We start from the raw sequence: 115,343 nt of genomic DNA on the forward strand, positions 1-115,343 counted from the left end.
CGAGTAATTATCTCTTTGTTGACGGACACGTTACTGGAATAACAAAGAAGGCCTTCATTGCCGAGGCACAAACCAATTATATACTGAAGGGTTACTGGACAATTTGGCCCGAGCCTTAATCCTTGATATTTTGCCCTTGCAGTTGTCCAGCGTGGTATTGAATCATTGCCGGTGTTGAGGTAGCCCCGCGATGGTGTATGTGACGGGCGGGGTGTCGGGAGTGGTCGGTGTAATTAGATGAACGAGCGGCAAATGGTGTCACGACAAGAAACATATATCAGAAGGACGTAAGAACATGGCATTTCGGAGATTGTGCATTGTGGCGTTGGGTGGAGTAGCGTTGGTGCTGGGTGCTTGTCGGTCGGTGCAGCCGGCGCCGGCGCCGGTGGCTGGTAATGTGGCCAGCGAGAGTTATCGTCTGGGGACTTACAGCGCGGAATTCAACAGCACGCTGTTTAATGTGGACAAGGCCGTGCGGGCCGCGTGCCGTCGCGCGAAGCTGATTGAGAAGTCGCGGATCAATCGCGGCAACACTTGCACGTATCAGTTTAAGGACGTGGATGAAAACACGCTGCAGATCGTTCTCAATGAAAAAGACGGCGTGGTGAAAATCGCGTTGCGCATTGGCCGCACGGGCGACAGGGCGTCGTCGCAGACACTCTTGGCAGCCATTGCTGAAGAACTCGCGCTGCTGTGAGATAAAGGCGGCGAGGCGAGGCGTATAATGTTGTTTTGTCGGGGCCCCGCACCAGCAGGCATGGCGCGGGGCCCCGACCATTTTTTCTTGAATCTGCTGTCTTCCAGCAGGGGGCGTGGGAGGCGAGACGCCCGCACCACAGCCGGGAGATGAGCGCCGGGATGGCCGGGAGAGGGGCGCGGGGAGATGGGCCGGGATATGAGTCAGGGACGTAATCGGGCACGTTTGCGTGTGGCTGTTTGGTGGTCGTGTGAGGTCCTGATCCTATGCGACGGTGCGGGCGGGACGCCCGCACCACGGCCGGGATATGAGCCCGCGACGGGCTGGGATATGAGCCCGCGACGGGCCGGGAGAGGGGCCCGCGATGGCCGGGATATGAGCGCCGGGATGGCCGGGAGACGAGCGCCGGGAGGCGTAAAGCGCCTAGCTCGGTGGCGCCACGGCATGCCGTGGCGCAGGACGGCGCTGACCCCATGCGATGGTGCGGGCGGCACAGCCGGGATATGGGCGCGGGACGGTTGGGAAAGGCAACCGGAAGAGGGGCGCGTGCGTTTTCCGGACAAGACGAAGCCCAAGACGGTACTATACGGTACTATCTTGGGCTTGTTTATTGTTAAAGCTGGCGGAGAGACAGGGATTCGAACCCTGGGTACAATTGCTTGTACAACGGTTTTCGAGACCGTCCCGTTCGACCACTCCGGCATCTCTCCGTGGGGTGGCAAATGAGCCTATAATATGGCTGGGAAACGGTGGAAAGCAAGCCGTTGCGGAGTAGGAAGCGGGAAAAAGGGTAATCGGTTAGTCATTGATATTGGATGGGACCGTGGGGACTCGGGGGACTGGTTGGGGATCGCTTGGACGCTGGGGACTAATTGGCTGCGGCGGCACTGGGGCGAGGACTCACGGACTCATGAGGCATGGTCCCATGGATTGGACCGTGGGGACGAATTGGACCGTGGGGATTGACTCCCGACGCATTGGACTGATTGGCGACCGGTTGGACTCCTGGGAGTGCGGCCGTCCCGGCGGCAATCGGCCCAGATCGGACGGGCCAAACCGTCTGATCGGCCAAGTTCGGCCCGGAGGGCCGTACCATGCATAACCCCTGGTGAGGCGCCCGGAGGGCGCCGCAACCAGGGGTTTGACAACAACTTGGAATTGCGCCCGGAGGGCGCCACATTGGTTAGGCGCGTCCCACCACGGCAGTAAGCACGCTGAAGGGAGCGTCATGGTAAACTAGTGAGTTCCATTGCTTCTTTGGCCCCAGTCAGCTTCGCCGACTGGAGCCAAAGAGGCCGAGGAACACGAACAAAACTGGCGCGCTACCCAGGGCGGCGCGCGCTTTCAGCGCTGCTTGCCCTGGGCTGGTATGTTTCGCGCTTTCAGCGCTTCTGCCGCTTCGCGGCGGAAATGCACGACGAGAAAAGGCTGCTTGGTTGAAACAACAAGTGCCATGGATACCGTTAAATGCAGAGCATCGGTTTCATAGGAGTCATTGATATTGGATGGGACCGTGGGGACTAATTGGCGGCGGCGGCACTGGGGCGAGGACTCACGGACTCATGAGGCATGGTCCCATGGATTGGACCGTGTGGACGAATTGGACCGTGGGGATTGACTCCCGACGCATTGGACTGATTGGCGACCGGTTGGACTCCTGGGAGTGCGGCCGTCCCGGCGGCAATCGACCCAGATCGGACGGGCCAAACCGTCTGATCGGCCAAGTTCGGCCCGGAGGGCCGTACCATGCATAACCCCTGGTGAGGCGCCCGGAGGGCGCCGCAACCAGGGGTTTGACAACAACTTGGAATTGCGCCCGGAGGGCGCCACATTGGTTAGGCGCGTCCCACCACGGCAGTAAGCACGCTGAAGGGAGCGTCATGGTAAACTAGTGAGTTCCATTGCCCCTTTGGCTCCAGTCAGCTTCGCCGACTGGAGCCAAAGAGGCCGAGGAACACGAACAAAACTGGCGCGCTACCCAGGGCGGCGCGCGCTTTCAGCGCTGCTTGCCCTGGGCTGGTATGTTTCGCGCTTTCAGCGCTTCTGCCGCTTCGCGGCAAGGAAACGGGCGCGTGCCAGGCTCCGCCTGCTGACATCTGGCTGCGGCGCGCGCTGGGGCGAGGACTCACGGACTCATGAGGCATGGTCCCATGGATTGGACCGTGGGGACTTTCGGGACCGTGGGGAATGACTTTCGACTTCCTGGACTGATTGGGGACTGGTTGGACTCTGGGGAACCTTGGGGACGCTTCGACGCCGGGGACGATGGATTGGGGGCCGGCCGGAGCGGTATGGGGTAGCCCAACGATGTCAGAGAAACGGGCCCTCTGTAGCATCACGGCATGCCGTGATGCTATCGGGCGCCGCCGCCGCCGTTTGTGCCGTTGCCGCCGCCGTTATCGGCATTGTCATCGAAGAGCAGTTCTGGGCAGGAAGCTTTGAGGAAGTTCCGGCAGAGATCGTGTACTTCGCTGGCGGCGCCGCAGAGGAGTGCTTTTGCGACGAGTGCTTCGGCTTCGAACATGCGGATGCTGCGGACGAGTTTGCGGATGGGGGCGAGAGAGACCGGGCTCATGCTGAGTTCGTGGATGCCCATGCCGAGGATGAGTGGTGCGTAGAGTGGTTCGGCGGCCATTTCGCCGCAGAGGCCCACCCTTTTGCCGTTGGCGTAGCAGACATCGGCGACGTGTTTCATCATGCGGATCACGGACGGGTGTATGGGCTGGTAGAGGTAGGCGATGTCGGGGTTGGAGCGGTCCACGGCGAGGGAGTACTGGACGAGATCGTTGGTGCCCAGGCTGAAGAAGTCCACGTGTTGGATGAGGCGTTCGGCGAGGAGGGCGGCGGCGGGCACTTCGATCATGCAGCCGACGTCGAGGTCTTCATTGAAGGGGACCTTGTTGGCCCGCAGGTCGTTTTTGACTTCTTCGAGGGTGGCCAAGGCCTGCTGGAGTTCGTCGAGGGTGCTGATCATGGGGAACATGATGCGGACTTTGCCGAAGGCGCTGGCGCGGAGGATGGCGCGCAGCTGGATTTTGAAGATGTCGACGCGGCTGAGAGAGAAGCGGATGGCGCGCATGCCCATGAAAGGATTGAGTTCGTGGGGCATGTTGAGCTCGGAGAGAAATTTATCGCCGCCGATATCGAGGGTACGGAAGATAACGGAGAGAGGGAAGACGGCCTGGGCGGTATCGCGGTAGTCGATGAACTGCTGTTCTTCGTCGAGGAGACTAGCGCCGTTGATGAACATGAATTCGGTACGGAAGAGACCGATGCCGACATTGTAGCGTTGGCGGACATTCATGGCTTCGACGGGCAGTTCGACGTTGGCGACGAGGCGCACCTGGTAGCCGTCGAGGGTTTCGGCGGGCTGGTTGCTTTCCGAGAGAATCTGTGACATCCACGCGCGCTGGCGCTGGTTGCGGCGTTCGATGATGGCGATGGTTTCTTCGGTGGGATCGACGTGGATGACGCCGCTGGCGCCGTCGAGGGCAAGGCGCGTGCCGTTGCGGATGCAGCTGAGGGGTTCTTTGACGGCGACGACGGCGGGGATATTCAGCGCGCGGGCGAGGATGGCCGTGTGGGACGTGCGGCTGCCGCTGGCGGTGATGAAGGCCGCGACGCGGGCGGGGTCGAGGCGGGCGGCGACGGAGGGCGGAATGTCGTCGGCGACAATGATGCGGGGCTCGCCGCCCTGTTCGGGCGTCTGGATGGGGTCGATGCCGAGCAGATTGCAGAGGATGCGTTCGCCGACGTCGCGGATGTCCACCAGGCGTTCGCGGAGGTATTCGTCATCAATCTTGGCCATTTCGGCGCAGAATTCGGCGAGGACTTTTTCGCAGGCCTGTTCGACGCCACAGAGGTCGGATTTGACGGTGGCGGTGATGCGCTTGTGCAGTTCGGGGTCGTCGAGGATATACTGATGGCCGGTGAAGATGCTGGCGTGGTCGTCGCCGAGGGATTCCTTGACGCTGTGGTGCAGGGCGTCGAGTTGCTGTTTGGAGAGATCGACGGCTGCGGCGAGGCGGGCGAGTTCGTCGTCGACTTGCTCAGCGGCGATGGCCTTCAGTGGCACGGAGCAGCGCTGGTTATTGAGCCACAGGGCGTTGCCGATGACAAGCCCAGCTGACACGCCGGTTCCGTGAAGGGTTGATGGCATGACGTGTGCGCCTCCCGGTTGCGGGGACTCAACTCTGTGGTTGGTCGCTATTGAGTTTCTGGAACAGCGCAGCGATGGCGTCCAGGGCCTGCTGGGCGTCGTCACCTTTGGCGCTGAGGGTGAGTTTGGCGCCGGGGGCGGCGGAGAGTGTGAGGATTTCGAGCATGCTCTTGGCATTGACCGATCGCCGCCCTTTGCTGAGCTTGACGACGGCGCTGAACTGCATGGCGATGTTGGCGACTTCACTGGCGCAACGGAGGTGCAGGCCGTGGTCGTTATGCACGAAAACGTCGGTACTCAATTTGCTGTCAGCGGGCAGATTTTCCATCGGCGTACTGCTTGGTTCCGGGGTCAAAAACTATGGGAGAAGTGCGCTGGCGCGGCGTGGTTAGGTAGATGCGCAAAGCGACGACAAAAGAGCCACTTACTATACTTTTGGGAAGCGATTTTGCAAGGTGCGAAGGTGCGCGCAGGCAAGGGTTTTGTAATGCCTCACCCATTGATACTGGCGGTTCCAAGGAACGCTAGGGACCGTGCGGACTAATTGGCGCGGCGCACTGGGGCGAGGACTCACGGACTCATGAGGCATGATCCCATGGATTGGACCGTGGGGACGAATTGGACCGTGGGGATTGACTCCCGACGCCTTGGACTGATTAGGGACTGATTCGACTCCTGGGAGCGCCGCCGTCCCGGCGGCATTTGAGCGCTGAAAGCGCGAAGCATACCAGCCCAGGGCAAGCGACGCCGAAGGCGGAGCGCCGCCCTGGGTGGAGCGCCATTTTTGCTCGTGTTCCTCGGCCTCTTTGGCCCCAGTCGGCGCAGCTGAGTGGGGCCAAAGAGGCAATGGAACTCATTGATTGCTGCGGCAATTTTGCGCTGCGACCCATCGTCGCAGGTCTTTTAGGTCGCCCTTTGTATAGTGGCGTCATTGACACCTGTGTGTCGATAGCCACTGCGATTTTTCCCGTAATTCTCTTGGGAGAACCAAGTAACAAGGAGCGGCAAATGGCTACGTATAAGTATCAAAGAGGTTATCCACGAGACGCCCTATGCATAGTCTCTATGCGTCCTGAAGGTTGTGGTACCTCTTTCTTTTTTCCGGTGTATGTTGTCTTCTCTTCTCTTCTCTTCTCTTCTCTTCCGCCTTTGGAGTCGTGTTATCAGGCGCTTTTTTGTGTTTCGCACACAAAAAAGCACGGCCGTGCCTGCCTGTGGCCCATGAGTAACTATTCAGTTCCTCAGCCTGAAGATTAGGCGGCACGACCGTTACCGTGCAGTGCAATAATGGCCGTATTCACCATCTTTGGGGAAACTCCCCGCATAGACAAGGTTGGCCTTGCACGCACACTTCCAACACTATAGCAGCAAGCGGAGAAGTAAGCCATGCTTAGCGAACATATAATCTGGGTCGGTCTTGATGTCGGCAAAAGAGATACCGTCTGCGCCATAGACTGGCTTGACGATAACCAGGAATTGAACAGGAACAAGGGGTTGACCTCCCTGGCGGTCAAGCACATCACCAACACGCGTGAAGGCGTGAAAGATTTCTTCACCTGGTTGAAGGCGAATCAAAAGCATATTGAGGAACGGCTGCATCCGCAGCGCAAGGTTGTGTACCGGCTGGTGATGGAATCGACGGGATGTTATTCATACCGTCTGATCAAACAGTTAAAGGCGGCGAAGCCCGATAGTTATATTGCGCTCATCAATCCAGCCAAAGTGCCTGCCTTCAAGAAGTTCAACGATATCGAAAGCAAGACGGACAAGCTGGACGCCCAATGCCTGGCGAGGTTGGGTACCACGCAAAAGCCGGACGCCATGTATGAAATGCCGGCAGACTACGCGGGGCTCAAGCGTTTAACCAGAATGAATGCCAGTTTGACCAAAATAAGCACGATACTCAAGAATCAGCTGACGAACCTGGATGATCCGGGCGAACGTCAGATTTTTCAAAATCTGTTGAAGAGCGTGGAAGAACAACTGGACGGTCTCGTGGTGAAAATAAGGGAATACCTGCGGAGCCACGCCGCCCTGCAGGAACGCGTCACCAAGCTGGATTCGATTCCCGGGATAGGAATGATCATAGCGGCTACTCTCATCGCCGAATACGGGCCGGAAGACCGTTTCCAAAACATCCGGCAGGTCGTGAGCTTTGCCGGCATGAACCCGAAGAACAAGTGTTCCGGCACGTCTGTGAAATCCACCCGCTTGTCCAAGCAAGGAGCGCCGGTCATAAGGCAGATGCTCTACATGGCCACCCTCACCGCCCAGGCGAGAATACCCATCTTGGATGCATTGTCCAAGCGTTTGACGAATCTTACCCCCATGCAGAAGCGCTGCGCCGTCATGCGCAAGTTGCTGATGATCTGCTGGTCGGTGCTATGCGGCACGGAAAATTACAAGGAGTATCAGCCTTCAAGCAAGAAGTTGGTTCCCTATGAAGCACCGGCAACAACCAAACGTCGGATTAAGCGGGAAAGAAAAAAAAGGAGTTTTTCACCCGAAAATGACGCTGATTGAGTTGACAAAAGCATACCATCTTCAGGACTCTTTTCGGGTGGGGCCTTTACCCAGGGCGACGCGCCCTGCGGGCGCTTGCCGTGGGCTATCTTAGGTCGCGCCTTCGGTGCTGAAAACAAAGGCCGCAAGAATATGGCCGGTATCAATGGGTGAGGGATTACGGGGCTTTTATTAAACCGTCGCTTGCCGCCGATAGCAGTCGAGAGCAGTCGAGAGCAGTCGCTTGCCGCCGATAGCAGTCGCGAGCAGTCGCGAGCAGTCGAGAGCAGTCGCGAGCAGTCGAGAGCAGTCGAGAGCAGTCGATAGCAGTCGCGAGCAGTCGCGAGCAGTCGCGAGCAGTCGAGAGCAGTCGAGAGCAGTCGAGAGAAGTCGAGAGAAGTCGAGAGAAGTCGAGAGCAGTCGAGAGCAGTCGAGAGCAGTCGCGAGCAGTCGAGAGCAGTCGATAGCAGTCGCGAGCAGTCGCGAGCAGTCGCGAGCAGTCGAGAGCAGTCGCGAGCAGTCGCGAGCAGTCGCGAGCAGTCGCGAGCAGTCGCGAGCAGTCGATATAGGCGCTGCTTTGCGGGCGTGGGTTGGGGTAGTTAAGCGGGGTTATATTAGGGATTTTTGGGGTAGGTCCTGCTGGCAGAAGAAGAATGGAACAGCGAACATGACTGAGAGTATGAATATTGCGCAGTTATTGCGTGGTGAGAGTGTGCGGCAGCCGCGGTCGGCGGCGGTGATGTATCCATCGGGTCGCGATGCTGGCGGGCGGGTGATGTATAGCCATTTGACCTATGCGCAGTTGGATGCGCAGAGTGACGGTTATGCTTGGGCGTTGAGTTCGCTGGGGGTGAGGGCGGGAACGAAGTCGTTGCTGATGATTCGGCCGTCGCTGGAATTTTACGCGTTGGTGTTTGCGCTGTTCAAGGTGGGTGCGGTGCCGGTGCTGATTGATCCGGGCATGGGCTGGCGGGGCTTTTTGCGTTGCGTGGCGCAGGTTGAGCCGGAGTTATTCATCGGGGTTCCGGCGGCGCAGGTGTTGAAGATGTTGCGGCCGGGTCCGTTCAAGAGTGTGCGGGTGAGCATCACGTTGGGACGGCGCTGGTTCTGGGGGGGGCAGGCGTTGTCGGAGCTGCCTGTACGCGATGGCGAGTATCCGTTGCACGAGCCGGCGGCGGACGATTTGGCGGCGGTGCTGTTCACGTCGGGCAGCACGGGGCCGGCCAAGGGCGTGAGCTACACGCATCGCATTTTCCATACCCAGGCCGAGTTGGTGCGGCGCGAGTACGGCATCAAGCCGGGCGAGATGGACCTGGCATGCTTTCCGCTGTTTTCGCTCTTCAGCGTGGCCTTGGGGGCGACGACGGTGATACCGGACATGGATCCGACGCGGCCCGCGCGGGTGAATCCGGAGCGTATTTTGGAGCCGCTGCGCAATTTGCCGGTGACCTATTCGTTTGGGTCGCCGACCCTGTGGGAGCGGGTGGCGCGGCACTGCGTGGCGCGGGACATTCGCATACCGGGGCTGCGGCGGGTGGTGATGGCGGGGTCGCCGGTGCCGGGGCACGTTCACGAGATGCTGCTTCGGCGCATACTTGACGAGGGTGCGGAGACCTACACGCCCTACGGTGCGACGGAGTCGCTGCCGGTGGCCAATTTCCGCGGCTCGGAGATGCTTGCGGAGACCTGGTCGCAGACGCGAGCGGGGCGGGGCATGTGCGTGGGGCGGCCGTTGCCGGAAGTGACCTTGCGCATCATCAAAATCAGCGACGAGGCCATTGCGCGCTGGGACGAGGCGCTGGTGCTGCCCCAGGGCGGGATCGGCGAAATCTGCGTGAAGGGGCCCGTGGTTACTCGTGAGTACTTCCGGCGGCCGGAGGCGACCGCGCTGGCGAAGATCGCCGAGGGCGACGCGGTGTGGCATCGCATTGGCGATGTGGGCTACGTGGACGAGCAAGGCCGGCTGTGGTTCTGCGGGCGCAAGGCGCATCGGGTGGAGACAGCGAGTGGTACGCTCTTCAGCGTGTGCTGCGAGGCGATTTACAACGTGCTGCCGCATGTACACCGCTCGGCGCTGGTAGGCGTCGGCGCGCGGCCGGGGCAGACGCCGGTGATTATCCTAGAGCCCGAAGAGGGGCAGGAAGCCGCGCTGGTGGCGTCGTTGCCGGCGGTGCGGGTGGCGGCTAAGGCGTCGGCGTTGACGGCGGGCATCGAACAGGTTCTCATCCATCCGGCGTTTCCGGTGGACGTGCGGCATAATGCCAAGATCAACCGCGAGGAGCTGGCCCTGTGGGCGGCGGGGAAGATTGCGGGCAGAGATTGATATTGGATGCACGACATGCCACTCTGGTGCGGTGGGAGGCGACGTGGCTGGCCAATGTGGCGCCCTCCGGGCGCAATTCTATGTTGTTGTCCTACCCCGGGTTGCGTCGCCCTCCGGGCGCCTCACCCGGGGTTATGTATGGTGCGGCCCTTCGGGCCGAACTTGGCCGATCTGGCTGAGCCACTCTGGTGCGGTGGGAGGCGACGTGGCTGGCCAATGTGGCGCCCTCCGGGCGCAATTCTATGTTGTTGTCCTACCCCGGGTTGCGTCGCCCTCCGGGCGCCTCACCCGGGGTTATGTATGGTGCGGCCCTTCGGGCCGAACTTGGCCGATCTGGCTGAGCCACTTTGGTGCGGTGGGAGGCGACGTGGCTGGCCAATGTGGCGCCCTCCGGGCGCAATTCTATGTTGTTGTCCTACCCCGGGTTGCGTCGCCCTCCGGGCGCCTCACCCGGGGTTATGTATGGTACGGCCCTTCGGGCCGAACTTGGCCGATCTGGCTGAGCCACTCTGGTGCGGCCCTTCGGGCCGAACTTGGCCGATCTGGCTGAGCCACTTTGGTGCGGCCCTTTGGACCGAACTTGGCCGATCTGGCTGAGCCACTCTGGTGCGGCCCTTCGGGCCGAACTTGGCCGATCTGGCTGAGCCACTCTGGTGCGGCCCTTTGGACCGAACTTGGCCGATCTGGCTGAGCCACTTTGGTACGGCCCTTTGGACCGAACTTGGCCGATCTGGCTGAGCCACTCTGGTGCGGTGGGAGGCGACGTGGCTGGCCAATGTGGCGCCCTCCGGGCGCAATTCTATGTTGTTGTCCTACCCCGGGTTGCGTCGCCCTCCGGGCGCCTCACCCGGGGTTATGTATGGTGCGGCCCTTCGGGCCGAACTTGGCCGATCTGGCTGAGCCACTCTGGTGCGGCCCTTCGGGCCGAACTTGGCCGATCTGGCTGAGCCACTTTGGTGCGGCCCTTTGGACCGAACTTGGCCGATCTGGCTGAGCCACTCTGGTGCGGCCCTTCGGGCCGAACTTGGCCGATCTGGCTGAGCCACTCTGGTGCGGCCCTTCGGGCCGAACTTGGCCGATCTGGCTGATGGTTTGCGACAGGGCAGTCAAAACGACCGCAGGGACAACAATTATCAATGGCTGACCGATTACACGGGGAAGATCGATGTGATGGGTGGTGGTGGGCATTGACAATGGCTGAAAGGCCATTAAGCTGAATGCCGCGCGTGGATATGGGAGCGTCGGTGTAGTCGGCGTAGTATTGCGTACGCGTAAATGAGTGTGGGTCGCAGCGCCAGGGGCGCTACGGTAGCGGTTGGCTGTCGGGCCCGGGTGGCAGGGTAAGTGCAAGGAAAAGGAGCTGGAGAGCATGTCAGGGACATATCGCTTTACGTTTGGGCCGTGGAACATTCATGAAGGCGCGGACCCCTTTGGTCCCGAAGTACGCGACAGCATCGCTTTTGAAGAAAAACTCGGCATGTACAAAGGGCTGGGTTTTGATGGCGTGCAGTTCCACGACGATGATGCCGTGCCGGATCTGGACAACCTGAGTGCTGCGAAGATCGCCGCCGCCGCGAAGAAGTTGAAGAAACAGCTGGACAAGCAGGGGCTCTACGCGGAATTTGTTGCTCCGCGGTTGTGGATGGACCCGTTGACAGTCGATGGCGGTTTCACGAGCAACGACCCGAAGGCCCGCGCCTATGCCCGTGAGCGTTTCAAGAAAAGTATCGACATTGCGCAGCAGTTGGACGCCAAGCTAATCGTGCTTTGGCTGGCGCGCGAAGGCACCTATATTCGCGAGGCGAAGGACAGCGCCCTGGCGGTGGAACGGTTGGCGCAGGTCATAGACGAGATGCTGCAGTATGACCGCGAGATCAAGATCGCCATTGAGCCCAAGCCCAATGAGCCGATGGATCACGCGTATATACCGACGACGGGCCATGCCATCGCCCTGGGATTGCTGACCTGCGACCACGCGCGCGTCGGCGTCAATATCGAAAGCGCCCACGCCATACTGGCCAATCTGGATCCGTCGGACGAAATGGGCTATGCGTTGGCGCACAAGAAGCTGTTCTCGGTGCACCTCAATGACCAGAACGGCTTGAAATTTGACCAAGACAAGTCATTCGGCGCCGTGGATCTGCGCCGCGCGTTCAATCAAGTGCGCATACTGGACAAGTACGGTTATGGCAACAACGGCGAGTCCGTTGGGCTGGACATCAAGGTGATGCGTACCCAGAAGCTGGACAAGTCTACGCAGCACCTCAGCAACAGCCGGGAGATCTTTCTTGACCTGCTGGCGGTGTCGCGGTCGCTGGACGACAAAGTCGTCAACGCGTTCATCAAGGAACGGGACTACGAAGGCCTGGAACGCATGATCATCAAGGCCTTGATGGGCAAATAAGTCGGGGAGGAGAGGGAGGTGGTCGCCCTGGATATGCCGGGGCGCGCCACGGTTTCTTGTTTAGCGCCACGGCATGTGCCGTGGCGCTACCGAGAAGCGAAGAAGCGGCAGAGGGTGGTGACGGGGCAAGTTTGGCACTCGGGTGTGCGTGCTTTGCAGGTATAGCGGCCGTGTAGGAGCAGGTAGTGGTGGGCGTCCTTGAGGTATTCGGGCGGGATGCGTGGCAGCAGTGCTAGTTCGGTGGCTTCGGGGGTGGCGGCCTTGACTAGACCGCAGCGGTTGGCGACGCGGAAGATGTGGGTGTCCACGGCCAGGACGGGTTCGCCAAAGGCCACGTTGAGGACGACGTTGGCGGTTTTGCGGCCGACGCCGGGGAGGGCCATGAGTTCTTCGCGTGAGCGGGGGACGTCGCCGCCGTGGTGAGCCAGCAGTTGTTGGCAAATGCCGACGATGGCCTTGGCTTTGGCGCGAAAGAGGCCGATGCTGCGGCAGCTGACTTCCAGTCGTTCCTGGCCCCAGTCGAGGTAATCCGTGGCTGTGCGGCAGTGTTGCCAGAGGGTGGTGGTGACGCGATTGACCGCCTTGTCGGTGCATTGCGCGGAGAGGACGACCGCGATCAGCAGATCGAGGGGGGTGCTGAAGTGCAACTCGGCTTTGGGGACGATGTGCGCGGAGAGGGTCTGGAAGAATGCGGCGACGTCGGCGTCGCTGAGAAGCGCGGGGGGAGACTCGCGCCGGGGGGATTTGGATGGTGATTTGGACATGTTGTGCCTGTGTTGGGGGTAATCAGTCAGCCATTGCTAGTAGATGCCAGTAATGCCTCTCACTGGCGCGGTGGGACGCGACGTGCCAAGCCAATGTGGCGCCCTCCGGGCGCAATCCTATGTTGTTGTCATACCCCGGGTTGCGGCGCCCTCCGGGCGCCTCACCCGGGGTTATGCATGGTGCGGCCCTCCGGGCCGAACTTGGCCTATCAGACGACTCGATTCGTCTGGTCTGGGCCGAAACCCCAGGGACGGCCGCAGTCCCAGAAGTCCCCGGAGTCGGCCAATTCTATGTTGTTGTCATACCCCGGGTTGCGGCGCCCTCCGGGCGCCTCACCCGGGGTTATGCATGGTGCGGCCCTCCGGGCCGAACTTGGCCTATCAGACGACTCGATTCGTCTGGTCTGGGCCGAAACCCCAGGGACGGCCGCAGTCCCAGAAGTCCCCGGAGTCGGCCAATTCTATGTTGTTGTCCTACCCCGGGTTGCGGCGCCCTCCGGGCGCCTCACCCGGGGTTATGCATGGTGCGGCCCTCCGGGCCGAACTTGGCCGATCAGACGACTCGACTCGTCTGGTCTGGGCCGAAACCCCAGGGACGGCCGTAGTCCCAGAAGTCCCCGGAGTCGGCCAATTCTATGTTGTTGTCATACCCCGGGTTGCGGCGCCCTCCGGGCGCCTCACCCGGGGTTATGCATGGTGCGGCCCTCCGGGCCGAACTTGGCCGATCAGACGACTCGACTCGTCTGGTCTGGGCCGAAACCCCCAGGGACGGCCGCAGTCCCAGGAGTCCCGGTAGTCGGCCAATCAGACTCAGGAGTCGGGAGGCATTCCCCGGAGTCGCGGCGGTCCCCGGAGTCGCGAGTCCTCACCCCAGCGCCGCCGTTAATCAGTTTCACCGGTTCCGGTCGTCCACGGGAGCGGCTGGTAGCAAAGAGTGACCGGTTGCGTGTTGAGGGAATAAAAAGTTGCCGTAGTGAAAGCAATGGCGGTGTCGGTCTACTATATTTGGGATCGACACTTGTGCTAGAGAAAGAGGCGTTATGCAATCATCCTTACATGACCTATTGGCGATTGGCGTGGAAAATCAGGCCACGGAATGGCAGTTGCCGTTGAACAAGGCGGCGCAGTTGCGCATTGACGGCAAGTTTGTGACGGTAGAGGATTTTGTTATCGACGACGAGCGTTTTGCCGCCATGGTGCAGGAGTTATTGCCGGCGAAGCAGCAGGCCAACTACGAGAAGGTCCGGGAGAATGGTGATTTTGTGCTGGAGAACAGTCTGCATGAGGAGGACGGCCTGGGTCGTTTTCTATTGCGTCTCCAGTGCCAGCGTGGTGTTTTGGCGCTGATGGTGTCGCGGCCGTTGCGGGACGCGTCGGTGTTTTACGACATTTTTGTGTATGCGATTGAGCACAACGCGTCGGACATTCACGTACGCGAGAACAAGTTTGCTCGTTTGCGGGTTGACAGCAAGTTGGTGGAAACGGAGTTCATGACGGACTCGCTGTTGATCGAGAAGGCGATAGCCGAGCTGGTGCCGTCCAGCAAGACCGAGGAATTCACGCGCACGGGCGATTTGGATTTTGCCTGGGAGGAAGAGGGCGTGGGGCGCTTCCGGGTGAATTTGCATCGTCAGCGTGGCATGATTGGTATGACCTTCCGGCATGTCAAGGGCAAGGCCCCGAGCATCAAGGAGGTCAATTTGCCCGAGTCGTTGAAGAAGATTGTGACTGCGCGCAACGGCATCATTTTTGTGACGGGGACGACGGGCAGCGGCAAATCGACGACGATGGCGGCGATGCTGGATCATCTGAACAACACGAGTGAGCAGCATATCATCACGGTTGAAGACCCCATTGAGTATACGTACACCGACAACCGTTGCTTCTTTGAGCAGCGCGAGATTGGTTTGGACGCCGAGACCTTCGAGTCGGCGCTGGTGCATGCATTGCGGCAGGATCCGGACATCATCATGCTCGGCGAGATGCGCACTCGCGAGACCTTTGAGACGGCGTTGATTGCCGCCGAGACGGGGCACCTGGTGATCACGACTCTGCATACCAAGAGTGCGCCGCAGAGCATTTCGCGTATTTTGGACATGTATCCGCAGGAGGAGCGCGACACGGTGCGCAAGGGCCTGTCCGAGACCCTGCGGGCGATCATCTGTCAGCGGCTGGCGCCGCGGGCGGCGGGTAAGGGCGTGGTGCCGGTGAATGAGATACTGGTGAACACGCCGATTGTGCGCAAGTTGATCTTTGAAAATCGGTTGGACAAGCTCGGGCAGGCCATTGAGGCCGGTGGCGAGGATGACATGATGAGTTTCAATACTAGTCTCCTCAAGCTGGTGAACAACGGTGATATCACCGAGGAGGTTGCCTTGAAATTCTCTGACAATGCGCAGGCGTTGAAGATGAATTTGAAAGGCATATTCCTCAACGACGGCGGTGGCATTATCCAGTAGTGCTGGCCGGAGCGGCCGGGTAGTTTTCAGGGGCAGGCAGCATGAGTCGCAGAAAGCGTCAGGAAAAGTTGTCGGTGTTGTTGGCGCAGAGCCGCGGCGGTCGGCGGCGGGTGATGCGCACTCGCCACGAGCACGTGCGGCGGGCGCGGCTGTGGGTGTTGGTGTTGGCCATTGGTGTGGCGGCGACGGGTCTTGTCGGCGTCCTGCATGAGTTTCTGTAGTTTTTCGCGGTGCTGGTGTGTGGCGCTTGTTTGGCGAGCAGTGCCGCTGGGCATCAGTGGATTATGTTGGTGGAACGAGTCGCGGCAAGGCGTCGGCTGACGGAGAATAACTCCGTGGCAGCAGGGATGGCGCTGGCTGCGACTCGCGTATGTGGATGAATCGTAGGTAAATAAAAACAAGAAAGCAGGTACATCATGGCATTGACAGGCAAAGCGAAGAAGATTCTGAGTGTTGTCGGGGTGGTTGTGGTGTTACTGGTGTTGGCGCTGGCGATTTTTGTCGCCTCGCTGGGCGGCATCATCAAGACCGGCATTGAGACCGTCGGGTCAAGGGTGACCAAGTGCAAGATCACGGTAGAGGACGTTGATTTTTCGCTGTTGCGTGGGAAGCTGGCGATCACCAATCTGGTGGTGGGCAATCCCGATGGGTTCAACACGGCGAGTGCTTTTGAGCTCGGGCAGGTGAAAGTGTCGTTGGTGCCGAGCAGCGTGTTGTCCAACACGGTGATTATCAATGAGGTGGTCATTGACGGTCCGAAAGTGACCTATGAGGCCGGTTTGGGCAACAGCAACATGGGCACGATTCAGAAGAACATCGCGGCGTTTTTGCCTGCTGGCGGTGGCAAGGAAGTTGCGAAGCCGGCCGAGGGCGAGAAGCCCGCTGGCGAGGGCAAGAAGATCATCATTGACCACTTTCTGTTTGACAACGCCCAGATCAATCTCAGTGTGAAATTGCTGCAGGGCAATGCGTTGCCGGTGCCGCTGCCGAAGATTGAGGCCAATGGCATTGGCCGAGCGAAGGACGCTGGCGATGCCGAAGGCGAGGGCATTGCCGCCGTCGAGGCCGTGGCCATCGTCTTGAACAGGGTTGTGGCTGGTGTGATCACGTCGGCGACTGACGCCATCGCCAAGCTTGGTGGAGCCGGTGTGGACGCCGTCAAGGGCGCGGTCGGCGGCGCCGTTGAGGGCGTGGGCTCGGGGCTCAAGGGCCTGTTGAAAAGGGGCGCGGACAAGACCGAGGCGCCCGCCGCTCAGTGAAGGTCAATTTTTTATCCACAGATTCCGCAGATTAACGCAGATTTGTTGGTAATGGGCGTCGCATCGCGCTGCTGCGCAGCGCGTCACGCCGCCGGTAAGATTTGTTTCGCACGCGAAGGCGCGAAGGCGCGAAGGAGAAGATTTTTTATCCACAGATTCCGCAGATTAACGCAGATTTATAGAAACGCAGATTTGTTGGTAATGGGCGTCGCGTCGCGCTGCTGCGCAGCGCGTCACGCCGCCGGAGATTTTTTTCTCACGCGAAGGCGCGAAGGCGCGAAGGAGAAGATTTTTTATCCACAGATTCCGCAGATTAACGCAGATTTATAGAAACGCAGATTTGTTGGTAATGGGCGTCGCGTCGCGCTGCTGTGCAGCGCGTCACGCCGCCGGAGATTTTTTTTCTCACGCGAAGGCGCGAAGGCGCGAAGGAGAAGATTTTTGGCTCTTCAGGAAACTTAGTGGGTAGATTTTTCGACGTTTTGTGCTCAGAACCAAGACAACGCCTTGTCACATGGGGGGAAAAAAGCCAGCTAATCGTACGCATAAAATAGTGTAACTTGTTGATATTCAACGATCAATTAATGTTCAAATTATGATGCCCGCCCAGCTTTCCATGTCAATTTGTATGGAAGGCAGTCGGAGCAATCTTCCGCTTCGGTGTTTCTTGTTATTGCAAGAATGCCTTCACTTTTGTTGCACCCGATCATTTTTGTGTTTCATTACCTCATGGCCACGCAATGCCCAGTCAATCACCTGACCTCGTCATTCACATTGAGCCATGGGAGTCCGCCATGAACTTGGAGTCGTTTTATCAACGCGTGATTAATCCGCCATCGCCCTGGACTGTCTCCAAGGTCGAAATTTCCGACGACAGTACCCGTGTTGACGTCTGGCTGATCCATCAGGAGCATTATCGCTTTTCGTGTCATGCCTGTCACACCCCATCACCTACTTACGACCATGCTCCGGAAAGAACCTGGCAACATCTGGACACCTGCGAGTGCAAGACCTACCTTCATGCCCGTATTCCCCGAGTTCAATGCCCCAAGCATGGGATCGTCAACAGCGACTTTCCTCTGGCTGATTCACAGATCTCAATTACATACAAGATGGAAAGCAAGTGCATCAAGACCATCCAGGCCTCCAATTTGACCGATGCGTCCGAACTAACGAGGGTGTCTTGGGACATGTTGGAAAGTATCCGCGATCGGGCCGTCAAGCGAGGGCTTGAGCGACGTGGCGATACGACGCCGGTCATCATGGGACTTGACGAGAAGCAGGTGTTTTCCAGACATCGCTATTTCACCATTATCACTGACATTGGCAATGGGAGCGTGTTTGACGTGGTGGACAAGCGGCGCATTGATGACATCAGCCCCTGGTTTGAAAAACGCAAGGAAAGTTTGAAAAACGTCCAGATCGCGGCCATGGACATGAGTGCGGGGTATGAGCGTATTGCGTCAAACTTCATGCCCAATGCCGAACTGTGTTTTGATCATTTCCATGTGATGCAGGTCGTCCAAAAGGCAGTGGACAGCACACGAAAGCAAGAACAGGCCACGATGAGCGATGAGGACAAGAAAAGCATGTTCGGAGCGCGCCATGATTTTCTGTATGGCAGGGAGAATCTTCCTGACAAAAACAAGGCCAGGTTCGAAAAAGTTAGACAGATTGCCAAGAAAACGGCGCGGGCATGGGCAATCAAGGAAAACCTTCGCGACATGTGGACAACTTGCCCCGACAAAGAAGAGACGCCGAAGTATTTCAAACACTGGTACTGGTGGGCGACGCATTCACAAATTCCGGACATGGCAAAAGCCGCCCATACGCTGAAAAACCACTTCTATGGCATAGTGGCTGCAATCGAACATGGGGTCAGCAATGCCCTGACCGAGGGGCTGAACAGCAAAATTGAGGCTGTCAAGAGAAGTGCATGTGGTTTCAAAAACAAAGAATCTTTACGCAATGCAATTCTGTTTCATTGCGGGAAACTTAACCTGCTGCCAGAGGCCGCCAACTAGCACTTGCACTCAAATTTGCAACCCACGGAATTGCCTGAAGCACCAGATTTTTTATCCACAGATTCCGCAGATTAACGCAGATTTATAGAAACGCAGATTTGTTGGTAATGGGCGTCGCGTCTTGCTGCTGCGCAGCGCGTCACGCCGCCGGTGATTTTTTTTCTCACGCGAAGGCGCGAAGGCGCGAAGAAGATTTTTTATCCACAGATTCCGCAGATTAACGCAGATTTATAGAAACGCAGATTTGTTGGTAATGGGCGTCGCGTCGCGCTGCTGTGCAGCGCGTCACGCCGCCGGTGATTTTTTTTCTCACGCGAAGGCGCGAAGGCGCGAAGAAGATTTTTTATCCACAGATTCCGCAGATTAACGCAGATTTATAGAAACGCAGATTTGTTGGTAATGGGCGTCGCGCCGCGCTGCTGCGCAGCGCGTCACGCCGCCGGTGATTTTTTTTCTCACGCGAAGGCGCGAAGGAGAAGATTTTTTATCCACAGATTCCGCAGATTAACGCAGATTTGTTGGTAATGGGCGTCGCATCGCGCTGCTGTGCAGCGCGGTGCGACGCCGGCGAGTTTTTTTCTTACACGCAGTCGCGTCGCCGGCATGAATTGAAGGGGCATTTGGTGTATGGGCCAGCTGTTTATCGAAAACTTATGGACGAATCCGGGGTATTATTTTTCCTGGGTGCTGGTGGTCACCTTTTCAATATGTGTGCATGAGTTTTGTCATGCGTGGGTGGCGCGGTGGCAGGGTGATCCGACGGCGGCGATGACGGGCTTTATGAGTTTGGACCCGCGGCGGGTGATGGGGCAGACATCGTTGATTGCGTTGGCGTTGTTTGGGATCGCCTGGGGGGCGGTGCCGGTTGATCCACGGCATTTTCGCCGGCGTTGGAGTGCGGCGCTGGTGTCGTTGTCGGGTCCGGCGGCGAATTTTGTTTTAGCGGTGTTGTTTGCGTGTTTGTATCACGTGGTGATGTTATTTATTGGTCGTCATTTGGCTCCTGGTGCGCATGAGGGCCTGTGGTTGTATTTGGAGATTGGTGTTCGTGCCAACGCGTTGTTGGCGGCGTTCAACATGTTGCCGATACCGATGTTGGATGGGTGGGAGGTCTTTGCGCTGTTTGTGCCGCCGATGAATCGGCTGACGACGCAGCAGAAGGGCAGCTATAGTTTGGTGGCGATCGTGTTGTTGTGGTTTACGCCGTTGAGCAGGGTGCTGTATGTCCTTACGGACTATGTGGCTTTATTTGCCCATCTGCCGGCGTTGGTGGTAGTCCACCTGGTGCGGGTTGTCGGCAGCTGAGGGGTTTTCCGCGTTGATTTGAGATAGAGTTGTTATGAGCCAAGAGTGAGAACGATGATGTGGAAACGGTTTTTGCTGGCGATATTGCCGATGGTGTTGATCATTGCCTTGCCGTTGTGTCTGCGCAAGCCGGCCGAGCAGATTGATTTGTCGGCGGACCAGCTGGTGATTGTATCGCCGCACAACGAGGCGATCCGCTTTGAATTTGAGCAGGGTTTTCGGCGTTACTATCGGGAACGGACGGGGCGCAAGGTGAGTATTGACTGGCGGGCGACGGGTGGCACCAGCGAGATCGTGCGCTATGTGAACAGCGCCTTCACGGCGAATTTTCGGGACTACTGGCGCAACGAACTCGGCAAGAGCTGGAGCGACGCGGTCGAGCAGGCTTATGGTAACCGGCGACTGCGGCCCGGCGAGGATGGTTACGATGCCCGCGCGGCCTTTCTGGCGTCGCCAGTGGGCATCGGCATTGATTTATTTTTTGGCGGCGGCCAGTATGATTTGCACAAGCAGGCGCAGATTGGCACGCTGGTGCCCTGCGGTCTGCGCGAGCGGCAGCCGGATTTGTTTGCTGGGGCGGAACCGGCATTGACGCGGACGATGGGTGGTGAAATCTGGTATGACGAGAACGATTGTTATTACGGCGCGTGTTTTTCTTCCTTTGGGATTTGTCAGAATCTTGATCGGCTGCGTGGGTTAGGCTATGACGTCGAAGGCGATGTCGGGCCGATGCGGACCTGGCGTGATTTGGCGGACACGCGTTTGCTGGGGCATATTGGCTTGGCCGATCCGTCCAAGAGCGGCTCCATCAACAAGTGCTTTGAGATGCTGGTGCAGCGCGAAATGCAGGACCGCATGGCGGCGCTGAGTGGCGAGCTGGCCAGTGGCGCCGTGACTCAGGCGCAAGGGCTTGATGTGTCCTGGGCGGAAGCGATGACCTTGATCAAACAGATTGGCGGCAATGCCGCGTACCTGACTTTTTCGGCCAGCCAGGTACCGGTGGATACCGCGCGGGGCCAAATTGCCGCCGGCATGAGCATTGATTTTTACGGCCGGTCGCAGGCGGAGTGGGAAGAGCGTCATGTCGGTCGCAAGACCATGGTTTATCACACGCCGGACGCGGGCTCGTCGGTGTCGGCCGATCCCATCGGCTTGTTTCGCGGCGCGCCCAATGCGGAGCGGGCGAAGATGTTCATTGATTACGTCATGAGTGTTGACGGGCAGCGGCTGTGGAATTACCTTCCCGGTGAGCCGGGGGGTCCGCAGAAGTACTCGTTGCAGCGCCTGCCGGTGCGGCGGGACATGTACAGCGCGGAGCACCGCCGGCATATGAGCGCGCCGGAAGCCGCGCCCTACGAGCTGGCTGGGGCATTCACTTACCAGGGCGCCTGGACGGGACCGCTGTTTGATGTGCTGCGCACGACGGTCCGCGTCATGGTTATTGACTGCCAGGACGAGCTGAAGGCCGCCTGGCGGGCGATCGTGGCTGCCGGCGGACCGGCGGCGGTGCCCGAAGCCATGGCGGCATTTCGCGAGCTGCCCTATGCGCACCACGAAGCGCGGGATGTTTCACAGCTTCTGCAAGAAGCCGAAAGCCAGACGCGGACGACGCGGGACTGGGCATTGTTTTTTCGGGACAGCTACGGCCGGGCGCTGGCTCTGGCGACACAAGGCAAATGAGCGGCATGGCACGAATAGGACAACAATATTTGCGGCGGGGGGTGCCCAGGTCGTGGGCGACGGTTGCGCGCAATATTTTGTCGCGCAACATGTTGCTTGTTTTTCTTGGCGCCTGTTTTCATCTTTTTCTACTGTTTCCGCTGCGTGACAACAGTGTGTTGTTTGGCGACGAAGGTTTTATTGCGCTGCGATTTCAGCCGTTGCTGCTGATTTATCTGTTGGTACTGGTGTTCGTGCACATCGTCCCGGGGTTTTTTCGTTATTGGCGGGGCTTGCGGGCGATGAATGCCATGGCGGTGGACAGCGAGCAGGCCGGTCAGCAGTGGCTGCAGCGTTTTCATCCGAGTTTTGCGGCGATAGGCACAGTCACGATGCTGCCTTTGCCGCTGTATCTGCTGGTGTTCCCGGTTGATGCCCACAGCAGTCTGGTGGGCATAGCCTGTTGTTTTGTGCAGGGCTACTACCTGTTGTTGTCGCTTACCGGTGGCCGTGGCGTGCGCTTTCTGCCGGCCTTTCTGCGGCGTTCAGACAGTGCGGCAGGCGAGGCCGCTCGCGGTGATCTGCTGGAGCCGGCGACGGTGTTGTTGTCGCAGCTGCTGTTATGCGGTAGCTTGGTGATGGTGTTGTACACCGCTGGTGAGGCGCCGCGTTATTCGGGCGGGCGTTTTTGGTCGGCCTTGGCGTTTACGCTGGGGGCTCTCGCGTATAATCTCATGGTTGAGCTGCGTCTGTTGTTGAACATGATGGTGCTCAAGCAATGGACTGACCGCAAGAAGAACGCCGATGATGGGGACGGCGAGGTGGACGTCGGCGGGCTGTCTGGCCGGCTGCTGGGGCTGTGGTCATTCATGCTGAGCCTGCCCCTGGGCTTTTGGCTGGTGCCGTTGGCCAGCATTGGCGCCTTGCTGGTGGTGGCGCATCCGGTGGCGCGGGGCTTTTGGCTGCTGGCGCTGTTTGTGCGGCAGTTGCTGGTCTATGTTTTTTTCATCAAGGTGAATGGCAGCGGCAGCAGCATATGGAAGCGTTTGAATGAGCATCCCGGGCAGTTGCTGGTGAGCAGCTTCCTGTTGTTGATTGTGCTTGGTGGCAGCGTGTTGTCCCTGCCGGTTTGCAGTGCCAGTGGCCAGAGTATCGGCGTGCTTAACGGGTTGTTTACGGCGACCAGCGCGGTATGCGTTACTGGCCTAACGGTGGTGGACACGGCGACGGCTTTCAGTCTGGTAGGGAAAACGATCATCATCATCCTGATACAGTGTGGCGGCCTGGGTATCATGACCATGTCTTTTTTCATTGCGATGCTGCTGAGTCGGCGCATGAGCGTTCATGACGACGCGGCTTTGCGGGCGATGACGGGCGAGGAGCGCAATCTGATGGCGCGGCGTTTGCTGAAGACCATCGTCATGGGCACCTTCGTGATTGAGGCGTGCGGGACGCTGATCATGACGGGGGTCTACCATCGGATCTACGGCTATCCGCTGCTGACCAGCTGTGGTTATGGCGCCTTTATGAGCATCAGCGCCTTTTGTAATGCTGGTTTTGCGCTGCATAGTGACAGCGCGATGCTGTTTTCCGACTCCATGTTGCCCTTGTTGACCATGGCCTCGCTGATCATACTTGGCGGTTTGAGTTTTGAAGTCATCGCGGGGGCGTTGCGGCATCTGTTTTCCGCGCGGCGGGTGCCCATGGCGGCTCACATTCGCCTGGTGCTTTTCATGACCTTTGGCTTGTGCGTGGTTGGCACGTTTTTGTTTTACCGGCTGGAGAGCGGGCAAGCGTTGGCGGGCATGACGCCAGCGGCGGCATTGAGCAACGCCTTCTTCCATTCGGTGACGACGCGTACGGCGGGCTTTAACGCCATCGCGATGGAGAGCCTGAGCAGCGCCTCGGCCTTTTTGTGTTGCCTGCTGATGTTCATTGGGGTGGCTCCTGGGTCGACGGGTGGCGGGGTGAAAGTGACGACTTTTGGTGTGTTGCTGTTGCTGTTGCGATCGCGTCTGGGTGGTCGGACGGAAGTGATCTTTAGTGGCCGGCGGATCAATCCGCAGAGCATTGCCCAAGCGGCGGCGGTGCTGGTGCTGACGGGGTTGGCGGTGTGCCTTGGCGTGCTGTTGTTGGCAGCGATGATGCCGTCGGAGCCGCTGGCGAAGGTCCTGTTTGAAGTAATATCGGCGGTGAGCACGACGGGTCTGAGTCTAGGCACGACCACGCGGCTGGCCGGTGCGGGCAAAGTGGTGATCATGATGCTGATGTTTCTGGGCCGTGTCGGCCCGCTGAGTTTTTTCCTGGCATTGCGGCCGCCGCGTGCCGGCATGATAGAGTACGCCGATGCGCGCATCGTGATTTGATGGTTTGCGCGCCCGGGGCCGGGCGCTGGCGGCAAAGGAGCAGAGGATATGGACAAACAAATTGCAGTGATTGGCCTGGGTGTCTTCGGCAGTGAGGTGGCGTTGTCCCTGATGAAGCGGAACTTCACCGTGCTGGCCATTGACGAGGACCAGGAGGTCATTGAGAACATTAAAGAGCAAGTGACGCAGGCGATGATTCTGGATACCACCCAGGAGCAGGCGCTGCTGGAAGCCGGTATCCAGGATATGGACACGGTGGTGGTCGCTATCGGCACGGGGCACTTGGAAAACAGCATTTTGACGACGGCGCTGCTGCGGCAGATAGGCGTGAAGTACATCATCGCCCGCGCCGCCAACAAGCTGCACGAGCGGATCCTGAGGCAGGTGGGCGCCCATGAGATCGTCAATCCCGAGCGGGAAATGGGCGTGAAGATCGCCAACAAGATTGCGCGGCCGGGCTTTTTGGAGATGTTTTCGTTGACGGACAATGTGTGCGTGGTGGAATTGCCGGTGCCGGACAGTTTTGTGGGGCACACGCTAGAAGAGCTCAATGTCCGCAAGCGCTTTAACATCAATGTGCTGGGCGTGCAGCGGCTGCGCCGCGAAGATGTGGTCGCAGCGACGGTGGCGCCCAAGGACGATGCCGGCAAGGCCGCGAAGAAGGAGGCCGTGAAAGAAGCGGCGAGCGCTGAGGCGGAGTCCGAGCTGGAAGACAAGCAGGACGAGCGGCGGATGATCATGAATATTTCGCCGGCGAACGACCGTTTTCAGAAGAGCGACATTCTGTTGGTGATGGGCTATCAGGACGACGTGAACCGCCTCCTGGCCCAGAAATGACGCGCAGCGGCAGCGGCGTTTTTCCTGCGGGCTACGCGCGTATGCGGAAAGCTGGCCGGGCTGTGTGGATGAGCGGTGACGCGAAGGTGGCAGCATGTCGAGCATAGACACATTTTTTACGGTTACGCGGACCTACCGCCACATGGGTCGCTACAATCGTATTTTGCAGATTTTGATCCGCTACGGTTTTGGTTACATGCTTGACTCGTGGCGGTTGCACGTGCCGCGCAGTTTGCGGGAGCTGTGGCAGCGCCAACGGCCAGACGACCTGGCTGGTGCGCCGGAGAGCATGCCGGAGCGGGCGCGGTTGGCGTTGATTGAGCTGGGGCCGACCTTTGTCAAGCTCGGGCAGGTGCTGTCAGCGCGGCCGGACTTGATTCCCATTGAGTACGCGCGGGAGTTCACCAAGCTGCAGGATCGGGTGCCTTCCTTTCCATTTGAGGAGGTGCGGGAGATTATTCGCGAGGAGCTGGGCGGCCAGTTGGAGGACTTCTTTACGGAGTTCGACCCGGTGCCCGTTGCGGCGGCGTCAATAGCGCAGGGGCATCGGGCGCGGCTGCTGGACGGCACGGACGTCTTCGTCAAAGTCCAGCGGCCGAATATTCGCAAGAACATCGCCATTGATTTGGAAGTGCTAGGCTACCTGGCCACTCAGTTGGAACTGCACAGCGAGGAGCTGGGCTTTTTGCGGCCGACGCGGATTGTGGACGAGTTCGCGCGCAGTTTGTCGGCGGAGCTGGATTTTTCGATTGAGCTGTCGAACCAGCAGCGATTCAGCCGGCAGTTCAGCAAGCGTCTGGGGGTGCGGGTACCGAAGGTCTTTCCGGACATATCGACGCGTCGGCTACTGGTGATGGAGTACATCGACGGCATCAAGGCATCGGAGATAGACGCTTTGCGCGCGGGTGGCTATGACCTGGACAAGCTCAGCGATTTGGGCGCCGATTTGGTTTTGGAGCAATTTTTTGATCATGGTTTTTTTCATGCCGATCCGCATCCGGGCAACATGTTCATTATGCCTGGCGATGTGATTTGCTATGTTGATTTTGGCATGATGGGCTGGATCACGCCGAGTGAGCGCAACGACTTTGCGAATTTGCTGGTGGAGATCCTGGCGGGGCATTATCAGCCGGCGGTGCATTATCTGTTGCGGCTGACGCATTGTGACGGCGAGCCCGACATGGGCGAGCTGGAGCGGGATCTGGAGATGCTCGCCAGCCGTTATTTCCACGGCAACATCGCGCAGTTTGATGTCGGCGGGGCTTTGCAGGACCTCTATAGCGTGTGTCGCCGGCAGGGCCTGTGCATCAAATCGCATATTTATTTTATGCTGCGGGCGCTGGGTTTTGCGGAGGAAATGGGCCGGCGGATGAATCCGCGTTTTGAGATCGTCAAGCATCTGCAGCCCTTTGCGGCGAAGTGGATGCTGCGGCGCTACAATCCGATCCAGCTGGCACATTCGTCGATTAGCGTGGTGGACGACTGGCTGTCGCTGGCCAAGGAACTGCCGCAGAACTACCGCCAGGTGTTGCGGCAACTGCTGCATGGCCGGCTGAAGCTGCGGCATCAGTTTGATAGCGTGGACACGCTGCTGCACGGGCTGGACCGGATTTGCAATCGGCTGGCGGCGTCGATCGTGCTCGGGGGGATAGTGGTGGGTTCGGCGATTGTCATTCACGCCGATCGTGGCCCGAAGTGGCTGGACGCGCCCGTGATGGGCATCGTCGGCTTCGTGTTGTCGGCTTTCCTGGGGTTCTGGCTGCTGTGGAGCATCGTGCGTTCCGGACGGATGTGAGATTGGAGAAAGCGACTATGGGGTTCCATTGCCCCTTTGGCCCCGGTCAGCTTCGCCGACCGGGGCCAAAGAGGCCGAGGAACACGAGCAAAAATGGCGCGTTACCCAGGGCGGCGCTCCGCCTTCGGCGTCGCTTGCCCTGGGCTGGTATGTTTCGCGCTTTCAGCGCTCAAATGCCGCCGGGACGGCGGCGCTCCCAGGAGTCCCCGGCGTCCGCCAAGCAGTCCCCGGCGTCCGCCAAGCAGTCCCCGGCGTCCGCCAAGCAGTCCCCGGCGTCCGCCAAGCAGTCCCCGGCGTCCAATGCGTCATACCCCGCAGTCCCGAAAGTCCCCACAGTCCAATCCATGGGATCATGCCTCATGAGTCGTGAGTCCTCGCCCCAGCGCCGCCGCCAACCGGCCCCCACGGTCCGTGGCCAATATCCATCACTGGCCGCTTTACAGGCTGGAGCTCCGCGCAGGGGGGCGTTGCCACAATGGGTCAGAAGCGCAGGTTTTGCAGGCCGGTGGTTTTGAGGGTATCAGCCACGTGTTGCAGGTCGGCTTTGCTGGGCGAGGGGACGTCCGGCATGGTATCATCGCGGCCGATGGCCAGGTACTTTGAGCGGGCCAGGGAGTGGTAGCCCAGGATTTTTACGGCGCTGATGTTGGGCAGGGACGCGAGGAAGCTGCCGGCCTGGCGCAGGGTGTCGTCGTCATCATTGTAGCTGGGGATGATGGGCATGCGGATTTCGATGGGGCGGCCGGTGGTCGCGAGGCGCCGGAGATTGGCCAGGATGAGTTCATTGCCAGCGCCGGTGCCTTGGCGGTGTTTGGCACTGTCCATGTGTTTGAGGTCGTAGAGGAAGAGGTCGGTGTAGGGGATGACCTTTTCGATGGCGGTCCAAGGGACATTGCCGCAGGTATCGACGGCGCAATGGAGACCTTCTTGCCGGAGCATGGCGAGCAGTTCGACGCAGAAATCGCTTTGCAGGAGAGGTTCGCCGCCGGAGAGAGTCACGCCGCCCTTGGAAGACTCGTAGAACGCGCGGTCTTCGCGGATGACGGCGGCGACATCGGCGGGGGATATTTCCTGGCCGTAGAGTTCCAGTGCCTGTCGGTAGCAGCTGTCAACGCATTGGCCGCAGCCGTTGCAGAGCTGGCGGTCGATGCGGTGCTGGCCATCGGCGCTGATGGCGTGGGCATGGCGTGGGCAGGCCGGCACGCAGTCGCCGCAGCTGAGGCATTTGGCCGCAATGAGGCCGAGTTCGGGTTCGGGACGGATGCTTTCGGGGTTGTGGCACCAGCGGCAGCGCAGGGTGCAGCCTTTGAGAAAGACGGTCGTGCGGATGCCGGGACCGTCGTGGACCGCGAAGCGCTTGATGTCGACAATTCGACCAGTCATAACTGTCTTTGTGGGTTGATGAACGTTGGTTGCTGATGCGTGGCGGCGGGATTTACGGTGGGATCTGCCTTGGGCCTGGCTGTGTACGCGTTGTTTGTGACGGCATTACTATAGGCGTGCTGCTGGCGGCCCCAATGTCGGAAAGGCCCGAAGCCATGTCATTTTGTGATACATGGCGTCGGGCTTGAGCGTGTTTGCATGCACCGCTTGGCTTAGTTGGCCTTGGGGCGATCGGCGGCGACGATGGCATCGGCCTGTTTGCGCATGGCCAGGACGTCGCCGCTGCCGGGGAGGACGAAGAGGTAGCAGGGCGTGTCGGGGGTGTAGCTGGCCTGTGGGGGCAGGGTGTAATCCACGGGGCGATAGGCGTCTGGGTGCATGCTCTGGCGTTTTTCGTCTTTCCAGAAGTGCATGATGAGATTTTGGCGGTAGAGGGCCGCGACGCCGAGGAAGGCCTGGCCGTCGGGGGCCACCCAGGCGGCGCTGCGCGCGAGCGACCACAGACTGGGAACGGCGTTGTCGTGTTTGGTTTGGACTTCGAAATCCGGGTAGAGGCGGAAGAAGAGCCCGCTCAGCGGCAGTGGCGTTGCGCCGAGGTTTTTGACGCTGAGGATTTGGGCGATGGCGTAGTCGGCGTTGGTCGGCAGCACGAGCAGGTAGGTCATGGTGAAGTGCTCATGTGACTGGGCGTCGGCGAGTTGTTCTTGCTGGTCGGGGACTTTTTCGGCGGTGACTTCGAGGTAGGCGGCGCGGTCATTGGCGACGAGTTTGAGGACGCTGACGCTGCCGACGTCTGTCCAGCGTTTTGTGCCCTGGTCATTGAGGTAATTGAGCATGACATTGAAGGTGCCCAGTGGCTTGCCGTCGCGGGCGATGGCGATGCGTGGCGAGTCGGGTAGGGAGCTGAGACTGATGCGGCCGTTGTCGATTGTGAAGGCTTTGCCGGCGAGGGTGGTTTTCATGGTTGGGTGCGGGGCGCTGCGGGTGAGGCGCGGGTAGTTTTGGAGGTAGTCCTGGAAGAGCTGGCCTTTGTCCATCGGTGGCAGTTCGGTGATGGGCGGCAGCGGCTGCAGGCGGGCTTTGGCGGGAGTGTTCTGGATGGCCTTGAAGACCTTGACCATGCCGGGGTAGGGCACGCCGTCCTCGTTGATCATGCCGTAGTTGGTATTTTCGGGGAAAGGCGTGGAGATGCCGAGGGCTGGTTCGTCCACCCACATGAAGTAGTCGTAACCGATCATGAAGGGCATGGACAGCAGGGTGCGGGCGTAGATGTCGGTGGCGCGGGAGCGCTCGGCCTGGGTGTGGAAGCGCTGGCCGGCACCCTTGGTGCAGGGCAGGCCGCTGTCCAGGGCGGGGAAGGACCATTCGGTGATGATGGTGGGCTTCTGCACCCAGTCATAGACCTGCTGGAAGGCCTGGGGCAGGGGCTCGCCGCGGCTACCCAGGGAGGTGTAGGCGGCGCCGCGGTCGAGATCGACCTGGCCATAGAAATTCCAGGTGACGCAGTCGTTGTATTTGCCGGCGGCTTTCCAGACGACCTCGTGATTGCCGTTGATGCCGGCGAAACGGCAGGCCATGAGCAGGTGGTTGGGGTCGACGGCGTCATAGACCTCGCGGACCGTCCGGAAGTAGATATCGGCGACGATGGCCAGGAAGTCCGTTTTGCAGCGGCTCTGCTCGGGGGTGCTGTCGGGCAGGGCGTCGAGGGTGAGAATCTGTTCGAAGGACTGCAGTTCCTGCTGCCATTGGCGGTTGAAGACGGCGATGTCGTTGCCGGCCTGTTCTTTGAGGAAATCGCGCAGGGCGATCTTGGCGCTGTGCGTGGGCGATTTTTTCAGCACGGCGTCAAAGAGACCGCTGTGGGGTTTGCCGCGGCCCCACCATGCCAGTTCGTTATCGATGAAGTAGCCGAAGACCCATGGGTTGTTGACGTCTTTAGCACAGACTTCTTTGATGCGGTATTCGCACCACAGGCGGAATTGGGGGTGGAAGACATTGGGGAATGCGGAGCAGGGGCGGCGTTCGTTGGGGGTGATGTCGAATTCATCGCCGAAAGTGGCCATGATTGAGCCGATGCCGATGGACAGCGCGTGGGCGAGGCCGCGCTGGCGGATGATGGGCGAGGAGCCGGCGGCGAGGATATTGAAGCCCCAGTCCTGCAGTCGTCCGAGAGTCTCGACGGCCCATTCTTCCTGGTTTTCGTATTTGGCGTCGTTTTTGCGTTCGTGGGGGCGATAGCCGAGGGTTTCGCACCAGTGGCCGCCGTAGGTGACGTGGTCAATGCCGAAGACCACGAAGCGGCGACCGAGGGGGTCGACGGCCCACCAGCTGCCGTCGTCGGCCTGTTCGGTGTAGAAGAAGCCGGTGGCCGGGCGCTGGCTGTCGGCGACGAAGCTGGTGCAGAAGTAGGGTGGCGGGGTTGCCTGGGTGGCGTTTGCGAGCGCGTCGACGCTGACGGCGTCGCCCCAGCTGGCGACGACCTGCTGGAAGTCGGCCAGCAACGACGAGCTGCGGAGAGCGGGTTTGCCGATGGCGACGGCGCTGTCGTCCAGAAAACGCCATTGTTTGCGGACGCACTGTTTGCCGTCGAGGGTGGAAATGACGCCGGTGACGCTGCCGTCGGCCATGGTCAGGCGCAGGCGGTAGGGCGTATTGAGTTCCCAGGCGAAGCCGTCGCCTTCGCTGCTGACCGACGTGAGGTTTTGGGAGTAGGGCCAGCGCCCCGTGGAACACTGGTTCAATTCTACAAAATGGCGGCTGTTCTGCTCAACCGGGCTGGCCACCAGGGCGAGCTGCCAGAAGTTGTCCTTGTCGAGATGGATATTGACGCCGGCGACGGCCCAGGACTCGCCGACGCGACAGCGCGGCGTGACGACGGCCTCGATGCTGCAGCTTCGCGAAAATGGCGCCGGGTTGTAGGGGAGGATGCCGCCCGGGATGACGCAGCTGATGCGGTCACTGGCGAAGCGCCAGGCGAGGGGATTGCCGATGACCCAGTCATTTTGGTTGTGCGACAGGGGCTTGAGTTCCTGGGCGCCGCAGGCGGCGGCAGCGAGGAACATGGTCAGGCGGAGGCAATGGCGGAGCATGGGCGGTCCTTGGGTTGCTGGTGGCGGTGACGGTGGTGACGGCGGGTGAGCAGTACCGCGATTATGATAACACGATATCGGTTGGGGGCAAGCCACGTGGTTTTGAACGCCGAACCTAGAGCGGCGCGCTACGGCAACCGGAAGACGGGCGCGCTACGGTCGGCGGGGATGATCGGGGCGGGCAAATGGGCCGTCTTGTCGGAGTGGGCTGAAAGCCCGCACCACGGCCGGGAGACGGGCGGGCTACGGTCGGCGGGGATGGTCGGCGCGGGCAAATGAGCCGTCTTGTCGGAGTGGGCTGAAAGCCCGCACCACGGCCGGAAGACGGGCGGGCTACGGCAACCGGAAGACGGGCGCGCTACGGCAACCGGAAGACGGGCGGGCTACGGTCGGCGGGGATGACGAGGACGGTATAATGGGCCGTCTTGTCGGAGTGGGCTGAAAGCCCGCACCACGGCCGGAAGACGGGCGGGCTACGGTCGGCGGGGATGATCGGGGCGGGCAAATGGGCCGTCTTGTCGGAGTGGGCGAGACGCCCACTCCACGGCTGGAAGACGGGGGGGCTACGGCAACCGGGAGACGGGCGCGCTACGGCAACCGGAAGACGGGCGGGCTACGGTCGGCGGGGATGACGAGGACGGTTTAATGAGCCGTCTTGTCGGAGTGGGCGAGACGCCCACTCCACGGCTGGAAGACGGGCGGGCTACGGTCGGCGGGGATGGTCGGCGCGGGCAAATGAGCCGTCTTGTCGGAGTGGGCGAGACGCCCACTCCACGGCTGGAAGACGGGCGCGCTACGGCAACCGGAAGACGGGCGGGCTACGGTCGGCGGGGATGGTCGGCGCGGGCAAATGAGCCGTCTTGTCGGAGTGGGCGAGACGCCCACTCCACGGCTGGAAGACGGGGGGGCTACGGTCGGCGGGGATGACGAGGACGGTTTAATGAGCCGTCTTGTCGGAGTGGGCGAGACGCCCACTCCACGGCTGGAAGACGGGCGGGCTACGGCCGGGAGAAAGGCGCGCTACGGCAGCCGGAAGACGGGCGGGCTTTGACTTCAACTGGTCTCCAAAGAGTGAGACATTAGGCGTTGGCGTTTATTTCTGTTGCGCTGGCGTTGGCATATGTGCAAAGAAGTACAATACTATTGTCGCGCAGGGCGGCATGCGTAGGATATCCTCGGTATGCGTGGGGGGGCCGCGATGCGTTGCAGTTCGGACCTTGTTGGCAGCTGATCATGGAGGGGTGAAATGGGAAATGCGACGGTGACGAGATGAAAGTTGGCCTACTGCCTTTTTATCTGCATTTGTACGACGAAGTAGCGCCGGAGCGCCGGCCGGCGGTGCAGGCTTTTGCGGACTTGATAAGCCGGCAGCTGCGACGGCGGGGGCTGATTGTCGAGCAGGCACCAATTTGCCGGGTGAAGCAGGAATTTGCGGCTGCGGTGGCATCTTTCGAGCAGCAGCAGGTTGAGGCGCTGATCACCTTGCATCTTGCCTACTCGCCATCGTTGGAAGCTGCTGAGGTCATTGCCGCGAGCAGCTTGCCGGTGGTGGTGCTGGACACCACGCCGGATTACGAGTTTCCCTTTGATTTCGGCAATCGGATTATGGTTAACCACGGTATTCATGGCGTGCAGGACTTCTGCAATGTGCTGTTGCGCAGCGGCAAGGACTTTTTGATTTCGGCCGGGCACTGGGAAAAGTCGTCGGTGCTGGATCGGGTGGTTCGTCAGGTGAAGGCTGCGTGTCTGGTGCATAAGATGTGCCGCATGCGGGTTGGTCGGGTCGGCGGTTGTTTTGCTGGCATGGGCGATTTCGAGGTTCCTGACGGCAGTTTTGGCATGACTGTCGTGCCGTATGAAAGCAGTCTGCGGCGGCCTGCCGAGCCCGATGCCGAGCCCGAAGCCGAGGCCATTGCTGCGGAGATGGCCGCTGATCGCCGGCAGTATGTATTTGGAGGCATGTCGCCGGCGGTCTATGAGCGGACGCTGCGGGTCTGTCTGAAGTTGCGACGCTGGCTGGAGGCGGAGAAGCTCGACGCCTTCTCGCTCTGTTTCCGGGGCATCACCAGTGCGGGTGGTTGGGAGACGGTGCCTTTTCTGGAGGCATCGAAGGCCATGGCGCGTGGCCTGGGCTATGCCGGTGAGGGCGATGTGCTCACGGCGGCGTTGGTGGGGACGCTCATGCGGGCATTTCCCGAAACCAGCTTCACTGAGATGTTCTGTCCCGACTGGGCGCATAACCGTATTTTTGTGAGCCACATGGGCGAAATCAATATTGGGCTCTGCGATCAGAAGCCGTTGTTGACGGAACGCAAGTATATATTCAGCGCGACGGGCAATCCGGTCGTGGCTACGGGTTGTTTCCGGCCGGGGCCGGCCACGCTGGTAAATTTGGCGCCCTGTGTCGGCGGCGGCTTCAAGCTGCTTTCGGCGCCGGTGGTTTTCGATGCGCCGGGGACGCCGTCGTTGGCGAGCAACACCGGCTGGTTTTCGGTTCCGCAGCGTGACATCTCGTCGTTTTTGGAGGTGTACAGCCGTCTTGGTGGTACGCACCATCTGGCGTTGTGTTACGGTTGTGATCCGGCCATATTGGAAGACTTTGCCCACCTGATGGGCTGGCAGTATCATGAAGTGAAGGTCCTGCATGATGGCGCCGGCAGCAGCAGGGGGCAGCATCAGTGGCATCATGGCGAATGGTCGTGAGGTTGCTCGCCGCGGGAGTATCGCCGGCAGCATGGTGTTGACCGGCGGGTGTTATGGTGATTAGGAGACAACATGGGCATTGCAAGTGACATCTTCAAGACTGACCGGCGCATCAAACTGGGGATTTGGGGCCTTGGGCGCGGGCAGAATTTCATCAATGCGGCGAAGTATCTCAACATTGACGTCGTCGCCGGCTGCGATTACAACCAGCACATGCGCGAGCGTTTTCTGAAGAATTGTCCCGGCGCCTACGTCAGTGACAACGAGGACGAATTTTTGGCGCAGGATTTTGATGCCGTACTGATCGCGACCTGGTTTTGTTCCCATGCGGAGCACACGCTCAAGGCCTTGGGCGCGGGCAAGCACGTCATGTGCGAAGTCACGTCTTTTTTCACGCCGGCGGAGGCTGTGCGTCTAGTTGAGGCGGTTGAGAGCAGTGGCCGGGTGTACAACCTGCTGGAGAATTATCCATTCCAGATGGGCAACATGTACGTGCGTTCGTTGTGGCAGCAGGGCTTTTTCGGCGACTTCATGTATGCCGAGTACGACTATGTGCATGAGTGCCGGTCCCTGTCCTACACATACATTGACGGCGTGCCGGTGAAGCCGGGCTATCATGCGCATCAGTGGCGTTCCTGGCTGAATTTTCAGTATTACAACACCCATTCGCTGGGGCCGGTGATGCAGATTACCGGGCTGCGGCCGACGCGGATCTGCGCGTTGCCGAGCACGGTGGCGCTGCCGGGCTATCTTGGCGACGGCAAGATGGGCGGGATCGCGCCGTCGCTGATCAGCATGAGCAATGGCGGCGTCATGCGCAATCTCATGGGCGGTACGACCAACGACAGTCACACCCGGAAATTGTGGGGGACGAAGGCCGCCGTGGATCTGACCGGCGATGTGCGCATCCGCGTGGGCGCTTCGGGCCATGGCCGCTGGCTGACGGTAGCGCCCAAGTGGCCGGAGATGGCCGAGCTGGCCAATCAGGCTGGACATGGCGGCGGAGACTTCTGGGAACTCTTTTATTTTGCCAGGCAGATACTCACCGGCGAAAAAGCGCCGTGGGACATCTACGCGGCCTGCGACGTCACCATGGCCGGCATCATGGGGGTGAAGAGTAGCCTGGCCAATGGCGAGCCAATGGACATTCCGGATTTCCGCGACCACGCCGCCCGCGAGGCGTTCCGCGCTGACCATTTTGCCCAGGAGCATTTTGATCCCAAGGCGATTTTCCCGGCTGGCCACGACCCGGCCATCACGGATCAATTTACGACGGTGATGAGCCGTTTTTCATCCATGGGCGGCTTCATTGGTACCATCCTGGTGCGCAATGTGTTCGATGGCATGGCGCTGTATCCGGACTTGGCGTCGGATCAGGATCGCTTTGCAGTGATTGCCGACGTGCGCAAGCTCATCCATGAGCTGCCGGCCATTGCCAGCAATTACCGCGAGGCGCTGGCGATCGCCGACGCCTATCCCGACGCAATGGCAGCGAAGGCGATTTACGACAGCGTTCATAGCGCGGAAATGGCGAAAGTCCTGGACACGGACAAGACTATCGCCGAGCTGCGCGACTGGCTGGCCGCCATGTGATGACGGGGGATTCGGGGGGGGCGCCGCATGCGTAGTGGACGCGGTGGACGCGGTGGACGCGGTGGACGCGGTGGACGCGGTGGACGCGGTGGACGCGGTGGACGCGGTGGACGCGGTGGACGCGGTGGACGCGGTGGACGCGGTGGACCCGGAGGGCGAAGCCAAACTTGGCGCTGTTGCTAGTCAGCCCCTTGCCTAGGGCTATATTGCACGCCATCTGTTTTTCCCTGTCACCATCTTTCACCTCACGCGCTCAACCAGGAGAAGCCGATGTTTCCCTACACGACCTTCAGCAACCCGCCGAATGAATTCCGCGGCACGGATTTCTGGATGCTCAACGACGCCCTCAATGACGCCGAGATCGCGTTCCAGATTGCGGAGATGAAAAAGCAGGGCGTTGCCAGTTTCATTGCTCGTACCTACATTGGCCTGAAGTCGGATTATCCCGGGCCGCAGTTCAAGCAGCACATGCACAGCATAGTCCGCTCGGCTCGCGAGCATGGCCTCAAAGTCTTCATCCAGGCCGGTTACATGCCCGAGGCCGTGCTGGATCTGCCGCCCGAGATGGCCCTACGCAATCTCACGCCCATGCCCAAAGCCGAGGCCGCCGGCAAAGGCGAGATTTTGGCGGAGGACGGCGACCTGTGCTTTGTTGCTGTCAACACCAACACCTTCGTTGACATGCTCAATCACGACGCCATCACCTTCTATCTCAAGCAGTCCTACGAGGACATGTGGAAGGATTTTCGGGACGAATTCGGCAAGACCATCCTTTCCGTGTGGGTTGATGAGCCGTCCTACAGCGCGGCGGCGTTGCCCTGGAGCTGTGCCATTGCGCCGGCCTTCCGCCAGCGCTGGGGCTATGACATCCAACCCAAGATACCCCTGCTGTACTGCGATCGCGACGACTATGCCACGGTCCGCTATCACTATTGGCTCGTGGTGCAGGACCTGCTCAAGACCGCCTATTTCATCCAGGTCCGCGACTGGTGTCGCCGCAACAACCTGCTTTTCAGCGGCCACCTAATGGCCGAAGACACCCTCGCCATGCAGCTGCTGCGCGCCGGCGCCACCATGCCCTACTACAAGTACTTCGACATACCCGGCATCGACTACCTCACGGCCGAAATGAACTGGCGTCACGCGCCGTTGCGGGCTCGTTCGGAGGCATCGGGTTTTCGTCAGGGCATGTACACCACGCCCCTCCAATGCTGCTCGGCGGCCCACCAGGCCGGGCAGACACAGATACTCGCCGAAATGTACGGCGTCAGCTCGGAGAATCTCACCCTGCGCGATCAGAAGAACATGTTCGACCACTTTGCGTCCTTCGGCATCAACCATAAATCCGTGCACGGCATCTTTTATTCTCTGCGTGGTCGCGGCAAACGCGCCTACCCGCCGCACGTTCATTACTACCAGCCCTACTGGCAGGACTACAAGGCCTTGACCGACTACTGCGCCCGCGCCAGTCTCTTCATCTCGCAGGGGCAGCCCGTCAAAGACCTCCTCGTCATCCATCCGCTCAGCTCGGCCGCCTGCGAATATCGCGGCCCCAAGACGCCTGACGGCCAAAGCCCCGACATCGGCCGGCGCGACACCGCCTTCCGCGTCCTCGAACGCCAACTCGTGGGTTGCCAATGCGATTTCCACCTCGGCGACGAAGACACCATCGCCATGTGGGGAAAAGTCGCCCGGGATGGCCAGCGGGCGCGCTTCCAGATCAATTGCATGAGCTACCAGGCCGTCGTTCTCCCCGACCTCAAGGCCATCGCCACGAGCACGCTGGAGCTTTTGGAACGCTTTGCGGCGTCCGGCGGCGCGGTCTTCGTCCTCGGCGAAACCCCGAGTTTGCTGGACGGCTGGCCGCATGACGGCATAGGGCAACGCCTCGCCAAGGCGCGCTTTGTCGCCGACAACGCTGAGCTCATTGACGCCCTTGCCGGTATGCCAAAATCCTACACGTTGCGCAGCGACATCGACCCGACAGCCATTCACGTCAATCACCGCGCCGACGAGCGTTACGACTACTTCTTCATTTTCAATGCCGACTGCGGCGAGCCGCGCCAGCTGCAGTTGACCGTGCCGGTCAATGCCGCCGCGTCGTTGCTGGATCCCTACGGCGCCGCGCATCAGCCGGCCGACACTGCCGTGGACGCTGCCGGCAGCACCTACGCCTTCAGCGTCCCCGAGGGCGGTAGCGTGATGCTCCTGGTGGATCGTCAGACACCGGCCGTGCCTCGCGCGTCGCAGGTCCTGCCTCGCGTCGTCTTGCCCTTGCCGGGGCCCTGGCGCGTCACCCGTCGCCACGCCAACGCCCTGGTGCTCGAATTTGCCCAGTTCCGCAAGGGCGACACTGGCGAGTTCTCGCGGACCTACCCGATACTTGCCATCCAGCAGATTCTCAGCGACGAAAACTACATCGGGCCGCTGGCCCTCCGTTTCAGCTTCCGCTCGGCGATCACCGTCAGCGGCGCGCGTCTGGCCTGCGAATCGCCGGAGCAGCAGCAGATCACCCTCAATGGCCAGTCCGTGGCGGCGCCACAGGGCTTCTTTTGGGCAAAGGAATTCCAGACCAGCAAGCTCCCCGACATCATTGCTGGCGACAACGTGCTGGAAATCCACCGCGACTTCCAGCCCTTGTCCAAGGCGCGTTCGTCCATTACGTCGCTGTTTGAGAACCTCCCTGGCGTGGAGTTGGAGATGATGGCGATCACCGGTGATTTCGCCGTCTGTTCGCATGTCGTGCCGACTCGCAGCAGCTGCGTGCAGTTGCACCACCGCTTTGTCCTCCAGCACGAAACGGGCCTGGTTGACGCCGAGCTTACCAGCGCCGGTTATCCATTTTACACTGGCACCATCGCCCTGGAAAAAGAGGTGGACATTCCCGCCGGGTGGGCTGGCAAAGACGCCAGCATTGAGCTCAGTGGCGGCAAATACTGTGTCGCGCGGGTCGTGGTCAACGATCAGGACCAGGGCTTGATCTGCTGGGAACCCAGTGTCTTGGCCATCAAAGGCCTCCGTCCCGGCAAAAACCGCATTCGCCTCGAACTGACCAACACCCTCAAGAACCTCCTCGGGCCCTTCCATCGCCCCAAAGGCGAATACGGCGAATGCTGGGCCGGCTATGGCATGCCCAGCTTGCCATGGCTCGGCGCCGTCGATGAAAACACCCGCCAGCCCATAGCCAACTGGCACGATCACCGCGAACCCGATACCTCCGCCTGGACCGAAAACTACATGCTGGTGCCTTTCGGACTTTCCGCCGCCAGGCTGTCCTGTGCGCTGTAAGGGGCGGGATCAGAGCAGCTGAAGGCGCGCGACATGGCAAACACGAACTAGATGGCGTCTTACCCAGGGCGGCGCGCGCCTTCAACGCTTCGCGGCGCCGCTTCCAAGCTGGGTGGTCATGCTGGGTGCTGTCCATTGAGTCCATATTGTCCATAGCAACGCTTGGCGCGCATGATAAGGTTTGTGGCGAGGACGGTTTGCGGAGTCGTTTGCGAAGCGGCTGGAAGCCGCTTCCACTTTGGCTGTTCGCATGACGTGGTCTGCGGAAACCAGTCAGGTACGGTCGGCGAGGATGGTCAGGACGGTGTAATAAGCCGTCTTGTCAGAGTGGGCGAGACGCCCACTCCACGCCGAAAGATGGCGCGCAGTGGGTCGCGAGACGCGCGCGGCAGGACGGGCCACCAAGCTGCGGAGTAATAGCGGGCCCAGAGTAGCAGCGGCTTCCAGCCGCTGTGCGCACGGCACGTGTGGCGGGGGAGACGGTCCGGGTACGGTCGGCGTGGATGACGAGGACGGTTTAATGTGCCGTCTTGTCGGAGTGGGCGAGACGCCCACTCCACGGCGAAAGATGGCGCGCCTAGGGCCGCCTGTTGCTCTACCGCTCAATTATCAATGGCTGACCGATTACACTTATCATGGCGGTCGTTGTGTGAAAAGATTGTAAGGAACGCCGATTTTTGTACATTATGCGCCGTTATAGAGCGGTCGGGTTTGCCGGCAGAAGGAAATTTCATGGTAAGCCAGTCCCTGCGAGGTGCCTTGCGCGGTGCGAAGACCAACAAGACGGATAGAAGGAGTTTGATATGCGCGGAATGCTGGGACTTTTGGTATTAACGGCGGTGGCTGCCGTGGCGCAGAATGCCGTGGTCTATCACTGGCAGGATGGCGAGGCGGCGCGCCTGGGCGCGTTGCTCCAAGGTGCGGGCTATGACGTGCGGGTCGTGGACAGCGCAGCGGTTGCGGCAGATACCGCTTTCATGCGCGCGGAGGACGACCTGCTGGTACTGGGCGAGGCGCGGCATTTCCCCGCCGCGGGCTTTGCCGGGGTGGACGCCTATCTGCAACATGGGGGGCGGCTGTTGCTCTTGGGTGGGCAGCCTTTCTCGGAGCCAATTTATATTCACGATGGCCATTGGCAGAGCCGCGCTGAGTTGCTTGAGCAGCTCAAGACGCTTGCGGGCACGCCATGCGTGCTGCCGCCGGCCGCCAAGTGGGGGCGGTCGAGCAACGACAACAAAATCGCGTCGTCGTGGGCCATCGACGCCGAGGGAGTCGTCAGCTATGAGACGGCGTTGCTTAGTGGCTGGAATACCTACCAGGCCCGCGTCGAGAATTTTTTTCCGGCCGGGAATGACCTGTTGTTGTTTTCGGCGCGTGGCAATGAGCACACCACGCATCTGTGTATCGAGTTTCGCGAGCGGGACGACTCGCGCTGGTATGCGAGTGTGAAAATCGGCCCGGAGTGGCAGGACGTGGTACTGACGGCGGCGGACTTCCGTTTCTGGCATGACTGCAAGCCGACGAAGCCCCGGGGCAAAGCCGGCGATCAGTTTGTGCCGGCGGCGGCGTCGCTGCTGCAGATTGGCCTGGCGCAGTCGAGCCACGGTGCGATGCCCGGGTCGCCGCTGGGCTTTGCCATCAAGGGCATGCGCACGGCGGCAAACCCCTATGCGGGCTTGAGCTTTGCGGCGATGATGCCGCCTTTGGAGACATTTTATCCCGGCTACAAGCAGTACGCGGTGCGTGATCGCGAAGGGCATTACAGCACCATGAATCGCTTCCAGGGCCGCGGCGTGGCGCAGGGGGCGCTGTGGCGCTGGCGGCCTTTCCGGCTGACGGCGGCAGGCGAGCTGGAGCGTGAGGACGATCTGTGGGCATCGCCATCGCTCTGGCTGACGCATTACTTGGCGGGTCCGCATGCGGGTAGCCGCATTGCGACTATTGCGGCGCCGGTGGACGTGTCGCTGCCGGCCGATGCCACAGCCGTGTTGGCGCTGGCGCGGCGGCTCATGCAGCCGGTGGAGCTCATTGCGGGCGGGGCGGCAGACTTCTGCATGTATTCTGATCAGGAGACCACCCTGGGCGCTGAGCTCGCAGTGATGGCGCCGGGCTGGTCCGGGCAAGGCCTATGTGAAATCAGCTTGCAGGGCCCGGGCATTGACGAGAGTCGGCGCATCGCCTTCAGCAGTGCCGACGAGTTGGCCAAGCAAACCTGTCAGTGGCCCTGGCGGCCAGGGGTGGCCGGTTGCACGGCCGTGGCACGCGTGCGGCTCATGGTGGATGGCAAGGAGCTGGACAGCGTCGAGCACGACCTGACTATCACGGCAGAACGCGCGGCGCTAAGGGACAAAGCGGAGGACTTCATCCGCGTGGCGGGCAGCCAATTCATGCTGCGCGGTGAGCCGTGGTATCCGGTCGGAGTGAATTTTTGGACATCGAATCACTCAGGGTTGGAGACGCCGGTGTATGTGAAGGGGATACTTGCGCCGGGGCTTTACGACCCGCTGCAGATGGACAAGGACCTCGACACCCTGCAGCGCCTGGGTTTCAACATGCTCAGCATACAGCTCAAGGGCGATACTGGCAAAGAGAACACCCTGCGTAATCTCCTGGACTTCTTCAAGCGCTGCCGGCGCCGCAATATCTACGTGATAGGCTATCTGCACGCGGCCAACCCAATGAATTTTCATCCGGACGAGATGCGGAAGTTCATCGTGGACAATGATTTTCAGCACAACGCGACCCTGTTTGCCTACGACATCTGCTGGGAGCCGGGAAACTCCCTCTTCCGTGGCGCCGGGCGCAATCGTTTTGACGCTGAATGGCGGCAGTGGCTGGTGGAACGCTACGGGAGCATCGAAAATGCCCTGGCGGACTGGCAGTGCGAGCCGCGACGGGACAAGGACGGCCAGGTCATTTCGCCAGATGACAAATGCTTCAGCAACGACGGGCCCTGGCGGGTGATGATGGCGGCGTACCGGCGTTTCATGGACGATATGACGTCGGCGCGCTGGGGCGCGGCGATACGCGTCATGCGCGAGTTGGTGCCCAATCAGCTGATCAGTTTCCGGCAGGGCAATACGCTGCCGCATGACTTCGCGCTGACCGGGCCGGTCAAACACCTGGATTTCATCTGCCCGGAGGCGTACACCATTGCGAACAGTGAGGACGGGCGGCATGCCGCCGGCTTCCTGACCCGTTTTGTGCATTATGCGGCCAATGGTAAGCCGATCATCTGGGCGGAGTTCGGCAATAATATCTGGGACCGCGAGCGCATGGCGGTCAATCCGCAGCTCCTGGCGGCGTCGACGCGCTATCACGAGATGATGTACCAGATGGCGCTGGAATCCGGCGCCAATGGCACGTCGCCGTGGTGGTGGCCGGGCGGTTATCGCATCAACGAGCGCAGCGACTTCGGCATAACCGAGCCCGACGGCACGCCGCGGCCGTCCGCTGAACTGCTGCTGACCTACGCGCCGCAGCTGAAGCAGCCGCGGGATTACCCGCCGGGCGACCTGCCCTTTGTGGTTGATCGCGACGCGCATGCCGGCGGCTACTGGTACATGGCGTTCAACAGCGGCCGCGACGCCTATCGCGAGGCCCGCGCTGCGGGCCAGCAGCTGCGGCTTTACTCTGCCGGCACGGGCACGACATCGGCGGACACGCCGCTGCTGGCGGTGGGTAACGTGCCTGCCACGGGTATGAATCCGCCTAAATTTCTCAACGCCGAGTTCAACCGCGCAGAAATCAGGTTGGCGGATGGCCGCTGGCATGACTTGCTGGCGCAGCCGGTGCTGAGCCTGCCCGTGGGCACGCCCATCGTACTGCGGGTGGAACTAGGCAACTTGCAGGAGGCGGCGTGGCTGGCGCCGCAGGGCGAGCTGCGTGTCGGCGATGTCGTGCTTGCGGCCGACGGCGCCGTGGCGGCCCATTTGCCGCAGGATACGCCGCGTTTCGCCGATGCGACCTTTGCGGACGTATCTCTTGGCGCGGTCGCCGCGGGCAGTCGCAGCGTATCGTTGCAGCTCACGGCCTGGCAGCGGACGGCCTTTGGCCAGAAAGTCACCTTCACCATCAACGCGGAATAACCATATCGGCTGGGCCGTCCGGCTCTGTGCAGCGTTGATCGTTGCTGCTGCGGGCCGTCTGAGCAGACAAGGATAATTATGACCTTACGGGCGATTACTTTGGCATTTCTGGGTGCGGCGATTATTTGCGGCGTGACCTACTTCAACGACTCGGTGTTGTACCAGACCATGTTTGTTGGCAATCACATGCCGATGTCGGTGTTTGGGGGCCTGTTGCCGCTGGTGCTGGTGGTCAATCCGTTGCTGCGGCGCTTGTTTCCGGGCACGCGCCGGAGTTGGCTGCAGCCTTTTTCGGCGAAAGAGCTGTTTGTGCTGGTGGCGCTGATTTTGCCAGCCTGCTCGATACCCTATTCGAGCATGATGCGGCTGATGCCCCGGGCGTTGATGCTGCCGCATCACTATGCCAAGACTGATTCGAGCTGGAAGCTGCTCGGCAAGGACCCGAACACGCTGATACCGGCGACGACGCTGCTGCCGAAGCGCGCGTTGGCCGACCCGGATTACGACGATGGCAACGCACTGCTGGGTTTTGTGCAGGGCAGCCAGACTTCGCCCGGCGCCGCTCACATTCGTTTTCGTGACGTGCCTTGGCCGGCCTGGCGGGACGCCCTGGGGCTGTGGTTGCCGATGTTCATGCTGCTGTGGCTGGCGCTGACGGGTTTGGCGCTGGTCTTCCATAAACAGTGGGCGGACAACGAGCATCTGCCCTATCCGGTGGTGCAGTTTGCCAAGTCGCTGATGCCGGACGCCAACGGCGCGGTGAACGCGATGTTCCGCACCAAGCTGTTTTGGATTGCGTTTGGCGTGGTGTTTGCCATCCACATCAACAACTACCTCTATGTGTACAACAGCGAGTACCTGCTCGAGTTCAATCGCAGTATTAGTTTTGCGCCCTTGTCGCGGCTGTTTCCGACCTTCATGCGCGGCGGTGGCTGGAATCTGCTGTATCTGCGTTTGTATTTCACGGTGATCGCCATTGCTTTTCTGGTTCCATCGGACGTGTCCTTGTCGATCGGCATCGGGCCTTTTGTGTTCACGTTCATTGCGGGTCTTTTGGCTCAGTACGGCCTGCCGGTTAATGAAGGCACGGAGCTGTCGCCGCGGATATACCACGGGATGGTGCTGGGCGGCTTCATCGGGCTGTTTTGCGTGATGTTTTACACTGGCCGGCACTACTACCTCAACGCGCTGCGGCAGGCGTTGCTGCCTGGTGGCGGGCGCCGCGCCGAAGTGACGTCGGGGAGCATCTGGGGCATGCGGCTGTTCTTGGTGGCGTTCACGGCGATGGTGATTAACCTGGTGGTGCTTGGGCTCGATTGGCAGCTGGCGCTGCTCTACACGGGCATACTCATCATCCTCTTCGTAGTGCTTGGGCGCATCATCGCCGAAACCGGCGCTTTCCACCTGTCGCCGGGCATCTACCCCTGCGTGCTGATCGTGGCCTTCATGGGCGAGCAGGCGTTGGGACTGACGGCGCTGGGCATCCTGTTTTTCCTGACCACGGTATTCATCCTTGATCCCCGCGAGTGTTTCATGCCCTTCATGGTGAATGCGCTGGAGCTGTCGTCGCAGGGCGGCATCAAGCACAGCCGGCTGCTGCCGGTGGTGGGCGCGGTGATGCTCGTCGGGCTGTGCATTTCGGTGCCGCTGACCTTGTACTTCTCTTACGATCGCGGGGTGAACTGGCGTGACAGCTTCGCGTCAACGAGCGTGCCGCGCTACGCGGTGGCAGGCGTGTTGGCGGCGCGGACGCGGTTGCTGGCGCAGGACACGTTGGGGCAGGCGAACAGTGTGCGCGGCTTTGACCGCCTGGCCTTAATGAAGCCCAATCGACGTTTTGTGGTGGCTTTCGCCATAACTTTCGCGGGCGTACTGTTTTTCACTGCCTGCCGGCTGCGTTTTGCGCGCTGGCCCTTGCATCCGGTGCTGTTCTGCCTCTGGCCGCGCTATGCCGGCTATATGCTGGCCGCGTCGTTCCTGTTGGGTGGCCTGCTGAAGATTTTGGTGACGCGCTATGGCGGGGCGAAGAGCGTGCAGCAATTGCGTCCCTTCATGTTTGGCATGATTGCGGCGGACATGCTGGCCGGGCTGGTGATCATCATCAGCGGCTTCGTCTATTACTGGCTGACGGGCATGCCACCGAAGAGTTACTGGGTGCTGCCCGGCTGAGCGCGCCGGGTTGCGGGCGCACCGTGTTGCGGGTGCAAAAAAGCCCCACGGCATGCCGTGGGGCTACGGAGGCGGGGCCCCAGCGGCGGGGCCTGGTGGGGCGGGTTACGCTTGGGGTGGCGTGTCGCCGCTTGCGGCGGGGGCGTCAGCGTCGGCGTCTTCGGCGGGGGCGTCAGCGTCGGCGTCGGCGTCTTCGGCGGGGGCGTCAGTGTCGGCGTCGGCGTCTTCGGCGGGGGCGTCAGCGTCGGCGTCGGCGTCTTCGGCGGGGGCGTCAGCGTCGGCGTCGGCGTCTTCGGCGGGGGCTTGGTTGTTGGCTTTTTGGCCATTCGCGTCGTTGTTGTTATCGTCCTGGTTGTCTTCGTCGTCATCGTCGTCGTCATCTTTTCGTTGCATGGCGGCGCGGTTTGCTTCGAAGAGCGCTTTGCGGGCGACTTGTTCTTCTTCTTCGGCGATTTTGGCCTTATTGGCGGCGATTTCGTCATCGCTGAGTTCATCGATGAGGGTTGCGGAGGCGACTTCATCGCCTTCATTGAGTCTCATGACGATGGTACCGAAGGCGGCGCGGCCGGTGCTGCGGAATTCGGTAACGCGGAGGCGGACCATCTGGCCTTGGACGGAGGTGATGAGCACTTCCTGTTCGCTGTCGGCGACGACTTGGAGGGCGGCGACGACGCGGTCGCCTTCGCGGAGGCGGACGCTGATGACGCCACGGGCGCCGCGGCGGGTGCGGCGGTAACGGCGGGTGCTGGAATCCTTGCTGGCGCCGTCTTCGGCCTCGGTCTCGACATCGGCGTCGACATCATCGTCGTCGGTGACGACGATGGCGTCGTTATCGGCGCCGCTGTCATCGGTTGCGGCCTCGGCTTCGGGGATGACGCCTTCGTAGTTTTCGAGGCCGATTGGCGTGCGTTTACCCATGCCTTTGGCGGTGATGACCAGCAGTTCATCTTCGGGTTCGACGACGCACATGGCGACGAGTTCGGAGACGCGTTCGCCCTGGTGGTTGCGCAGTTCCATGCCGCGGACGCCGATGGAGTTGCGGCCGGTGGCGCGCAGGCCGGTTTCGAGGAAGCGGCAGGCGCGGCCCTGGGCGGAGGACAGGAGCAGCTCCTGCTTGCCGTCGGTGAGCTGGACATCAATGAGGTCGTCGCCTTCTTCAAGATTGATGGCGATGATGCCTTTTTTGCGGAGGTTCTTGAAGGCGCGCAGTTCGGTTTTTTTGACGGTGCCGTTGCGGGTGGCCATGACGACAAAGACATCCTCGACATCGACGTCGTTGACGCTGATCATGGCGCGGATGCGTTCGTCGCTCTGCAGCTGGAGGAGGTTGATGATGGCTTTGCCCTGGCTGTCGCGGCTGCCTTCAGGAATCTCGTAGGCCTTAAGCCAGTGCATGAGGCCCTTGCTGGTGAAGAAGAGAATGATGTCATGCGTGCAGCAGGTGAGGAGTTTTTCGACGTAGTCTTCCTCTTTGGTCTTCATGCCGCGGACGCCTTTACCGCCGCGGTTCTGAGCCTCGTAGGTATCGGCCGGTACGCGTTTGATGTAGCCCGTCGCGGACAGCGGGATGACGCAGATGCCGCGGGGGATGAGGTCTTCCATGTCGATTTCGCGTTCGGCCGGCACGATGAGAGTGCGGCGGGCGTCGGCGTATTTGTTGCGCACTTCGATGAGCTCTTCGCGGACCACGTCCATGATCTTCTTGCGGCTGGCGAGGAGGCTTTTGAGGTATTCGATGCGTTTGGCCAGTTCGTCATGTTCGTTACGCAGTTCATCGACGGCCAGGTTGGTGAGCTGGTAGAGGCGCATTTCGAGGATGGCCTTGACCTGCCGTTCGCTGAGTTCGAAACGTTGCATGAGGGTCTTGGCCGCTTCGTCGCGGTTGGCGGATTCGCGGATGATGCGGACGACGTCGTCGATGTTGGCCTGGGCGATAAGCAGTCCCTGGACGATGTGGTCGCGGTCTTCGGCCTTTTTGAGTTCGAAGCGGGTGCGGCGGATAATGACGTCTTCGCGGTGGTCGATGTAGGCTTCGAGAACCTGCTTGAGGTTGAGGGTGCGGGGGCGATTGCGGTCTACCACCAGGAATTGCCCGCCCATGACGCTTTCCAGCGGAGTCATGCTGTAGAGCTGATTGAGCACGACCGAGGCGATGGCGCCCTTCTTGACGTCAATGACGATGCGGATACCGACGCGGGAGCTGGAGAGGTCTTCCAGGCCGCTGATGCCGGTGATGCGTTTTTCATTGACCAAGTCGGCGATCTTGAGCACGAGATTCTCTTTGTTGAGCGCGTAGGGAATTTCCGTGACGATGATCTGCTCTTTGCCGTTTTTCTCTTCGATGGTGGCTTTGCCGCGGAGGCGCACGGAGCCGCGGCCGGTCTGGTAGAGTGAGACGATGGAGCGGATGCCCTGGATGATGCCGCCGGTGGGGAAGTCCGGCCCGGGCAGGTAGTGCATGAGTTCGGCGATGCTGATGCCGGGCTGGTCGATGATGGCGACGGTGGCGTCGATCACTTCGCCGAGGTTGTGCGGCGGGATGCTCGTGGCCATGCCGACACCGATGCCGGTGGCACCATTGACCAGCAGGTTGGGGAAGCGCGCTGGGAGCACCGACGGCTCGAAATTCTTTTCGTCGAAGGTCAGGCGCATGTCGACCGTCTCTTTTTCGAGGTCGGCGAGGAGTTCTTCGCTGAGACGTTCCATGCGGCATTCGGTGTATCGGTAGGCGGCGGCGGAGTCACCGTCGATGGAGCCGAAGTTGCCCTGGCCGTCGACGAGCGGGTAGCGCATGGAGAAGTCCTGGGCCATGCGCACGAGGGTGTCGTACACGGCCTGATCGCCGTGGGGGTGGTAGTTACCGATGACTTCACCGACGACCTTGGCGCACTTGGTATAGGGGTGGCTTTTGGTGAATCCGAGCTGGCGCATGGCGTAGAGGATGCGGCGGTTGCCGACCTTCATGCCGTCGCGGACATCGGGGATGGCGCGGCCGACGTTGACGCTCAACGAGTACTGCAAGTACGCGTTGTGCATGATGTCTTCAATGGCGTAGGGGATGTCGTTCTTCTGAATGCTGTCGCTGGTCATAACCACTTCGACGGGGGGGACCGGCGGGTTGTTCATATCGTCACTCATGGTCTGTACACCTTATTATGCTGCTGGGCTGCAAAATGCTGGGCGCTTCCTTGGAGGCACTGGCGCGGCTGGGTCAGATATCGAGATCCTTGACGCTATCGGCGTGCATCTCGATGTATTCGCGCCGCGGTTCGACCAGTTCGCCCATGAGGAGGGAGAACATGCGTTCGGCTTCCACGGCATCGTCCATGGTCACTTTGAGCATTTTGCGGCGGTCGGGGTCCATGGTGGTTTCCCAGAGCTGGTCGGGATTCATTTCACCCAGACCCTTGTAGCGCTGGATGTAGATGCCCTGGCGGCCAATGTCCGTGATGCGGGTGTAGAGCTCCGCGAGAGTGGCCATGGGCGTGGCATTTTCACCCTGGAGCATCTCGACCACGGGGGCCGCACCGGCGATGAAGACATCGCAGGGGGCAAAACCGTGCCGTTGCAGGCGCTCGCCGAGCTCGCGCAGGAATTTGGCCTCGATGATGTTGACGATGTCGGTGTCGAGCTGGTTGGCGTCCTCGTCGGCGCTGGTCGCGTCCTGCCCCTCGGCGTTGCTGTCTGCGGCGGGAGCGGTGGCGTCCATGGGGGGCGTGGCGTCCGTGGCGGGAGCGGCGGGCATGAGACGTTGTTGGGCATCGGCGATGATAGTACGGGAGTGTTCCTCGTCCCGCGCGTAGAAGATAGAAATAGCGCCGTTATTTTCGCGGATGGTGACCATGGCGACGGGGAAAGCGCCGAGCTCGAGAGCCTGCTGCATGTAGACGTTGGTGTCGATGCCGTAGCGCAGGAGGTTGTTGCTCAGGCGGATGAATTCGCGCACGATCTGGACGATGTCGCTGGCGACATCGCCGGTGAGGACATCGCCGTTTTGGCGGCGGAGATTGATGTCCTGCATGCCCAGGCCGAGGAGGATGCCGTCAAGCTGGTCTTCGCTTTCGACGTACTGCTCGTGTTTGCGGCGGGTGACTTTGAACAGCGGTGGCTTGGCAATGTACACGTAGCCGGCTTCGATGAGGGGCTTCATCTGGCGGAAGAAGAAGGTCAGCAGGAGGGTGCGGATGTGCGAGCCGTCGACGTCGGCATCGGTCATGATCACGACCCGGTGATAGCGGGCCTTGGTGACGTCGAATTCGCTTTCGACGCCGCAGCCGATGGCGGTGATCAGCGAGCGGATCTCATTGTTGTTAAGCAGCTTGTCCAGGCGGGCTTTTTCGACGTTGAGGAGTTTGCCGCGGATGGGCAGGATGGCTTGGTTTTTGCTGTTGCGGCCTTGTTTGGCGGAGCCGCCGGCGGAGTCGCCCTCGACGATGTAGAGTTCGGATAGTGCGGGGTCTTTTTCCGAGCAGTCGGCCAGTTTGCCGGGCAGGGCGGAGCCGTCAAGGGCGGTTTTGCGGCGGGTGAGTTCGCGGGCTTTGCGGGCGGCTTCACGGGCGCGGTTGGCCAGGAGGGCTTTTTCGATGACCTGTCGGGCGTCCTGCGGGTGTTCTTCGAAATAGGTCGTGAGGGTGTCGTACACGATGGAGTCGACGATGCCGCGGACTTCGCCGTTGCCGAGTTTGGTTTTGGTCTGGCCCTCGAACTGCGGGTCGGGGACTTTGACGCTGATGACGGCGGTCAGGCCTTCGCGGACGTCAGTGCCGGAGACTGCGTTTTCATTTTTGAGGCTCGGCGTGGCCTTGATGTAGTTGTTGATGCAGCGGGTGAGGGCGCCTTGGAAGCCGGTGAGGTGGGTGCCGCCTTCGATGGTGTTGATGTTGTTGGTATAGCTGTAGATATTCTCGGTGTAGCCGTCGTTGTACTGCATGGAAATCTCGGCCTCGACATTGTCGCGGCTGGTCTGAAAGTAGATGATCTCATGCAGGGGCGATTTGCCTTGATTGAGGTGCTGGACGAATTCCTTGAGGCCGCCCATGAAGTGGAAACTTTCTTCCCGGGGCGTCTCGCCGCGCATGTCTTTGAGGATGATGCGCAGGCCGGCGTTGAGGAAGGCCAGTTCGCGCAGGCGGTTGGCCAGAATGTCCCATTTGAAATCGAGAGTGGAGAAGATCTCGTGGTCGGGCTTGAAGGTCACGGTTGTGCCGCGGCGGTTGCTCGGCCGGACGACGGTGAGGGGGTCGACGGTATGGCCACGTTCAAACTTGATTTGGTGCTCAAAGCCGTCGCGCTCAATGCGCAGGGCCAGCCATGCCGACAGCGCGTTGACACAGGATACGCCGACGCCGTGGAGGCCGCCTGACACTTTGTAGGCGTTGTGGTTGAATTTGCCGCCGGCATGCAGCACGGTCAGGGCCACTTCGCAGGCCGGCTTGCCTTCGATTGGGTGCATGTCCACTGGAATGCCGCGGCCGTCATCGGCCACCGAGACGCTATTATCGAAGTTGATAATGACTTCGATGTTTTTGCAGTAGCCCATCAGGGCTTCGTCGATACTGTTGTCGACGACTTCATAGACCAGGTGATGCAGGCCGCGTTCGCCGGTGTCGCCGATGTACATGCTGGGGCGAAGGCGGACGGCTTCCAGACCTTCCAAAACGGTGATTTGATCGGCGTTGTAGGCCGAGGTGTCAAGCTCCTGAAAATCGTCTCGGGTGGCTGAAGGGGGGATGGCGTTTTCCGCGGAAGCGGGGGTGGGGACGGCATCGGGTGATGAAGCGGGAACAATGCCGGGGCTGTCTTCGTTGGCCATGGGGACTCCTTCACTGTCTGAGCTGTAACGCGTCATTCCGGAAATATTCGGAAATCATGCCGTTTCACCGGTACTCCCGAGTTTGCTGGCAATGGGGCCGTAAGCTGACCGGGAGCGAAACATAGAAATATATCCGAAAATTGGCGTTTTTCGAGCCAGCAGACGAGAATTTTGCAAGAAAAATGCAATGAAAACAGCCGATAGGCGCAAAAAAACGGTTTTTTTAAGAAAAAAGGCCTTTTCGGCATGGGGGGATGCCGGAAAGGCCGAAAAGCCGACAATTGGCGCGTATGGCGATTTTATTGTTTTGCTTCCAGCGCCTGTCGTGGGGCTACGAAGACTGCGGCGGCGCGGTTTGGGGCGATAGCGCGGTCGTAAAGGAACCAATAGGTATTGGCGCTGGCGGGGAGCCGCCACAGCCGCCGGCCCGCTTGTGGTCGGCAGGACGGATCGCCGTGGACGCACTGGGCGTCTGGGGGCAATTCGTTTGCCGGGCGGGCGTTTTTGGCGGGGCCGTCGCCGGGCGGGAAGGCCCAGAGCAGCCAGTTGTAGGCGAGGGCGTCCAGGGCGCGCTGGCGGGGCTGGCCGGCGGGCTGATCCAGCAGGAACGCCAAGAACAGTGCGAAGCGTTTTTTGAGATCGGGCGCGGGGCCGAGACTGAGGCCCTGGCGTTCCATGAAAGCCAGGATGTCGGCGATGGCGCCGGGGGTGCTGGCGGTGGCGCGGAAGGCGCCTTGCAGGGCGGGGTGGTTGTAGGTGATATCGAGCAGTCGGGACAACTTGCGGCAGCGGTATAGATCATTGGCGCACATCGTGTTGGTGGCGATGACGTCGTAAGGCGTTTCGGGGCTGAAGCGCAGTCCGGCGGCGGCCGCCTGCTCGCGCATGGGCGTACCGTGGAGCATCTTGAGGGTTTCCAGCTGGATCTCCGCTGGGCCGATGGCCACCAGCTGCGCAACATCCTGGAGGACATCGTTGTAGCCCTGTTCCGGCAGGCCGGCGAGAAGATCGGCGTGGGTGTCAAAGCCCGGGCAGTTGCAGAGGAAGGCCAGGCCGTCCAGGGCGCGTTCCGGCTGGTCCAGGCGGCCGACGGCGCGCAGGGCAGCCGGTTTGAGCGTCTGGATGCCGGCTTCGACGTGAAGTTGGCCGGGGCTAGCCAGCTGCAATTCATCGCGGATGGCCGGCCCGAGCAGCTGTGGGTGGATTTCGAGATGAAAACGCATGTCGGTGAAGTGCTCGCGGAACAGCCGCAGCAAGTCCACGCCGCGCGTGGGCGGCGTATTGAAGGTCCGGTCGAGCAGCCGGACATCGCGGACGCCGCGTTCGTGGAGCTGTGTGAGTTCGTCGCGGACGGCGTCGAGGCTCTTGTAACGCATGGCGCTGTGGCAGCTGGTGCAGTAGCTGCAGCCCTGCAGGCAGCCGCGGGCGGTTTCGACCTGCACGAAGGCCTTGCTGCTGTCAAAAAAGGGGCTGACTGCGGGCGCGGGCGCCGTGCTCCAGTCGGCGGAGAGCGCCTTGCCGCCGTTGGCGATGGCCTGGCCGGCAGCTGATCGCCAAGCTAGGCCGGTTATGCCCTGGAAGTCGCCGGCGCCGGCGTGGATCAGGTCGAGCATGCGGGGCAGGGCGGCTTCGGCTTCGCCGTCAAGCGCAAAGTCGATCTGCGGGAAGCGCGCGAGGAGTTCGGCCGCGCCCCGGCCGGAGCATTCGGGGCCGCCGACGGCGATCCGGCACTGCGGCCGCATGGCCTTGACCCGCTGGATGACATCGAGGACGAGCTGGCGATTGAAGAGGTACAGCGTGGCGCAGAGCAGATCGGGCGCGGTGGCGTTGACGCGTACGGCGAGCTCACCGGCGTCATCCGTGGCGCGCGCGTCGACGGCGTGCCAGGACCACCCCGCGCAGTCCCTAGCGGCAAGATGCGCCAGAGGCAGGGCCAGCGACGAATGGGCGAAGGAGGCGTTGACGGCTAACCAGAGTAGGCGCATGTTGTCCATTGAGTCCATATAGTCCATACTGTCCATAGCGGGGCGCCTTGGGCGCGTCCGCGCCGCGGCCTGATCAGTGGTTATTCACCAGCGAGATATGTATGGGCAGGGGGTCGATTTTCTTCAGGGAGGCGAAGATATCGGCGGCAAAGACCGTCTGGCTTTTGCGGGTGAAGCTTTCGAGGATGAAGAGGGTCTTGAGCTGTCGCGGCCGGCTAAGCCTCTGGTTCTCTTTATGGAACGAGAAATTCAGTTCCTTGATGATGATATTTTTCTGGGCGGCGAGGTGGTCGCGAATGACGGTCATTTCGTCGAAAGTCGCGGTAACGACCATGAGTTTGAGCTGGCAGGTGCGGGGGATGTTCAATTCGAGTTGTTTGGCGCCGATGAGGAGAATGACTGCTGACAGGGTAACGATGATGGCCAGCGTGAGATTGCCGCTGCCGCAGGCCATGCCGATGGCCGCGACCAGCCACAGGCATGCCGCCGTGGTCAGGCCTTTGATGCTGACGCCGGATTTGAGGATGGTGCCGGCGCCGAGAAAGCCGATGCCGGTGACGATTTGCGCGGCGATGCGCCCGGGGTCGCCGCGGGTGGTCAGGCCATCGACGCCCATGGAAAATTCCATGGAGACGAGGGTGAAGAGCGTGGCGCCGATGCTGACGAGCATGTGCGTGCGCAGGCCGGCGGCGCGGCCGTGGATATCCCGTTCGTAGCCGATGATGCTGCCGAGCAGGGCGGCGGTGGCCAGACGCAAGAGCATGACGTCGAGTGGCATGGTGATACTCCTGTGAAAGACAATGGATTGGGCGATGGTGAAAAAAAACCGGGGGCAGGGGCACCGTCGGAAAAGGTGCCCGTGAAAGACACGACATATTACGCACGAACAGGACAAGGGCCGTTCTGCGCGCTTGTCGCTCAAGCTGCCACGAGGAACGGCGAGAGGAGGCTTCCCTTGCCCGCGGCGCCGGCTGTTTATTCGCAAGAACTGCCGGCGCCATTATAGTTATTGTTTCGACCGACACAGCAATATAACCGCGTTTTGCCTTCTGACGACCGGCCCGGGCCAATGGCCAATGGCCTTGAAGCATTTGCATGACAAGTGACGATCTCAAACACAATCTGCTGCTATTTCGGCGCATGGACATATTGTCTCTGCTGCTGCACGTCGTTTTGCTGGGCATTGGCGTGTTGTTCATCCGTGGCGCTGGCCTGGAAGTGGGCGGGGTGATGTCTGAGATGTGGCAGCGGCAGCTGTTGTGGATTGGCGCCGGGACGGTGATTTATTTGGGCTGCGCGCTGTTTGATTATCGCTGGCTGGGGCGTTATGCGTGGATGCCGTATTTGGGTGGCCTGTGCATACTGGTGCTGCTGTTGTTGTTGAATCGGAGCATCAACAGCTCGCGCAGTTGGCTGGTCATTCCCGGCTTCGGCATGCTGCAGCCGTCGGAGCTGATGAAGCCGGTGGTTTTGCTGTTCATGTGCTGGGTCTATACGCATCCGACGCTGCGGCACAGCCAGATACCCCCTTTGCTGGTGCTGCTGGCGATATTGGGTCCGCCGCTGCTGCTGATCCTCCTGCAGCCGGACTACGGCACCGCACTGGTGTACATGCCCTTTGCCTTCATGCTGCTGTTTGTGAATGGATTGAAATGGCGGCATATCATGCTGTCGGCCCTGGCGGCGCTGCTGCTGCTGCCCATCGGCTTCAGTTCTCTGCGGCCGCACCAGCAGGACCGCCTGAAGGTCTTCCTGGAAGTCCCCAGTCATTTTGCGCTGGCGGCGGTGTCGCCGTTGCTCAGCAATGCGCGTCGCGAACGCCTGGTGGAAGCGCAGCGGACTTTCTTTCTCAAGGCCGACGGCAAGCCGTTCGACAACTGGAACGCGCAGCAGTCATTGCTGGCGGTAGGCAGTGGCGGTTTCATGGGCAAGGGCTACCTCAAGGGTACGCAGTACGTGTTGGGCTATCTGCCCAAGACGGTGGCGCCGACCGACTTCATCTTTTCGGTGATCGCCGAGGAGGTGGGTTTTGTGGGGTCGGCCTGCGTGGTCTGTCTGCTTATCTGCCTGATCCTATGCATCTGCCGCACGGCCATTCTGGCTACGGACGAGCTCGGGACCTTTCTGGCTATCGGCATTGCGTCGATCTTTGCGACGCACACCTTTATCAATATCGGTATGACCATCCAGGCCGCGCCAATTATCGGCATACCGCTGCCTTTTGTCAGTTACGGCGGGTCTTTCATGTTCGGCTCCATGATGCTGGCGGGGCTGGGACAGAGCGTGCACATGCGGCGGGGGTTGGCGGAGGAGACTTAAGGGCATGGCATTGCGCATGAGACAACTTGGTGAGGCACTGCGGGCCTTCCTGCTGCCCCAGCCGAATCGGCGGTTCTGGATTCGGCTGGGGCTGGAAATCGTGGTGGCGTGGGTCTTTTTCGGCAAGGTCTGCACACTGTCCTGGACGCAAGGCGAGAGCATGTTGCCGACCTACGGCGACCGCGAGTTCCTGCTCTGCTGGCAGCCGCGCTACTGGTTTCGCGACCCGCGCCCAGGCGAGGTGGTGATGCTGCGCCTGGCGGGACCGCGCGTGATGCTGCTCAAACGGGTGGTGGCCGTGGCTGGCGACAGCGTGGAGTTCCGCGGCGGGGGCTTGCTGGTCAATGGCAAGGAACCGGACGCCTTCTGGGCGAGTCTGACGCTTTGCGACTGGGACCTGCCCGAGCGCTTGGTCCGCCCCGGCCATATTTACGTGGTTGGCGACAACCGCAGCATGGGCATTGACGAGCATGAATTTGGCGAGATCGCCGTGTCGCGAGTGGTCGGCGGGCCGCTGTTTCACTAACTGGAGGTCATTTCCTTGCGCAGAAAAAAGCATTTATGGCGGCCTTTGCTCAAGCTCCTGCTAGTCGCAGGAGTGGCGGCGGGGCTTTTTTATTGGCTGCGGCCGTCGGAGGAAAAGCGCATCCGCAAGCAATTCCAGCGCTTGAGCGAGGCCATTGAAAAGAGCGGCGACGAGGGCAATGCCAGCGCCGCCGTCAAGATGTTCGCGCTGGGCAATCTTCTCCATGAGCAGATCGACATCAGTATCCGGGACTTCCCCTACAACGGCGAGCAATCCGCCGAGACGCTCATCAGCCTGGCGACACGCGGGCGCAGCTTCTTCCGCACGATTTCGGTGGATATCTACGACATCGAGGTGATTCTGATTGACCACGAGTTGGCCGACGCCCGCTGCGTGGCGCGGGTGGCTGTCGAGTCGGACAATTATCGCGACCACGGCGTCAGGCATTTTATGGCGTCGCTGGCCAAGATTGACAAGAGCTGGCAGTTCACGGGTTTCCGTGAAGACGAGCTGCTGCGCAAATGACGGCGAGTGATTAGTATTGGGTCTCAAAGCAACATAAAGGTGGCAATGAAAGAAACAGGCGCGACCATCGTCAATGAAGATTCTACGAAGGTGCAATTTGCGTTTTTGGTAGGCGTGCAGACGGCCGAAAGCGGGCCGGAACGCACCGAGGAGTTGTTGGCGGAACTGAGCGAGCTGGTGCGGACGCTCGGGCTGAGCATCACCGGCCAGCTGACGGCGAAACTGCGCGATATCAACCCGCGCCTGCTCGTCGGCGAGGGCAAGGCGCAGGAGATCTGCGACGCGGCGCTGCAGTCGGGCGCGGACGTGATCATTTTCGACGACTTTCTCACCCCGTCGCAACAGCGCAACTGGGAGAGCCTGGCCACTATGGCGGTCATTGATCGTCAGGAGGTCATTCTGGATATTTTTGCTGCGCACGCGCATACCAACGAGGCGCGTCTGCAGGTGGAGTTGGCGCAGGCCAACTACTCGCTGCCGCGGCTGAAGCGCCGCTGGACGCATCTGCATCGGCAGCGCGGCATGGCTGGCGGCATGGGCATGCGCGGCGAAGGCGAGCAGCAGCTGGAAGTGGACTCGCGGATCGTGCGGACGCAGATTGCGAAGCTCAAAGCCCAGCTCAGCGTCGTGCGTCAGCATCGGCGGGTGCAACGCAGTCAGCGCCTGCGCAAGCCGGTGCCGGTGGCAGCGATTGTCGGCTACACTAACGCCGGCAAGTCGTCGCTGTTGAATACCTTGACGCAGGCGACGGTACTGACCGAGGACAAGCTGTTTGCCACCTTGGATCCGACGGTGCGGCGGCTGGAATTGCCTGACGGCCAGGCGCTGTTGATGGCTGACACCGTCGGTTTCATCCGCAAACTGCCGCACATGCTGGTAGAGGCCTTTCATTCTACGCTGGAGGAAACAGCCATGGCCGACTACCTCATCGAAGTACTGGACGCCACGGCGGCCAGTCTCGAAGAGCACCACGACACCACCGCGCAAGTCCTCAAGGAAATCGGCGCCGGCGGCAAGCCGTCATTGCTGGTGCTCAATAAGGTCGATGCGCTGCCAGACCTCTTGTCCCGCCAGCGCTTGCAACGGCGTTTTCCAGACGCGCTGCTGATTTCGGCGACGACCGGCGAGGGCATTGACGCCCTGCGCGTCGCCATGGCTGAGCTCTGCCGCGCCAGCATGACGGAAATGGCGCTGCTTATTCCCCATAGCCGCTACGACCAGCTGACCCTGGTGCGCAAAACCTGCGCCATCCTCAGCGAAAGCTACGAGGACGCCGGCGTGCGCCTGACTGTGCGCGTGCCACTGGCCGCCCTGTCCACTATCAGCGCCTTCGGCGCCTAAGACGGGGGAGCGGCGGTTTTTCTCGCGGACCGAGCGGACAGCGCGAACGGGCTTTTTTCGCGGGCTGAGCGGACGGATCCGACGGTCTTTTTTTTCGCGGGCTGAGCGGACGGATCCGACGGATCAGACCGATCCGTCTGATTGATCGGTCCGATCGGTCCGATCGGTCCGATGACGAGCCAGACGAGTAAGACGAGTAAGACGAGCCAGGTCAAATGTAATCGGCCAGCCATTGATATTGGATGCACGACATGCCTCTCGCTGGCGTGGTGGGACGCGACGTGCATCGCCAATGTGGCGCCCTCCGGGCGCAATTCTAACTTGCTATCATACCCCGGGTTGCGGCGCCCTCCGGGCGCCTCACCCGGGGCTATGCATGGTGCGGCCCTCCGGGCCGAACTTGGCCTATCTGACATTGTATTGCTGCGAAGCGGCAGAAGCGCTGAAAGTGCGAATATCAATGACTGACTGATTACGGTCAACTGTTGCTGCTGTCCTGTCGTGGCTTGGTTTATGCTGTGCAGGGATTACATTTAGCGTTTTTTCGCGACGATTATATATCATTACCAGAGCACCCTTACGACCCCAGGAAGCAATGAAAGACAGCTACGACATTGTGGTGATTGGCGGCGGTTTGGGCGGTTTGACGGCCGCCAATCGTCTGGCCCGCGCCGGGCACGCGGTTTTATTGACGGAGCAGCATTCGCAGTTGGGTGGCCTGGCCACGTATTTCCAGCGCCGCGAGCACATTTTTGATGTGGCCCTGCACGGTTTTCCCGTCGGCATGAAGAAGAGTTTTCGCAAATACTGGGGGAAGGACTTTGCCGACCGGGTGACGCAGGTGAAGAGCATCCGCTTTGACAATCCGCAGTACAGCTTGGACAGCACCTTCGACACCAGCGACTTCAGCGCCAAGCTCACGGGTCATTTTAAGATTTCGGCCGACACCGTCAAGGCCTTTTTTGCGGCCTTGGCCGCCGCGAACTATTACGACGACCAGCGGGAGACCACCCGGGAGTTCTTCAACCGCTTTTTCCCTGGGCGGACCGATGTGTGGCGTTTCCTGATGGAGCCCATCACCTACGCCAATGGCTCGACTCTCGATGAGCCGGCCATCAGCTACGCCATCGTCTTCGGTAATTTCATGAGCGAGGGCGTCTACACGTTCACCGGCGGCACCGACCTGATGCTGCGGATGATGGAAGACGAGCTGCGCCACAACGGCGTCGATGTCGAGCTGTCCAGCTGCGCCGAGCGCATCTATGTTGATGGCTCGCGGCGGGTGCGGGCGGTAAGCATCAACGGCCGCGAAGTCGCCTGCAAGGCCGTGGTCGGCAATGGCAGTCTGCCGCGGCTGGTGCACGAACTCGTCGGCGACGAACATTTTGCGCCCGACTACCTGGACAAACTCAAGCTGGTGCGTCTGAGCAGCAGCAGCTGTCAGGTCTATATCGGCATCAAGGAGGGCGAGAAACTGCCCTTTATTGGCGATCTGCTATTCACTTCGACCTGGCCGGAGTTCGATGCCGCCGCGCTGGCCAGCCGCAAGATCAGCAGCCGGACCTACTCGGTCTACTACCCGGAAATTCGCCCGGGGACGAGCAAGTACAGCGTCGTGGCGTCCATGAACGCGCTGTATGGCGACTGGGCGACGATGAGCAAAGACGAGTATCGCGCCGCCAAGAAGGACATGATCGAAGACACGCTCAACGCGCTAAGCCGCTACATACCGTCGATCCGCAGCATTGCGGACTACACCGAAGCGGCGACCCCGAAGACTTTCCAACGCTACACCGGGCACCTGGCCGGGGCGACCTTCGGCACCAAGTTCGAGGGCCTGCGACCCAGCATGGACATCGGCAAGCAGGTCGGCGGACTCTACCACACCGGGTCGGTGGGCATCATCATGTCCGGCTGGCTCGGTGCCGCCAACTACGGCGTCATTACCGCCAATGAGGTCGATCGCTACCTCTGTACCAGCCGTCGAAACGGCTGACCCTAGCGACGATTTGCATCCAGCCGTCGCTGGGGGTTGACTTTTTTCTACCCGAGGCCATATTATATCTTCTGTTTTCATTAACTTCGTAGTTCATAACGCTGTTGACATTTGTGACCCGTGTAAAAAGGAAGACTGCTGACAATGCCGAACATCAAATCAGCCGCCAAGAGATTGAGGCAGAACGAAAAGTGCCGCGTGTTCAACCGCATGCGCAAGTCCCGCGTCCGTACCAGTGAAAATATCCTTGACGATCTGATCAAGGCTGGCGACAAAGAAGCCGTTGTCGCAGGTTTGACCAAGTGCTATTCTGAGCTGGACAAAGCCGCCAAAAACGGCGTGATTCACAAGAACAAGGCCAGTCGCAAGAAACAGCGTCTGGCCGCGCGCGTTGCAAAGATGGCCTGATTGGCCCTCCTGTGAGATATCAAGGCACCAGGCGTCGGAGTATGCTTGGTGCTTTTTTTATGGCAATGACCCAGCGCTGTACCGACTGCCATTTAGCCTTAGTCGCGGCGGCCGGCGGCTAGCGGTGTGTCTTTCTTTGGTTTCAGTTCCGCCGGGCTGTCGGAGGAAAGCCGGTGTTCTGAGGCGAGTTATGTGACGACATGCACAATTTAGCCTGGAGAATACGACCATGACAAAGAACAGCCGCATGACGAAGAATCTTGGCGCGTACTTTGAGGACTGGTGCGCCCGGAGCGCGAATGGCGCCGCTCTGATGTATCTTGACGGCCGGAATGAGCTGGTCCGCTACAGCTACAAGCAGTTTCACAGCGATGTGCTGGCGTGGTCCCGCTATTATCTCGACCACGGGGTGAAAGAAGGCTCGCGGGTGGCGATGGTGGCCACCAAGTGCCCGAGTCATTTTGTGTTTTTCTACTCCTGCTGGCGCATTGGCGCCATTGCGGTGCCCGTCTGCGAGACTCTCGGCGATCTGGAGATGGGCTTCATCCTGCGGGATTCGGACCCAGCCCTGGTGCTGGCTGAGAAGGACTTGGTAGGCAAGGTCACCGCCAACTGTGGCAACGTGCCGGTGATCAATGTGGACGACATGCCGCGTGGCGATATGGCGGCTCCAGCGGACGCGCCACTGAGCCAGGCGGAACTTGATGCCGTCGCCACGCTGATCTACACCAGCGGTTCCACGGGCATGCCCAAGGGCGTGATGCTCACGCACCGCAATATCTGGACCAACGGCTACTGGGACTTGGACGCGTACGGCATGGACAGCACCGACCGCATCATGTCGCTGCTGCCGTACTGGCATAGCTTCGCGCTGGTCTGCGAAGTGCTGCTGACGCCCATGGCCGGCGCGACCTGCGTCATACCCCGTGATATTCGCGATTTCAAGAAGAATTTGTCGCTGTATCAGCCCACGGTGATTCTGGTTGTGCCGCGCATTGTCGAGGCCATCAAACTGGGCATTGACAAACAGATTGACGAGAAGCCGCCGAAAGTGAAGGCGTTGATTGACCAGGCCATTTATAACGCGTCGCGTATTTTCACGGCCGGCGCCCGTTTGGACGGCGGTGTTTTGCGCATGGTGACGCATCACACCTTCTATGATCCGCTGGTCTTCCGCAAATTCCGTCAGGCCTTTGGCGGCAAGTTGCGTTTCATCATCAGCGGCGGGGCGCCGTTGGACATTGAGTTGCAGATTTTCTTCAAGTACATGGGCGTGCTGGTGCTGGTGGGCTATGGCTTGACCGAGACTTCGCCGGTGATCAGCGCAAACAAGCCGGAAAAGCACCGCCTGGGCAGCGCCGGCCAGGTCTTTCCTTGGCTTCTCCCTGAAAATGGCGGCGACTACACCTTCAAGGATGACGATGGCAAGCTCGGCAAGGACCTCCATGGGCAGCTGCTGGTCAAGGGCGACTGCGTCATGAAGGGCTATTGGCGGCACACCGATGCCAGCGCCAAGACCATGGAGGACGGCTGGCTCAATACTGGTGACGTCTGTTACTGCGATGCCGATGGCTACCTCTTCGTCGAAGGCCGCAAGGGCAGCATGATCGTCCTCATCGGCGGCGAAAAACTGCATCCCGAACATGTGGAGGACGCCGTCAAGAATTCGCCGCTGATCTCGGAAGCGATGGTTATTGGCGAGAAATGCAAGAACGTCTATGCCTGCGTCAACGTGCAGTCGGAAAACGTCAAGGACATCCCGAAAGACCAGCTTAAAAAGCGTATCAAGGAAGAGGTGCTCAAGGCCACGGCGCATCTGGCGGCTTTTCAGAAACCCAAGGACGTGCTGATCCTGCCTGATTTCAACATGGAGGACGGCACGCTGACGGCGACCTTCAAGGTCCGCCGCTACAAGGTCATGGAGCTCTACAAGCAGGAAATCGAGGACTTTCTCCGCAACAACAGCGAGGACGTAGCCACCAAACGCGAACTGGGCATCGCTAGCTCGAAAATTTTGGAAAGCCTGGCCAACGGCAAAGTCATCGTTGGCAGCGGCACGGAAATCAAATACGACGGCAAAAAACGCTGACCGGGGCTTCCCTGAGCGCGCGCCGCAAAAGACACCGGCCGCCGGAGAATTGTTCTCCGGCGGCCGGTTTTTATTGGCGCCGTTGTGTTTCTGCCTGTGTACTCAGGGCAAGAGCACGGTTTGGAAACTGGCGTTGGCGGTGGTTTTGATTTGGTGGCCGATATTGCGCAGTTCGCCGGCGTTGAGGCAGGCGGCGTGGCCGTCGGCGAAGCTGGTCGAGGCCTTGCCGGCATGGATGGTATGGGGTGCGGCCGCGGCGATGGAGGTGCCGGAGTTCTGGATGGTGGTGTCGGGATGGAATGCCCAGAAACCCTTGCCGAGGTGGCCGGAGTCGTTGGCGGTGCAGACCACGTCGATCATGATGACGGTTTCCGACGGCAGTTTCATCTGGCTGAGCAAGTGAGTGATGCCGTAGCCGCTGCCGACCCGGTCCACGAGATAGCTGCCGAGTTTGGCCACGCGCGCGCTGTCGGTGGCGCCGTAAATATGCGGCATGGCGAAGCTGGCATAGAACGACCCGACTGAGCTGGCTTTCTGCAGGCTGTTGGACGGGCATTGAAGGGACGACCATGGCACATAGCCCGCATTGGCAACGCCATAGGGGCTGGTGGAACTGGGACCGTAGGTGAGGACTTTGAACCACGGTTGGTAACTGGTGCCGCTGACGTGTGCGGTGGTGACATAGACGTCCTCAAACTCCGATGCATACAGCTGGTGGCCCATCATTGCCTGCTTGTGGTTGTTGAGGCAGCTGGTTTTGCGGGCGGCCTCCCGCGCCTTGGCCAAAGCCGGCAACAGCATGGCGGCTAAAATGGCGATGATGGCGATGACGACCAACAGCTCAATCAGGGTGAATACCAAACTCTTTTTCATGACCAACCTCCCACCGATAATGGCTTACAAGGCTATATGGACCTGGAAAAACACGTATGCCAGACGTAGTCATCTTCATGGCATAAAGCCCCTGCGGTCAAAGTCTGATTAATGTATAGCGGATAATGCCGTTGACAGCAAGAGCCGAAAAGAACGATGTGGAAGAGTGGGGGGAATCCCTCACCCATTGATACCGGCGGTTCCAAGGAACGCCACGGTCCCTGACGTCCCTTGGAACCGCCGGTATCAATGAGTGAGGCATTGCCTCCTGCTTGTCCGATTGCGCACTTTCAGCGTGCTTTGTGGTTTCGGCGGCGTATATTCATGCGGAAACCGGCGCGGGACACGCAGCCGGGTGGTGTGAGCAGGTGCTGGCGGTTGCGGTGAATGACAAGCAAAGTTGAGGATTGAGTTCATGACTAACAGCAAAGCCTTCGCGGCCGCTGGCCATTTTGCGTTGTACGGTGATTTTTTGGATGTCGTGCCCTACGGCAATGGCCATATCAACGATACCTACCTACTGCGTTGCAGCCAGGCGGGTACGGTGGTGCGCTACATACTACAGCGGCTCAACACGGCCATTTTTCGGGAGCCGGAGAAACTGATGGCGAATGTGTCGCGGGTGCTGGCGCATTGTTCGGCGCGACTGGCTGGCCAGGCCGATGCGAGCCGGCGCGCGTTGACGCTGGTGCCGGCGCAAGACGGTCGGCCCTTCTGGCGCGATGCCGATGGTGCTTGCTGGCGCTGCTACCTTTTCATTGAGGGCGCAACGTCTTACGACATTCTGGAAACGCCGGCTCAGGCCTATGCGGCGGCCAAGGCCTTCGGGGCCTTTCTAGCCCTGCTTGCGGACATCGGCGGCGAGCGGCTGGAGGAGACCATCCCGCATTTTCACGACACGCCGTCGCGCCTGGTCGCGTTTGATGCCGCCCTGGCAGCGGACAGCCGGAACCGCGCTGCGTTGGCCAAAGACGAGATTGCTTTCGTGGCGGCGACCCGGCATATTGCGCCGCGGCTCCTGGATTTGCAGGCCAGCGGAGCGATACCGGAGCGCATCACCCACAACGACACCAAGCTCAACAATGTCATGCTTGACAACATCAGTGGCGTGGGCATTTGCGTCATTGATCTTGACACGGTCATGCCTGGGCAGTCGCTCTTCGATTTTGGCGATCTGGTGCGTACCAGCGTCAGCCCTGCTGCGGAAGACGAGCGGGATCTGAGTAAAGTGCAGCTCCGCCACGACGTCTTTGCGGCGTTGGCAAAGGGCTACCTGAAGGGCTGTGACGGCTGCCTGACCAAGACCGAAGTCGAGCTGCTGCCCTTCGCCGGCCAGCTGATCACCTTCGAGATCGGCCTGCGTTTCCTCACCGATTATCTGCAGGGCGACGTCTATTTCAAGACTCACCGCGAGGGGCATAATTTGGATCGCTGCCGCACGCAGTTCCAGCTGGTGAAACTGCTACAGGAACACGAAACGGCCTTGCAGACCATGGTCGCCACGCTCTGAGCGGGGCCGGCAAACGCAGCGTGCCGCGGGACTGGAGGCGGCGGGCTCTTCAGGTGAAATCCAGAAAGGGGCGGGCCTTGGCGGCGAGCTTGCCACGGAGGCCGAGATCGCTCAGGGAACCGATGCGGCGCTGGCGGCGCTGGCTGATTATGCGGTTGACGGAAACGGGACCCAGGCCCGGCACGCGCAGCAGCGCCTCGCGGTCGCCGCGATTGATCTTGACCGGGAAAAAGGCGGGGTGGGCAATGGCCCAGTGCTCCTTGGGATCGTGGCCGAGGTCGAGATTGCCATTTTCGGCATAGACGATCTCGCCGGCGGCAAAGTTGTATTTGCGCAGCAGAAAATCCACTTGATAGAGCCGGTGTTCGCGGGTGAGGCGGTCGTGTGGCGACAGGGTGAATCTGCTCTCGCCGGGGATGTCGGGATGGCCCAGGCCGCCCTGGTAGGCCGAGAAATACACGCGTTCGAACTTCAGGCGGTTGTAGATCCCGTCCATGTATTTGACGATCTCGCGGTCATTTTCATCCGAGGCGCCGACGATGAATTGCGTGGTGCATTTCACCCGTGCGAATTCGGCGCCGCGGGCGGTTTCGGCGGCCATGAGTTTGAGCGGGGCGATGATGTCCCGGTCGTAATTCTTGAATTGTGAGAGTTTGGCGAAATGCTCGGCGCCGGGCGTTTCGATATTCAGTGACACGGCCGTGGCTAGCTGCATGCTGCGGCGGATGGCCGCCGGCGAGGCACCGGGGATGATCTTGAGGTGGATGTAGCCGCGGTAGCGGTATTTTTCGCGCAGGATTGCCGCCGTGTCGGTCAGGCGCTCCATGGTGCGGTCGGCATTGCCGATGATACCCGAGCTGAGGAACAATCCCAGCAGATGCAGGCGGCGGTCGTATTCGAGGAATGCCCGCGCAATTTCGTCTGGCGAGAGGGTACAGCGCCGCGCCGTGTTGCCATCTTGGCGGAGGGGGCAGTAGCGGCAGTCGCTGCTGCAGGTGTTGGTCAGCAGTGTCTTGAGCATGATGCCGTAGCCGCCGCGCGTCAGTGGCACCGGGTAGAGCCAGCGGCCGTCAAGGCCGCGGCGCCGGTGCTCCTTGGGGTTTTTGCTGCTGCAGGCGCAGGCCAAGTCGTACTGGGAGTCTTCCGACAAGATGTCCAGCTTGTTGATGACGTCGTCCATGCCCATGATAGTCGCCCAGTTACAACGAGGAATTGAACTCGCACTGAAACTTTTTATGCTAATAAATGTTATGCGAGTTTAAAGTAGCATGTATTTGTTCGTGTCAAGACCCCGGCGAACAGAAAAAATGTGCAGGATGGTCATCGGTCAGTAACCACCCCGGTGGGGAAAACACCGGGGACAATTTGCCGGAAACCCACGGCCAGTCGCCGCCCAGCCATTACACATGGGTGACTAACCAGGCAGCGGATTTCATAGGAGCGATGCTCTTCACATAGCATGCGGCAGTCGCCGGCGATGAGTTGTTTGGTAACCATGCACAAGATCATTCGCCGAGGTTTTGAGCACCGAAGGTGCGCCCTAAGATAGCCCAGGGCAAGCGCCCGCAGGGCGCGTCGCCCTGGGTAAGGTGCCCCATCCCAAAAGAGCCCTGAAGGGGCGGCCTAAAAGACCTGCGACGAAGGGTCACAGCGTAAAATTGCCGCAGCAATCAATGAGTTCCATTGCCTCTTTGGCTCCAGTCAGCTTCGCCGACTGAAGCCAAAGAGGCTGAGGAACACGGACCAATATGGCGCGCTACCCAGGGCGGCATTTCACGGCTCATTCGTAGCCGCACGGCATGCTGTGCGGCGGCGGCCTCAGGCAACCGGTGATGGTACGGGGATGTGGAGGAAGGCGCAGGCATTGCCGGTGGTGATGTCGGCGACTTTGTCTGGCGGGAGTTGTTTTTCCTCGGCGACTCGCATGCCGATATAGGGTAGGAATGCGGGGCAGTTGCGCTGGCCACGCTTGGGTATGGGCGCCAGGTATGGCGAGTCGGTTTCGAGGAGCAGCCGCGACATGGGAATGTGCGCGAGTGCCTCGCGGATATTGTGGGCGCGGTTGAAGGTGACCATGCCATTGACGGAAAGCATGGCGCCGAGCGCGAGCCACTGGTCGGCTTCGGCGGGGGTGCCGGTGAAGCTGTGCACAATGCAGCGCAGGCCGGGGCAATGCCGTTCCATGACGATGGCGTAGCAGTCGGCGAAGGCATCGCGACAGTGGATGATCGCCGGCAAATCGAGCTCAATGGCCAGGTCGAGAAAACGGCCAAAGACGTCCCGCTGGACCTCGGCGGGCGAGTGGTTGTAGTAGTAGTCCAGGCCGATTTCGCCGACGGCGATGACGCCTGGTCGCGCCAGCAGGTCGCGGAAGAAGGCCATGTCCTGGAAGCTAGCGGCGACGTGGGGATGCAGGCCGACGGCGGTGTAGACGCCGTGTTCGGGATCGGCCAGGGCGACCGTGCGCTCACAGTCGTCCAGAGAGGTGCCTTGGACCAGGAAGGCGCCGACGCCTTCCTGGCGGGCGGCGGCAAAGATGGCCTGGGCGGGGTCGTCGCCGTCGAGATGCAGGTGGGTATCAAACCATGGTGTTGACATGAGGTGAAACGAGGTCCTTTGACACGAGCTAATAGAAGCCGCCGGCACTGACTGCATCGTGGCGATCGTCAGCGCCGGCGGGAAAAGCTCATAACATCATCTGGCAAGCCGGCTTGTCAACAGCACGGCGGCGGATCAGTCCTGGTTCAGGTAATCGGTCAGTGCACAACCCGGCGCTCCGCTGGGACAATGTGCAGGAAACCCACGGCCAGTCGCCGCACATATGGGAGGCTAACCAGGCAGCGGATTTCATAGGAGCAACCACCCCGGTGAGGAAAACACCGGGGACACTTTGCCGGAAACCCACGGCCAGTCGCTGCCCCGCCATTCGACCTTGATTTCCGCCGACCTTTTCCGCAGCGGAGTCCTAGCGGGCCAGAGTAGCAGCGACTTCCAGTCGGAGTGTGCACGCCTCGTGCGGCGGGAGAGACGGGCAGGGAACGGTCGGCGTGGATGACGAGGACGGTATAATGAGCCGTCTTGTCGGAGTGGGCGAGACGCCCACTCCACGGCCGCGAGACGTAATCGGTCAGTGCACACCCCGGCGCTCCGCTGGGACAATTTGCAGGAAACCCACGGCCAGTCGCCGCACATATGGGAGGCTAACCAGGCAGCGAGTTTCATAGGAGTGTTACCCCGGTGTTTTCCCCGTCTGGGTGGTCACAGACTGTTTACTGGTCCAGCGGGGTGAAGGCGATGGGCACGACGATGTTTTTGCTGAAATCGACGAGGATGCCTTCGGCGTGTGGCCAGCCGATGGGCTGGGTGAAGACGGCAGTGGAGGTATATGAACTGACGGTGCTGCCATCGGCGAGCTCCAGCAAGAGGCGGAAGCGCCGGATTTTGAAGTAGTCGTGCTGGGGATTGTGGAGGGTAAAGACATTGTGGGTGCCGATGCTGCGCAGGGCGTTGGCGGGTATGGGCGTGCGCTGTTCGTCGGACCAGGTGTTGTTGCTTTCGCTGCCGCTGGCGGCACTGAGCAGACCGATGTCGACGCCGTTGAGGATGCCGGTGCTGGGGTAACTCTGCTCCCTGCTGTCGAAGCCCTGGCCTTCGTAGCAGAGCCAACCGCGGATGGCGGTGGCCAGCAGCTCGGGGCCGATGACCAGGTCGGTTTTCGGCGCTTCCTGTGCGTAGCGTTCAGGTAGCGGATCGAGCTCATAGCTGACGACCTGCCGGCTGGATTCGATGCGCAGGTCGGCCCAGCAGGCCCAGTCGCCGCTGGAGTCGTCATTGGGGCCGACGTCGCTGATGAGCACCAGGGTGATTTTCTGGCCAGCGTAGGCCGTGAGGTCGGCGCTGAGGAGTTCCCAACGGTGCTCGGCGACCGTGTGTTCGGCTAGGAGGCGCTCTTCGCCGGCGGCATTCCGCACGGCGACTTGGAAGAGAATGCCGTCGCCGAGATGGCTGCCATCGCGTTTGCCGACCAGGGCGCGGAAGAACCACGCGTCGTCCGTGCGGGGCAGTTCCAGGTCATAATTGGCGCCGACGGCGCCGACCTGGCCTTTCCACGGCGGGTGCATGAAGATGCCATTGTGGCTGACATCGCCGCAGGACATGACTTTTTGGCGTTCGACGCGGGCGCCGCTGCCGCCGAGATCGGCCGTTTCGGGCGCCTGGCGGGCGCGCAGAGTGCTGCGCCAGTTCTCGAGGAGATCGACGGCGAGACGTTCGGGGGCGAAGGTGCTGATCAGACCGCTCTGCCAGCGCTGGCTGGACTGATCGTCGCTGATGGTGGCGCTGATGAGGCGCATGCCGGGCGTGCCGTCCGGTGGCAGGGCGAAGGCGACCTTGGCCCATTCGCCGGGTTTGCCCGGCACGCGCTGTTGCTGGGTGCCGAATTGGCAGAGCAGGTCGGCGGGGCGTTGTTTGGTTGGCAGCAGGCGCAGCGTGAGGGTGGTGTCGGTGATGGTGCCCTCGCAGCGGGTCAGCTCTTGGACGCTGAAGTCGATCCAGGCACCGCCGATGTCGAACCACAGACGCTGGCCGGCCTGGGCGTCTTTGGGGATGAGACGGTCGTGGGCCTTGCCGTCGGGGCTGAAGACGGTGACGGTTTCGCCGGGGACGACCACGTCGCGGTCACAGCGTAGTTCCGGCGCGGCTTCGGCCTTGCCTTCACGGAGGCGGTAACTGAAGGCACCAGCGACGGGTATGACGTAGGTCAGGCCGCGTGCGCGGCGGAGCGTGGCTGAGCCGAGGCTCTTGCCAGCGAAATCCAGCGCTTCAGCGCTGACGGCGCTGACCGCGAAGCCGCAGTCGGCCTGTTGGAAGAGGATGACTTCCCAGTGGTTGACGTCGTCGCGGCGGCAGATGCCGGCGCCCATGCCGGCGGCCTTGGGGAAGCGTTGGAAGGCCTGGTCACGGCCATCGACGTAGAGATAGGCGGGACTGTCGGCGTAGTCGGCGCGGAGGCCGTTCTGGTTGGCGCTGCTGACATTGACGAGGCCGTCGTCAGTCCAGCCGGCGAAGCCGTTGGGTGGGAGGACGATGGTTTTGCCGGCAACCGTGACGTTCAGATCGTCCTGGCGATGGCCGTTGACCACGACGTGCGTGCCGTCCTGGTAGTCGACGATGAGTTGCGAGCGTTCGTAGGCGCGGTTGGCGATGGCCTGGCTGCTATTCCATAGGCGGCCGTCGCCGTCGGCGTAACGGATGGCGGCGATGTTCGCCTGGGTGTAGCGGCTATGGAGTTGTTGCAGCAGGAAGTAGCCGCGCAGGGTGCGGCGCATGCCGCCGGTGCTGACCAGGAAGGACGGGTGGCCGAAGGCGACGGTGGCGGCGAGGAAGCGATCGACGCTGGCGTCCAGCTCGGCGCTAGTGCCGCCTAACGGGACATTCCGGCCGTAGAACATCTCCATGTTACCCATGCCGAAATTGCATTCGAGGGGGTGCATTTTGAGCAGATCGAAGTCGACGAGCCAGGGCCGTTCGGGCAGGTAGTAGTTGCGGTCCTGGGCGTAATTACCATCGGTGAGGCCGCTGTAGAAACAGTGGTGCGGTCCTTCGGAATAAACTGGGCCTTCCCAGGTGGCTTTCTGGATGAGCATGATTTCCCCGAAGGCGTAGAATGTCGCCGCGAAGGTGCCAGCGCCGGGGACGCGGTGGTCGTAATCGGTGCGGCCCCAGGGCGTGACGGAGGTGTGCACGTCGCAGTAGGCCGTGCTGAAGCGGTACTTCTGCTGATTGATGGGGCTGAGTTCGGCGCAATATTCGACGGCATATTGTGGCTTTGGCGCGTAGCAGCGAGCCCAGGCGCTCTGGAGTTGATTGTCGGCCGTGCGGCTGATCAGGTCAACGCGCCAGTACTCGTTGACGGGCGCGAAGTCGGTGAAGTTGTTGTAGGGCCCGTAGACGAAGCCGAGGGTGTCCTGCATGTAGCGCGAGTAGTCGGCCATACCGGCGTCGCCGCCTTTGCCGGGTGCGGCTTTGGTGCGGAAAGTGAAGCTTTCGCCGCCATCGCGCCAGCAGGTTTCGTGGTCGGTGACGAGGACCTGGCGCATGCCGTGCCGCCAGATGTTGTGCCAGTATTTCTTGTCGTTATCACGGTTGCCGGCGCCATGGGCGCGCCATGCGTGGGTGCCAGTGATGTGCTTGTGGGGCGATGGCGGGTTGGGGATGTTGGGCAGGTGCTCGGCGAATTCCGGCCCGACCGTGATGAAGAAGCGCTCGAAACAGTCGTTGCGCTGGCCGTCGGTGCGGGGGACGTACAGCACGCCACCATTGGCGGCGGCGGTGGTGCCGTTGGCGGTGGCTTTACTGGCGCCCCAGGGGCGGCTGCCGTTGGAGCGGTACCAGTCGAGGTGGGCGGAGAAGAACAGCGTGTCGTCGCCGCTGGTGAACACCAGCACTGCAGGGCGGCCGTTGGCATAGTCGTAGTAGGGTATCTCAATGGCGCGCGAGGCGTTGAGGCCTTCGCTGACGCCAAAGCTCACCGCGCCGACTTTTCCGCCGGGGGCGATGGTGTCGATGACGAGCGTCTTGCCCATGATGCGCAGGTCGTAGCGGACGTCGATGCTGTCCTGGCCGCGACGCAGACGCCACTGGCTGACGACGGCGTCGCCCTCAATGGTGCAGCTGATGACCTCGCCGCCCTCGGGCGGCGCCCAGTACGGCGTGACAGCGTCGGGAAACTGCGCGCCGACGCCGCTGAGGATGCTGATGGGCGCGTTGTTCTGCCATTGCGCCGTGAGGACCTGCGGGCTCCCGGAGTAGGGCGTGTAACGGTAGGCGAGGAGGCCATCGGGCCCTTGGTAGCGCAGGACGAAGCTGCGGTCGCTTTCCGCGCTGACGCTGTTTTTTGCGCCGGGTTTGGCGCTGTCGGGCAGGATGGTTTCTTCGCGGGTGGGGAAGGGCAGGGTGCCGGGGCCGGTGTTGGCGGCGTGGGACTGTCCGGGAAAGGGCCGCAGATTGCGCTTCGGGCGGGGCTTGAAGGTCAGCGGCGGCTGCTCGTCAGTGAAAAAGCTCAGACTGTCGAAGAAAAGTGTGCGGTCCTGGCGGTTGCGGCCGTTGGTGATCTGGAAGCCGGCGAAGCGCGTGCCGGGCTGATTGAGAAGTTGTTGCTGGGTCGTGTCAAGCCGCCGTATGGGCAGGAACCACTCGCGCCAGTTGACGCGCGTGAGGTTCATTGCGTGCTCCGTGCCGTCGGGAAGCGCAAAAAGGAGCGCGATGGCGACCTGCGGGGTGTCGCCTTCGGTTACCCATGCCCAGTTGTTGCCGTAGATCCAGCAGCCGACCATGTCGAAGGCCTCCGGCAGCGCCAACGGTGCCGGCGGCCGCAGCGTGACCACGGGCATGGCGCCATCGCGGCGGTAGGTCAGTTTGCCCACGTAGTCGCCCCAGATCTGCTGTTCGCGGCTGCGGCTGAAGGACGCGATGGCATCGCTGGTCTCGACGACCCAGGGCTCGTCGCGCTCAAAATCGACAATCGCGGGGTGCGCGTCCGCCATGCGGCCGGCCCAGTCCAGTTCGTAGGGGCGTTTTCCGACGCTGTCGGCGGCGTGGAGGACGGCGCCGGCGAGAATCATCATGCTCAGGCTGAGTGCTTTCATGGGGTGTCCTGGGGTTGGGAGGATGGAAGGGCTGGATGGAAATGGCCAAAGATGATGTGCAGTGTGCTGGGGGCTCGCAACAATATGGCCCTGGCGAGACTGGATGCAACGGCCCGGCGCTGTTATCCGCGAGGGATGCCTGGCAGGAAGAAAAACGTGAGCGGTCAGCAGCGGCTTCCAGCCGCTGTGCGCACGGTTCGTGCGGCGGGGGAAACGGGCCGGGTACGGTCGGCGTGGATGACGAGGACGGTGTAAAGAGCCGTCTTGTCGGAGTGGGCGAGACGCCCACTCCACGGCCGCGAGACGTGATCGGTCAGTCACCACCCCGGTGTTTTCCCCGCCGGGGTGGTTACTGGCCGATTACGAGAAAAACGGGCATTTTTCCGCGCAACGGCCGATGCGGCGGTGTCGGGTGCTATATTAAGCCTTTTCCATGGGTGCGGGGCCCGTATCATTGCATGCGGTTATTCCTTCTTATTCATCACGTTATTGAGGGCGTTTCATGGCAGGCATTTTGCGCAGTATACTGGAGGCAATCGGGCACACGCCCCTGGTGGAGTTGCAACGGCTGACTGGTCCGGAGGACGCGCGGGTGCTGGTGAAGGTCGAGGGCTTGAATGTCGGCGGCAGCATCAAGACGCGTACGGCGTTGAATATGATCGAGGTCGCCGAGGCGCAGGGACTGATCGGGCCGGGCTCGGTCATTATTGAGCCGACCAGTGGCAACCAAGGCATCGGCCTGGCGCTGGTCTGCTGTTTGAAGCGCTACCGCTGCATTATCGTCATGCCGGACTCGGTGAGCATAGAACGCCTGAGCCTAATGAAGCTCTATGGCGCTGAGATCGAGATCATACCCGATCACGACAACATCGGCGAGTGCATGGAGCGCTGCATGGCGCGGGCGTTGGCGCTGCGTGACAGCATTTCTGGCGGCTACGTGCCGCAGCAATTCGAGAATCCGAGTAATCCGGCGGTGCATCGCGACAAGACGGCGGTGGAAATCCTCGAACAGCTCGGCGAGGTGCAGGTGGACGCCTTTTGCAGTGGCTTCGGCACGGGCGGGACGCTCAGCGGCATTGGCGGGACGCTGCGCGGGCGCTTTCCGGCCATGCAGGTTGTCGTGGTCGAGCCGGAGAACGCCGCGATACTGGCCGGTGGCGCCATCGGCTCGCATTTGCAGATGGGCATTGGCGATGGTATTATTCCAGCCAATCTGAATACTGGCCTAATCAACGAGATGATGATTGTCAGCGACGACGAAGCGCTGGACATTGCGCGGCAGCTGGCTCTGCAGGAAGGGCTGCCGGCGGGTATTTCCAGCGGCAGCAATGTCGCCGGGGCTCTGCGTCTGGCGCGGCGCCTCGGCTCGGGCAAAACAGTACTGACGGTCCTGCCGGATTCGTACGACCGCTACTATTCGACGCCGCTGTTTACCGGCCTCTGAGGCCGCGCAGCGGCAGCTCTACCCGCCAGCGGTGTCGGCGCCGGCGATAGATGTGGACAAAGATGACGCATGAAAGGAACCTGAGATGTTCAACAAACTGCAACTCACCGTGGTGGCCGTGGTCCTGAGCCTGGTCGTGTCAGCCCAGACCGAACAACGCACGGAGGTGGTCAAGACGGTGACGGACAACCCGACGGCGGGCATCGTCAGCTACGAAGGCAACCCGGCAATGGGTGCCAAGCTGAAGGAAATGCTGGTTCGCAGCGGCTGGGTGCGCGTGCTGCCTGACGCTCAGGCCAACCAGGCGATGATCAAGATTCGCGCCAAGAGCTATGACGTCGGCGGCATTCTTTTGCAGACGCAGGTCGATACCAGCGAGCAGTCCTTCGCCACCAGCCAGCGCGGCGAACAGTCGTCGCAGGTGGTTTTTGAGACGGTGGACGAGATCTTGCGCAAGCTCTTCAACGTGTCGTCCTTCTGCACGCGCAAGATTGCCTTTGTGATGCCTGGGCGCAACAATCTCAAGGAGATCTACAGCTGCTACCTGGACGGCTCCGGGCAGGAACGCATCACTCACAACAATGCCATCAGCACCGAGCCGTCGTGGGGCCACAGCCGCGGCATGGTCTACACGCTGGCCAAGGACAACGCGTTGAGCGTGGTTCTGGTGGACCTCAATCGCCAGCGGCAGCGGGTCATCTCCCGGGCTCGCGGCCTCAATGCCAGCGCGTCGCTGTCGCGGGATGGTCGCAAGGTGGCGCTGTCCATGAGTCGCGACAACAGCGTCGATCTCTATGTGCTGGATCTGGCCAACAACGAGCAGCAGCGCCTCACCAGAGACAGCCATGTGGAGTCGTCGCCGGTGTGGTCGCCGGACGGCAGCCAGCTTTGCTACGTGTCTGATCGCCTGGGCATGCCGCAGTTGTACACGATTGACGCCAAGGGCGGCACCCCCAAGCGGCTGCGTCTGGGCGGCGCCGAAGCGGTGTCGCCGGACTGGTCGGCGGTGAGCAACCGCATCTGCTACGCGACCCGGCAGGGCGGCCAGTACGTCATCAGCGTCCTTGACATGAAGGATGCCAACGCGCGACCCGAAGTCGTGACCCTGGCAGCCGGCGACTGGGAAGCGCCCTCGTGGGGCCCTGACGGCCGCCACCTGGTCTGCACCCGCCGCAGTGGCCGCAGTCGCGATCTTTACGTGGTCGATACCTGGCTGAAGACCTTCACCGCCATCTCCGAAGGCGCCAATGTGTCTCTCCCAGCCTGGACGCCGGGATTCTGAGGCAGCGCACCACCGCCGCCGAGCATTTCACTCATTGTCCTAACCCAGCGGGGCGGCCAACCGGTCGCCCCGCAGGGTTATGCTGCGCCGGCGAGCCGGCATTGGCACCGCGAGTAATGCAACTACCGGCATGGCAGGCACTGCAACCGGCTTGCGGGCTCGGGGTGACCGCGCTTGGCGCGGCGAGTACCGTGCCAGGCCACTGCAGCGCCTTTACGGCGTGCCTGTTGGCAGCGCCGGTGGCACCAATTCGGCAAGATCAAAGAAGCATCGGGTGAGCCTCGCGGGCAATCTTGGCCGGAGTTGTCGGCAGTTCCGGATGAAAACCGGTGAATACATGCCGTAACCTGTTTTCTGGCAGTTCATTGTGCGGTATGGTGAAATGTTGCTGCTTCAGCATAGGCTTTCATGGGTACTGCATGAAACACGCAGATATGATATAAGAACAATTATTTTTAGAATGATAAAGCTGCAATAAATCCGTGCGATTAACAATATTATTCACTTTTTTGCGTTATAGTGTGCGACTAGTGTCGTGACATTGATACCGGCATGATGTCATTGACCCATTTTTCCCGAGGTGATACTAGTGAGCACCGCAGTGGAGATTTTCATGGCCAAGCGCGAAACCTATAATTTGTCTGAAATCGGTGCCCGTTTGAAGTTGATTCGTGCTCGTCAGCGGCTGACGCAGGCGAAGATGGCCCAGGAGTTGGGCATCAGTCTCAGCCATTATTCCAAGCTTGAAGTTGGCATTGGCGGCATGAGCCACGGCTTGATTTTTGCGTTGTGTCGGCAGTTTGGCATCAGCGAAGCGTGGTTGGTCTATGGGGAGGGCGAAGCGCCGGATTTCTCGTTGGTGACCAACGGCGCCGAGGCCTCGGCGGTGGAACGCAATGACAACAATGGCAAGAAGCTGTTGGCTGAGGACAATTCGCTGATCGAGTCGATTGTCATCATGCTGGAGAACAGCGAGATGCGTGAACTGGCGGGGCAGATTGCGCAGGCGATGGACATTCCGACGACACGCGCGCTGGCCATGCTGGTTCGCGAAAAGCTTCGCAATCCCGAGAAGGAATTGAGCAAGAACGACTGACGACACTGTCGTCCGGCTATGTCTGTGCGGCCGCCGTTGTCCTGTTGGGGCGATGGCGGCCGCGCTGCGTTTCGGGTGCCGGCGGAGTCGCTTTGGCGGTGCCATCAAGTTGTTTCGTAGGCGGCGCTGTGGACGCGGTTGCGCCAGGTAAAATAGCCGAGGTCTTTGCAGTGGCGATGTGGGTGGACGGCGTTGGTCAGGAGGATGACCGCGAGGTCTTGAGGCGGGTCAATCCAGAACGACGTGCCAGTGAAGCCGGTATGGCCAAAGGCCTGGGAGCTGACATGCGTGCCACCGGAGCAGGGGCTGCCGGGGCTGTCCCAGCCGAGGCAGCGGGTACTGTCGGGAATGAGCAGTGCTGGCTGCGTGAAGGTGCGGACGGTAGCGGGCTGGTAGAGTGAGGTGCCGTCATTGAGCATCATGCGGGCGAAGCGTTCGAGGTCGGCAACGGCGGCGAAGAGCCCGGCATGGCCGGCGACGCCGCCGTACCAGCGGGCGTTTTCATCGTGAACGACGCCTTGCCAGGCATCGCCGGCGGCGGTATCGGCGAGGGCAATAAGCTCGGTTGGCACGCAGTGACTGCGGCGGTCCGCAGGCGGGTTGAAGCAGGCGCTGGTCATGCCCAGTGGTGCGAAGATCATATCGTGGGCGGCCGTCGACAGGTCCTTGCCGCTGATGGCGCTGAGGGCTTCGGCGAGCAGCATCGGCCCCAAATCGGAATAGAGGGCGACGCTGCCCGGCGCGGCAACCATGGGCACGGCCAGCAGCAGCGCACGCCGTGCGGCGGGGGCACTGATCGGCGCGTGGCGGCTGTGGAAGGGATAGCCCGCCGGCAAACCGCCGCAATGCGCCAGGAGCTGGCGGATGGTCAGCGTCGCGCGCCAGGCACGCTGTTCGGGCATGGCGGCGGCGAATTCCGGCAGGTAGCGCGCCAGCGGCGCCTCGAGGTCGAGGCGGCCGTCTTCGACCAGGCGCATGGCCACGGCAGTCGTCGCCACGACCTTGGTCAGCGAGGCGAGATCAAAGAGGTCCTGCTCCTGCAATGCTGGTCCCTGATCATAGCGATGGCGCCCCGCGCGGTAGCGCCTGGAGGCGCCACCGCGGCTGAGCACGGACAAAATCGCGCAGGGCACGATGCGGGACGCGACCGCGTCATCAAGCAGGCGTTGGAGGTGACTGGCAGGCATGGCGGGGGGGGAGGCTTTGGTGAATTGAGGGGGGGAACTTGTGTAGCGGACGGAGCGGATGGAGCTACGGTCGTTGGTTACCGCTGAGCGTGGTGGGGTGTTTGGAGTTTTGTGGGGGTGGCGCCCTCCAGGCGTTGGTCTTTTTTCTTCTTTCTGCCCTGGGTTGCGGCGCCCTCCGGGCGCCTCAACCAGAGTTATGCATGGTGCGGCCCTCCGGGCCGAATCTGGTGGATCGGACGATTTTTTTCTTGTTATCGCGGACGGATCAGACGGATCGGACGATTTTTTTCTTGTTATCGCGGACGGATCAGACGGATCGGACGATTTTTTTCTTGTTATCGCGGACGGATCGGACGGATCGGACGATTTTTTTCTTGTTATCGCGGACGGATCAGACGGATCGGACGATTTTTTCTTGTTATCGCGGACGGATCAGACCGATCGGACGGATCGGACGGATCGGACGGATCTGATTACTGATCGGTCTGATCGGTCTGATCGGTCTGATCAAAGCAGGTTGGTGAGTGCTTGTACGGTTTTTAGCACGCGGTGGTATTCGTCTGCGGAGCTGAGGTGTTCGATGATGAATGGCATGTCCTGGTCGCAGGCGTGGGCGAGTTCGGCGTAGTGTCGGAGGTCGAGGGCGCCATCGCCGGCGGCGACTTCCTTGAGGTTGAAGGTGAGGTGGCGTTCGAGGCGGACGTCCTTCACGTGGCAGCTGCGGATGTGTGGTCCGAGGACGCGGAAGCATTCGTCGAGAAAATCGCGATTGAAGAAATAGCGTTGTGGGCAGTTGATCATGTTGACTACGTCAAGGTGCACGGCGAAGGCTTGGCGGTCGACGGCCTGCATGAGGTCGCTGTACTCGGCGGGGCTGCTGGGGATCATCCACGGCATAGGCTCCAGGGCGTAGCAACTGCGGGTGGGTTGCACGGCGTCAATGATGACCCGGGTGGTTTCGACCACGCGCTGGAGGGCTTCCGGCCCGTAGTTTTCGACATAGCCGCCGTCCCAGATCTCGCCGGTGGTGCCGGCGATGTTCACGCAGCAGCGGGCGCCGACGTGTTCGGCGAGGGCCAGTTGGTCCTGGCAGTAGCGCAGGTTTTTGGCGCGCTCGGCGGGATCGGCGTGGAGCGGGTTGCACCAGGCGCCGACTTCGGCGATGAGCAGGTCGTGGTCTTTGGCGGCGGCGACATAGGCGTCGATCTTGGCATCGCTTTCGCGGTGGTTGCAGGGAAAGACCGCCGCGCGGCAGCCGAGAGCGCTGAGGGCGGCGGCCCATTCGGCGGGGCTGTCATGACGGGGGACGTGGGATATGCCAATGCGCATGAGGCCTCCTAATGTGTATATGCGGTGGCGGGACGGCTTTTGGCGGAAAGCTCCCCGGGGCAGCCGGCGCCGATGCCTACGAATACCAGTTGTGGCCAGCCTGCTGGGGGAGTTTAGCGGCGCTTGCGGGGCCATTGGAGCCCGGCTGATAGTTCGGGTAGCCTTCCGGCGGGGCGTTCTTTTCGTCGGCCAGTGCCGGGGCGATGAATTCCCACGCGGTTTCGATGCTGTCGGAGCGCCAGAACAGCCCGGGTTTGCCGAGCATGGCATCGAGCACGACACGGGCGTAGCTCTCGTGGGTGATCTGGCCGACCTCGTCGTAGTTGAAGTGCAGCCGTGCGGTGTCAATGCCCTCGTTGGCGATGCCGGGTTTTTGGACATTGAAACTGAGGTGGATGCCTTCCTGTGGTTGCAGACGCAGGCGGAGGACATTTCGTTGCACGCTGGCGCAGCTGTTGGGGTCGTCAAGCACGCAGAGGGGAATCGTGCGGAAGACGATAACGACTTCGGTGAGCTTATCGGTCAGGGCCTTGCCGCTGCGCAGGTAGAAGGGCACGCCGAACCAGCGCCAGTTATCCACGTGGACACGCAGAGCGGCGTAGGTGGGGGTGGTAGAATCGGGGTTGACGCCATCGGCCTGGCGGTAGCCGTCGTACTGGCCGAGGACCCAATCGCCTGGGAAGAGCGGCCGCAGAGAGCGGAAGACCTCGTTCTTTTTGTCGCGGATGGACTCAGCGTCGGCGGCGATGGGCGGTTCCATGGCGATAAGGGCGAGGACCTGCAGCACGTGGTTCTGGATCATGTCTCGCAGCACGCCGGACTGGTCGTAGTACTCGCCGCGCTCTTCGATACCGAGTTTCTCATGCACGGTGATCTGGACGTTTTCGATGTAATTGCGGTTCCAGAGGGGCTCGAACATCGCGTTGCAGAAGCGGAAGACGACGAGATTGCGGACGGTGTCCTTGGCCAGATAGTGGTCGATGCGGTAGATCTCCTCCTCCTCGAAGGTGTCCATGAGCAGTTTACGCATGGCGACGGCGCTGTCGAGGTCGGTACCGAAAGGTTTTTCGACGAGAATGGCGTGATTGCCGACCATGCGACCCTGGGGGGCAAAGCGGCTTTTTCCCAGCGCGTGGACGATGGCTTCGGACACCGTTGCCGGCACCGCGAGGTGGAAGAGGACCTTGCCCTGGCTTTCGAAGCAGTCGTCGCAGTTGTAAAGCAGGTCGTAGAGTCGGTTGCAGTCGGCCACGGAGCTGTAGTCAGCGGGCATGTATACGAGGCGCTTGCTGAAGGCCGCGCGCTGCGCGTCGTCGCCCAGGTCGGCGATGGCCTCGGCGGCTTGCCGCTGCCAGGTGGCGCTGTCCATGGCCGTGCGCGCCACGCCGATGACGCGGAAGGCCTTCGGCAATTTGCCGGCGCAATCGAGGTTGAAGAGCGCCGGCAGGAGCTTGCGGCGGGTGAGATCGCCCGAGGCGCCGAAGATTACCAGGGCGTAGCTGCTGATAGTCGACATACGTTGTCCTCCTCGGGCAGAAGGCCGCGGTGACCGAGCCGTGGCCGGTGGGTGTGTGCGGTTAAGCGAGGGTGATCCAGGTTTCCAGACGGCCCGTTTGCGGTGGCGCTTCCCAGGTGAAGACCATGGCCTGCAGGGCGTCCCCCCAGACGCCGGCGAGTTTGCCGGCCGGAAGCATGGGCAGCGACTCGGTAGTCATGGGCAGTGCGGGAGACATGGTTAGAGCGCCATCGGCGGCGGCGCCGGCATTGGGCAGGGCCTGCGTGCGCAGACGGAATTTGCCCGGCGCGTCTTCGCTGATGAGCGACGGCGTTAACAGGCGCAGCGTGATGGTTTTGACCGGCTCGCGCAGCGCAAAGTCGTCCACGACGCGGACGCCGCGGCCGCGGACGAGGGTGATGCTGCGGTGCCAGGACGCGATCTTGGCTTCGGGTGGGTAGGCACTGGCGATGTCCAGGCTGAGCGAGGACTCTTGGACGTTGTCAGTAGCCTGCACGGCGCTGGCGCGAAAGCGCCCCCCGGGCTGCTGTTGCACGTCGTCAATGACGGGCAGCAGCGAGTGATAGGCCGATTGCATGGCCCACAGGTCGTAGCGTTGGCCGGAGAAAGTCTTTTTGCTGTAGGTATCGACACCGGCATCAACGCAGAGCGGGCGGCCCTTGGCATAGACGATGAAGGAGCCGACATCGTTGTGGTTGTGGCTTTCGGCGTTGTGGCCGCCTTTGGCGGCGAGGAAGAGCCCGTCGCTGCGGCCGGCCTGGTCGCGGGCGGTGAGGACTTCAATAACGTCCAGCCAGGCGTAACGCAGATAGGGCGCCTGGATGGCTGTCGTGGCGGCCTGGTAGGGCTCATTGAAGGTGAAGAGGCCGCTGAGGACGCGCAAGCTGCTCGGGATGCGTGCTGCGGCATCGATCGGCCGCTGGCTGGCCCAGAGGCCCATCTGCCGCAGGTCTGGGCTGTCGACGCGCTGGCCGAAGGCGTAGAGGAGGGTCGGGCTGGCGCCAACGCGGGCGGCGGCGTCGGCGAAATTGACCATCCAGTCGTCGGCAATGTGGATTTTGACGAAGTACTCGCCGAGTTTTTTGATCAACGGCTGGTCGTAGACATTGATGGCGCCGTTGCTGGCCAGGAAGAGCAGTTCGAGGCAGTCGAAGACGGAGGCGCCAGCGCGGCCCCAGTAGCCGGGGCCCTCGTCGCAGCCGCCGTCGCTGGGATGTTTGTCGAGGAAGCGGTCAAGGGCGGTGATGGCCTTGTGGATCATGGTGGCGCGGAGATGCTGGTCGTCTTCCACGAGCAGGAGGCAGTTGAGCCAGTTGGAGACGATCCACGGTGTCCAGTTGTTGAGGGCGCCACCGGCGTAGCCCATCCACCAGAAATCCGTGCGCTGCTGGCAGGGCCGGTGGATGCGGCGGCGAATTTCGTCCTGAATGCGGCGGACGATGACGGGCGAGACCTTGTCCAGCGCGTCGCGGTGGAGGTAGGCGATCCAGGCCAGCTGGGCGGCGGTTTCGGCGGCGAAGAGATCGACGATGGGCTCGTCGATATCGGGTAGCGGATAGCCGTGGATATTGTTGTTGTGGGCGGGCAGTCCCCAGAAGCTTTCTTCGCAGAGTGCCCAGACGCCATTGATGATGTCGTCGAGGTATTGACCTTGGCCGTCAATGGCTTCAGCGATAGTGAGAGTGAAGAGGGTGGTGCGGCGTTGGAAATAGACGGCTTCGTATTCGGAGCGGTTGCCCTTGCGGGCGTAGCCCATGAAGAGCGTCGCGGGCAGCTCGGGCCAGGCGTAGCCGTGTTTCTGCGCGGCTTCGGCGAGGTAGGCTTCGCGCACGGCCGTCGGCACGGCTGACCATGCCTGGCGGTCGGCGGCGACGGGGAAGGGCCGCCATTGGTTGCTGGGTATCAGGGTGCTTCTGAGTTTTTCCAGTGAGTACTGCTGACGTAACATCGGTGGTCCTTGGCCTGAAAGGGTTGGCTGTTTGCCTAGAAATCCATTTTCCAGGCGAGGGTGAGGTTTCTGCCGGGTTCATTATATGCCAATGCGCTGTTATTACCACGCACGCTGGAAAGATAATTGACGTACTCAGCATTAGCCAGGTTGGTAGCGGCAAGAAGTAGCGCGTGGGACGTATTTCCCAGCATGAAGCGGTAGCCGACGCGGGCATTGAGGGTGAGCCAGGCGTCGCACTCGTCGTAGCCGGGGGCATTGTGGTCCTGTTTGGCGGCGCCTTCGACCTCGCATTCGGCCCACCAGCCCCGGTTGTGTTCGTAGCGCAGGCCGGCGAGACCATTGAGGGGCGGGTTGTCCCTGAGGTAGGTGTCGGTGGACTGATTGTCGCCTTCCATCCAGGCCATGCAGCCATAGGTGGTCCAGCCGGGCGCGAAGCGCCATTGGGCGTTGAGTTCCAGGCCTTTGAGCAGCGCCTCGTCCACATTGGCCATCAGCTGGTCGCTGGTGTTGTTGGGGTGTGGTGCGGCGACCACGAGATTGTCCACGCGGTTGACCCAGGCGCTAAAGCTGGCGCTGACGGCGTCGCCGTGGTAGTGGACGCCGTATTCCAGGAAGAGCGAGTCTTCGGGATCCAGGTTGGGATTGCCGTAGAGGGCGCTAGTGCCGCTGAGAGCGATGTACTTGAAACGGTCCATGATGTCTGGCACGCGGTAGGCGCGTGAGCCCAGCAGGGTCATGCTCCAGGCGGGATTGAGGCGCCAGGTCAGCCCGAGGTGCGCGGACCAGCTCCAGTCGTCCATATCCGACGAGTCACGCAGGAGGGCGTTGGCTGGGGCGGGGCCGTAGAGTTTGTCGCTGTCGGCCATGACGCGGTCGACGCGGGCGCCGACGTTGATGCTGAACTGGTCATTGAGGCGCCAGTCGTCTTCGGCGAAGAGGCCGATGACGAGCTGGCTGCTGTCGGCCATGGGCGTGTCGTCGACGAAGCGGAAGCTGCCATTGGGCAATTCGAGTTGGCGGCGGCGGTAGCCGTTGTATTCCCAGCGCCAGGCGTCAATGCCGGTGGCGATGCTATGGTCGGCGATGGTGAGCAGGTTATTCCAATGGAGGCCGTAGGTCGTGTGTTCCGCGCCAGGCCAGAGCTGGTAGGGGCGCGGCCAAGCGGCGGTCGGCGCATAGGTGAAGCGGTCGATGCTCACATCGCGCTCAATTTTCTGGTAGTACACGAGCAGCGACGATTCTTCCCAGATGTCGCTTTGCGGCGTGAAGCTGTGTTTGAGGCTGATATTTTCCATGACGGTGCGTGGCAGGACGACGCGGGTGGCATTGCCGGGGAGGCCTTCGCTGCCGGGCACGCCGATGCAGTCGGCGTAATAGCGGCTGAGGCTGATTTCGGTGACATTGGCGCTGTCCCATTTGAGGCCGGCCTTGAGGCTGCCCTGTTCGTCTTCGGCGTAGCTGTGGGGCACTTCGTCGTGGGCGCCGTCGTCATAGCTGTTGTAGTCGCGGTAGCCGCCGGCGACATGCAGCCAGAAGGACTTGTCGGAGTAGGCCAAGCGCGTGTAGCTGCTGAAGCCGTCGGGATTGCTGGACGCGCTGAGGGACAGCCCGCCGTGGATTTCCGGTTGGTCGCTGAACTGGCCCTTGCGGGTGATGACATTGACCACGCCGCCGAGAGAACCGGAGCCATAGAGTTCGCTGACCGGCCCTTTGAGGACCTCGACGCGCTCGATGTCGTCAGGCAGCATCAGTCCGAACTGGATGCCGACGTCGGTGGCGGTATTGACGCGCTGGCCGTCAATGAGGAAGACAATGCGGTTACGGGCCATGCCGCGGATGTTGATTTCGGCGCCCCAGTGGGCATCGCCGGACTTGCTGACGCCGGGAATGCGCCGAGTCAGATCGCTGATGCTGAGCGGCTGGTCGAGGAATGCCCGTTCGGCGTCGACGATGCCGATGCCGCCGGGCGTCTGTGACACCAGCGTTTCGCGGCCGCGGGCCGTGACGGTCATGGCGCCCATATCGAGAGGCTGAGACGGGCCAGTGGTTTCGGCGGAGTTTGTTTGCGCGCCGCAGATTACTGCGCTGCTGAGTAACGCGAGGGTAATTGCACGACGGAAGACATACGCGTTCATGGTGGGTGCCTTATGCTGGGGAATATGGTGTGGTTTTTTCAGTTGGGTTATTTGGTGAGCAGGAGCGACTTCGTAGTGATGCCGCTCATGCCGCCCAGTTTGCCGGTGAGGGCGCCAATGTCGTCGGTCGTGCCTTCGACAATCAGCGATATGACGTTGAGATTGTCTTCATGACGCGGCAGACCGATGCGGCCCATGATGATGCCATTGAAGGTGGATAACAACTCGTTGACTTTGGCGATGTTCTGGCGTTCTTGGACTAGGATTGCGACCACCCCGATACGTTTGCCGTCGCTACTCATACACACCTCGCGGTTTTCCCGACCTGGGCATAAAAAAAGCCCGTGACCTAAAGATAAGGCACACGGGCAGATACGGGCAGGCGTCGCCTGCCACACGACAACGCACCCTTGGGGGCAGGTCGAACCCTAGCCGCAGGCCACCGTCGCAATGAAATCAGTCATGGCGCTGGGCGCCAAAAACGGCACGTACTATAGCGTGAATGTGAAAGAGCGCCATCGCGTGGCGCGCACTGGGATGAGAAATCACGACTAGGACGTCTGGGACGTATGTGCAGAGGACGTATGGGACGGATGGGACGGATGGGACGGATGTGCAGAGGACGTATGGGACGGATGTGCAGAGGACGTATGGGACGTATGGGACGGATGGGCAGAGGACGTATGGGACGTATGGGACGTATGGGACGGATCGTCGATTAGGGAGGTTCTATACGTCCCCTCCGTCCCCTTTGTCCCATTCATAGGTCCCATACGTCCTCTACGTCCTATACGTCCCATCTACCCCATCCCTTATTTCACGAAAGCGTCTCTGATGATGCTGGTGGTGTCGGTGATGTCGAGGCGGTACGGGTCGAGTTCGAAGAGCCCGCCCATGGTATCCCAGGCGTTGGCGGCGATGGCTTCGGCTTCTTCGGGGCTGACATTGTAGTCAATGAGACTGATATCGGCCATGCCGATATCGACGATGAGGGTGGCGAGGGCGTCAACGAAGGCCTTGGGCTGTTTTTCCAGGGGGAGATTGCTGATGTCGACGCCCATGGCGGCGGCCATGGCCGGGTAGCGGTCGGGCGCCTTGTCGGACATGAAGTCGTGATAGGCGCGGGAGAGCATGATCAGGCCGGCGCCGTGGGGGATTTCCGGGTGGATGCCGCTGAGGGCGTGTTCGATGGAGTGTTCCGAGATGCAGCACGACGTCGATTCGACCATGCCGGAGAGGGTGTTGGCCCAGGCGACGGCGCTGCGCGCCTCGAGATTGCTGCCGTCCTTGACGGCGATGGGCAGGTACTTGGTGATGAGGCGGATGCTCTCCAGAGCGAAAAGATCGCTGGCCGGCTGGGCGACGTTGGCGATGTAGCCCTCGGCGGCGTGGAAGAACGCGTCCATGCCCTGGAAGGCCGTCAGTTCCGGCGGCACGCTCAGCATCAGTTCGGGATCGACGATGGACAGCGTCGGGAAGGTCGCGTCGCAGCCGTAGCCGATTTTCTCCTGAGTTTCGGTTTTGGTGATGACCGTCCACGGGTCGGCCTCGGTGCCGGTGCCGGCCGTGGTGGTGATGGCGACAATGGGCAAGGCGCCATTGACGAGTGGCTGGCCCTTGCCGCTGCCGCCGGACACGTAGTCCCAGTAGTCACCCGGGTTTTTGGCCATGACCGCGATGGATTTGGCCGAGTCGATGGAACTGCCGCCACCGAGGCCGACGACGAAATCGCAGCCGTTGGTCTTGGCCACGGCCGCGCCTTCCATGACGTGGTCTTTGACGGGGTTGGGCAGAATCTTGTCGTAGACGACAGAGCCAACGCCATTTTTCTTGAGCAAGTCGATGACGCGGTCGAGATAGCCATTGGCGCGCATGGACTTGCCGCTGCTGATGACGATCAGGGCTTTTTTGCCGGGGAGGGCGCAGGTCGCCAGTTCATTGAGTTTGCCGGCGCCGAAGAGGATGCGGGTGGGAATGAAATAGGTGAAGTTCATGGACTCTTCCTTTCTGCTGTGCTGTGCGTGGAGAAGCCGGTTGCAGCCGTGAAGGCCTCAGCGCTTGGCGAGGATTTCCGCGAGGCGGGCGTAGCCCTTGGGGTTGGGCGCGCCGTGACCGGCATCGGGAGTGGTGCTGATTTCTTTGCGGATGGACGCGGGCAGGGTGTTAAAGACCACGTACACGCTGGTGGGGACGCAGGTGGTGTCAATGAAGCCCGTGGACAGATAGCTCTCGCAGCGGATGCGGCGGGCGAAATTGACGTTGTCGAAGTACTCGGCGGTTTTGGCGACGAGGGCATTCTCGGGGGTGAGGGCGCCGTCGTTCTCGGCTGCATAGAGTCTCGGCCAGCCGGCATTGCGGCGGGGCTTGGCGAGGGTGCCGGCGTGGTCGCTGAGCGCCGGCACGCCGGAAACGCACAAGGTCACTTGCGGATCTAGGCCGGCTGCGACAATGGCCTGACCACCGCCCTGGCTGCCGCCGATGACAACGAGGTCGCGGCCATTCCATTCCGGCAGCGACTTGGCAAAGTCCAGCGCCCGCATCACCCGCAGGTACATGCCCTTGAAGTAGAATTGGTCGCGGTCATTCTTGCCGCGATGGGCGTAGCCCTTGAGTTCGTTGTCAGCCAAGGTGCTGTAGAATTCCGCGGGCTGGCCATTGTCAATGCCGTGGGCGTTGACGTCGAAGTTGATGGCGTTGTCCCGGTAGCCCTTGTTGGCACTGCGTACGCCGGCGCCGTGGTAGGACACGACCACCGGCAGGGACTTCGGCCGGGCGCCGACGGGCATCACCAGATAGCCCGACACCGGCATGCCGCCAGCGCAATCGACTTTGACGTCGAAGGCCACAAATTTGCCCTCGCGGTCCTTGCTGACTGGGCTGGGTTCAAGCCGGGGATTGAGGGGAATCGCGTCCAACGCGGCGCGCTGCTGGGCCCAGAAGGTGTCAAAATCGGCGGGGCAGTTGCCGGCGTAGGTCAGTTCCAGTGGATCGACCATGGCGCCGACGCCGGCCGAGGATTTTTCCTTGATGGCGATGCGCTTGCCCTCCTTGTCAACGGGCGTGAACATGACGTAGGCCCAACCGGGGGTATCAAGGCTGGTGCTGATGACTGTGGGTTCGGCGGCGCTGACGACTTCTCCGCTGGTGGTTTCGTGGCCGTCGCGGCGGAGGCTGTATTTGAGGGTTGTGCCGGCCTGGGGCTGGCCGTCAGCCAGGAATTGCACTGCGAACTGAATGGTCTCGCCTTTGCAGTAGATGGCCTCGGGCTTGTCGGTCGTGGCTTTGATGGTGTAGACTTGAGCCTGGAGGGACAGTGTCGCTAGGAGGGCGGTGACCACGCTGACGAGACGAAGCTGATGCATCATGATTTTTCCTTTGTTTGCTGGGTGAAACGGACCATTCCGGTGTTTGGGCGGAGCCCTTTTGAGCATAAACTGCAGGCACTAATTATCAAGAGGGATAATGAAATTTAGCATGTCTTGCCGCGCTTTGCTGAGTAGGGGGCGGTTCTGGCGGTAAAACGCGGCTGGATCTTTGCATGGCTGGTCCTGCAGGTCGCTGACGCTGCGCTTGGAGTACAGATTGTTGTCGGACATGGGGAACACCGCCTTGTGATTGTTGCTGATGAAGGCCACCAGGTCCCAGCCGGTGACCAGCAGGTACTCGCGCGAGCGGTCGCCTGCCAGTAGATTCACGCCGTTGCTGTAGGTCACTGCGGGGTTGCTGACGCCGAGCAACGGCGCGAGCATGGGCACGATGTCGCAGTGGTGGCTGAGGCCGCTGTAGATGCCCGGCGCGATGCCCGGGGCGTGGATCAGCAGGGGCACGTGGATTTGTTCCTCCACAAAGGTCGAATTGTGGCCGACATGGCCTTTTTCGAAGAATTCTTCGCCGTGGTCGCCGGTGATGATGACCATGCAGCGGTCACTCAGGCCGAGTTCGTCCAGGGCGGCGATGATCCGGCCAAACTGGCTGTCGAGGCAGCGTGCGGCATTGACATAGCGATTTTTGAGCGCGGCGGCGTCTTCCGGCCCGAGAGTGTTGTAGTTGATGCTTTCGAGGTAGGGTTCGCGGATGACGCAGTCGGGACAGAACTGGTAGGGCGAATGCGTCACTTCGAAGAAATTGAAGAGAAAGAAAGGCTGCCTGTCGTTTTCCTGTTCGTGGAGGAAGGCAATGGCCCGGTCGGTATTGCGTTGGTCGCGTTCCCAGGCTTTGCCGCGGTCGTCTTCGTGGAGGCATTCCGGGGGCAGTTCCGCGAAGATCGTCTGGGTGAATTCCGGGTAGCTGAAGCGAGCTGAGGTCTGGCAAAGGAACTGATAGCCGTCTTCCTGGAGCCAGTCGATGAGCAGGGGGCTGCGGTGCGCCTTCAGAAAGGGATACCAATAGTTGCCGTAGAGGCCGTAGAACATGGCGAAGACCCCCGGGCGCGTGCCGTAACCGCCGCTGTAGTGCCGGAGGAAGCGCTGCGAGCGCTGGGCGAAAGCCCAGGTCGCCGGCATGATGTCCGGCCGGAGCATGTCGGCTCGCAGCGACTCGCCCAGGAGCCAGATGATCGGTGGGCGTTGCCGGTCGGCGTCACGCACGATGGGCTGGCGGGGATAGTTCAGCAGGGCGGGCTGGCGGCAATCGACATCGAGGGGGGTGTAGTCGTCGCGTTCGGGTTCATGGCCGCCGATGGAACGCAGAAAGCGCCGCATGCGCAGGGTGAAGACGAGGGGCAGGGCGTCGATGGCCGTCAACGTGGTATTGTGCCGGTAGAAATCCGCCAGGCCGGTGCAGAGCAGGGATAGGCAGAGCGACAGGACGAAGAGGGTGCCGAAGAGGTACTGCAGCCAGGGCCTGAGCAGGCCGGTCAGCCGCTGGTGGACAGCCCGGCCCTGCCGGCTGAAGGTCACCAGCGCCGCATGCAGCGCCGCCAGCGCGGAAACGCCCGCGAGGATGGGCAGGATGCTGTTGTATTCAATGCCCATGGACTCGAAACCGCCGGGCGTGATCAGCAGATTCCAGACCAGGCCATTGAGGTGATAGCCGAATTTCTGCAGCATGACGCCGTCGCTGATCAGATAGAGCTGGCAGAGAAAGGCCGCCGTGCCGGCAAAGAACCAGCAGCTGCGCGTCGGCCGCGAGTCCCGCCCCCAGCGGTCGCTGCAGAGCCGCGCCTGGTAGGAAAAAAAGATTGCCGGCAGCAGGTAGATGACCGTGTATGCCAGCCAGCTGCTGGCGAGAAAAACCGCCCGGAAGGGACCGTCGCCACTGTCGTCATACCACACGAACCAGCCCGTCAAAGGCAGGGTCAGCAGGATGAGCGACAACGAATAGACTGAAAAACACAGTGCGGGGGGGTGCATAGGGAGGACGTGAGGGCTGCTGGTAGAGGGAAAAAATGTGGGGACTCAATAAAGCAGGGGGAACATGCAGGCTAGATTTCAGCTCAATCTGCGCTAGCGCTGGCGGCCTTGGCGGGTTTTGACGACGACTTTGCCGTCGCTGATCGTGAGCGCGTCAAGCTGCCGCAGCCACGGCGAGTTGTTCTCCATCAACAGCTGGCCGAGATTTCTTTCGTTGATTTTCTTCAGAAGAAAATCTGGCAGGGGCTTGTCGCCGACCATGACCTTATTGACGTTGAGGTTGATTTTGCCGTCCTGGGCGCTGGCGGCGATGGTGAAGTCGCCATTGACGTAGCGGCCCTCCAAGCCGGGCACGTCATGTAGTTGCAGGCTGGTGGAGGCCACGATCAGGTCGCCGTCAACGGCGAGCGACAGCCGCTGGCTGAGATCCTTCCATTCAGGGACGACGGCCAGCAGCTGGTTGAGTTCGGGGCCGCTGACCTCAATGGTTTCGGCGCGGCCGAGCTCGACGGCCTGGCGGGCCTTGCCGTAGATGCGGCCGAGCTTCTGGGTCTGGGTGCGATCGACGTCGGTCGCCGTGAACTGGCGAGGCTGGTCGCTGGTCCAGCTGTTGCGCAGATGGCGGAAACTCAGCCAGCTGGCCAGGATCGCCAGCAGCACCAGGGTGACGCCGACGCCGGCGACGATGGCCAGAATCCGCAGCACTTTGTTCGGTTTAGGAGGCTGTTTTTGCGTGGCCATGGGCATATCTTTCCGGCTGGTACTTGAAACGGGTGCTGAAGATGTAAAGGCAGAGGGCGCAGAGGCCGCTGATCAGCGGGCCATAAATGATGCCCACTAGGCCGAAGGTCTGTAGACCACCCAAAATGGAGAAGAACAGCGCGATGTAGCTCATGCCAGTACGGCCGCCACTCATGAACAGCGGCCGGAGAATGTTGTCGACGTTGGCGACGATGCCGCCGCAGCAGATGGCCAGGAAGATGGCGCTGCCCGTCTGGCCGGTGATCAGCAGGTAGCCGACGGCGGGGACCCATACCAGCGTGGTGCCGACGAAGGGTATCAGCGAACACACGCCCAACACGGACCCCCAGAACAAGGCCGGGATGCCGACAATCCAGAAGAGAACCATGGCGATAATCGCCTGAGTGACCGCTGTGCCCAGAATACCCACCAGCACGGCCTTGGCGACATCGCGAATGCGCGTGATGAACTCGTCCTGCTCGCTGTCACCTAGGGGCGAGATGCGTTTCAAATAGCGGATGAAGGTGCGGCCATCCCGAAACGCGTAGAACATCACAAAGAGCATGATGAAGAAATTCAGCACGATCATCCAGGTCTTGGCCAAGGCCCGGAAAATGTTGTCGAGGAGAAAACTGAGGACGCGGCGGCTGGCGTTGACGATGATTTTGCCGAGGTCGGGCTGCGTATCCTCCAGAAGCGGATCGCTGTCAGGGGCCGAGGTGCCGCTGGCTGCCGCGGTTGTGCCGGCGGTTGGCTTGGCCGGCGCGCTTTTGTCTTTGTCTGCTTTGTCGTCGCCGCTGGGTGTCGGCAGCATGGGCAGATCGAGATTGGTCTTGTCAATGACCGTGTTGATTTTATCGTGCAGGTCGTACTTGTCGATCAGTGCCTGCAGTTGTTTTTCCATCTGGCCGTCCTGAATCCAGCGCAGGCCGGCGCTCATGCTGCTTTGGCCTTGTTTGATGACATTGACGGTGAAGAAGGCCAAGGGAATGACGATACAGCAAAAGACGGTGACGACGGAGATCAGCGCGGCGAGGCGTTCTTTGCTTTTGCGCCAGGTGCGGGTCCGCGCACGCAGTTGAGCGGGCGACCATGCGCGTGCGCCTTTCTTCCGTAGGCGGCGCGTGGCGCGACTCAAGTAGTGGACGAGCCGGCTGACGCGTCCATGCAGTGGCGCCAGCATGGTCGCACCCAAGACGCCGAGGATGATCGCGTGCAGAAAGAAGCGCACCATGTAGACCATGCTGATGAACAGCACCAGCGTCAGCACCAGAAAAGCCAGCTTGGCGATGTTTGGCGCCCAGCTGTGGCTGTCGTCACTGGTGGTTGGCATGGTGGCTGGGGCGTTGTGCGCTTCGGGCATCGAGGGGACCTCGTAGTTATAACAAGAACGGGCGGGGCGGGCGGCGTGGCTCGCCTGACAATCAGTAAATGGCTAATATACCCTAATATCGTGCCAAGACACGCTCCAGCGCCGCCAGCAGCGCGTCAATGTCGCGCGCTGTCGTGGGCGGGCCGAGACTGACGCGAATGGCGCCGCGGGCGAGTGTTTCCGGCACGGCCAAGGCTTTCAGGACGTGGCTGATGTCCTTGCTTTCCGCGCTGCAGGCGCTGCCGGTGCCTACCAGTATTTGTTCCTTTTCCGCCAACAAGCGCATGATGACGGCACCCTCGTAGCCTTCAAAGGCGATCATGGTGATATGCGGTGCGGCGGTGGGCGGTGACAGCACGCGGCAACGATAGCGACCGAGTCGCTGCAGGCCGTCCATGAGTCGCCTGGACAGCACCTGGTGCTGCCGGCGCAGCTCCAGCATGGCGGTGCAGACCATCTCAGCGGCATCCGCAAAGAGTACCGCGCCAATGGTGTCCACCGTGCCCGAGCGCATGCCGCGCTGCTGGCCGCCACCGAGAATCTGCGGTGCCGGCGCGTGGTCGCGACGGACAATGAGGGCGCCGACGGCCGGTGGCCCGCCGATCTTGCGCGCCGAGAGCGCCAGCAGGTCGATGCTGGCCGCCTGCCAGGGGATGGGGCATTTGCCCAGGCTTTGCGCCGCGTCAACCAGCAGCGTGGTATTTTTGCCGAAGACCTGGTGCCGGCAAGCCGCGAGGTCCTGAATGGCGCCGGTTTCGTTGTTGACGTGGCTGAGCGCGAGCAAGGCTGGCGGGTGCTGGAGGTCGAGAATGACCTGCCCCTGCGGTGCCAGCGGCAAAATGCGCCCGGGCTGGCCGCGCGTGAGGCGCGCGTGGAAAGGCGCGAGCATGGCCGCGTGGGCGCCGGCTTCGCAGTGGATTTCCTGCTCGGGGCCGCAGGCGAAGCCCTGGATGGCTAGGTTCAGCGCTTCGGTGCCGCCGCTGGTCCAGATTACCGACGCCTCGTCGGGGCTGCTGCCGACGCAGGCCAACAGGCGCGCTTCGGCGTTGATGATCGCCCGCCGGCAGTATTCCGCATAGCAGCTGCCGCCGTGGGGATTGACGACAAATTCGCGGTGGTAGCGACGGATGCGTTCCAGCAAGTCGTCGGAAAAGGGCATACCGGCCGCGTAATCGAGATAGATGGCTGGTTTATTACTGGGCAGCATCGCGTGTCCTCCCTAGGCTGTGCGCTGTGCCACGGGCCGTGTCGCGCGCGTCGGCCGGCCGTGGTTGCGCTGACATCGTCACGCTGCGTCAACTATGGGGTCAGTAGCGTACGTAGCTCCAGGACAATGGCCGGTCGTTTTCGTAAGGCAGGTAGCCGTGAAAGCAGCGCGGGTCGTCATCAAAAAGCAAAGGCAGAAAATAGCGGTCGCCCTCCCACATGGGCAGTTCGGCCAGCTTGGCGATGGGCACCCACTGCAAAGGGCCTTCATTGCTAGCGGCGGCGACGTCACCGGTGAAGCGCTCAATCAAGAAGATGAAGGCCAGCCAGTCTTCGCCTTTCGGGCCAAAGCCCGTCCAATTCACGGTTCCGCGCAGGGTCATGGCGCTGACCGTGATGCCGGCCTCCTCGCGGATTTCGCGGGTCATGCAGCTGGCGATGTCCTCATGGGCTTCCATGTGGCCGCCGAGGCCGTTGTACTTGCCGAATTGCTCGTCGTCCTGGCGGGACACGCGGTAGGTCATAAGCACCCGTTGGCGGTCTGGAGACAAGACGTAGCCAAGGGTGCTCATGATGGGGCGATAACACGCTGACATGTATTCACTATTTCCTGATTCATGCCGGCCAGGAGGCTGCTGGCTGGAGGGAGGCCGGCAAGCCGGCCGGCCGGCTTGGTAAAAACTACTGGCGCTATTTACAACTGTGTGGCGCCGCGATCCCGCAGGGAAATCACGATCTTGCGGACATCCTGGGCGCGGTTCTTGGGCATGACCAGCACGGCGTCGTCGCCGACAACCACGACCATGTCCTTCAAGCCGACGGCGCCGACGGCGATTTTCTTCTGGCCGCAGGCATTGTAGACGATACTGTCATTGCAGTCAATGACCACCGGGTCGCCAACGCGCACATTGCCGTTATTGTCGCGCGGGAAGGTGCGGTCCAGGGCATCCCAGGCGCCGACGTCATCCCAAATGAAATTGCCGGGCACGACCATGACGTTGTGGGCTTTTTCCATCAGCGCATAGTCGATGGAGATATTGGGCAGCGCGTCAAAGATGCGGGCGGCGCGGTCGGGATCGTTGGCCATGAGAGCGTCGGTGAGGTCTTCCAGGGTCTCGGCCATGACGGGGTTGGCGTGGCCGAATTCGTTCTGGAAAGTTGACAGACGCCAGAAGAACATGCCGCTGTTCCAGTAGAAACGGCCGGACGCGATGTACTTGGCGGCTTCGTCGGCCTTGGGCTTCTCTTTGAAGCTGGCGACGGAAAACAGCGGGTAGGCCTTGTCGTCACCAAGCGACTTGGCGTTGGCGGCCACTTCGATATAGCCGTAGCCCGTTTCCGGCCGGACAGGCTGGATGCCGACCGTGATCAGCGCGTCATTCTTCTCCGCGACGTCCATGGCGTTGCCGATGGTGTTGACGAAGGGCTCGGTGTCCGGTATGCGCTGGTCGGCAGTGAGCACGCCCATGGTCAGCTCTTCGGGCGACAGGTTGGTGCGCGCCAGAATCGTCGCCGTGGCGTAAATCAAACAGCCGGCGGTGTTGCGGCGGCAGGGCTCGGCAATCACGTTCTCGGCTGGTATGCCCAGTTCGGCGTCCTGAATGGCCTTCTGCAAATGCGAGCTGGTGGCGATGAAAATGTTGGCGGGCGGTACGATCGCCATGCTGCGCTCGACTGCTTCCTCAAGTAGAGACTGGCCGCTGCCGGTCAGGGTCAGCAGTTGCTTCGGTTTGGTAAACCGCGACAGCGGCCAAAAGCGTTCGCCAGTGCCGCCCGCCATGATGACAATCACTTTCATAGTTGTGTCTCCTTGTTGCTTTGCGTTGCAGTGCGATAACTAGCCGCCCAGACCCCGTGGACGACCGCTCAATGAACATAACTGTACAACGCCTTTTCACGCTTCCAAACCACCAGCGGAAAATTGCCCCGAGGTAATGCCTCACCCATTGATGCTGGATGCACGACATGCCTCTCGCTGGCGCGGTGGGACGCGGCGTGCCTCGCCAATGTGGCGCCCTCCGGGCGCAATTCTATGTTGCTGTCATACCCCGGGTTGCGGCGCCCTCCGGGCGCCTCACCCGGGGTTACGCATGGTGCGGCCCTCCGGGCCGAACTTGGCCGATCAGGCGACTTGCTTTGTCCGGTTCGGGCCGAAAACCACCATCATTCAATATTCATGTTTTTGTGCCGTAGGCGCTCCCAAGAGTCCAAGAGGTCCTCAAGCAGTCCCTGGCGTCCAAGGCGTCATTCCCCGCGGTCCAATTCGTCCCCACGGTCCAATCCATGGGATCATGCCTCATGAGTCCGTGAGTCCTCGCCCCAGTGCGCCGCGCCAATTAGTCCCCACGGTCCTAGGCGTTCCTTGGAACCGCCAGTATCAATGGGTAAGGCATTACGCCCCGAGCTCATTTTGTATTAGTGATCCGTCCGCTCCGACCGCTCCGACCGCTCCGACCGATCGCCGTTGCGGCCGTGCCGTGCCTGCCTGGTTGTTTTTGGCAACATTTGGCGCATATTGCCTGTTTAATAAGCGTGCATGCCGGCTCGCGCCCCGGGGGACGCGGCGGTCTTCAGCGGTGAACAACAAGGAGTGATGGTCATGGCGAAGTCAATGTGGTTGTGGGCCGTGATGGCGTGTGTGGGCTGTGCCGCGCTGGCGCAGGACGTGGATGCAAAACTGAAAGAGGCGGATAGGCTCAGGGCGGCGGGCAATTACCGCGAGGCCTTTGCCATCTACCAGGTGCTGCTCACCGCTCCCCAGACGCAGTTGCCGAGTGACCGCGCCGGCGCGGCTTTCGTTGCGGCGACGGAGTGCCTGCAGCGCCTGAACGAGGTCGCGGAATGGGATGCGTTCCTGGCGGATTGCGTGGCTCGGCGCCCCGGCGATTGGCAGCTGGCGCTGGCGGTGGACGAAGCCATGGAAAGCATTCCTCACTACGGCCATGTCGTCGCCGGCGAGTTTCGGCGGGGCGATCAGCGCGGCGGCAACTGGGAGCAGTTCCGCCGGGTTGAACTGTACGACCGCCGTGTGCAGTTGCGGCTCTTCCGGGTTTCCTATGAGAATTTCCTGCGGGACCTGCCGACGCTGAGCAGCGGCCACCCAGCGGAATACTGGGGGGCCTATGCCAGCGTTCTGCGAGGCTCGCAGTCGTGGCGCCTGCAAGTCCTTACCGACCTCGATGCCGAGCTTGACGTCACTTCTGCTGAAGAGGATGCCGACGATCCGCCCGGCGCGCCCGTAGACAACCAGGGCGAGCCCATTTTTTACCAGGTGCCCGTGACTTTCGCCGCCGCCAAAAATGACGGCGAGCGCTGGCGCTGGGTGCTGTCGGAGATGATCAACAAGGGCGATGAGGCTTGCCAGGACCGCGCCCGTTTAGAGTTGGCGGATTTTCTGCGCGAGAATTTCGGCGTGCAGACCCTGCAGAGTTCGCCGTGGTTCTACCGTCCCCGCGACAAGGACGAGCTCAGCGGCATCAGCGCCTTGCAGGTGTTGCGCGATGACGAGAGCATGGCCCGCCTCGCCAACGGCGTCCGCCGGATCGCTCTGCCGGATGAATTCAACTATATCAGCATGTATACCGCCCTCGCCGAGGGCGACAGCCCGCAGGCCGAGTCGGCGCTGTGGCGGCTGGTGGAGGTCTACGAGAACCGCCGGCAGTACGACAAGGCCTTGCGCTGGCTGCAGCGCGGGGTGGAGCTCTGGGGCGGCAACGAAGAATTTACCAGGCGCATGGCGGCCATCACCGGGAACTGGTGCGAATTTCGTCCGGGCAAGGCCCAGCTGGCTGGGCGGCGTGGGGAGGTGGAGCTCTGTTTTCGCAATGCCCGCGCGGTCACCCTGAGCGTGCAGCGGCTGGACCTGCCGGCGCTGGTGCGCGAATCGCAGCAATACATCGAACGAAAGCGCGACGATCGGAATCTGGACTGGCAGCGGATCAACTTACAGGCGCTGCCGGAACTCGTGCTGGCCGATGGCGGCGAGAAGTACCTGCTGGGAAAACCCGAATCCTGGGAGCAGCCCTTGCAGCCCAAGGAGCGCCATCTGGACACGGTGACGACCATCGCGCTGCCCGTGCAGGACGCCGGCGCCTACTGGGTCACTGCGACCATGCCCAACGGCAATGTCGCCCGGCAAATGCTGCTGCTCGACGACATCAAACTGGTCCGCAAAGCCACCGACAACAGCATGTCCTGGCAGCTTCTGAACGCCGCCAGCGGCCAACCCATCGCCGACGCCAAAATCGATTTCTTCGGCTGGACGACGGTCTGGGACAACGCCAACAAACGCCAGAATGTCATCACCCGGCGCCTGGCGGAATTAACCGACGCTGATGGCTTTGTGCATTTGGACGCCCGCCGCCTTGGCGATCAGCAACGGTTTATGCAATGGCTGGCCGAGGCGCGCACGGCGACCGGCCAGTACTGCTGCCATGGCTACGGCTACACCCGTCCCCGGCCATTGTCCAAGCAGTCCTTTGTGCAGCACAGCGTGTTCGGCATCAGTGACCGGCCGGTCTATCGCCCCGGCCACGTCGTTCACTACAAATTCTGGGCGGCGCAGGTGCACTACGAGCTCACGGGGAGCAATCCGCTGGCAGGTCGGTCCTTTGATGTGGAGCTCAGAAATCCCCGCGGCGATGCGGTGATGAGCACGGACCTGACGGCTGACCGCTTTGGCGGCGTGGACGGGTCGTGGACGGTTCCCGCCGACGCGCCCCTGGGGCAGTATCACCTCAGTATCCGCCTTGACGACAAGCGTCGCTACTACGGCTCGCTCTCGTTCCGGGTTGAAGAATATAAGAAGCCCGAGTTCGAAGTGCTGGTGGACCTTCCCGAGGAGCCGCCCATGCTGGGCGACAAGATTGCCGTCGGTGTCCGCGCCCGCTATTATTTTGGCGGGCCGGTGAATGAAGGGCGGGTCACGGTGAAGGTGCTGCGCTACGATCATGAGGATCGCTGGTGGCCCGTGCGTCACTGGGACTGGTTCTACGGCAATGGCTATGGCTGGCTGCTCGAAGACTACTCGTGGTATCCCGGCTGGGGCCACTGGGGCTGGAAGTGCCCGTCGCCGCCGTGGCTGCCGTCGTGGCGTTTTTCCAACGAGCCGCCGGAAGTCGTTTTGCAGCTGGAGCAGCCGCTGGCGGCCGACGGCACGCTGCAGGTCGTGATCGATAGCGCTATGGCCAAAGAGATGCTCGGCGACCGTGATCACCGCTATGAAATTACGGCCGAAGTGCGCGACCAATCCCGGCGGACCATAGTCGGCCAGGGCAGCGTCATTGTGCCCCGGGTGCCATTCATGGCTACGCTGTGGCTGGACCGGGGCTATTGCCGCGTCGGCGAACAGGGCATGGTCTTCGCCCAGGCCCGGCGGGCCGATGGCAAGCCCGTCAAGGGGCAGGGCGTGCTGAAACTCCTACGCATTCGCTACGCGCCGGACGGCACGCCCAGCGAAAGCGTCGTACGCGAATGGCCGCTGGCTAGCGACGCCGATGGCCGCGCCCAGCAGGCCTTCAGCGCCTCCGAACCCGGCCAGTACCGTCTGGCCTGGACCCTGCAGGACGATAAGGGCCGCCAAGGTGAAGGCGCCGCAATCGTCATCATCCGCGGCGAGGGCAGCGATGACCGCGCTTTCCGCTACAACGGCCTGGAACTCATTCCCGACAAGGCGGAATACGCGCCCGGCGAAAGCGTCCAGCTGCTCATCAACACCGAGCAGGCTGACAGCGTCGTCATGCTTTTCATCCGGCCCGTGGATGGCGTCCTGCCCAAGCCGCAGGTGTTGCGCCTGCAGGGGCGCAGCGTTGTCGTGCCCATTGCCGTCAGCAAGGCCGACATGCCCAACTTCTTCGTGGAAGCCTACACCATGGCCAAAGGCGTCTTCCACAATGTCGCCCGCGAAATCATTGTGCCGCCGGAAAAGAAGGTGATTGACATCGAGACCGTGGCTGCTGAGAAGGTCAAGCCCGGCGCCACCACGGAGTTGACCCTGCGTCTGCGCGATCACGAGGGACGGCCCGTCGCCGGCTCAGTGGTGGTCGCTGTCTATGACAAGAGCCTCGATTACATCGCCGGCGATAGCGTCGAACGCGATATCCGCGCCGCTTTCTGGAAATGGCGCCGCAGTCACCACCCGGATATCCACGGCGCGGTCATGGCCTGGCTGCTGCGGAATCTCCTCAAGGAAAATGAAAAGGGCTACCCCTACATCGGTACCTTTGGCCAACTGTTGCTGGATATGGACGACGAGGACGGCCTGGCAATGTTGGGCGCGCCAGGACGCGCGCGTGTACGGTATAAAAGATCCGCTGGTGTGGCTCTTGGTGCCATGCCCATGGGCGCGCCCGTCGCCGATATGTCCCTGGCGGTCAGCGGCGTAGGGGGCTTTGGCGCTGCCGGCGGTGGCTTTGCCGGTGGTGGTGATGGCGATGGCGGAATGGCCGCGCCGGTCCTGCGCAGCAACTTTGCCGACACGGCGCTGTGGGTGGCCAGTCTGGACGTTGCCGCCGATGGCCTGGCCACGGTCAACATTCCCATGCCTGACAGCCTGACGACCTGGAAGGTCCAGGTCTGGGCCATGGGCGACGGCGTAAGCGTCGGCAACGGCGCCACGGAGATCATCACGGCCAAGGACATGATGGTGCGCCTGCAGGCGCCGCGCTTCTTTGTGCAAAAGGATGAGCTCATGCTCAGTGCCATGGTCAATAATCATCTCGACGCGGCCAAGGACGTCACGGTCCTGCTCGAATTGGACGGACCTTGCCTGGAAGCCTTGGATGCGGCGCGTAAGGTCGTCCGCGTGGACAGCCGTGGCGAAGCCCGGGTGGACTGGCGTGTTCGCGTCCGCCAGGAAGGCGAGGCCGTCATCCGCGTCAAGGCGCTTACGGACCAGGAGTCCGACGCGATGGAACAGCGCTTCCCCGTCTATGTGCATGGGCAGGACAAACTGCTGGCCACCTCTGGTATGCTGCGCCCCGACGACCGCGAGGGCCGCATCAGCATCGCCGTCCCGGCCGAGCGCCGGCCGGAGACTACTCGCCTGACTTTGCGCTGGTCGCCGTCGCTGGCCATGGCGATGGTCGATGCCGTGCCCTATCTGCTGGACTACCCCTACGGCTGCACGGAACAGACTCTCAATCGTTTCCTGCCTGCCGTGCTTACCCAGAATACCCTGCGTGAGATGGGCCTGTCCCTGGAGGACATCGCCGGCAAGCGCGCCAATCTCAATGCCCAGGAGCTGGGCGATCCCCTGGAACGCGCTGCGCAATGGCGCCGCTATAAACGCGACCCGGTCTTTGATGAAGCCGAAATGGGCGCGATCGTCCGCAAGGGCGTGGATGACCTCAGCGCCATGCAGTGCAGCGATGGCGGTTGGGGCTGGTTTAGCGGCTGGGGTGAGCGCTCATGGCCCCATACCACCGCACAGGTGGTGCATGGCCTGCAACTGGCCGCGCAATGCCGCGTGGTCGCGCCTGACGGCGTCCTCGAACGCGGCCTGCAATGGCTGGCGAAATACCAGCAGGACGAACTCACCAAGCTGCGGAACCACGACCGCAATGCGCCCGCCAAGGAACCCCGCAAACGCCACGCGGATAATCTCGACGCGATGGTCTACCGCGTTCTCGCCGAGGCCGGCAAGGCCGATCCGGCCATAGCCGACTATCTCTACCGCGACAAAACGCAGCTGTCCGTGTATGGCCTGGCGCTGATCGCTCTGGGCTACCACGCCGCCGGCGATGCGCGTCTGCACGACCTCATGCGCAATCTCAGCCAGTATCTGGTGCAGGACGACGAAAATCAGACCGCGTGGCTCAATCTGGGCAACGGCGGCTATTGGTGGTGCTGGTATGGCGATGAAATCGAGGCCCACGCCGCCTACCTGCGCCTGCTGGCCGCAGCCGAACCCGCCAGCGCCGTGGCGCCCCGGCTGGTGAAGTACCTACTCAACAACCGCAAACACGCGACCTACTGGCGTTCCACCCGCGATACCGCCGCCTGTCTGGAGGCCTTCGCCGCCTACCTCAAGGGCAGCGGTGAAAGCAACCCGGACATGACTGTCGAGGTACTGTTCGATGGCCAGCGCGTCGCAGAAAGCCGCGTCACCAAAGACAATCTCTTCACTGGCGATTTCACGGTGCAGCTCACGCCAGAACAGCTCGCCACGGGCGAGCACGTCCTGACCCTCCGCAAGCACGGGCAGGGCCCACTTTACTACAACAGCTACTTGAGCTACTTCACCCTCGAAGACCCCATCGCCGCTGCTGGCCTTGAACTCAAGGTACAACGGCGCGTCTTCAAACTCATCCGCGATGACGAGCACATCCACAGCGCTACCGCCACTGGACAGGTCGCCGACAAACGCGTGGAGCGCTACCGCCGCGAACCTATCGCCCCCGACGAAGCCCTCGCCAGCGGCCAGCTCATGGAAATTGAGCTGGTCATCGACAGCAAAAATGACTACGAGTACATCCTCCTGGAGGACTTCAAGGCCGCCGGCACCGAGCCCGTCGCTGTCCGCAGCGGCTACATCCCGGGCACCATGGGCGCTTACGTGGAATTCCGCGACAACCGCGTGGCCTTCTTCCTCCGCAGCATTGCTCGCGGCACCCACAGCCTCAGCTATCGCCTCCGAGCTGAAATCCCCGGACAGTTCAGCGCCCTCCCGGCCGTCATCACCGGCATGTACGCCCCCGAATTGCGCGGCAATAGCCACGAGGCCAAAATCCGCGTGGTGGACAGGTAGGGGAATTTTATGGGACGTATGAGACGTAGAGGACGAAGGGGGAGGGTGGATGGGACGTATGGGACGTAGAGGACGTATGAGACCTATGTGCAGGGGACGAATGGGACAGATAGGACAATGGGACAGATAGGACAATGGGGCAGATGGGGCAGATGGGGCAGATGGGGCAGATGATGCGCCAAAAACATACGTCCCCTAGGTCCCATACGTCCTATTCGTCCCCTGCCACCACCCATACGTCCCCTAGGTCCCATACGTCCTATTCGTCCCCTGCCACCACCCATACGTCCCCTAGGTCCTATACGTCCTATTCGTCCCCTGCCACCACCCATACGTCCCCTAGGTCCTATACGTCCTATTCGTCCCCTGCCACCACCCATACGTCCCCTAGGTCCTATACGTCCTATTCGTCCCCTGCCACCACCCATACGTCCCCTAGGTCCTATACGTCCTATTCGTCCCCTGCCACCACCCATACTTCCCCTAGGTCCTATACGTCCTATTCGTCCCCTGCAACTTCAAATTCTTTTTTTGCAACAATCTATTCTTTTCCTGCAACTTTCCCTACGTCCCCTAGGTCTTACACGTCCTATACGTCCCATCCACCGTCCCCAACCACCCATTCACATCCGGCGTTATCGCTCACAGCCTATACAGCGAGGGAGGAATTCCATGAATCAGGGGTTTATTCCGCCGCATGGCGGTTATGAGGCGTTGCACAGCTACCAGAAGTCGCTGATTATCTTCATCGCGACCTACTACCTGGCGGGGAAGTGGGTGCGCATGGGCTCACGCACGCGCGACCAGATGGAGCAGTCGGCGCGTTCTGGTAAGCAGAATATTGTGGAGGGCAGCCTGGCATCGGCCACCTCGAAGAAGACAGAAATCCATTTAACCAAAGTTGCTCGGGCCAGTATCGGCGAATTGCACGAGGATTTCAAGGACTTCTTGCGGCTACACCAGTTGCCAATTTGGCACAAGGAGGACGCGCGCATGCTGGCCATACGGGCTTTGGGTCACGAGCAGGCCACCTACGAGAGTTATCAGCCATATATCGAAAGCAATGATCCGGAGATCGTTGGCAACGTGATGGTCTGTCTCTGCGCCCAGGCCGGGTACTTGCTTGATCAGCAGATCCGCGAGCTGGAACAGGCATTTCTTAGCGAAGGCGGTATTCGTGAACGCATGACCCACGCTCGGCTCGAGGCACGCGGCGAAGCGCAGTCCGCCATGCTGCCGGCTTGCCCGCTTTGCGGCAAGCCCATGAGGCGGCGCACGGCTCGTCAAGGCGCCAATGTCGGCAAGCCTTTTTGGGGCTGCTCCAGCTACCCCGACTGCCGCGGAACGAGAAAAGTCGAAGAGTAGGGGGGGAATGATAGGACGTAGAGGACGTAGGGGTGGTTGGCAGGGGACGTGTGGGACGTGGGGGGGGCAGGGGAGGTATGATAGGACGTATGGGACATAGAGGACCTATAGGACCTATGTGCAGGGGACGAATGGGACGAATGGGACGATAGGAAGGGGACGGATGGGGCGCCGAAAACATACGTCCCCTAGGTCCTCTACGTCCCATAAGTCCCCTCAATCTTCCCCTCAATCTTCCCCTCAATCTTCCCTGCCCACACCATAGTCGTCAACTTCTTCTACTGTCCCCATTCGAGGCGGCTGGCGAGGGATTCGGGGAGGCCGGCTTCGCGGATGCGGTTTTGGGCGGCGACGACGTCGTATTTAACGCGGAGGATGCTGACGCTGCGTTTGTCGGTATCGTAGAGCATGGCGCTGGCGCGGGGATCCTGGTCGCGGGGTTGGCCGACGGCGCCGACGCCGACCATGACGGACACATTGGTGGGGATGATGAGGTTGCGGAAGAGTTCGAGGGTGAGATGGTGTCCGGGTTGGTGCATGCCGAGGAGCGGCACGTGGCTGTGGGCGGTGAAGCTAAGGGGCTTTTTCTGGAAGAGGAAGTGCATGGCGGCGCGGCGTGGCGAGAGGATGTAATGCCATTCGGGGAAGGGCTGGTTGGAGGCGTGGGTGACCTGGAAGTCATCGCCGTCGAGTGATGCGGGCAGGGCGTCCAGCCATTCGAGTTGTTCGACAGTGAGGGCGCTGCGGGTCCAGCTGATGACATTGGCGGCCTCTTCGCGGACGGCTGCGGTCATATTTTCGGGGTGGACGGCGTAGGCGTCGTGGTTGCCCTTGACGCTGCGGATGGCGCGGCCGCGGATGAGGTCGATGCATTCGCTGGGGGCGCCGCCGTAGCCGACGACGTCGCCGGCGCAGATGATGTCATCGACCGCGAGGCGGTCGATGACATCGAGGGTGGCCCACAGGGCGTCGACATTGCCGTGGATGTCACCGATGATAGCGATGAGCATAGACTGCCATTCTTCGTCCGTTCAAGGCGGTTTTGGTCTCACAACTCGAGTTTGCGTGGCGTTGGCATGGCGGCAAATGGTTCTGTGCGTGTTGCCAGCGTTGAGATTTGCGATCGAAACGGTATAGTAAGCCGCATTCACGAGCCAACTTTTAGCGCAAAGCATGCAATATAACCTGTAGCTTCCGGAGTTCCATTTTGAGCGCGGATCCTTTTGTCAGCCCCACTGGGGTAGGGCCCAATGGCGACTTGCCCTTCGCCCGTTCGCAACGCCTGGCGGTATTTGGCGGGTCATTCGATCCCATTCACAATGGCCATTTGCAGTTAGCCAGGCGGATCATTGAGTTGGGTCAGGCCGACGAGGTGCTGTTTGTGCCGGCTTTCCGGCCGCCGCATAAAGCCGAGGGGGCGCTGAGTCCGGCGTTGGACCGCCTGGCGATGCTCAAGCTGGCGTTGGAGCCCTTTGTGGACTTCAGTTATTCGGATATCGAGCTGCAGCGTGCGGAGGAGTTCTCGTACACCTACGACACCATGACGATCTTGCGCAAGATTTATCCTGATTGCGAGATTTGTTTCATCATGGGCATGGACAGTTTGCGGCACCTGCCGGAGTGGCATCGTGCGTCCGAGCTGGTGCAGCATTTCAAGTTCATCATTTATCCCCGTCCGGGGGTCATGCCGCCGGCCTACACGACCTTGGCGCAGGCTTTTGGCGAGCGCAATGCCATGAAGTTGTTCGGGTCGGTGCTGTCCGGCGACGACATTGTGCTCAGCGAGCTCTCGTCGTCGGCGATTCGCGCGGCCTGTGCTCGTGGCGAGGACCTGGAGCAGGCTCTGCCGGTGCCGGTGTGGAAATACATTGTCGAACATCATTTATATCAGTCGGCCTCGCCCGCCCAGTGATTGATCGCGCAGCCCCGGCGTGGCCGGCCGTGACGCCTAGACCGCAGCGTACCATCCCAGAGGAGAAAACATGACAGACCAGTTGCCGCCGAATCTCGATGCCGAAGCCATTGCGCGCCATTGCGTGACGGTATGTGAAGAACGCAAAGCCGCTGACATCCTGCTCTTCGACGTCCGCGAGCAGTCGATTCTGGCGGATTTTTATGTCGTTTGCAGCGGTACGTCAATGCCGCATGTGCGGGCTTTGGCGGAGCACATCCGGCTGGCGATGCAGGATCAGGGCTTGGCGGCGCGTGGTCGCGATGGCGGCCATGACAGCCAGTGGATCGTGATGGACTACGGCGTGATCATGGTGCACATCCTCATGCCGGATTTGCGGCGTTACTACTGCCTGGAAGAGCTCTGGGACAAGCGCAAAGTCATCTATCAAGGCGGCGCGCCGCTGCCGCCCGTGCGTCCGGGGGCAACGCCGGCGCCGCTGCCGCCGCATCAGTTGGCGCGGCAGGACGAAGAGCGTGCTGAGCAGGAATGACCCGCAGGCACTAGCCGCTAAGCCGCCACCGATCTGATTCGCAGTTTTGCTCACCGCGATAGAAGAGGCCACCCATGAAACACCGCGTCGTCTTTGCCGGTTTGGTAGTCGCCGTCCTGCTCATGTTTGCGTTCACGCCGTCCTTGTTGGCGCAGGTCGAGGAGATCCTTGGCGACACCAGCCAGATGCAGATTGAGGCCGACACGGTTGAGCATTCGCAGCAGACGGGCGAGGCTCGCGCCCGCGGCAATGTGCGCATCATCTACGGCAACCTGACCATGACTGCCGACGACGTCGCCGTCAATCAAGAGACGGAGGATTTTACGGCGACGGGCAATGTGGTCATCGACCTCAAGGACGGCGGGCAATGGCGGGCACCGGCCGTCAAGGGCAACTTCAAGACACGCGCCTTTTCGTTCGGGCCCTATCGGCTGGACGGCTCGGTGTGGCACAGCGGTGGCGATGGTGGTGAAAACAGCGCGGACGGCAATCAGACCCTGCACAACGCCTGGCTGTCCACCTGCGATTGTCCGGAGCCGCATTATCGTCTGTCTGCCAGTTCGATCGGCCATCGCGCGGACAACCGCTTTTTCGCTAAGAATGTCGTTTTGCGTTTTGGGCGCGTGCCGGTGTTCTATCTGCCCTTTTTGTGGGGGAGCACCAATGCCAACCAGTTCGGCTACATTCTCAAGCCGGGCTATTCGGGCAAACGCGGCGCCTATCTGCAGGTCGGGCGGGTATGGAAGCTCGGCGACGACCACAGCGCCAAGGCCTATGTGGACGTGATGAGCAAACGCGGCGTCGGCCTCGGCGCGGATTACGAGCAAAGCAACGAGCGCCGCGATGTGGATTTGACGGCTTACGGCCTGCATGACACCGACACGCCCGAGACCAGCGACGGCTTCAACCGCCGTTTTGAGAGCAAGGACGACCGCTACCGCGTCAACTACTACCATCGCGAGCGCCTGTCCGCTAAGCTGAGCCTGCGCCTGAATCTTGATCTGCTTAGCGACATTGAGATGCTCGAAGACTGGTTCCGGCGCGACTATCGGCGCTACGAGCAGCCGAAGTCCTACTTGGATGTGAGTTACGACGAACGCTGGTACAGCGTCGGCATCGCGCTGCGGCCGCGCCTCAACGAGTTCTATACCGTGTCGGAGACCCTGCCGGAGATTCGTTTGGACATTCCGCGCGTGCGGCTCGGGGTGTTGCCGTTGATGTACCAGAGTGAAACCAAGGCCGGCTATCACTCCATGAAATGGCGCAATTTCGCGCTCGGCCGCGACCAGCTGCTGCCATTGGGCGTCTTTGATCCCGCGCAGCATGGCGATCTGGACGACTACCGGAGCATGCGTGCGGACACGGTGCACTTTATCTACCTGCCCTTCGAGCTTCGCGACCGCGTGACTGTTACGCCGCGCGCCGGCGCCCGCGCCACCTACTACAACCAGAGCAGCAAGACGCGGGTGACGGGCAATGACATCGCCAACAATCTTGCCGTGGATAATCCCGACAACGTGTTTGCCATCAACGCCATACGCAATTACGACGACGATGGCGGCGAGATTACCCGTTTCGCCTTCGAAACCGGCATTGAAGCGCGTACGAGCATGAGCAGCGATTGGCTTGACCTGGCCTTGCCGGCGCTGTCCATCCAGGACCTGCGGCACGTCGTCGAGCCATACGTGAATTACACCTACGCGTCGACGCCCACCGAGGACCGTGATTTCATATACTTCTTCGACGAGATTGACCGGCTGGAGAAGCAGAATTTCCTGCGGCTGGGTTTGGATCAACGCCTGAACACGCGGCGGGACGGCGGTGTGGTCAGCGTCTTGCGCTGGCAGAGTTACGCGGATGTGCATTTTGACCGCGGCGAGGAATCCGGCCGCTACGGTGGCGATCTGGGCAATCGCCTGGACGTGATGCCGCGGCGCGATCTGCGTTTCTGGGGCGTGCTGTTGCATGACATGGGCGAGGGCGAGATTCATCGCGGCGAGCTGGGCACGCGCCTGGGCGAAGAAGAGCGGCTCAATTTGAGCCTGCGCTACATTTACCGCAACGACCACCTGTCGCGCTCGGCCTGGTCCATGGGCAGCAGCCTGGTCGATCTTACTGGCGAGAGCTCGTACATCAAGAAGATGTTCGAGACCTCAGATATCGCTGCCGGCGACCTAAATGTGCCGATCAACGCGCTCACGTCCGTGAATATCCACGCCGAGTATGATTTTGAGGAAAACCGCCTGTCGGAGCACTTCTACACCCTGCGGCGGCAGCTGCACTGCTGGGTGATGTCGTTGGGCGTGGGCTGGGACAACAGCGACTTCCAGGCGATGATCATGTTCCACCTCACGGCCTTTCCGAAGGTCAAACTTGATCTGGATTTCTAAGAGCCACGCGCGCCACAGAGCGCGGGTGGCAACTTCCGGCGGCGGGCGCTGTCAAAGCGCCGGTGCCGCGCAAAAACAGCCGGGGGCGCGAGTGCCCGGCTGTTGTCGCTTTGTCTTTTTTGGTAGTCGGCCCCTGTCGGGGTCGCATAGGTAGTAAGTATTTGTATTGGAGGATTGTAGACAATGTCAGAGAAACGTCAGTTCAAGACGGAAGTCCAGAAACTTCTTGATTTGGTCATTCATTCGTTGTATTCCAACAAAGAGATTTTCCTGCGCGAATTGATATCCAATGCGTCGGATGCGATTGACCGCGCGCGGTTTGAGGCGCTCAAGGACGAGGGCGTGTTGGAGAATGACGCCGAGTGGAAGATCAAGATCACGGCGGACAAGGACGCCAAGACCCTCACCATCACCGACAATGGCATTGGCATGAGTGCCGAGGAGGTCGAGGCCAACATTGGCACCATCGCCAGTTCGGGCACCAAGCGCTTCCTGGAGCAGTTGCAGAGCAACAAGGAGAATCTGCCGCCGGAGCTGATCGGCCAGTTCGGCGTGGGCTTCTACGCGGCGTTCATGGTCGCCGACGAGGTGACGGTCATCACCCGCCGCGCGGGCGACGCGGCCAGCGCCAGCAAATGGCAGTCCAAGGGCGACGGCTTCTACACTATAGAGCCCTGCACCCGCGAAAAGCGCGGCACGGACGTCATTTTGCACCTCGGTGCCGAGCACGAGGAATTTCTCGACGAGTGGAAGATCCGCAAGACCGTGACGCACTTTTCCGATTTTGTGGAGCATCCCATCTGCATGGACATTCGCCGGGAAGAGCCCAAGCGCGACAAGGACGGCAAGGTCATTGAGGGCGAGGAGCCGACAGTGACCATTACGGAAGAGACGCTGAACTCGCGCAAGGCCATCTGGCAGCGCCCCAAGAACGAGATCAAGCCCGAGGACTACGCGGAATTCTACAAGCACATCAGCCACGACTTCCAGGAGCCGTTGGAGACCATTCACTGGAAGGTCGAGGGCCAGACGGAATTTTCTGCGCTACTGTACCTGCCCAAGAAGCCCCTCTTTGAGATGTTCATGCCCGACCAGCGCGAGCGCGGCGTGCAGCTGTATGTGCGGCGGGTGTTCATCACCGACAAATGCGAGGAGCTCGTGCCCAGCTACCTGCGTTTCCTGCGCGGCGTGGTCGATTCCTCTGATCTGCCGCTGAATGTCTCTCGCGAACTCCTGCAGGAAGCGCGCACCCTCAAGATGATCCAGAAGAACCTGGTGAAGAAGGTCCTCGACACCCTCGCCGACATGAAGGAAAAGAACGCCGAGAACTACGCGGAATTCTGGAAGAGCTTCGGTATGATCGTCAAGGAAGGCATCCACACCGACTTCGAAAATGCCGAGCGCATACAGGACCTGATGCTCTTCGATAGTTCGAAGACCGACGAGGGCAAGAAGACGACGCTGGCCGAATATGTCACCCGCATGCCCGAAAGCCAGAAGGAAATCTACTACATCACGGCCGAAAACCGCAAGGCCGCGATGAATGCCCCGCAGCTGGAGGCCTTCAACAGCAAGGGCTTTGAAGTGCTGTTCTTCACCGACCCCATCGACGAGTGGGTCGCGCAAGACGTCACCAGCTACAAGGACAAAAAGCTGCGCTCCATCGCCAAAGGCGATGTCGATCTGGACAGCGAGGACGAAAAGAAGGAACATGAAGAGAATCGCAAAGAAGCCACCAAGGAGAACGAAGGCCTGCTGGCCGCGATTAAAGAGCTCCTGGGCGAGAAGGTCAAGGAAGTGCGCCTGTCCAAGCGCCTGACCGAGAGTGCCTGCTGTCTGGTGAGCGACGAGTGGGGCATGGGCATCAACATGGAAAAGATCATGAAGGCCATGAACCAGGACGTGCCGCCGGCGCGGCGCATCTTCGAGGTCAATGGCGACCATCCGCTGATCGCCACCATGCGCAAGCTGCATGCGAAGGACGCCAAGCATCCCAAGCTGGCTGATTACACCGCCATGCTCTACGACGAGGCGCTGCTCACCGCGCAGCTGCCGCTGGAAGACCCGCTGGCCTTCGCCAAGCGCGTCAGCGCCCTGATGGTCGCCGAAGGCACGGCCCTCACTGAATAACGAGTTACCCTACTGCGCCCGGTCGAAGTCCTCGATCGGGCGTTTTTGATTGTGCGTCATCGCGTCAACAAAAGCAAAGGAATGCGATCATGGCAAAGCTTCGTTACGGCATCATTGGCACCGGCGGCGCCGGGCAGGGCAAGCACCTTACGTCCTACGCGCAGAATCCCGACGTGGAGATCATCGCGGTCTGCGATATCATCGCGGAAAAGGCCAACCAGGCGGCCGACCGTTTCAATGTGGAGGCGGCCTACACGGACTACAACGAGATGCTGCGCGAGGAGAAGCTGGACCTGGTGAGCGTGGCGACGCCCAATCACGTGCACGCGCCGGCGACTATCGCGGCGCTGCAGGCCGGCTGCCATGTCCACTGCGAGAAGCCGGCGTCACTCACGCCGGCGCTGGTGCGCTCGATGGTCGCTGCGCGGGACAAATCGGGCAAGAAGCTCATGATTGGCCTCAACAACCGCTTCACGAACTGGGCGCAATTCGCCAAAGCGTTTGTAGACGCCGGGTCACTCGGCGAGATCTATCACGCCAAGTGCGGCTGGAAACGCCGTCGTGGCATCCCGGGCAAGGGCGGCTGGTTCACGACCAAAGCGCAGTCGGGCGGCGGGCCGCTGATCGACCTCGGCGTGCATTTCATTGACGTGTCGAACTACATCATGGGCTTCCCGAAGCCGGTCACGGTCAGCGGTCAGACCTACAGCAAGTTTGCCGACGGGCAGGCGTTCAATCCCAAGGCCAGCGGCTATACCGGCACCTACGATGTCGAGGACCTTGCCGTGGGCTTCGTTCGCTATGACAATGGCTGCACCCTCGACCTGGAATTCAGCTGGGCGTCGAATATCGACAGCGAATACAGCTACGTCGAACTCTATGGCACCAAGGCCGGACTCAAAATCGAGCGCGGACAGGTCACTATCTTCCAAGACTTCAATGGCACGCCGCTGGACAGCAAGCCGAAACTCAAGCCCGAAACCGGCTGGGGCATGGCCGAATGCCTGCACTACACCGAGTGCATCCGCAAGAACAAAGAACCCATCGCCCGACCCGACGAATGCGTGCTCATCATGGAAATCATCAACGCGCTCTATAAGTCTGCCGAGAAAAACGCCGAGGTGAAGATCAAGGCCTGACGCGGGGAGATGCGGGGCGGAAGACGCTTGCGATACCGAGTAGCTGCCGCCCCAAGGTAGCAGCGCCTCGGCCTGCGGGAAGAATGAGCGGCCCCAAGGTAGCAGCGGCTTCCAGCCGCTGTTCGCGTGGTACGTGTTGGCGTGAGAATTTGGCACCGACTTCGGTAGTTGTTTTCGGGCCGCTGCGGGGCCTGTCCGGCAGCGGCTCCAAGGTAGCAGCGGCTTCCAGCCGCTGTGCGCACGGCTCGTGCGGCAGGGGAGACGGGCCGGGTACGGTCGGCGTGGATGACGAGGACGGTTTAATGAGCCGTCTTGTCGGAGTGGGCGAGACGCCCACTCCACGGCCGCGAGACGTAATCGGTCAGTAACCACCCCGGCGGGGAAAACACCGGGGACAATTTGCAGGAAACCCACGGGCAGTCGCCGCCCAACCATCCGACCTTGATTTCCGCCGACCTTTGCGGCAGCGTGTTTCATAGGAGTAACCACCCCGGCGGGGAAAACACCGGGGACAATTTGCAGGAAACCCACGGGCAACCGCCGCCCAGCCATTACCCATGGGTGGCTAACCAGGCAGCGGATTTCATAGGAGCAATACCCTTCACCTTGCATGCGGCAATCGCCGGCGATGAGCTGATTGGTAACCATGCACAAGATCATTCGCCGAGGTTTTGAGCACCGAAGGTGCGCCCTAAGATAGCCCAGGGCAAGCGCCCGCAGGGCGCGTCGCCCTGGGTAAGGTGCCCTATCCGAAAGGAGCCCTGTAGGGGCGACCTAAAAGACCTGCGACGAAGGGGCACAGCGCAAAGTTGCCGCAGCAATCAATGAGTTCCATTGCCTCTTTGGCCCCAGTCAGCTTCGCCGACTGGGGCCAAAGAGGCCGAGGAACACGAACAATACTGGCGCTCTACCCAGGGCGGCGCTCCGCCTTTGGCGTCGCTTGCCCTGGGTTACGATGACCGCGCCCCTCCAGGGCGCTTGCCGCTTCGCGGCCGGGGAAACGGACACGCTTGGCTCCGCCTGATGGTGTCATCTGACGGGGCGGACTACAAGCTCGCTCTCACGACCAGGAGATGAGTGCGCGGGGCCTGTCCGGCAGCGGCTTCAAAGTAGCAGCGGCTTCCAGCCGCTGTTCGCGTGGCACGTGTGGCGTGAGAATTTGGCACCGACTTCGGTTGTTGTTTTCGGGCCGCCGCGGGGCCTGTCCGGCAGCGGCTGGAAGCCGCTGCTACTCTGGCCGCTGTTCGCGTGGCACGTGTGGGCGCGACGCCTCCAGCCGCTGTTCGCGTGCAGGCGGGGCTAATTGCGATATATTCTTAAGAAGCCGGAACGACTGCAAGTCAGGAGCTGTCTGAAGCCGGACCGCTGCGTGATGTCCCGCGCCAGCAAACTGAGTGCTGGGTTATGTGTTGTCTACTGCGGCAGCGGTCTGATAGCTGGTCGCGGCGTGATGTACCGCGCCTTTCCGATTTTTTGAGATGCAACGCGAAGGGAGCCCCGCGTTTATGGCAAGGATAGCTTTTTGTGCCTGTCGCGAGTACGGCCATATCCCGGCGGAAAACTTGGCTCGGCTGGTGGCGGCGGCGGGCGCGGCCGGGCACGACATTGAGGTTCTTGACGACCTCTGCCACTGTGCGGCCAAGGATGCAGCGCGGCTGGCGAGTCTGGCCACTGCCGACGCGGTGGTGGCCTGTCATCCGCGGGCCGTGCGCGGGCTTTTTGCGCGCTGTGGCTGCGCCGTGCCGGCACAGCTGCTCAATGCCCGCTGTGATTCCCCGGCGGCCATGGCGACTGCGCTGGGCTTGGGCGAGCTGCCTGCCACTGCCACTGCCACTGTTCTCCCGTCGTCGCCTGCCGTCGTTGCTGCGGACGGTTGGATTGCGTGGTATCCCGTGCTGGATTACGGCCGCTGCGTGAATTGCGGCCAGTGCGTGGATTTCTGCATGTTCGGGGTTTACACCCGCGATGAGCGGGGTGTGCATGTCACGCAGCCGGATGCCTGCAAGACGAACTGTCCGGCCTGTGCGCGGATGTGTCCAGCGCGGGCGATCATGTTTCCGAAGATCACAGAAGAGCCCATCAATGGTGCCGAGCCGGTTGGCACGGCGAAGCCCGCAGCGGCGTCTCGTCCTGGCGGGCTGATGGACACCCTGCGTACGCGCAATGCCGTCAAGAAACGCCTGTTCAAGGACGACATGCCATCATGAAAATACGGGCATTGACACGCATTGTAAGTGGTTGCACCTGGAAAGTGCAGCGTCAGCTCTTGTTCAATTTTGCCCTGGGTGGCGCGCGGGCCGTGCGGGCGTTTGAGCGTCGGCGCAAACAGGGCCGGCCGTTTTTCCCGGCCTTCACCATGATATCGCTGACCAACCGCTGCAATCTGCAGTGCCGCGGCTGCTGGGTGGAGCAGACCAAGCCGGCGCAGGCCCTGAGTGTCGAGCAGCTCAATGGCGTGGTCACTACGGCCCGTCGCTACGGATCGAATTTCTTCGGCATCCTCGGTGGCGAGCCGCTGTTGCACGACGGCTTGTTTGAGTTCATGGCGGCCCATCCGTGGGCTTATTTCCAGCTGTTCAGCAATGGCGTGGGCATGACGCGCGAGGTCGCGGAAAAGCTCGCCGCGATGGGCAATGTCACGCCGCTGATCAGCATAGAGGGCCTGGAAAACGAATCACGGCGGCGCCGCGGGCGCGACGACGTCTTCGCGCGGGCGCTGGCCGGCGTGGACGAGGCGGTGCGGGCGGGGCTCTTCGTGGGCGTGTCGGCCAGCATTACCCGCAGCAATTTTGCCGAACTGGTCAGTGACGACTATCTGGATTTCCTCATTGAGCACGGCGTGCATTACATCTGGTACTACATCTACCGGCCGGCGGGGCGCGTGCCCGAGCCCGAGAACGCGCTCAGCGCCGAGCAGATCGTGGAGCTGCGGCGCTTTATCGTCGACCGGCGCCAGACGGCGAAGATACTGATCATCGACGCGTACTGGGATCACCTCGGGCGGGCGCTGTGTCCGGCGGCGACGGGGCTGTCCCACCACATTAGCCCGGGCGGCGCGATTGAGTTCTGCCCGCCAGTGCAATTCTGTTCGGGGCGCCTCGATGAGCATGGCGGCAACCTCGAAGCGTTATTTCAGCAGCCGGGGTTGCTGCCGGCCCTGCGCGAATACGTGTCGGGCCGTACGCGCGGCTGCATCCTATTGAAAGACCCGGCGGGCCTGGCGGCATTCATGCGGGAGCAGGGCGCCGAGGACAGTTCCTGCCGCGACGCCCTGGCGGAGCTGGCGGCTTTGCCGCAGCTGCCCGGCCACGACCACGCCGAGCCGCTGCTGCCGGAAAAATCCTGGGCGTACCGCCTGGCCAAAAAATACTACTTCTTCGGGTTTGGAGCCTACGGGTGAACAGCAACAACAGCACAATAGCGGTGATACAGCGTGTGCCTGAAAGCCCTGGCCTGCGTCGGGATCTGCGCGGGCGCTTGGAGCAGTTCCTGGCTGGGCGCAAGCTGTTGCCGCCCCTGCCGCTGAGCCGCCTGCGTGCGCTAGTGGGGGAATTTCTGGCCGCGACGGGCGTTGACAGCGCCTACGGCCACTGGTGCATGATCTTCATCAACAACATCCTCTGGCGCGATGTCATCCGGCGCATTCCCGTGCAGAAGCGCCTGTTACTGTTGCCGTTTTGCCTGCGGCACGCCACACGTTGCGAGGGCAGCTACGACGAGCTCGGGCTGATTTGCGCCGATTGCGGGCGCTGCCGCATTGCCGGTTTGCGTGAACGCGCGGATGCGCTGGGCCTGGTGACGCTGGTGGCCGAGTCGTCGTCGCGGGTGGCCGAGTGGGTCGAGAGCGGCGAGATCCAGGCGGTGATTGGCGTGTCGTGCCTGGCATCGCTGGAGCGGGCCTTTCCAGCCATGCTCAGAAATGCCGTGCCGGGCATTGCCATACCGCTGAATCACGACGGCTGCAAGGACACTGATTTCGATGACGACGTGCTCGCCGATGCCCTGGCGTTGGGCGAGGCGGAGGTCATGGAGCTGCCGGGCTACGACGAGGTCAAGGCGCAGGTCCAGGCGCTGTTCACGTCGGAGCGACTCGACCGCGCTATGCTTTTCAACCGTCATCGCGCGCGGGTGTTTGCGCAGGAAGCCCGTCTGGCGCTGTGCGAGCACGGTAAGCATTACCGGCCCATGCTGAGCATCATGACCTACCTGGCGCTGGCCGAGACCACGGCGATACCGCCCTGGCTGGAGCAGGTCGCGCTGGCGGTGGAATGCTTCCATAAGGCCTCGCTGGTGCATGACGACATTGAGGACAACGACGATAGCCGCTATGGCGAGCCGACCGCACACGCCCGGCAGGGCGTCGGGGTGGCCATCAATCTCGGCGATTATCTGCAGGGCGAGGGCTACCGGCTCCTCTGTAGTGATCCCGTGCCGGTAAAATTGCGCGGGCAGCTCGCCGCCATTGCCGCCGAGGGCCACTGCGAACTGGCGCTCGGCCAGGCGCAAGAACTCGAATGGCGCGATGGCGTTCAGAACATGGAGATGGTGCTGGACACTTTCCGGCTCAAGACCGCCCCGGCTTTCCGCGTCGCTTTGGCCATGGGCGCGCTGGCCGCCGGACGG

The 115,343-nt window shown here is 61.4% G+C and carries 72 protein-coding genes and 1 tRNA gene (2 of these 73 cut by a window edge); 42 read left to right on the forward strand and 31 right to left on the reverse strand.

Going from position 1 to position 115,343, the window contains the following annotated elements; genetic code table 11:
* Positions 1 to 119: the 3' portion of a prepilin-type N-terminal cleavage/methylation domain-containing protein gene (locus J3R75_RS15430; RefSeq protein WP_307263326.1), read on the forward strand. The gene continues 541 nt to the left of window position 1, outside the view; only the last 119 of its 660 coding nucleotides appear in the window; the start codon falls outside the window, past its left edge; it ends in the stop codon at positions 117 to 119.
* Between the two features lie 176 nt (positions 120 to 295).
* Positions 296 to 697: a DUF3568 family protein gene (locus J3R75_RS15435; protein ID WP_307263329.1), complete on the forward strand. Its 402-nt coding sequence runs from the start codon at positions 296 to 298 to the stop codon at positions 695 to 697.
* Between the two features lie 620 nt (positions 698 to 1,317).
* Here the strand turns inward: J3R75_RS15435 and J3R75_RS15440 are convergent.
* The 3 genes from J3R75_RS15440 to J3R75_RS15450 form a co-directional block, all read right to left on the reverse strand.
* A tRNA-Ser gene (locus tag J3R75_RS15440) sits at positions 1,318 to 1,407 on the reverse strand.
* Positions 1,408 to 3,050: 1,643 nt separating this feature from the next.
* Positions 3,051 to 4,856: a phosphoenolpyruvate--protein phosphotransferase gene (gene ptsP, locus J3R75_RS15445; RefSeq protein ID WP_307263330.1), complete on the reverse strand. Its 1,806-nt coding sequence runs from the start codon at positions 4,854 to 4,856 to the stop codon at positions 3,051 to 3,053.
* A gap of 28 nt (positions 4,857 to 4,884) precedes the next feature.
* Positions 4,885 to 5,184: an HPr family phosphocarrier protein gene (locus J3R75_RS15450; protein WP_307263332.1), complete on the reverse strand. Its 300-nt coding sequence runs from the start codon at positions 5,182 to 5,184 to the stop codon at positions 4,885 to 4,887.
* A gap of 1,058 nt (positions 5,185 to 6,242) precedes the next feature.
* Here J3R75_RS15450 and J3R75_RS15455 point away from each other — a divergent pair.
* From J3R75_RS15455 to J3R75_RS15465, 3 genes are all read left to right on the forward strand, one after another.
* The gene (locus tag J3R75_RS15455; RefSeq protein ID WP_307259094.1) at positions 6,243 to 7,379 is read left to right on the forward strand and encodes an IS110 family RNA-guided transposase; all 1,137 of its coding nucleotides are present in this window, start codon (positions 6,243 to 6,245) and stop codon (positions 7,377 to 7,379) included.
* A 646-nt stretch (positions 7,380 to 8,025) separates the two neighbouring features.
* Positions 8,026 to 9,681, forward strand: coding sequence for a fatty acid CoA ligase family protein (locus J3R75_RS15460; protein ID WP_307263335.1), 1,656 nt, complete (start codon positions 8,026 to 8,028; stop codon positions 9,679 to 9,681).
* Between the two features lie 1,369 nt (positions 9,682 to 11,050).
* Positions 11,051 to 12,085 (forward strand): TIM barrel protein, encoded by a 1,035-nt coding sequence (locus tag J3R75_RS15465; protein WP_307263338.1) that lies wholly within the window; start codon positions 11,051 to 11,053, stop codon positions 12,083 to 12,085.
* Between the two features lie 86 nt (positions 12,086 to 12,171).
* Here the strand turns inward: J3R75_RS15465 and nth are convergent, their stop codons facing one another.
* Positions 12,172 to 12,849 carry an endonuclease III gene (gene nth, locus J3R75_RS15470; protein ID WP_307263340.1) on the reverse strand — a complete coding sequence of 226 codons (678 nt, stop codon included), beginning with the start codon at positions 12,847 to 12,849 and terminating at the stop codon, positions 12,172 to 12,174.
* A 1,040-nt stretch (positions 12,850 to 13,889) separates the two neighbouring features.
* Between nth and J3R75_RS15475 the strand changes: the two genes are divergently transcribed.
* From J3R75_RS15475 to J3R75_RS15515, 9 genes are all read left to right on the forward strand, one after another.
* Positions 13,890 to 15,308: a type IV pilus twitching motility protein PilT gene (locus J3R75_RS15475; RefSeq protein ID WP_307263342.1), complete on the forward strand. Its 1,419-nt coding sequence runs from the start codon at positions 13,890 to 13,892 to the stop codon at positions 15,306 to 15,308.
* Positions 15,309 to 15,349: 41 nt separating this feature from the next.
* Positions 15,350 to 15,529: a hypothetical protein gene (locus J3R75_RS15480; protein ID WP_307263345.1), complete on the forward strand. Its 180-nt coding sequence runs from the start codon at positions 15,350 to 15,352 to the stop codon at positions 15,527 to 15,529.
* A 195-nt stretch (positions 15,530 to 15,724) separates the two neighbouring features.
* Complete coding sequence (locus J3R75_RS15485) at positions 15,725 to 16,567, forward strand: AsmA family protein (RefSeq protein ID WP_307263348.1); 843 nt, start codon at positions 15,725 to 15,727, stop codon at positions 16,565 to 16,567.
* 740 nt (positions 16,568 to 17,307) lie between these two features.
* Positions 17,308 to 18,591 carry an ISL3 family transposase gene (locus J3R75_RS15490; protein ID WP_307259144.1) on the forward strand — a complete coding sequence of 428 codons (1,284 nt, stop codon included), beginning with the start codon at positions 17,308 to 17,310 and terminating at the stop codon, positions 18,589 to 18,591.
* 627 nt (positions 18,592 to 19,218) lie between these two features.
* Positions 19,219 to 19,896 carry a site-2 protease family protein gene (locus tag J3R75_RS15495; RefSeq protein ID WP_307263351.1) on the forward strand — a complete coding sequence of 226 codons (678 nt, stop codon included), beginning with the start codon at positions 19,219 to 19,221 and terminating at the stop codon, positions 19,894 to 19,896.
* Positions 19,897 to 19,950: 54 nt separating this feature from the next.
* The gene (locus J3R75_RS15500; RefSeq protein WP_307263354.1) at positions 19,951 to 21,576 is read left to right on the forward strand and encodes an ABC transporter substrate-binding protein; all 1,626 of its coding nucleotides are present in this window, start codon (positions 19,951 to 19,953) and stop codon (positions 21,574 to 21,576) included.
* Positions 21,577 to 21,581: 5 nt separating this feature from the next.
* Positions 21,582 to 23,921 carry a TrkH family potassium uptake protein gene (locus J3R75_RS15505; protein WP_307263356.1) on the forward strand — a complete coding sequence of 780 codons (2,340 nt, stop codon included), beginning with the start codon at positions 21,582 to 21,584 and terminating at the stop codon, positions 23,919 to 23,921.
* 48 nt (positions 23,922 to 23,969) lie between these two features.
* Positions 23,970 to 24,758 (forward strand): potassium channel family protein, encoded by a 789-nt coding sequence (locus J3R75_RS15510; protein WP_307263359.1) that lies wholly within the window; start codon positions 23,970 to 23,972, stop codon positions 24,756 to 24,758.
* Positions 24,759 to 24,852: 94 nt separating this feature from the next.
* Positions 24,853 to 26,553 carry an ABC1 kinase family protein gene (locus J3R75_RS15515; RefSeq protein WP_307263361.1) on the forward strand — a complete coding sequence of 567 codons (1,701 nt, stop codon included), beginning with the start codon at positions 24,853 to 24,855 and terminating at the stop codon, positions 26,551 to 26,553.
* 480 nt (positions 26,554 to 27,033) lie between these two features.
* Here J3R75_RS15515 and J3R75_RS15520 read toward each other — a convergent pair whose 3' ends face one another.
* Together J3R75_RS15520 and J3R75_RS15525 are read right to left on the reverse strand one after the other, a co-directional pair.
* The gene (locus J3R75_RS15520) at positions 27,034 to 27,936 is read right to left on the reverse strand and encodes a glycyl-radical enzyme activating protein (protein WP_307263363.1); all 903 of its coding nucleotides are present in this window, start codon (positions 27,934 to 27,936) and stop codon (positions 27,034 to 27,036) included.
* A 212-nt stretch (positions 27,937 to 28,148) separates the two neighbouring features.
* Positions 28,149 to 31,025: a hypothetical protein gene (locus tag J3R75_RS15525; protein ID WP_307263366.1), complete on the reverse strand. Its 2,877-nt coding sequence runs from the start codon at positions 31,023 to 31,025 to the stop codon at positions 28,149 to 28,151.
* 1,269 nt (positions 31,026 to 32,294) lie between these two features.
* Here J3R75_RS15525 and J3R75_RS15530 point away from each other — a divergent pair.
* From J3R75_RS15530 to J3R75_RS15555, 6 genes are all read left to right on the forward strand, one after another.
* The gene (locus J3R75_RS15530) at positions 32,295 to 33,728 is read left to right on the forward strand and encodes an L-arabinose isomerase family protein (protein WP_307263368.1); all 1,434 of its coding nucleotides are present in this window, start codon (positions 32,295 to 32,297) and stop codon (positions 33,726 to 33,728) included.
* A gap of 72 nt (positions 33,729 to 33,800) precedes the next feature.
* Entirely contained in the window at positions 33,801 to 35,321 is a 1,521-nt protein-coding gene (locus tag J3R75_RS15535; protein WP_307263369.1) for a Gfo/Idh/MocA family protein, read from the forward strand.
* A gap of 34 nt (positions 35,322 to 35,355) precedes the next feature.
* Positions 35,356 to 35,520, forward strand: coding sequence for a hypothetical protein (locus J3R75_RS15540; protein WP_307263372.1), 165 nt, complete (start codon positions 35,356 to 35,358; stop codon positions 35,518 to 35,520).
* Positions 35,521 to 35,591: 71 nt separating this feature from the next.
* Complete coding sequence (locus J3R75_RS15545; RefSeq protein WP_307263375.1) at positions 35,592 to 38,609, forward strand: glycosyl hydrolase; 3,018 nt, start codon at positions 35,592 to 35,594, stop codon at positions 38,607 to 38,609.
* 803 nt (positions 38,610 to 39,412) lie between these two features.
* Complete coding sequence (locus J3R75_RS15550) at positions 39,413 to 42,697, forward strand: hypothetical protein (RefSeq protein WP_307263378.1); 3,285 nt, start codon at positions 39,413 to 39,415, stop codon at positions 42,695 to 42,697.
* 78 nt (positions 42,698 to 42,775) lie between these two features.
* Positions 42,776 to 44,866, forward strand: coding sequence for a DUF6785 family protein (locus J3R75_RS15555; RefSeq protein ID WP_307263382.1), 2,091 nt, complete (start codon positions 42,776 to 42,778; stop codon positions 44,864 to 44,866).
* 105 nt (positions 44,867 to 44,971) lie between these two features.
* On the opposite strand, the gene gyrA is transcribed toward J3R75_RS15555, so the two are convergent.
* The 4 genes from gyrA to J3R75_RS15575 form a co-directional block, all read right to left on the reverse strand.
* Positions 44,972 to 48,004: a DNA gyrase subunit A gene (gene gyrA, locus J3R75_RS15560; protein ID WP_307263385.1), complete on the reverse strand. Its 3,033-nt coding sequence runs from the start codon at positions 48,002 to 48,004 to the stop codon at positions 44,972 to 44,974.
* A 73-nt stretch (positions 48,005 to 48,077) separates the two neighbouring features.
* Entirely contained in the window at positions 48,078 to 50,678 is a 2,601-nt protein-coding gene (gyrB, locus tag J3R75_RS15565) for a DNA topoisomerase (ATP-hydrolyzing) subunit B (protein WP_307263388.1), read from the reverse strand.
* A gap of 299 nt (positions 50,679 to 50,977) precedes the next feature.
* Positions 50,978 to 52,699, reverse strand: a complete 1,722-nt coding sequence (locus J3R75_RS15570) for a B12-binding domain-containing radical SAM protein (RefSeq protein ID WP_307263390.1) — start codon at positions 52,697 to 52,699, stop codon at positions 50,978 to 50,980.
* Positions 52,700 to 52,736: 37 nt separating this feature from the next.
* A complete protein-coding gene (locus tag J3R75_RS15575) occupies positions 52,737 to 53,441 on the reverse strand; it encodes an MgtC/SapB family protein (protein ID WP_307263392.1) in 705 nt (234 codons plus the stop codon).
* Between the two features lie 317 nt (positions 53,442 to 53,758).
* Here J3R75_RS15575 and J3R75_RS15580 point away from each other — a divergent pair, with 317 nt between their 5' ends.
* From J3R75_RS15580 to J3R75_RS15610, 7 genes are all read left to right on the forward strand, one after another.
* Positions 53,759 to 54,982 carry an FtsW/RodA/SpoVE family cell cycle protein gene (locus J3R75_RS15580; protein ID WP_307263395.1) on the forward strand — a complete coding sequence of 408 codons (1,224 nt, stop codon included), beginning with the start codon at positions 53,759 to 53,761 and terminating at the stop codon, positions 54,980 to 54,982.
* 4 nt (positions 54,983 to 54,986) lie between these two features.
* Complete coding sequence (gene lepB, locus J3R75_RS15585) at positions 54,987 to 55,508, forward strand: signal peptidase I (protein WP_307263400.1); 522 nt, start codon at positions 54,987 to 54,989, stop codon at positions 55,506 to 55,508.
* A 15-nt stretch (positions 55,509 to 55,523) separates the two neighbouring features.
* Positions 55,524 to 56,033, forward strand: coding sequence for a hypothetical protein (locus J3R75_RS15590; protein WP_307263404.1), 510 nt, complete (start codon positions 55,524 to 55,526; stop codon positions 56,031 to 56,033).
* A 45-nt stretch (positions 56,034 to 56,078) separates the two neighbouring features.
* A complete protein-coding gene (gene hflX / locus J3R75_RS15595; RefSeq protein ID WP_307263406.1) occupies positions 56,079 to 57,374 on the forward strand; it encodes a GTPase HflX in 1,296 nt (431 codons plus the stop codon).
* Positions 57,375 to 57,969: 595 nt separating this feature from the next.
* A complete protein-coding gene (locus J3R75_RS15600) occupies positions 57,970 to 59,370 on the forward strand; it encodes a phytoene desaturase family protein (RefSeq protein WP_307263408.1) in 1,401 nt (466 codons plus the stop codon).
* Positions 59,371 to 59,514: 144 nt separating this feature from the next.
* Complete coding sequence (gene rpsT / locus J3R75_RS15605; protein ID WP_307263410.1) at positions 59,515 to 59,778, forward strand: 30S ribosomal protein S20; 264 nt, start codon at positions 59,515 to 59,517, stop codon at positions 59,776 to 59,778.
* Positions 59,779 to 60,007: 229 nt separating this feature from the next.
* Positions 60,008 to 61,867, forward strand: coding sequence for an AMP-dependent synthetase/ligase (locus J3R75_RS15610; protein WP_307263413.1), 1,860 nt, complete (start codon positions 60,008 to 60,010; stop codon positions 61,865 to 61,867).
* 102 nt (positions 61,868 to 61,969) lie between these two features.
* Here J3R75_RS15610 and J3R75_RS15615 read toward each other — a convergent pair whose 3' ends face one another.
* Positions 61,970 to 62,740 carry a prepilin-type N-terminal cleavage/methylation domain-containing protein gene (locus J3R75_RS15615; RefSeq protein WP_307263417.1) on the reverse strand — a complete coding sequence of 257 codons (771 nt, stop codon included), beginning with the start codon at positions 62,738 to 62,740 and terminating at the stop codon, positions 61,970 to 61,972.
* 415 nt (positions 62,741 to 63,155) lie between these two features.
* Between J3R75_RS15615 and J3R75_RS15620 the strand changes: the two genes are divergently transcribed.
* Entirely contained in the window at positions 63,156 to 64,250 is a 1,095-nt protein-coding gene (locus J3R75_RS15620; RefSeq protein ID WP_307263419.1) for a phosphotransferase enzyme family protein, read from the forward strand.
* 49 nt (positions 64,251 to 64,299) lie between these two features.
* On the opposite strand, the gene J3R75_RS15625 is transcribed toward J3R75_RS15620, so the two are convergent.
* The 4 genes from J3R75_RS15625 to J3R75_RS15640 all read right to left on the reverse strand — a co-directional run bounded on the left by J3R75_RS15625 (position 64,300) and on the right by J3R75_RS15640 (position 71,896).
* Positions 64,300 to 65,436 carry a radical SAM protein gene (locus tag J3R75_RS15625; RefSeq protein ID WP_307263423.1) on the reverse strand — a complete coding sequence of 379 codons (1,137 nt, stop codon included), beginning with the start codon at positions 65,434 to 65,436 and terminating at the stop codon, positions 64,300 to 64,302.
* Positions 65,437 to 65,570: 134 nt separating this feature from the next.
* Positions 65,571 to 65,747, reverse strand: coding sequence for a hypothetical protein (locus J3R75_RS15630; RefSeq protein ID WP_307263426.1), 177 nt, complete (start codon positions 65,745 to 65,747; stop codon positions 65,571 to 65,573).
* A 321-nt stretch (positions 65,748 to 66,068) separates the two neighbouring features.
* A complete protein-coding gene (locus J3R75_RS15635; RefSeq protein ID WP_307263430.1) occupies positions 66,069 to 66,848 on the reverse strand; it encodes a TatD family hydrolase in 780 nt (259 codons plus the stop codon).
* A 671-nt stretch (positions 66,849 to 67,519) separates the two neighbouring features.
* Positions 67,520 to 71,896, reverse strand: a complete 4,377-nt coding sequence (locus tag J3R75_RS15640; protein WP_307263435.1) for a hypothetical protein — start codon at positions 71,894 to 71,896, stop codon at positions 67,520 to 67,522.
* 502 nt (positions 71,897 to 72,398) lie between these two features.
* Here J3R75_RS15640 and J3R75_RS15645 point away from each other — a divergent pair.
* Both J3R75_RS15645 and J3R75_RS15650 read left to right on the forward strand, forming a co-directional pair.
* Positions 72,399 to 73,340 carry a PLP-dependent cysteine synthase family protein gene (locus J3R75_RS15645; RefSeq protein ID WP_307263437.1) on the forward strand — a complete coding sequence of 314 codons (942 nt, stop codon included), beginning with the start codon at positions 72,399 to 72,401 and terminating at the stop codon, positions 73,338 to 73,340.
* An 85-nt stretch (positions 73,341 to 73,425) separates the two neighbouring features.
* A complete protein-coding gene (locus J3R75_RS15650; RefSeq protein ID WP_307263439.1) occupies positions 73,426 to 74,622 on the forward strand; it encodes a beta-propeller domain-containing protein in 1,197 nt (398 codons plus the stop codon).
* 259 nt (positions 74,623 to 74,881) lie between these two features.
* On the opposite strand, the gene J3R75_RS15655 is transcribed toward J3R75_RS15650, so the two are convergent.
* Entirely contained in the window at positions 74,882 to 75,022 is a 141-nt protein-coding gene (locus J3R75_RS15655; RefSeq protein ID WP_307263442.1) for a hypothetical protein, read from the reverse strand.
* Positions 75,023 to 75,235: 213 nt separating this feature from the next.
* Between J3R75_RS15655 and J3R75_RS15660 the strand changes: the two genes are divergently transcribed.
* Positions 75,236 to 75,718: a helix-turn-helix domain-containing protein gene (locus J3R75_RS15660; protein ID WP_307263445.1), complete on the forward strand. Its 483-nt coding sequence runs from the start codon at positions 75,236 to 75,238 to the stop codon at positions 75,716 to 75,718.
* A gap of 104 nt (positions 75,719 to 75,822) precedes the next feature.
* On the opposite strand, the gene J3R75_RS15665 is transcribed toward J3R75_RS15660, so the two are convergent.
* The 14 genes from J3R75_RS15665 to J3R75_RS15730 form a co-directional block, all read right to left on the reverse strand.
* Positions 75,823 to 76,905: a serine hydrolase domain-containing protein gene (locus J3R75_RS15665; RefSeq protein ID WP_307263448.1), complete on the reverse strand. Its 1,083-nt coding sequence runs from the start codon at positions 76,903 to 76,905 to the stop codon at positions 75,823 to 75,825.
* Positions 76,906 to 77,412: 507 nt separating this feature from the next.
* Positions 77,413 to 78,234 carry a sugar phosphate isomerase/epimerase family protein gene (locus J3R75_RS15670; RefSeq protein WP_307263451.1) on the reverse strand — a complete coding sequence of 274 codons (822 nt, stop codon included), beginning with the start codon at positions 78,232 to 78,234 and terminating at the stop codon, positions 77,413 to 77,415.
* Between the two features lie 76 nt (positions 78,235 to 78,310).
* Positions 78,311 to 79,750, reverse strand: coding sequence for a glucose-6-phosphate dehydrogenase (gene zwf, locus J3R75_RS15675; RefSeq protein WP_307263454.1), 1,440 nt, complete (start codon positions 79,748 to 79,750; stop codon positions 78,311 to 78,313).
* Positions 79,751 to 79,811: 61 nt separating this feature from the next.
* Positions 79,812 to 81,698 carry a heparinase II/III domain-containing protein gene (locus J3R75_RS15680; protein WP_307263457.1) on the reverse strand — a complete coding sequence of 629 codons (1,887 nt, stop codon included), beginning with the start codon at positions 81,696 to 81,698 and terminating at the stop codon, positions 79,812 to 79,814.
* Between the two features lie 35 nt (positions 81,699 to 81,733).
* Entirely contained in the window at positions 81,734 to 83,836 is a 2,103-nt protein-coding gene (locus J3R75_RS15685) for a TonB-dependent receptor plug domain-containing protein (RefSeq protein ID WP_307263459.1), read from the reverse strand.
* A 47-nt stretch (positions 83,837 to 83,883) separates the two neighbouring features.
* Positions 83,884 to 84,138, reverse strand: coding sequence for a TM1266 family iron-only hydrogenase system putative regulator (locus J3R75_RS15690; RefSeq protein WP_307263461.1), 255 nt, complete (start codon positions 84,136 to 84,138; stop codon positions 83,884 to 83,886).
* A gap of 510 nt (positions 84,139 to 84,648) precedes the next feature.
* A complete protein-coding gene (locus J3R75_RS15695; protein ID WP_307263464.1) occupies positions 84,649 to 85,830 on the reverse strand; it encodes an iron-containing alcohol dehydrogenase in 1,182 nt (393 codons plus the stop codon).
* A gap of 57 nt (positions 85,831 to 85,887) precedes the next feature.
* Entirely contained in the window at positions 85,888 to 87,201 is a 1,314-nt protein-coding gene (locus tag J3R75_RS15700) for an acetylxylan esterase (protein WP_307263466.1), read from the reverse strand.
* Positions 87,202 to 87,279: 78 nt separating this feature from the next.
* Positions 87,280 to 89,187, reverse strand: coding sequence for a sulfatase-like hydrolase/transferase (locus J3R75_RS15705; RefSeq protein ID WP_307263469.1), 1,908 nt, complete (start codon positions 89,185 to 89,187; stop codon positions 87,280 to 87,282).
* A 93-nt stretch (positions 89,188 to 89,280) separates the two neighbouring features.
* Positions 89,281 to 89,928, reverse strand: coding sequence for a hypothetical protein (locus J3R75_RS15710; protein WP_307263471.1), 648 nt, complete (start codon positions 89,926 to 89,928; stop codon positions 89,281 to 89,283).
* On the reverse strand, positions 89,903 to 91,291 hold the full coding sequence (locus J3R75_RS15715) for an AI-2E family transporter (RefSeq protein ID WP_307263473.1): 1,389 nt from the start codon (positions 91,289 to 91,291) through the stop codon (positions 89,903 to 89,905). Before J3R75_RS15715 ends, J3R75_RS15710 begins: the two co-directional genes overlap by 26 nt.
* A gap of 82 nt (positions 91,292 to 91,373) precedes the next feature.
* On the reverse strand, positions 91,374 to 92,507 hold the full coding sequence (locus tag J3R75_RS15720; protein WP_307263476.1) for a cysteine desulfurase family protein: 1,134 nt from the start codon (positions 92,505 to 92,507) through the stop codon (positions 91,374 to 91,376).
* Positions 92,508 to 92,607: 100 nt separating this feature from the next.
* Positions 92,608 to 93,102 (reverse strand): NUDIX hydrolase, encoded by a 495-nt coding sequence (locus tag J3R75_RS15725; RefSeq protein WP_307263479.1) that lies wholly within the window; start codon positions 93,100 to 93,102, stop codon positions 92,608 to 92,610.
* A 98-nt stretch (positions 93,103 to 93,200) separates the two neighbouring features.
* On the reverse strand, positions 93,201 to 94,304 hold the full coding sequence (locus J3R75_RS15730; RefSeq protein ID WP_307263482.1) for a mannose-1-phosphate guanylyltransferase: 1,104 nt from the start codon (positions 94,302 to 94,304) through the stop codon (positions 93,201 to 93,203).
* Between the two features lie 801 nt (positions 94,305 to 95,105).
* Between J3R75_RS15730 and J3R75_RS15735 the strand changes: the two genes are divergently transcribed.
* Together J3R75_RS15735 and J3R75_RS15740 are read left to right on the forward strand one after the other, a co-directional pair.
* On the forward strand, positions 95,106 to 101,252 hold the full coding sequence (locus tag J3R75_RS15735; protein WP_307263485.1) for an MG2 domain-containing protein: 6,147 nt from the start codon (positions 95,106 to 95,108) through the stop codon (positions 101,250 to 101,252).
* Positions 101,253 to 101,924: 672 nt separating this feature from the next.
* A complete protein-coding gene (locus J3R75_RS15740; protein WP_307263487.1) occupies positions 101,925 to 102,617 on the forward strand; it encodes a four helix bundle suffix domain-containing protein in 693 nt (230 codons plus the stop codon).
* Positions 102,618 to 102,895: 278 nt separating this feature from the next.
* On the opposite strand, the gene J3R75_RS15745 is transcribed toward J3R75_RS15740, so the two are convergent.
* A complete protein-coding gene (locus tag J3R75_RS15745) occupies positions 102,896 to 103,627 on the reverse strand; it encodes a metallophosphoesterase family protein (protein WP_307263490.1) in 732 nt (243 codons plus the stop codon).
* 197 nt (positions 103,628 to 103,824) lie between these two features.
* On the opposite strand from J3R75_RS15745, the gene nadD reads away from it, so the two are divergent.
* The 9 genes from nadD to J3R75_RS15790 all read left to right on the forward strand — a co-directional run.
* Positions 103,825 to 104,529: a nicotinate (nicotinamide) nucleotide adenylyltransferase gene (gene nadD, locus J3R75_RS15750; protein WP_307263492.1), complete on the forward strand. Its 705-nt coding sequence runs from the start codon at positions 103,825 to 103,827 to the stop codon at positions 104,527 to 104,529.
* 70 nt (positions 104,530 to 104,599) lie between these two features.
* Positions 104,600 to 105,061 carry a ribosome silencing factor gene (gene rsfS / locus J3R75_RS15755; RefSeq protein ID WP_307263494.1) on the forward strand — a complete coding sequence of 154 codons (462 nt, stop codon included), beginning with the start codon at positions 104,600 to 104,602 and terminating at the stop codon, positions 105,059 to 105,061.
* A 74-nt stretch (positions 105,062 to 105,135) separates the two neighbouring features.
* Positions 105,136 to 107,451, forward strand: coding sequence for an LPS-assembly protein LptD (locus tag J3R75_RS15760; protein ID WP_307263497.1), 2,316 nt, complete (start codon positions 105,136 to 105,138; stop codon positions 107,449 to 107,451).
* A 183-nt stretch (positions 107,452 to 107,634) separates the two neighbouring features.
* Positions 107,635 to 109,581 (forward strand): molecular chaperone HtpG, encoded by a 1,947-nt coding sequence (htpG, locus tag J3R75_RS15765; RefSeq protein WP_307263500.1) that lies wholly within the window; start codon positions 107,635 to 107,637, stop codon positions 109,579 to 109,581.
* Positions 109,582 to 109,670: 89 nt separating this feature from the next.
* Positions 109,671 to 110,720 (forward strand): Gfo/Idh/MocA family protein, encoded by a 1,050-nt coding sequence (locus tag J3R75_RS15770; RefSeq protein WP_307263504.1) that lies wholly within the window; start codon positions 109,671 to 109,673, stop codon positions 110,718 to 110,720.
* A gap of 399 nt (positions 110,721 to 111,119) precedes the next feature.
* Positions 111,120 to 111,395: a hypothetical protein gene (locus J3R75_RS15775; protein ID WP_307263507.1), complete on the forward strand. Its 276-nt coding sequence runs from the start codon at positions 111,120 to 111,122 to the stop codon at positions 111,393 to 111,395.
* 830 nt (positions 111,396 to 112,225) lie between these two features.
* Positions 112,226 to 112,927 carry a hypothetical protein gene (locus tag J3R75_RS15780; protein ID WP_307263511.1) on the forward strand — a complete coding sequence of 234 codons (702 nt, stop codon included), beginning with the start codon at positions 112,226 to 112,228 and terminating at the stop codon, positions 112,925 to 112,927.
* Positions 112,924 to 114,120, forward strand: a complete 1,197-nt coding sequence (locus J3R75_RS15785; RefSeq protein WP_307263513.1) for a radical SAM protein — start codon at positions 112,924 to 112,926, stop codon at positions 114,118 to 114,120. The genes J3R75_RS15780 and J3R75_RS15785 overlap by 4 nt, the downstream gene beginning before the upstream one ends.
* Positions 114,117 to 115,343 carry the 5' portion of a polyprenyl synthetase family protein gene (locus J3R75_RS15790; RefSeq protein ID WP_307263516.1) on the forward strand. The gene runs 303 nt beyond the window's last position, so the window shows 1,227 of its 1,530 coding nt (coding positions 1-1,227); it begins with the start codon at positions 114,117 to 114,119; its stop codon lies beyond the right edge, outside the window. The genes J3R75_RS15785 and J3R75_RS15790 overlap by 4 nt, the downstream gene beginning before the upstream one ends.

The sequence above is a fragment of the Oligosphaera ethanolica genome, from assembly GCF_030814695.1.
Classification (GTDB): Bacteria; Verrucomicrobiota; Lentisphaeria; order Oligosphaerales; family Oligosphaeraceae; genus Oligosphaera; species Oligosphaera ethanolica.

Bases quoted from the DNA above. Each gene is read 5' to 3' on its own strand.
- J3R75_RS15680 (WP_307263457.1), bottom strand. From the start codon at position 81,698: ATGTTACGTCAGCAGTACTCACTGGAAAAACTCAGAAGCACCCTGATA.
- J3R75_RS15610 (WP_307263413.1), top strand. From the start codon at position 60,008: ATGACAAAGAACAGCCGCATGACGAAGAATCTTGGCGCGTACTTTGAG.
- J3R75_RS15515 (WP_307263361.1), top strand. From the start codon at position 24,853: ATGTCGAGCATAGACACATTTTTTACGGTTACGCGGACCTACCGCCAC.
- J3R75_RS15635 (WP_307263430.1), bottom strand. From the start codon at position 66,848: ATGTCAACACCATGGTTTGATACCCACCTGCATCTCGACGGCGACGAC.
- J3R75_RS15705 (WP_307263469.1), bottom strand. From the start codon at position 89,187: ATGCACCCCCCCGCACTGTGTTTTTCAGTCTATTCGTTGTCGCTCATC.
- zwf (WP_307263454.1), bottom strand. From the start codon at position 79,750: ATGTCGACTATCAGCAGCTACGCCCTGGTAATCTTCGGCGCCTCGGGC.
- rsfS (WP_307263494.1), top strand. From the start codon at position 104,600: ATGACAGACCAGTTGCCGCCGAATCTCGATGCCGAAGCCATTGCGCGC.
- J3R75_RS15685 (WP_307263459.1), bottom strand. From the start codon at position 83,836: ATGAACGCGTATGTCTTCCGTCGTGCAATTACCCTCGCGTTACTCAGC.
- J3R75_RS15655 (WP_307263442.1), bottom strand. From the start codon at position 75,022: ATGCTGAAGCAGCAACATTTCACCATACCGCACAATGAACTGCCAGAA.
- J3R75_RS15650 (WP_307263439.1), top strand. From the start codon at position 73,426: ATGTTCAACAAACTGCAACTCACCGTGGTGGCCGTGGTCCTGAGCCTG.
- nth (WP_307263340.1), bottom strand. From the start codon at position 12,849: ATGTCCAAATCACCATCCAAATCCCCCCGGCGCGAGTCTCCCCCCGCG.
- J3R75_RS15665 (WP_307263448.1), bottom strand. From the start codon at position 76,905: ATGCCTGCCAGTCACCTCCAACGCCTGCTTGATGACGCGGTCGCGTCC.
- J3R75_RS15660 (WP_307263445.1), top strand. From the start codon at position 75,236: ATGGCCAAGCGCGAAACCTATAATTTGTCTGAAATCGGTGCCCGTTTG.
- htpG (WP_307263500.1), top strand. From the start codon at position 107,635: ATGTCAGAGAAACGTCAGTTCAAGACGGAAGTCCAGAAACTTCTTGAT.
- J3R75_RS15715 (WP_307263473.1), bottom strand. From the start codon at position 91,291: ATGCCCGAAGCGCACAACGCCCCAGCCACCATGCCAACCACCAGTGAC.
- gyrA (WP_307263385.1), bottom strand. From the start codon at position 48,004: ATGAGTGACGATATGAACAACCCGCCGGTCCCCCCCGTCGAAGTGGTT.
- J3R75_RS15720 (WP_307263476.1), bottom strand. From the start codon at position 92,507: ATGCTGCCCAGTAATAAACCAGCCATCTATCTCGATTACGCGGCCGGT.
- J3R75_RS15475 (WP_307263342.1), top strand. From the start codon at position 13,890: ATGCAATCATCCTTACATGACCTATTGGCGATTGGCGTGGAAAATCAG.
- J3R75_RS15745 (WP_307263490.1), bottom strand. From the start codon at position 103,627: ATGCTCATCGCTATCATCGGTGACATCCACGGCAATGTCGACGCCCTG.
- J3R75_RS15500 (WP_307263354.1), top strand. From the start codon at position 19,951: ATGATGTGGAAACGGTTTTTGCTGGCGATATTGCCGATGGTGTTGATC.
- J3R75_RS15570 (WP_307263390.1), bottom strand. From the start codon at position 52,699: ATGGACAGTATGGACTATATGGACTCAATGGACAACATGCGCCTACTC.
- J3R75_RS15600 (WP_307263408.1), top strand. From the start codon at position 57,970: ATGAAAGACAGCTACGACATTGTGGTGATTGGCGGCGGTTTGGGCGGT.
- J3R75_RS15510 (WP_307263359.1), top strand. From the start codon at position 23,970: ATGGACAAACAAATTGCAGTGATTGGCCTGGGTGTCTTCGGCAGTGAG.
- J3R75_RS15760 (WP_307263497.1), top strand. From the start codon at position 105,136: ATGAAACACCGCGTCGTCTTTGCCGGTTTGGTAGTCGCCGTCCTGCTC.
- J3R75_RS15780 (WP_307263511.1), top strand. From the start codon at position 112,226: ATGGCAAGGATAGCTTTTTGTGCCTGTCGCGAGTACGGCCATATCCCG.
- J3R75_RS15525 (WP_307263366.1), bottom strand. From the start codon at position 31,025: ATGCTCCGCCATTGCCTCCGCCTGACCATGTTCCTCGCTGCCGCCGCC.
- J3R75_RS15460 (WP_307263335.1), top strand. From the start codon at position 8,026: ATGACTGAGAGTATGAATATTGCGCAGTTATTGCGTGGTGAGAGTGTG.
- J3R75_RS15465 (WP_307263338.1), top strand. From the start codon at position 11,051: ATGTCAGGGACATATCGCTTTACGTTTGGGCCGTGGAACATTCATGAA.
- J3R75_RS15530 (WP_307263368.1), top strand. From the start codon at position 32,295: ATGAAAGTTGGCCTACTGCCTTTTTATCTGCATTTGTACGACGAAGTA.
- J3R75_RS15520 (WP_307263363.1), bottom strand. From the start codon at position 27,936: ATGACTGGTCGAATTGTCGACATCAAGCGCTTCGCGGTCCACGACGGT.
- J3R75_RS15640 (WP_307263435.1), bottom strand. From the start codon at position 71,896: ATGAAAGCACTCAGCCTGAGCATGATGATTCTCGCCGGCGCCGTCCTC.
- J3R75_RS15535 (WP_307263369.1), top strand. From the start codon at position 33,801: ATGGGCATTGCAAGTGACATCTTCAAGACTGACCGGCGCATCAAACTG.
- J3R75_RS15725 (WP_307263479.1), bottom strand. From the start codon at position 93,102: ATGTCAGCGTGTTATCGCCCCATCATGAGCACCCTTGGCTACGTCTTG.
- J3R75_RS15690 (WP_307263461.1), bottom strand. From the start codon at position 84,138: ATGAGTAGCGACGGCAAACGTATCGGGGTGGTCGCAATCCTAGTCCAA.
- J3R75_RS15485 (WP_307263348.1), top strand. From the start codon at position 15,725: ATGGCATTGACAGGCAAAGCGAAGAAGATTCTGAGTGTTGTCGGGGTG.
- gyrB (WP_307263388.1), bottom strand. From the start codon at position 50,678: ATGGCCAACGAAGACAGCCCCGGCATTGTTCCCGCTTCATCACCCGAT.
- J3R75_RS15645 (WP_307263437.1), top strand. From the start codon at position 72,399: ATGGCAGGCATTTTGCGCAGTATACTGGAGGCAATCGGGCACACGCCC.
- J3R75_RS15435 (WP_307263329.1), top strand. From the start codon at position 296: ATGGCATTTCGGAGATTGTGCATTGTGGCGTTGGGTGGAGTAGCGTTG.
- J3R75_RS15740 (WP_307263487.1), top strand. From the start codon at position 101,925: ATGAATCAGGGGTTTATTCCGCCGCATGGCGGTTATGAGGCGTTGCAC.
- J3R75_RS15455 (WP_307259094.1), top strand. From the start codon at position 6,243: ATGCTTAGCGAACATATAATCTGGGTCGGTCTTGATGTCGGCAAAAGA.
- J3R75_RS15620 (WP_307263419.1), top strand. From the start codon at position 63,156: ATGACTAACAGCAAAGCCTTCGCGGCCGCTGGCCATTTTGCGTTGTAC.
- ptsP (WP_307263330.1), bottom strand. From the start codon at position 4,856: ATGCCATCAACCCTTCACGGAACCGGCGTGTCAGCTGGGCTTGTCATC.
- J3R75_RS15575 (WP_307263392.1), bottom strand. From the start codon at position 53,441: ATGCCACTCGACGTCATGCTCTTGCGTCTGGCCACCGCCGCCCTGCTC.
- J3R75_RS15580 (WP_307263395.1), top strand. From the start codon at position 53,759: ATGACAAGTGACGATCTCAAACACAATCTGCTGCTATTTCGGCGCATG.
- J3R75_RS15615 (WP_307263417.1), bottom strand. From the start codon at position 62,740: ATGAAAAAGAGTTTGGTATTCACCCTGATTGAGCTGTTGGTCGTCATC.
- J3R75_RS15505 (WP_307263356.1), top strand. From the start codon at position 21,582: ATGGCACGAATAGGACAACAATATTTGCGGCGGGGGGTGCCCAGGTCG.
- J3R75_RS15785 (WP_307263513.1), top strand. From the start codon at position 112,924: ATGAAAATACGGGCATTGACACGCATTGTAAGTGGTTGCACCTGGAAA.
- J3R75_RS15770 (WP_307263504.1), top strand. From the start codon at position 109,671: ATGGCAAAGCTTCGTTACGGCATCATTGGCACCGGCGGCGCCGGGCAG.
- lepB (WP_307263400.1), top strand. From the start codon at position 54,987: ATGGCATTGCGCATGAGACAACTTGGTGAGGCACTGCGGGCCTTCCTG.
- J3R75_RS15630 (WP_307263426.1), bottom strand. From the start codon at position 65,747: ATGGTTACCAAACAACTCATCGCCGGCGACTGCCGCATGCTATGTGAA.
- J3R75_RS15495 (WP_307263351.1), top strand. From the start codon at position 19,219: ATGGGCCAGCTGTTTATCGAAAACTTATGGACGAATCCGGGGTATTAT.
- J3R75_RS15625 (WP_307263423.1), bottom strand. From the start codon at position 65,436: ATGGGCATGGACGACGTCATCAACAAGCTGGACATCTTGTCGGAAGAC.
- J3R75_RS15545 (WP_307263375.1), top strand. From the start codon at position 35,592: ATGTTTCCCTACACGACCTTCAGCAACCCGCCGAATGAATTCCGCGGC.
- J3R75_RS15555 (WP_307263382.1), top strand. From the start codon at position 42,776: ATGACCTTACGGGCGATTACTTTGGCATTTCTGGGTGCGGCGATTATT.
- J3R75_RS15730 (WP_307263482.1), bottom strand. From the start codon at position 94,304: ATGAAAGTGATTGTCATCATGGCGGGCGGCACTGGCGAACGCTTTTGG.
- J3R75_RS15550 (WP_307263378.1), top strand. From the start codon at position 39,413: ATGCGCGGAATGCTGGGACTTTTGGTATTAACGGCGGTGGCTGCCGTG.
- hflX (WP_307263406.1), top strand. From the start codon at position 56,079: ATGAAAGAAACAGGCGCGACCATCGTCAATGAAGATTCTACGAAGGTG.
- J3R75_RS15695 (WP_307263464.1), bottom strand. From the start codon at position 85,830: ATGAACTTCACCTATTTCATTCCCACCCGCATCCTCTTCGGCGCCGGC.
- J3R75_RS15450 (WP_307263332.1), bottom strand. From the start codon at position 5,184: ATGGAAAATCTGCCCGCTGACAGCAAATTGAGTACCGACGTTTTCGTG.
- J3R75_RS15710 (WP_307263471.1), bottom strand. From the start codon at position 89,928: ATGGCCACGCAAAAACAGCCTCCTAAACCGAACAAAGTGCTGCGGATT.
- J3R75_RS15480 (WP_307263345.1), top strand. From the start codon at position 15,350: ATGAGTCGCAGAAAGCGTCAGGAAAAGTTGTCGGTGTTGTTGGCGCAG.
- J3R75_RS15700 (WP_307263466.1), bottom strand. From the start codon at position 87,201: ATGATGCATCAGCTTCGTCTCGTCAGCGTGGTCACCGCCCTCCTAGCG.
- J3R75_RS15670 (WP_307263451.1), bottom strand. From the start codon at position 78,234: ATGCGCATTGGCATATCCCACGTCCCCCGTCATGACAGCCCCGCCGAA.
- rpsT (WP_307263410.1), top strand. From the start codon at position 59,515: ATGCCGAACATCAAATCAGCCGCCAAGAGATTGAGGCAGAACGAAAAG.
- J3R75_RS15735 (WP_307263485.1), top strand. From the start codon at position 95,106: ATGGCGAAGTCAATGTGGTTGTGGGCCGTGATGGCGTGTGTGGGCTGT.
- J3R75_RS15490 (WP_307259144.1), top strand. From the start codon at position 17,308: ATGCCCAGTCAATCACCTGACCTCGTCATTCACATTGAGCCATGGGAG.